Raw genomic sequence first — 113,872 nt, 5'->3', positions numbered from 1 at the left:
TTAGAGGTTTTGAGAACGGAAAGATGATTTGTTAAGAGGTTAGATATAAGATCTTTGTATGAAGTTCTGAAGGTACAGAAAGAAAAGACCGATGAGGTCTTTTTTTTGTGCCATTTAAGTTGACAGTACGTAGTGAATTTTATAAAATAATATTAAGTATTTTTAAAATATGAAATGATATGATTTGGGGTGTTTATATTGAAATATATATTCTTTGGGAGTTTGGTTATCTTATTGATTCCCCTCTTATTTTGTATATATACAGTACAACGGATAGAAAAAAACGCTTTACGGAATTCGGTGTTTGGATTACTGCTTTCACAGACAGGAATGGTTATGCTGTATGGTATGGCGTTGATGACAGTCGATGAGAAGCTGGCATTGTTTTTTTATGCACTTTTTTATTTTTGTGTAGATTTTATGACGTTGTTGCTGTTTATTTATAGTCGTGTATATGCTGACACCTATCGGCATAAAGTATGGATGCGTCCGGTAACGTATATCCTGTTGCTTACAGATGCGATTGTGTTATTTTCAAATCTTAGAGTGCAGAATGTATTCCATGTGGCTCCGATGACAGACCAGTTCGGTAATGTTTATTATGGTGTAAAAAGCTATGGTATCTTGTATGGGGTTCATACATTGATTTGTTATGCATTTGCTGCGGCATGTCTGATTGTTCTGCTTGTCCGCAGGTCAAAATGCCCAAGAATTTTTCAAGTAAATTATTCTTCGATCATTATTACGCTTATATTGACCGCAATTGCAAATATTATGTTTTTCAAGTTTGAATTCATTTACGATTTTTCATTGATCGGATATACCGCATTATGTTGTGCAATCACTTATTTTACATTCTTTCATATTCCGGCGGGCCTTGTAGAAAAAATGCTGGCCTTGTTTATTAAGACTATCGATGACGGAGTTGTCTGTTATGATGTAAAAGGGAAATGCATTCATGCAAATGAACAGGCAAAGAAGATTCTTCATGTGTCTGAGCTTTCTGCACTTGATAAAAAGTTGCAGGGCTGGCTGAATGGAAAAAATCTTCGGGATATTCATGATATTGCATGGAAAGAACAATTTCGAATAGATGGAAAAGTACATTTCTTTCAGTTTCAATATAAGAAGATGATATATGAGAATCACGAGATTGGAAGCTTTTTTTTGTTACATGACCGAACGGAAGAAGTGGAGCGTGTGAAATCTGAACAGTATAAGGCAAACCATGATGCATTGACAGGTATTTATAATCGGGAATATTTTTATGAGTGCGCAGAACAGATGTTACGGGAGAATTCAGATACGGCGTTTTATATTGTTTGTAGTGATATCCGTGATTTTAAGATTGTGAACGATGTATATGGAAGTAAAAAGGGGGATGATATTTTAATAAAACAGGCAGAAAGTCTGAAACAGAAAACTCCGGCAGGTTGTATTTATGGGCGGTTGGCAGGTGACCGGTTTGCACTGCTTTTGCCAAAGGAATTATTTCAGGAAAACATATTTCGACGGGAGATTTCGCGAATTGAGCATATAGAAGGTAATTCCAGTTTTAGGCTGCGTATGTATATGGGAATCTATGAAGTAGACGATAGGAATACACCGGTTGCAGTTATGTGTGACCGGGCTATTATGGCAATCAAAACCATCAAGGATGATGTTTCAAACCGTATCAGCTATTATGATAAGGAGCTGCGGGAGACTGCACTCAAGGAACAGGGAATTATCAGTCAGTTCCATGATGCGTTAGAGGGCGGACAGTTCTGCTTTTATATTCAGCCACAGATATCTGCGGACGGTGTTGTGCGTGGTGGAGAAGCACTGGTTCGCTGGATTCATCCAGAGCGTGGTATGATTCCGCCGGGAGAGTTTATTGAGCTGTTTGAGCGGACCGGTCTGATCAGTGAGTTGGATCGTTACATATGGGAGAAAGCCTGTATCCAGCTTCGCGACTGGTGCAGACAGGGACATGCAGATTTTTATTTGTCAGTAAACATTTCACCACGTGATTTTTATTATATGGATATCTATAAAGTGTTTACTCAACTGGTACAAAAGCATGGCTTCGAAGCGAAGAATCTTCATCTGGAAATCACGGAAACGGCAGTCATGTCGGATACGAAAAAAGTAATCCGTCTGGTAAACAAACTGCGGCAGTATGGGTTTAAGGTGGAGATGGATGATTTTGGAAGCGGATATTCTTCTTTGAATATGTTGAAGGATATCAAGATGGATACAATCAAACTGGATATGGGATTTTTACGTAAGACCAGAAATAATGAACGAAGTATGTCAATCGTAAGCAATGTTATTCATTTGTCGAAACGACTGGGGATGGAGGTTGTTACCGAGGGAGTAGAAACCAGGGAACAGGTGGATGCATTAACCATGATGGGGTGCGATGTATTTCAAGGATATTATTTTGCAAAACCAATGTCGGTTTGGGATTATGAAGACAAATATATTTCAACCGAAGGATAGGGGAGATAGGATTGAAGAGTGCGATGTTAGCGATTATGCTGATTATGATTGTTTTGTTGGTATATCGCATTGTTATGATCAAGCAGATAGAACAGACACAGGTTGCGAAGGATGTGGTACGGCTTCATACTGTAGCTGCATCAACCATTTTGTTTTATGCCATGACGATTCTGGATATCAATGATACAGTTGCATTGGCGTCGTATGGCTTGTATTTTTGGTGCAGTGATTTCCTGTTGATATTGTTTTTTATTTATATTAATGATTTTACACAGGAGACGTTTGTCAACAAACGTGGAGGTTTAATCCTTGGGATATTGATAGCGATTGACGGGATTCTGTGTGGCATTAATGTATATAATCAGATGTTATTTTCGGTTGTATTATCCGGAGATAAAGCAGAGGGATATTATTACAAAGTCACCTCAAGAACGTGGCTTTATTCATATCACAAGTTGTTCGTGTATATGTTTGCGGTTATGACATTTCTGCTGTTAGCTTATGAAATCTATAAGGCGGCACGAATTTATGTGAAACAGTATTATGCAATTTTGTATTGCTTTTTGCTGATGATTGCAACAAATGTTGTTTATGAGGTGCTCAACCTGGAGTTTGATTACTCCGTGTTATTTTACGGAATTACCGCTGCCGGCATCTATTATATTACATTTCAGTATGTGCCGAAGGGGTTGGTGGAGAAAACACTTGTTATGGTGGTACAAAATTTCACAGATGGTGTTGTCTGCATGGATATCAAAGGACGATGCATCTATGCCAATGTGTATGCCAGACAGGTATTTCATGTAGATAAAGATACTCGTGTGATCGAGAACTATTACCGGTCGTGGAAGGGTGATCGCAAACCGGAAGAAATCGAGGAATGCAGTTGGCAGGGCGAGACAGAAATCAATGGTAAACAGAATTTTTTTGCTGCACGATATCGGGGAATCTGGGATGAAGACAACCGTTTTATCGGTTGTTATTATGTACTGCATGATGAAACAGAACATCGGAAAAAACTGGAGGAAGAACGCTACAGGAGTAATTATGATTCGCTGACAGGTCTGTTCAACCGTGAGCATTTTTATGAAACTGTTGAGCAGCAGATCGTCGCAAATCCAAATGTAAAGTATAGCATTCTGTGTGCGGATATTCAGAACTTTAAGATCATCAACGATGTGTTTGGAATTGAGCGTGGCGACGCGGTGTTACGGTCTCTGGCAAACATGTTCCGAAATCTGGCGACGGGCGATACAGTACTGGCGAGACTTTCGGCAGATCGATTTGCAGTCTGCGTGCGCGATGAGAAGCTCAACCATGAGCGATATTTGGAGGAATTGGATCTGATTAGCCATATTGGAGATAATAATTCTTACCACGCACGGATTTATACCGGAATCTGTCCAATCCGGAACATCAAAACACCGATATCTGTCTACTGTGACAGGGCATTTCTGGCAATTGAATCGATTAAGGGGGATTATCAGCAGTCCATTGCATATTATGATGATGAATTGCGAAAACAGATGCTGGAGCGACAGCATATGGTCAGTGATTTTCGCTCTGCAATAGCAAAACAGGAATTTCGGCTATATTTGCAGCCACAGGTAGATGAGCAGGGAACGATGCTTGGCGCGGAGGCATTGGTGCGCTGGTTCCGTCCGGTGCATGGCATGATGCTGCCGGAGGAGTTTGTCGATGTGTTTGAAAAATCCGGTCTGATCAGCGCGATGGATCAGTATGTATGGGAGCTTGCCTGTAAGGAGTTGCAGCGTTGGAAAGCGATGGGAAAAGAGCAGTATTACATATCGGTCAATGTATCACCGAAGGATTTTTATTTCTTAGATATTTATACAACTCTGACAACTCTGGTGGAATGTTATGAGATTGATCCGGATAAGCTGCGTCTGGAGATTACAGAAACGTCCGTCATGAAAGATGCGAATAAACATCTGGCGTTGATCGATGATCTCCGGACATATGGGTTCCGTGTGGTGATGGATGATTTTGGACGTGGATACTCGTCATTGAATATGCTGCAGGACATGAATCTGGATGCAATCAAGATTGATATGGAATTCCTGCGGAGAAATGAAGATCCGGAGCGTAGCCGGATGATTCTGGAAATGGTACTGAATCTGGCAAAGGAGCTGGATATCCATGTAGTGACAGAGGGCGTCGAACAAAAAGACCAGCTTCAGTATATGCAGGAGCTTGGATGTACATTGTTCCAGGGCTACTATTTTGCAAAACCGATGCCGGTCAATCAGTTCGAGAAAACTTATTTTTAACTTAAGCGAGCAGGGTTTCCCATGTCTCGTAAAGTGCGGAGAGCGTTTCTTCCAGCTCTTCGCGCTTTTTTGATAGCTCGCCGAGTTTGGCAGAGTTTGTTGCGTATTCAGGATTTAAGAATTCCTCGTCAATCTGCGCAATCGCTGCCTCTGTTTCTTCAATTTTTTGTTCTGTTTTTTTGATATCGTTTTCTTTCTTACGAAGTCGTGCCTGTTCTTCCTTCTGCTTTTTGTAATCATCTTTGCCGGAAGGAGTGGCAGAAGGTGCTGTTGCGGTGTCTGCGGAAGTATCCGTCTGTTTCGGTGCAGCCGCCTCGTACACCTGATCCTTGTGACTTTCGTAATAATCGTAATTTCCGATAAAGCTGTAAAGCTGTTCGTCCTTTAATTCCAGAATCCGGGTTGCAATCCGGTTGATGAAATAACGGTCATGACTGACAACAAATACGGTTCCGGTATAGCTGCGGATTGCATCCTCCAAGATACCCTTGGACTGGATATCCAGATGGTTTGTCGGCTCATCTAGGATTAAGAAATTGGCAGGGGAGAGCATGAGCTTGGCAAGGGACACACGTCCACGCTCGCCGCCGCTTAAATCTTCAATCTTCTTAAATACGTCGTCTCCGGTAAATAAAAAGGCTGCCAGTACATTTCGGATTTTTGTGTTGGTCAGATCAGGGTAGGCATCGCTGATCTCCTCGAAGATCGTCTTATGCAGGGAGAGTACCTGATGCTCCTGGTCGTAATAGCCGATATGTACGCGCGAGCCAAGGGCAATCGTTCCGGCGTCCTTCGGTACAAGATGATTGACCATCTTTAAGATCGTGGTCTTTCCAGTTCCGTTTCCGCCAATTAGGGCGACCTTTTCGCCGCGCTTGATATCAAAGTCAAGATCTTGGAACAGACAGTTTGTGCCGAAAGATTTCGCCAGATGCGTGACGGTTAAGACGTCATTCCCGCTTTCCACAGATGGCTCTAAGGTGAGCCGCATCTCGGAGGCAACCTCGGTCGGCTTGTCTAAGACTTCAATCTTATCTAACATCTTTTCACGGCTTTCCGCACGTTTGATGGACTTCTCACGGTTAAATTGCTTGAGTTTCGTGATGACAGCTTCCTGATGCTTGATTTCCTGCTGCTGGTTTAAGTAGGCCTTCATCATATTGGCACGGATCTCTGCGCGCTTGGATGCAAAGTAGGTGTAGTTTCCGTGGTAGACGGTTGCCTTTTTGTTGTCGATTTCTACGATCTGCGTTGCAATCCGATCAATGAAATAGCGGTCATGGCTGACCACGATCACACTACCAGGATAAGAGGACAGGAAAGACTCGAGCCATGAAATACTTGGCATGTCCAGATGGTTTGTCGGCTCATCGAGGATGATGATGTCCGGGCGTGTCAGAAGCAGACGTCCCAGTGCGATTCGCATCTTCTGACCACCGGATAATGTATTGATATGGCGGTCATAGTCCTCCGGACCAAAACCGAGTCCTTTTAAAACGCCTGTAATCTCACTCTCATAAGAATACCCATTGTCGCGGTCGTATTTGCTGCTCAGGCGGTTGTAGGTCTCTAAGATCTTCTCTAATTCTTCGCCTTCTGCATGCTTCATATCCTGTTCTAAACGGCGGATATTCGCCTCTAAATCAAGGATGTACTGTTTGGTTGCAAGCATTTCGCCATAGATCGTGTTGTCAAAGGAGATATCCTGATGCTGGGACAGATACCCAATCGTGGTATCCTTGGCAATCACGACCTGTCCGCTGTCGGCGGATTCTTCGCCCATGATAATCTTTAGGAGCGTCGTTTTTCCAGAGCCGTTGATACCGACAATGGCGATCTTTTCTTTCTCGTTGACATGGAAGTTGATATCCTTCAAAACTTCCTTTGTGCCGAATGCTTTTGATATATTCTGGCATGCTAACAGCATGATAAATTCCTCCTGCGTGTTTCGAACAAATTCTACCAGTGCATTTTATCAAAAAGCGGGAGGACTTTCAATCATACATTGAAATAAGCACGAAAAAATGGTATACTAAAATATAATTATGCGAACAAATGTTTTGAGAATTTCCATGAAAAAGGAAGTGAAGGTTTTGTTATTTGGGAAAACGAGTCAGGCAAAAAAAGAGATAGAAGCACTGTTTCATGAAGTGCAGATCAATCTGGAGAACAACTACAAGGATCTGGCGATTTCTGCGCGGAAGCAGGCGGAGGTAAAGCTGGCTGAATATCAGGCAGCCGGGGAGCTAAAGGAAAAGGAATATAAGAAATTAAAAGAGCAGCTCGACGAATATACAAAACGAATGGAAGGATATCATCATTGATATGCAGCAGGGAATTGGTAGAAAAATAGTGATTGCGGTCGGCATGCTTGTAGTTGCAGGACTTTTGATCGTACTGTACCAGTGGGGGAATGCACGGGAGGATACATCAAAGGACAGGCAGCCTGCCGATGGACAGACGACGTACAGCTTCGCGATGGGAACATCAGTGTCGGTCAGTCTGTATGGGACACAGGATACGGAGTATGCAAAGATTGAACAGGCAATCAAAGACTTAGATGAGCAGGAGATATCATGGCGGCAGGAGGGCAGTGCCTTATATAAGCTGAACCACACATACACAGCGGGAGAAGCGGCAGAGGTTTCGGATACCTTGTATCTGGCGCTGACGCAGGCGTATAACATATGCCGGGACAGCCAGGGCGCACTGGATATTACGATCCGTCCACTGGCGAATCTCTGGAATATCGAGTCGGCGACGGAGAAAGATTTCCGGGTTCCAACTGACACAGAGATTAAGACTGTGCTTGAAAAGACAGGCTATGAGGCAGTGACGATTGGTGAATCGCAGACGGTGACGATCGACAAGTCCGATATGGTGTTAGATCTTGGCGCGGTTGGCAAGGGATTCGCACTGGATATTGCAGAACAGATATTAAAAGAAGATGCAGTAAGCGGCGGAACGATCAGTGTCGGCGGAAGCGTGCTTGTGTATGGTGCAAAAAAGGACGGCAGTTCATTTCGGGTAGGCATCCGTGATCCGCAGGGTGACGCAGAGGATATGATCGGTTATTTGGAATTTGCTTCGAACAGTAACACCTGTGTATCCACCTCCGGTGATTATGAAAAGTTTATCGAGAAGGATGGTACGAGGTATCATCATATTTTAAATCGTACAACCGGATATCCGGCGGAGTCAGGACTTGCTTCGGTGACAGTTGTATGCCAAAATGGCTTGTACAGCGATGCATTGTCGACGGCATGCTATGTGCTTGGCTATGAGAAGTCTTTGCCGTTGTTGCAGAAGTACAAGGCAGAGGCAGTATTTATTGACAAAGAAAATCAGGTGACTGTGACGGATGGACTGAAAGAACAGTATCATGCGGCACAGGCTGCACAGAAATAAAATAGAAGGCGAAAAGAGATGTTAAAAATGAAGTGGCTGGAACATTTAAAGACGATTACTGCACATAAGATTATGGTGATGCGGCATTGCTTTGCGGTTGGATTGTATAAGCAGGGACTGTTGCACGACCTGTCCAAATATTCATGGACGGAGTTTTCGATGGGCGCGAAATACTATCAGGGAAACCGCAGCCCGAACGATGCAGAGCGTGAGGATAAGGGATACACCTCTTCGTGGCTGCACCACAAGGGAAGAAACAAACACCATCTGGAGTACTGGGTGGATTACAATGTTGACAGAAGCGATACAAAACATTTGCTGGTTGGCTGTAAGATGCCGAAGGAATATGTGATTGAGATGTTCTGTGACCGTGTGGCAGCCTGCAAGATTTACAACAAGGAAAATTATTATGAGAAGCAGCCACTCGATTATTATATGAATGGCAGATCGAGACGTCTGCTGCATCCGGATTCCGCGAAGCTTCTGGAGAAGTATCTGAATATGCTTGCGAGAAAGGGCGAGGCTTATACCTTTCGTTATATTCATAATTATGAGGTGATTCCGCTGCGTCGGAAGAAGCTTGCGAAGTATCTGCCATTTTTGAAATATTTGTTTCCGTATGGAGAAGATTACTAGGAGATAAGATGAAATTTACACATTTACATGTGCATACGCAGTACAGTCTGTTGGACGGCTCGGCAAAGATCAAGGAGCTGGTTCCGCGTGCGAAAGAACTTGGCATGGATGCGCTGGCAATCACAGACCACGGTGCGATGTATGGCGTGATCGAATTTTATAAGACATGTAAGGCAAATGGAATCAAGCCGATCATCGGCTGTGAGGTGTATGTGGCACCGGGTTCCAGGTTTGACCGTGAGGTGGTAAAGGGAGAAAACCGGTATTACCATCTCGTTCTGCTTGCAAAAAACAACGAGGGATACCACAACCTCTGTAAGATCGTGACACGTGGCTACACGGAGGGCTATTATTATAAACCGCGTGTGGACATGGAGGTGCTGGAGAAATACCATGAGGGTATCATTGCACTTTCGGCATGCCTGGCTGGTGAGGTTGCGACTGACTTGCGTCAGGAGCAGTATGAGAAAGCAAAAGAAGCAGCATTGCGTCATCTGAAGATCTTTGGCGAGGGCAATTATTATCTGGAGATGCAGGATCATGGCATCCCGGATCAGCGTACCGTCAATATGGGCGTGATGCGGTTGTCCAAAGAAACCGGCATCCCGATGGTTGTTACGAACGATTCCCATTATATCAACAAAGAGGACTGGGAGGCACATGATATTCTGCTCTGTATCCAGACGGGAAAGACGGTCAATGACGAAGATCGTATGCGCTATGAGGAAGGACAGTTCTATCTGAAATCTCCGGAGGAGATGGAGGCGCTGTTCCCATATGCAAAGGAAGCATTGGAGAATACGAACAAGATCGCAGATATGTGTAATGTCGAGATCGTATTTGGTGAGCGGAAGCTTCCAAAATACGATGTGCCGGAGGGGTATGATTCCTTCTCGTATCTGACGATGCTCTGTGAGGAGGGCGCGAAAAAGCGGTATCCAGAGGTCACAGATGAGGTAAAGAACCGTCTGCATTATGAGCTTGACATGATTAAACAGATGGGCTTTGTTGATTATTTCCTGATTGTGTGGGATTTTGTCAATTACGCGAAAAGTCATGATATTCCGGTTGGACCGGGCAGAGGCTCTGCTGCCGGATCAATTGTATCCTATTGTCTGTATATTACGGATATCGAGCCGCTTCGGTACGATCTGCTGTTTGAACGATTCCTGAATCCGGAACGTGTATCGATGCCAGATATTGATATTGATTTCTGTGTCAACCGAAGACAGGAAGTCATTGATTACGTCGTACAGAAATACGGCAAGGAAAAGGTTGTCCAGATTGTCACTTTCGGTACGATGGCAGCAAAGATGTGTGTGCGCGACGTCGGTCGTGCGATGGCACTTCCATATAGTCTGTGTGATAAGGTTGCAAAGGCAATTCCGAACAAGGTTCCGGGCGTAAAAGATGTCACTCTTCCGGTGGCTTTGAAAGTAAGTCCAGACCTGAAGGAAATGTATGAGAATGAACCGGATGTAACAAAGCTGCTTGACATGGCAATGAAGCTCGAAGGTCTGCAACGGCATACGGGTGTACATCCCGCAGGCGTTATCATCGGTCAGAAGCCAATCGAGGAATATGTACCGCTCGCACGGAGCGTGGATGGTGGTATTGTCTGCCAGTATGAGAAAGACCCGGTGGAAGAGCTGGGGCTTTTGAAGATGGACTTTCTGGCATTGCGGAATCTGACTGTCATCAAGGACGCGTTAGACCGGATTGAAGAAAATCATGGTGTGAAGCTCAATATGTCGGAATTGGATATGAGTGATCCGGCAGTCTATGAGCTGTTATCAGAAGGAAAGACCGACGGCGTGTTCCAGTTGGAAAGTGCCGGTATGAAGTCTTTCATGAAGCAGTTGAAGCCGAAGAATCTGGATGAAATTATTGCCGGAATCTCGCTGTATCGTCCGGGACCGATGGATTTCATTCCGAAGTACTTAGCGAACCGTGAGCATCCAGAAAGTATCGTCTATGATACACCGAAGCTGGAGAAGATCCTGAAATCAACATACGGATGTATGGTATATCAGGAGCAGGTTATGCAGATCGTAATGGAGCTTGCCGGATATTCGATGGGACGTTCGGATCTGGTACGCCGTGCGATGGCGAAGAAAAAAGCGGACGTCATGGACAAAGAGCGGCAGTATTTTGTATATGGTAACGAGGAGTTAAACGTGCCGGGCTGTGTCAAAAACGGTATCCAGGAATCCGTCGCCAATAAAATCTTCGACGATATGGTCGATTTTGCGAACTATGCATTTAACAAGTCGCATGCGGCAGTGTATGCGGTGGTCGCATATCAGACCGCATATTTAAAGATCTATTATCCGGTTGAATACATGGCAGCGCTGATCTCGTCTGTCCGTGAAAATACGGAGAAGATGAGCAGTTATATCCAGACGTGTAAATCGCTTGGCATCAAAATCCTGCCGCCGGATATCAACAAAGGAAGCGGAGATTTCCTTGTCGATGGAAATGCGATCCGGTTTGGCTTGTCAGGATTAAGAAGTATCGGAGACGGTGTGACAGAAGTCGTGCACCAGGAGGTTGTTGCGAACGGTCCATTTACAAGCTTAGAGGATTTCTGTACGAGACTTTCTGGGAAGGAAGCAAACAAGCGGACGATCGAGAGCTTTATTTTAGCAGGAGCGTTTGACAGCTTCGGCTATAACCGCCATCAGATGATGATGGTGTATCCGGCTGTGTTAGAGCAGACGGCGAAAGAAAAGAAAAATGCCATGAGTGGACAGATGTCGCTGATGGATTTCCTTGGAGAGGAAGAAAAGACGGAATTTCAGGTGCGCTATCCGGATGTGGAGGAATACCCGAAGGATGAGCTGCTTGCAAAGGAAAAGGAGATTCTGGGTATCTATGTCAGTGGACATCCGCTGGAGGATGATCTGGATATTATAGAAGAATACACAACCGCGAAGTCGACGGCATTTCTGGCAGATACCGAGGAGGACGAGAATGCCGGAACGGAGATGGAGTTCGAAGAGCGTGAATGTGTCGTGGATAAATCCAGCTACACGATTGGCGGTCTGCTCACGGAGATTACGAAGAAGACAACACGAAACGGCGATGAGATGGCATTCCTTACTGTGGAGGATCTGTATGGTTCGGTTGAGGTTGTCGTGTTCGCCAGAGATTACCGGCAGAATAAAGACCGGTTTGTGAAGGATGCGAAGGTGCTGATCAAAGGAAATGCATCGGTCGATGAGCGGGGCGGCAAGCTGCTCTTCTCAAAGATGACAACCTTCGACGAGATACGGCAGGAACGTATAGCAGCCGGTAAGGAACTGTGGCTGCGCTTCACAGAATTAGAGACCTATATGCAGCAGGAGCAGGCACTCTATGCGACGCTCCGGCAGTATCCGGGCCGGGTGGTCGTGAAGGTACTGATCAAACCAGCCGGAGAAGGACAGGAGCAAAATATCAAGCTCAAGCAGTTACCGGATTTATACCGGGTCGATGCCAGTGAGACTCTGGTAGAGAAATTGAAACAGACATATGGAGAGGCGAATGTCATTCTCTTAGATAAGAAAGGAAACGGAGAAAAATCGTGATAACGTCAGCGTCAAACGACAAAATCAAAGAAATAAAAAAGCTGATCAAATCCGCCAGCCGGCGCAAAGAGACCGGACTTTATATCGTGGAGGGCATCCGCATGGTGCGGGAGATTCCGGCAGATGCGGTCAAGACACTTTATGTGGCGGAAAGCATGACAGACAAATTCGCAGATATCTGCAACCAGATACCGGCAGAGGTGGAAATTGTCAGGGATTCGGTTTTCCAGAGTATGTCGGATACAAACACGCCGCAGGGAATTCTGGCGGAGGTATATCAGACAGCCACAACGGAGGATGATTTATTTGCAGGTGATGCGGCACCGTTTCTTCTGATTATCGAACGACTGCAGGACCCGGGAAATCTTGGTACCATTATACGAACCGCAGAGGGTGCTGGGGTGACGGGTATTATCCTGAGTGCAGATACGGTCGACATCTACAACCCGAAGGTGATCCGTTCTACGATGGGATCGATCTTCCGGATGCCAATTGCCGTAGCCGAGGATCTGGCAGCGACGATCGATCGCGTGAAAACACGTGGAATCCCGGTTTATGGGGCGCATCTGGATGGGGCAACCTTCTATGAGAAAGATTTTACCGGTGGCTGTGCATTTCTGATCGGAAACGAAGGAAATGGTCTGTCCGATGAAATCAGCGCAAAAGCGGATGATCTGATCCGGATTCCGATGTGCGGACAGGTGGAGTCGTTAAATGCAGCGATTTCGACCGCGGTGATCGCATACGAGGTATTGCGACAGCGAAGCACAGGAAAAAAATGAAAAAGTTTGGAATATTACAATATAGGCACGCATATATTGTAAATGTACAATATTAAAAATTCACAGTTTATATGGGGATATAAATGAGGCTGTGAACATTGACAAGAGGGAGGAAAAAATATGACAGAGAAGATTTTGAACAACAATCAGGTGGTAGTAGCAGGAGAAATCGTATCAGATTTCCGATTCAGCCATGAGATATTCGGAGAGGGATTCTATATGGTGGATCTGGTAGTCAGCAGATTAAGCGATGCGCATGACGTGATTCCTTTGATGGTTTCCGATCGCCTGTTTGATGTAGAAAAATCCCACATCGGGGAAAAGGTACTGGCGAAGGGACAGTTCCGGTCGTACAACAAGCACGAGGAGAACAAGAACCGTTTGATCCTGTCTGTGTTTGTACGTGAGATCGAGGTGATCGACGCGGTGGATGACAAGGAGAACAAACCGAACCAGATATACTTAGACGGATACATATGCAAAGAGCCGATCTACCGTATGACGCCGCTTGGCAGAGAGATTGCAGATATTCTGCTCGCTGTGAACCGGGCATACGGAAAATCAGATTATATTCCTTGTATCTGCTGGGGCAGAAATGCCAGATTTGCAGGAAAGCTCGCAGTTGGTGAGCATGTGGCAATCTGGGGACGTATCCAGAGCCGGGAATATCAGAAAAAAATAGGAAATGATGAGATAGTCAATAAGGTCGCATACGAGGTGTCAGTCAGCAAGATGGAATGTTTGGAATAATGATTGACAGACCTGTATAACGATGATATACTATCCTTGATTTTGATTGAGTAGAGGTGCGGAATTCAAGAGTACTTTGCGGGATGACTTAGAGCAGTGGATCGCATGGAAAAGGGGAAACCGCCGAAGGACGACAGATGTCTAAGCACTGGAATCCTGGTTGTGCAATGAAGAATTGTATGACTGTCATTTGTAAGCATGCAGATGGAGCGCTACCGGAATTGAGACATTTCAAGCTGGCACTTTATCGGGTGCCAGCTTTATTTATGGTTATACCTTATAATTATTTAGGAGGAAGAGAAAGATGTCAATTTTTACAGGTTCAGCAGTTGCGATTGTAACACCATTTAAGAAGGATGGTTCGGTGGATTATGATAAGTTCCGTGACGTGATCGAGTATCAGATCGCTGGTGGAACCGACTGTATCGTTGTATGCGGAACGACAGGTGAGTCTTCAACCTTATCCCATGAAGAGCATCTTGACTGTATTCGTTTCTGTGCAGAGGTTGTCAACAAGCGTATTCCGGTTGTTGCAGGAACAGGTTCAAATTGTACAGAGACAGCTATTTATCTGTCTCAGGAAGCAGAGAAGTATGGCGTGGATGGTCTGCTTGTTGTAACACCATATTACAACAAGGCAACACAGAAAGGTCTGATCGCACATTACACAGCCGTTGCAAACAGCGTGACACTTCCAATTATCATGTACAACGTACCAAGCAGAACCGGTACGAACATCCAGCCGGAGACAGCCGTATATCTGGCTAAGAATGTAAAAAATATCGTAGCGATCAAGGAGGCAACTGGCAATCTGTCACAGGTTGCACGTCTGGTAAGCCTGGCAGATGGATGCCTCGATGTATATTCTGGAAATGATGATCAGGTTATGCCAATCCTGTCCCTTGGTGGAAAGGGCGTGATTTCTGTACTTGCAAATGTAGCTCCGAAGGAGACACATGATATGGTACAGAAGTACTTAGATGGTGATGTGGTTGGAGCCAGAGAGATTCAGATCAAGGCAATTCCTCTGTGTGAGGCACTGTTCTGTGAGGTAAACCCAATCCCTGTCAAGAAGGCAGTGGAACTGATGGGACTTTGCGAAGGCAACCTTCGTATGCCACTGACAGAGCTTGAGCCAGAGCATACAGAGCAGTTAAAGAAAGCAATGACAGGATTTGGTGTAAAAATCCAGTAATACAGATAGACAGACCGGGAGGAAAAACAAATGATTCGTGTGATTATGCATGGTTGTAACGGTAAGATGGGGCAGGTCATCACAGGACTTTGCAAGGAAGATCCGGATGTGGAGATCGTTGCCGGCATTGATGTCGTAGATAATAGAGAAAACGGATATCCGGTATTTACAGATATCAACGCATGTGATGTCAAGGCAGATGTGATTATTGATTTTGCAGCAGCCGTTGCGGTTGATAAGCTGCTTGATTATGCAGTTGATAAGCAGGTTCCAGTTGTACTTTGTACGACCGGACTTTCCCCGGAGCAGCTCAACAAGGTATCTCTTTGCTCTGAGAAGGTAGCAATCTTGAAGTCTGCCAACATGAGTCTGGGTATCAATACGTTGATGAAGCTCCTGAAGGATGCAGCAAATGTATTTGCACCAGCCGGTTATGATATTGAGATCGTAGAGAAGCATCATAATCAGAAAGTGGATGCACCATCGGGAACAGCACTGGCACTTGCCGATGCGATCAACGACGCCAGAGACAATGCGTATGAGTATGTCTATGACCGTTCGCAGGTAAGAAAGAAGCGTGACAAGAAAGAACTTGGTATCTCTGCGGTACGTGGCGGAACGATCGTCGGTGAGCATGAGGTGATTTTTGCAGGTGTGGACGAAGTGATCGAGTTTAAGCATACGGCTTATTCGAAGTCTGTATTTGCCAAGGGCGCAGTGGAAGCAGCAAAGTTTCTGGCAGGAAAGCCGGCAGGCTTTTATGATATGGCAGATGTGATTGGATAAGCGAGGAACGATTATGTATCAGGATGAAATTATTTTGTGCAGTGCTTCAAAGTACACGCAGAAGTATTATTTGAATGAAGATTTTGACAATCTGCCGACTGAGGTTAAAAAAGAGCTTCGGATTCTGTGCACGTTGTTCACAGAAGATGTTGGTGGAATCATTATGCTTGTGTTTGACAGTATGGGAAACCTGAATATTGTCACTGACGCGGCAGAGGAAGATATCCTGTACGACGAGATTGGCTGTGGTTTAAAAATCAAGCAGATCAGAAAGGAAAAGAAGGAATTGTTTGAACAGCTGGAGCTGTATTTTCAGACATTTTTCCTTAGCTAAGGGGAAGATATATGTTATTTGCAGTAGACGTTGGAAATACGAATATTACAGTAGGACTGTTTGATGGAAAAAAGCTGATCAAGACGTTCCGTATCACAACTGGTACGGCACGTACATCGGATGAGTATGGCGTGTATTTTGTGGATTGGCTTCGGGTACGGGATATACATGTTTCAGAGATCGATGCGGTTATTATCGCGTCCGTTGTACCGAAGGTTATGCACTCTCTGACGAGTGGTATCATCAAGTATCTGAACATTCAGCCGATTATTGTTGCACCAGGCATCAAGACTGGAATCAATATTGCAATTCCGGAACCAAAGACACTGGGTGCCGACCGTCTGGTCGATGCAGTGGCTGCGTATGAGTTGTATGGCGGCCCGGTAATCGTTGTAGATTTTGGAACTGCAACGACGCATGATCTGGTATTGGAAGGTGGCGTGTTCCATTCGGGGGCGACATCGCCGGGAATCCGACTGGCGGCAGCAGCACTCTGGTCCGGGACTGCAAAGCTTCCAGAAATCGAAATCAAGAGACCAGATACGATTCTGGCAAAGGATACAGTCAGCAGTATGCAGGCAGGTGTATTCTATGGCTATGTTGGTCAGACTGAGTATATTATCCGCAGGATCAAGGAAGAGTCCGGACTGGATAACATCAAGGTTGTGGCAACTGGCGGACTTGGTAAGCTGATTTCAGAGAATACCGATTGTATTGATTATTATGATGCAGACCTCACACTGAAAGGCTTGCAGTTAATTTACGAGAAACAATAAAGGACGAAACGATGGATTTTACTGGTAAAATCGCATTGGCACCAATGGCAGGTATCTGTGACCTGCCATTTCGTCTCTTATGCAAAGAGATGGGCTGTGATATCGTATACACGGAGATGGTGAGTGCCAAGGGCATGTATTATAACAACAAAAATACGGGACCGCTGCTTATGACAAAACCGGAGGAAGCGCCAATTGGCGTGCAGATCTTTGGCAGTGAACCGGAGCTTATGGCATCACAGGCAAAAAGACTGGAGGATAAGGGATTTTCTTTTATCGATGTCAACATGGGATGCCCGGTTCCGAAGATCGTCAACAACGGCGAAGGTTCCGCGCTGATGAAACAGCCAGAATTGATCGGAGATATTGTCGATGCACTGGTGCATGCGGTTTCGCTTCCAGTTACGATCAAGATCCGGGCAGGCTTTGATGCAGAGCATATCAATGCGCTGGAGGTGGCACGGATCGCGGAGCAGGCAGGCGTTTCTGCAATCGCGGTGCATGGAAGAACAAGAGAACAGTATTATCACGGACAGGCAGACTGGGATGTGATCCGGCAGGTCAAAGAAGCAGTGTCTGTGCCGGTAATTGGCAACGGTGACATTACCTGTGCGGAGGATGTGCTTGCAATGCGGGCACAGACGGGCTGTGACAGTGTGATGATCGGAAGGGCGGCGAAAGGAAATCCTTGGATCTTTCAGGATATCAGTCATTTCCTGAAAACCGGAGAACATCTGGAAAAGCCGAGTGTGGAAGAACGGAAAGCGATGATGCTGCGCCATGCGTCTTTGATGGTGGAATACAAAGGGGAATTCACCGGGATACATGAGATGCGTAAGCATGTGGCTTGGTACACGCAGGGCATGCCGGATTCGGCGAAGCTGCGCGCGAAGATCAATATGGTGGAAACCTACGATGCACTTGCGGCTATGGTGCAGGCGCTGTAAGCTTTTTGGAGATAGAAATCGAAGTATAAGCGGTGTGATACTGCTCGTTTGTCATGGAGACAATGTAATTTCTGGCGTATGCCTTACTGATTCCATGTGCTGCGAGTGTGTCCGCCGCTTTGTTGTATGCGATGGCAGCGGAAATCTCGTCTGCGTAAGTGCCGACGATGAAATCGCCATTTACGTGGATTTTAGTCTGGTATTGCACCTGACCGGAAGCGGATTCTTTTCTCTGGACGCCGGCATACTGGTTGATGATCTCGATGTTGGAATAACGGAAATCAAGTGCATCGCCGTTTGTCATGCGGTAGTCTCTGCCGTAGACAGAAAACGGACGGATGCCGTAGCGGGACAGGATGCTGTACTGGCTTCCGTAGTCGCTGACGAAGAGATAACCGCCTTTTTTCTGGATTTTCTTAGATGCATAGAAGAACAGATCATCCCGGTCGAACTTCAGAATCTCTGTGGCAGACATATGGTATTCAAAATATTTTCTGCGCAGGTAGATCGGTGTTTTGAAATAAATGCCGTTGTCGCGGAAGTTGATGAGACATACGAATTTGTCATGGGAAAGGCAGGAAAACAGGCTGTATTCTGACAGCGTGATCTCTGCGTGATCCAAGATCAGGCGTGCTTCCCTGTAGGTGCGCGAAGCAAGCTCCTCTGTTGCGAAGCTGCCAAGGCTGATATGTTTTTTCAGATATGTGATGGAAGCACGGTAATAGGTGCTGCCATCTTTTTTGGTTGCTGTATAGATACCAGGTAAAGCTGCCATAATCTGAGTGAGGGGAAATCCTTTCCGTGATATTATGTGCCATAAAAATACAAAATCCGCACATAAAATCAGTATAACGGCTGCACAGGAAAAAGTCCAGTCTGCCGATCGAAAAAAGTCGTGAAAAAGTCGCGAAATTACTTGACCGAACGGCATTCTTGAATTATAATCATGAAAGTGTAAATGTAACCTTTTTGTAACAATTTTATCATAAATTCCAAATCGGAATTGCATGAGGAGAATAGGAACAATATGGACGCAGGTAAAATCGCAACGATTGAATTGAATATGGATTCCAAAGAAAAAAAGGATAAGAAACAGAGAGAACCGGGGAAAATGAAAAGTTTCCTGCAGGCATACGGAAAGTATGTAGGTGCTGGCGCTGTGGCACTTGCATTGGTCATTGTCTGTGCAGTCTCACTGGCAGACCGGATCGCAAATCGTGAGGTTGCAACCGGTGTTATGATGACCGTTGCAGATCTGACGAAGGATAAAGAACCATTTTCAGGAGATCTGTTTGCAAGTACTGCAATCAGCTACAATGATATGGTAAACGTAAATTATGAGACAGACCAGCTTGCACAGTTAGAGCGTGCAGAACAGCAGATTGATGAGATTCTGACAGCCAGAAGACAGGATAAACGGGATCAGGCGGCTTTGGAGGCATTGACCGCTGTGCATAGCGGACCGGGTGAGATTGGCGAGTACGATCCGAATGCCGTCGTTGTGGCATCCGCAGAGACCGATACAACAACTACTACGACAACCGCTTCTACACCGACGTATGTACCAGCCGATGCGAACGGAAAGTATCAGTATCTGGGTGAATACCTGCTGACTGCATACTGTCCATGTCCAATCTGTTGTGGTAAGTGGAGCAATATGGAGAATCCGATCACAGCAAGTGGTGCACGTGCGACAGCCGGATGGACAATTGCTGCACCGAAGAATTTTGCGTTTGGTACAAAGATCATGATCGATGGACAGATCTATGAAGTACAGGATCGTGGTGGTGCGATCACAGGAAATCATTTCGATGTGTTCTGCAATACACATCAGGAAGCTTTGAACTTTAACATGAGAACAACCTCTGCCTATCTGGTAGTTGAATAAAAGGAGAAAAAGATGGAACTGGTTTACAGAAGTACAAGAAATGCACAAGAGACAGCGACCGCTTCTATGGCGATTTTGAAAGGACTTGCAAACGAGGGTGGCTTATTTGTACCGGATACAATTCCGGCATTTGACAAGAGCCTGGAAGAGCTTTCCAAGATGGATTACCGTGAGGTTGCATATCAGGTTATGAAGCTGATGCTGACAGACTTCACAGAAGAAGAGCTTCGTCATTGTATCAACAGTGCATATGATTCGAAGTTCGATACAAAGGAGATTGCACCGCTCGTACATAAGGCAGGTGCGTATTATCTGGAACTGTTCCATGGCGCAACAATCGCGTTTAAGGATATGGCACTTTCCATTCTTCCATATCTGCTGACAACCTCAGCAAAGAAGAACGATGTGAAGAATGAGATCGTGATTCTGACTGCTACTTCCGGTGATACAGGTAAGGCTGCACTTGCAGGATTTGCAGATGTACCGGGAACGAAGATCATCGTATTTTATCCAAAGCATGGTGTAAGCCCAATTCAGGAAAAGCAGATGGTAACCCAGAAGGGTGATAATACATGTGTCATCGGTATCACAGGTAATTTTGATGACGCACAGACAGGCGTCAAGAAGATGTTCTCTGACAAGGAGTTGAACGAGTATCTGGCATCCAAGGGATATCAGTTCTCTTCTGCAAACTCCATCAATATCGGACGTCTTGTACCACAGATGGTATATTATGTATATGCATATACAAGACTCGTTGCAAATGGAGAGATCAAGGCTGGCGACAAGATCAATGTCGTTGTTCCAACCGGAAACTTCGGAAATATCTTAGCTGCTTTCTATGCAAAGCAGATGGGACTTCCAATCAACAAGTTTATCTGTGCATCGAATGAGAATAAGGTTCTGTACGATTTCTTCCGTACAGGTACATACGACAGAAAGAGAGAGTTCATCTTAACAACTTCTCCTTCTATGGATATTCTGATCTCCAGCAATCTGGAGCGTCTGATCTACCGTATCGCAGGCAATGATGCAGAGAAGAACAAGGCTTTGATGCAGGCATTAAACGGCAAGGGTGCTTACACGATCACAGACGATATGAAGAAGCAGTTGGCAGACTTCTACGGAAATTATGCATCTGAGGCAGAGACAGCCGCTACGATCAAGCGTGTATATGAGTCCGATCAGTACATCATGGATACCCATACAGCCGTAGCAGCATCGGTATATGACAAGTATGTGAAGGAGACTGGCGATACAACACCAACTGTGATCGCAAGTACAGCAAGCCCATACAAGTTTACGAGAAGCGTTATGAATGCAATCGACAGTGCATATGACAAGCAGTCTGATTTCGAACTTGTCGATGAGCTGAATAAGCTTTCTGGCGTGAAGGTACCACAGGCAATCGAAGACATCCGTCAGGCAGAGGTTCGTCACGATATCGTCTGCGACAAGGAAGACATGCTTGCAGAAGTAAAGAAGTTTTTGAATATTTAATAACATAGACGCGTTGAGAATACGCGCGGCAGTTCATTCGCACCATCCTGCCGTTAAACAAAACTAGGGCAAACCATAAATGACAGAGTTTATGTTGCGGGTGCTTTGTGCGCCCGCATTTTTTATTGAAGGGAGTTTTCGTATGTATACATTAAAGACAAATGCCAGCTTTGACAGTGCACATTTTCTGGCAGGCTATGAGGGAAAATGTTCAAACATTCATGGACATCACTGGACAGTGGAAATCGAGGTAGGAAGCAACAGTCTGGAGATGGGAGGAAATAACCGTGGTATGATCGTGGATTTCTCCAAATTAAAAACAGATCTGAAGAACATCGCAGATGCACTCGACCATTGTCTGATCGTGGAGATTGGAAGTCTGAAACGCAGAACGCTGGATGTGCTCGAAGAAGAGCATTTCAAGGTTGTAGAAGTGATGTTCCGACCGACTGCAGAGAACTTTGCAAAGTTCTTCTATGACGAGATGAAAGGAAAAGGCTATCATGTCTTAAAGGCAACGGTGTATGAGACACCAAATAACTGTGCCGCATATATGGAGTAATATGGGAAAGTATAAAGTAGTAGAAACGTTTGTCAGTATCAACGGCGAGGCAACCCATGCTGGAGAGCTTGCATGCTTTATCCGGTTTGCCGGATGTAATCTTACTTGTGGATACTGTGATACGAAATGGGCGAATGAACCGCAGGTGCCATACAAGAGTATGAGTGCGGAAGAAATCTATGCGTATATCAAATCCTGTGGCGTGAAAAATGTGACGCTGACGGGCGGAGAGCCGTTGATCCAGCCGGAAATTGAATGGTTGATCACACTTCTGTCAGCGGATAAAGCCCTGCGCGTAGAGATCGAGACGAACGGAAGCGTGGATATTGCCGGATACGATGCACGCCCAGAGAATGTCTGCATGACGCTTGACTATAAGCTTCCAGACAGTGGGATGGAGCAGTTTATGCGCACAGAAAATTACGCATGGTTAAAACCGCAGGATGCAGTGAAATTCGTTGTTTCGTCGACAAGAGATCTGGAAACGGCGAAGAAGATCATTGAGACATATGATCTGTGTGCGAAGGCAACCGTATATTTGAGTTCCGCATTTTCAGCGATCACACCGGCACAGATCGTAGAGTACATGATACAGGAAAACATGAAGGATGTCCGGTTACAGCTACAGATGCACAAATACATCTGGGATCCGGAGAAAAAAGGAGTATAAGATGGCAATCGATAAAGAAGCAATCAAAGAACATATCCGCGGGATTTTAGTTGCCCTTGGCGATGATCCCGACCGAGAAGGATTAAAGGAAACACCCGACCGGGTTGCCCGCATGTATGAGGAAGTATTTGAAGGAATGAACTATACGAACGATGAGATTGCAGAGATGTTCAACAAATCGTTCGAGCGTCCGGGCAAGGATACGAGTGACATGGTCCTGGTCAAGGATATCGAGGTGTTCAGTTATTGTGAGCACCATATGGCACTGATGTATGACATGCATGTATCAGTCGCTTATATTCCGAAGGGAAAAGTGCTCGGACTTAGCAAGATCGCACGGATTGCAGATATGGTCGCAAAACGCTTACAGTTGCAGGAAAGAATCGGTACCGATATCGCATATATTATGAGTAAGGTGACTGGAAGTGAGGATGTGGCAGTTGTGATCGAGGGAAGCCATAGCTGTATGACAGCTAGAGGTATCCGGAACGCAAGTGCAAAGACGTTCACGACGACATTTACCGGTGAGTTCGAGAAGAATGAGACATTGCAGAACAAACTGATGATGTTACTGAAATAAGAGCTGAACATAGAAGATGAAAACAGAGGATAAGAAGGAGTGATTATTATGCAGCATAAGAAGAACAAAGAAGCAGCCGTTGTTGTATTTAGTGGAGGACAGGACAGCACAACCTGTCTGCTGTATGCGAAGAAACATTATAAGAAGGTGTATGCCGTATCGTTTGATTATCACCAGAGACATGTGGCAGAGCTTGATGCAGCGAAGGAAATCTGTGAGAAGCTGGATGTGGAGCAGACAATCATGGATATGACATTGTTAAATCAGCTCGCACCGAATTCTCTGACCCGTGATGATATGAAGGTGGACAGCGATGCACCGGCAGAGGGTACACCAAATACATTTGTCGATGGAAGAAATATGCTGTTTTTGACATTTGCAGCGGTATTCGCAAAGCAGAAGGGTGTCACGGATATCCTGACGGGTGTATCCCAGAGTGATTTCTCTGGTTATCCAGATTGCAGAGATGAGTTTATCAAGTCCTTAAATGTATCTTTAAATCTGGCGATGGATTATGAATTTGACATTATCACACCGCTTATGTGGATTGACAAGGAAGAGACATGGGAGCTTGCCGATAAGCTCGGTGGATTTGATCTGGTTCGCAATATGACATTAACATGTTATAATGGCATCAAGGGCGATGGCTGTGGCAACTGCCCTGCATGTAAGCTGCGGAAAAAAGGCTTGGATGCATATCTTGCCAGACGATAAAGGATAATGGAGGGAAGCCATGAAACGCTTGTTATTTATTATCAATCCGAAAGCCGGACGAACGGCGATAAGAAATGATTTGTTTGAGATTATCATGGTATTTTCACAGGCTGGATACGAGGTCGTGACGTATCCGACACAGGGACCGGAGGATGCAGAACGCAAGGTGCGTGTCGACGGCGAAGATTACGATCTGATCGTGTGCGCAGGTGGCGATGGAACGCTCGATAACACGGTCTGCGGATACTCCAAGATGGGACACAAAAAAGTGCCGCTTGGTTATATCCCGGTTGGAACGACAAACGATTTCGCACGAAGCCTTCGTATCTCAAGAAAACCCATTGAAGCGGCAAATCAGATTGTAAATGGAAAATGTACGAAGGTTGATATCGGACAGTTCGCGGACAAGTCGTTTATCTACATTGCGGCATTCGGTATTTTCACCGATGTGTCATATAATACGAATCAGTCCCTGAAGAAGGCAATCGGACATTCGGCATATATTATTGAAGGAATTAAAAATATCGGAAATTATAAAGGCTTTAATCTGACGGCACAGTTTGACGAGAAGGTCATCACTGGAAAATATCTGTATGGTATGGTGACCAATACGCTTTCGGTTGGCGGATTCAAGCTGCGAGGAGCCAAGCATGTCGTGTTGGATGACGGAAAATTTGACTGCCTCTTTATCAAGATGCCATCAACACCGGCGGAGATGCAGCAGATCATCCGTGGACTTCTGCAAAATGAAGTTGAGGGAAATGAGATGTTCTTTGAATGCAAGGCGTCCCGTGTTGTTGTAGATGGAGAACAGGAGATCGCATGGACACTCGATGGGGAGTTTGGCGGAAGTTTGAAGCATGTGGAGATCTTAAACCAGCAGCAGGCGCTTGATATTATGCTGCCGCAGATCAACATTGAGGAAATGGCAAACCAGCCGAGTGATGACGATGACGCGATGGATGAAGAGCGTGACGAGGAGACTGCTTACACGGAAGATGATATTGATCTTGAAGATCTGTATAGCCGGTATGCACTGCATTATCCAGAGGAATCTGCACAGACAGAGCCGGATAAAAAAGAGTGAGAACCGCTTTGCTATGCCAATTCTTTACAAGTAAGAGAAAAAAGAATATAATAAGAATAATGCACACGTGCATAAAACGATGAAGATAAAATTTAGACAGCTAAATTGAAAGGGGAAAATAATGGGAAAGTATTTCGGAACAGACGGATTCCGCGGTGAGGCAAATGTAGACCTGACAGTGGAACATGCGTACAAGGTCGGAAGATATCTCGGATATTATTTTGGTAAGGAGAAGCAGGGGGATGACCGGGCACGAATCGTCATCGGAAAAGACACGAGACGTTCGAGCTATATGTTTGAGTATTCCTTAGTTGCCGGACTGACAGCGAGTGGCGCGGATGTATTTTTGATGCATGTCACACCGACACCGAGTGTGTCCTATATCGTGCGTGCCGATGAGTTTGACTGTGGAATTATGATTTCTGCGAGCCACAACCCATTTTATGATAACGGAATCAAGATCATTAACAGTCACGGTGCAAAGATGGATGCGGCTGTTGAAAAGTTGATTGAGGATTATATCGATGGACTGGTACCGGAGATTCCATTTGCAACGAAAGAAAAGATTGGACGGACGACGGATTATTCGATGGGTAGAAACCGTTATATCGGTTATCTGATGACACTCCCAACACGTGCATTCAAGAATCTGCGTGTCGGACTCGACTGTGCAAACGGTGCATCTTCGACGGTTGCGAAAGCAGTGTTCGATGCACTTGGCGCGAAGACATATGTCATCAATAACACACCGGATGGTACGAATATCAATACGAACTGTGGTTCTACCCATATTGAGGGGCTGCAGAAGTTTGTTGTAGAAAATAATTTAGATGCAGGATTTGCTTATGATGGCGATGCAGACCGTTGTCTGGCTGTTGATGAGAAGGGTAATCTGGTGGATGGCGATGCGATCATCTACATCTGTGGAAAATATCTGCGTGACCGTGGCAGACTGAACAATAACAAAGTCGTGACAACCGTCATGTCAAACCTTGGTCTGTACAAGGCATTAGATGCAGAAGGCATCGGCTATGAGAAGACTGCAGTCGGAGACAAATATGTCTATGAGTGTATGATGGAGAACGGATATATCCTCGGCGGTGAGCAGAGTGGACATATCATTTTCTCGAAGAATGCAAGAACGGGTGATGGCGTTCTGACATCCCTGAAGATCATGGAAGCAATGGTGGAAGAGAAGATGCCGCTTTCTGAACTGACACGCGGACTGACGATCTACCCACAGCTTCTGGTGAATGTTAAAGTTACAAGTAAGAAAGAAGTTATGGAAGACGCAGATGTACTTGCAGCCGCAAAGAAGGTGGAGGAAGCACTTGGAGATGATGGAAGAATTCTACTTCGCCAGAGTGGTACAGAGCCACTGATCCGTGTGATGGTGGAAGCCAAGACCGATGAAATCTGTAAAGAACATGTAGATGCGGTAGTCGATGTTATCCGAAGCAAAGGATACGAAGTACAGTAAGGATATAGAATGAATAATACCAGAAAACTTGAGACTTCACTTGTATTTCTTCTCAAGGCGATTTTGAATTTGATATTGTTCTTTGTATTGTATGGAATTTATGCGAAATCAAACTGGCAGCTGTGGAATCTGTCGCGAACATCCGGTATTACAATCGCAGCGTATGTAGTAATGCATTATATGTTTTCGACGATCTATGGACATTACGACATAGGAAAACGAAAGAGTAAACCGATCGTGCTGTCCCTGTTTTTGAATCAGGTATTTACAGATGTGATTTCTGTGATCGTTCTGTCGATCATGAATACAAACCAGATGAAAAACCAGAGCTTCAAGCTGGAACAGCCATATCTGCTTTTGCCGATTATTGCAATCCAGTTTGTGACGATCCTGATTTTCGTGTATGGCGGCAATCATTTGTATTTTAAGATCTATCAGCCGGAGGATTGTATTATCATTACATCTTCCCAGCAGAGCTTAAATGAGATTGTGCGCGGCGTTTTAAAATACAAGCTGCAATACAAGGTAAACAAGGTAGCGGACTATCGGGACGCAAACCTCAAGCAATACATTCTGGAGCATGATACGATATTTATCTATGACGTTCCGGTGCAGGATCGGACAAAGATCTTAGAGTACTGTTACCAGAATATGAAGAATGTGTATTTCAACCCGGATATGCATGATGTGATCGAGAAGAGTGCGAAGCATTTTATCTTAGACGACGTATCGGTATACTGTAATTATTCCAAGGGGCTGACTCTGGAGCAGCGGTTTATCAAGCGGGCGATGGATATTGTAATCTCTGTGATTGCGTTGATCCTTACCTCGCCGATTATGCTGGTTGTCAGCATTATGATCAAACTCGATGACCACGGAAGCCTCATTTTTAAGCAGAACCGTGCGACGCGGGACGGAAAGATCTTCTCTGTATACAAGTTCCGCACAATGCGGGAGAATGTAGAGAATTATTCTGTGGTGGAAGATGATGAGCGTGTGACGCGTGTCGGAAAATTCCTGCGGAAATACCGGCTGGATGAGATCCCACAGTTTTTCAATGTATTAAAGGGGGATATGAGTGTCGTTGGACCAAGACCGGAGATGCTGGCAAACGTATTTAACTATACATCGGTTCTGCCAGAGTTCGAGTACCGTCTGCGTGTGAAAGCAGGTATCACCGGACATGCGCAGATTGCCGGAAAGTATAACACATCCCCGAAGGATAAGCTGATCTTAGATCTGACGTATATTGAAGAATACAGCTTCTGGCTGGATATCAAGCTGTTGTTCCAGACGTTGATTGTCCTGTTTAAGAAGGACAGTACAGAAGCGTTCCACAGAGGCGAAGAGCTGGTGTTTGAAGAATATCAGCCACCAGAGTCGGTGAATCCCCCGGTTGAGGGAACAGAATAAAAAAAAGAACTGTTCACGAAAATGCGTGTACAGTTCTTTCTTTTTCTATATAACGGAATTGGAATACTTACAGGTTCTGCGCATACTCCTCAAATATGTAATCGTACATAGACGGCAGACCGACGAACTCACAGCCATAACGATAGCCGGCGTTGCCAATTGGTGTTACATACAGAATCTTCACAACGGATAAGATTACTTCTTCCCGGTTCTCGAATTCAATCGTTGCATTGAAATAATAATTGACCGGAAGCTTGGACAGGGACATAAAGCCGATACCAGCTTTGGATATATCGAAGACCTCGATTTCGGCATCAAGATTTTCGATTTTTACACCATCCTGCTTAAATAAATTAGAAACTTCCAATTTGAGTTTGATTGGAAGTCTGACGTTCTTTCTTTTTTCCTGCATACGAACCCTCCAGCTTGGAATTTTTATTAGATTGGCACTATTATATCAAAAAAACAAGTGAAACGCTATATAAATTCACGAAAACTCGAAAAAAACACATAAACTGTTTGATACTTTAAGTTATCTAGGTTATAATAAGCAAGGTTTGAAAAAATTATCAAAAAAAGAAGCGATATGCGGATAATAAGATTATAATGAGAGGAACGTGCGATATGAGTGATGTAATGGAACACTATCAGGATGATGGTCTGCACGAAGAATGTGGAGTCTTCGGTATGTATGACTTTGACGGACACGATGTGGCTAGAACGATTTACTACGGATTGTTCGCTTTGCAGCACAGAGGACAGGAAAGCTGTGGTATTGCGGTATCTGATACCGAAGGACCAAAGGGCAAGGTGCTGTCTTCTAAGGGTATGGGACTTGTGAATGAGGTATTCACACAGGAAGACTTAGATAAGCTCAAAGGCAATATCGGAGTTGGTCATGTACGATATTCAACAGCCGGTGCGAGTACCAGAGAGAATGCACAGCCGCTTGTACTGAATTATATCAAGGGTACCCTTGCCCTGGCACATAACGGGAATCTCGTCAATGCACCGGAGCTTCGAAGAGAACTCGCACATGATGGTGCAATCTTCCAGACGACGATCGACTCCGAGGTGATCGCATATCATATTGCCAGGGAACGTGTAAAGACATCTTCGGCAGAGGAAGCAGTTCAAAATGCCATGAAGAAGCTGGTCGGTTCCTATTCCCTGATTGTCATGAGTCCGAGAAAACTGATCGGTGCCCGTGATCCGTTTGGGTTCCGTCCACTCTGCATCGGAAAACGCGACAATGCGTACGTGCTTGCATCGGAAAGCTGCGCACTTGATACAATCGGTGCAGAATTTGTTCGGGATGTGGAACCGGGTGAGATGGTTGTTATATCACCGGAAAAAGGGATTGAAAGTCACAGAGAGTTGTGCCAGAAGGAACACGGCAGATGTGTGTTTGAATATATTTATTTTGCAAGACCGGATAGTGTGATTGATGGGATGAGTGTATATCAGTCGCGTATCATTGCCGGAAGATGTCTCGCAAAGGACAGCCCGGTGGACGCGGATTTGGTTGTTGGTGTACCGGAATCCGGAAATGCAGCGGCACTTGGCTATTCGCTCGAATCCGGTATTCCATACGGAACTGCTTTCGTAAAAAATGGCTATGTTGGACGAACCTTTATCAAGCCGAAGCAGAGTCAGCGTGAATCCAGTGTGCGCGTGAAGTTAAACGTGTTAAAGGATGCAGTTGCAGGAAAACGTGTGATCATGATCGATGATTCCATCGTGCGTGGAACGACGAGTGACCGGATCGTCAGTATGCTCAAGGAAGCCGGTGCGAAGGAAGTGCATGTGCGGATTTCATCCCCACCATTTTTGTATCCATGTTATTTCGGAACGGATGTACCGGACAGTGACCAGTTGATCGCATACAACCGTACCATTGAGGAAATCCGTCAGATCATCGGTGCGGATTCCCTTGGCTATCTGAAGCTGGAACGGCTGCCGGAACTGACCGGTGGCAGACAGTTCTGTCAGGGCTGTTTCACAGGAAAATGGCCAATTGATCCACCAAAAGAAGATATTCGTGGCGAATATGACGCATAAGGTGTATAATAGAAGAACATATGAGGAAAATATATAAATTTGGAGGTTTTTATGAGCAGAGACAAGTATGTAAGCCCACTTTCAGAGAGATACGCAAGCAAGGAGATGCAGTATATCTTCTCCCCGGACATGAAGTTCAAGACATGGAGAAAATTATGGATCGCACTTGCTGAGACCGAAAAGGAGCTTGGACTAAAAGATGCCGATGGCAACCCACGTATCACAGACGAGCAGATCGAAGAACTGAAAAGCCATGTAGAGGATATCAACTACGATGTGGCAAGAGAGCGTGAGAAGCTCGTGCGTCATGACGTTATGAGTCATGTGTATGCATATGGACAGCAGTGTCCGAAGGCAGCAGGTATCATCCATCTGGGTGCAACAAGCTGTTATGTTGGCGATAACACAGATGTCATCATTATGACAGAGGCAATGAAGCTCGTTCGTACAAAGCTGATCAATGTCATCAATGAGCTTGCAAAGTTTGCAGATACCTATAAGGATCTTCCGACTCTGGCATTTACACATTTCCAGCCTGCACAGCCAACGACAGTTGGTAAGCGTGCGACACTCTGGATGCAGGAGTTACTGCTGGATTTAGCAGACCTTGAATATATGATTGGACAGCAGAAGCTGCTTGGCTGTAAGGGAACAACCGGTACACAGGCAAGTTTCTTAGAGCTGTTTGAGGGCGACCATGAGACCGTGAAGAAAATCGATGGAAAGATTGCTGAGAAGATGGGATTTGCAGCCTGCTATCCGGTTTCCGGACAGACCTATTCCAGAAAGGTCGATGCGAGAGTCTTAAATGTACTTTCCGGCATTGCGATGTCAGCCCATAAGTTCTCTAACGATATCCGTCTTCTTCAGCATCTGAAGGAAGTAGAAGAGCCGTTCGAGAAGAACCAGATTGGTTCGTCAGCGATGGCATATAAGCGGAATCCTATGCGTAGTGAGCGTATCGCATCCCTGTCTGACTATGTGATGGCAGATGCTTTAAATCCGGCAATTGTGGCAAGTACACAGTGGTTTGAGCGTACACTGGATGATTCTGCAAACAAGCGAATTTCTGTACCGGAAGCATTCCTTGCCATCGATGGTATTCTGGATCTGTACTTGAATGTCGTAGATGGACTTGTCGTATATGACAAGGTGATCTACCAGCATTTCATGAAGGAGATTCCTTTCATGGCAACCGAGAACATCATGATGGATGCCGTAAAGCGTGGCGGAAATCGTCAGGAGCTGCATGAGAAGATCCGTGAGTATTCGATGATCGCGGGTGAGCAGGTGAAGAAGTATGGAAACGAGAATAACCTGGTAGAGCTGATCGCATGCGATTCTGCATTTGGCATGACACGCGAAGAGATCGAAGCTCTGCTTGATCCAAAGAACTTTGTTGGTCGTGCACCGGAGCAGACAGCCGAGTTCCTGGCAGAGCAGATTCATCCAATTCTCGATGCAAACAAAGATATCCTCGGCGTAAAGGCAGAGATTAACGTATAAGATGCGTAATCGTCGATGCGTATTGATTTTATTGTAAAAATAAAGTAGAATAGAAAGGTCGACTGCGGTCGATACACTATTAATTGCAAAGTGATAAAAACGGAGGTAACAGGTTAGACTATGGTACAGGCAGTAGTAGGCGCCAATTGGGGTGACGAAGGAAAAGGTAAAATTACAGACATGCTCGCAGAGAAGGCAGATATTATCGTGCGTTTTCAGGGTGGAGCAAATGCAGGTCATACAATCGTAAATAACTATGGAAAGTTTGCATTGCATACACTTCCTTCCGGCGTATTTTATGACCATACAACCAGCATTATCGGAAATGGTGTTGCATTGAATATCCCGGTGTTGTTCAATGAAGTAAAGTCAATTACAGACAAGGGCGTTCCGATGCCAAAGATCCTCGTATCGGATCGTGCACAGATGGTAATGCCATATCATGTATTATTTGATGCATATGAAGAAGAGAGACTGGCAGGAAAGTCTTTCGGCTCTACAAAGTCCGGTATTGCACCGTTTTATTCAGATAAATATGCAAAGATTGGTTTTCAGGTAAGTGAGTTGTTTGACGATGAGGCAGCCTTGCGCGACAAGATCGAGCGTGTGATCGCATCGAAGAACGTATTGTTAGAGTATCTGTACAAGAAGCCGCTTCTGACCGTGGATGAAGTGTACAACACATTGATGGAGTACAAGGAGATGGTAGCTCCGTTCGTATGTGATGTATCTGCTTATTTGTATAATGCAATCAAGGAAGGAAAGCATATCCTCTTAGAGGGACAGCTTGGTTCCATGAAGGATCCGGATCACGGTATCTATCCGATGGTAACATCTTCTTCCACACTGGCTGCTTATGGCGCGATTGGAGCAGGTATTCCTCCATATGAGATCAAGCAGATCGTAACAGTATGTAAGGCATATTCATCCGCTGTTGGAGCAGGTGAATTTGTCAGTGAGATATTCGGAGAAGAAGCGGATGAGCTTCGCCGCCGTGGTGGTGATGGAGGCGAGTTTGGTGCAACAACCGGACGTCCAAGACGTATGGGTTGGTTTGACTGTGTCGCATCTAAGTATGGTTGTCGGATTCAGGGAACAACTGATGTTGCATTTACCGTATTGGATGTACTTGGTTATCTCGATGAGATTCCGGTTTGTGTCGGCTATGACATTGACGGAGAGGTAACAACGGACTTCCCTACAACTGCAAAGTTAAAGAAAGCAAAACCTGTATATAAGGTACTTCCGGGATGGAAGCAGGATATCCGCGGAATTAAGAAGTATGAGGATCTTCCAGAGAACTGTCGTAAGTATATCGAGTTTATCGAAGAGCAGATCGGATTCCCAATCACGATGGTTTCCAACGGACCAAAGAGATCTGATATCATCTATCGTGGATTTAATAACTAAGACGAAATAATAAAACAAAGGCTGTTGCACCAAACGCTTTGGTGCAGCAGTTTTTTAATAGAGAGGTTTATTCTATGAGAAATCTGACAATGCTGATGGATTATTACGAGCTGACAATGTCCAACGGATATTTTGAAAAAGGGTTCAAAGATAAGATGGTTGTATTCGATATGTTCTACCGGAAGAATCCAGATAATGGTGGATTTGTTGTGTCTGCCGGATTGGAACAGTTGATCGAATACATTGAGAACATGCATTTTTCTAAGGAGGATATCGAATTCCTGCGGAGCAAGGGCGAGTTCTCAGAAGGATTCCTGCAGTATCTTGCTGATTTTAAGTTTACAGGAAATATTGATGCGTTGCCGGAAGGCACGATCTGTTATCCAAATACTCCGATTGTCACGGTGACGGCACCGGTGATCGAGGCACAGTTAATTGAGACGATGCTGCTGCTTACGATGAATTTCCAGTCGCTGATTGCCACAAAAGCCTCCCGCATCTGCCGGACAGCGGCTGAGAGTGGTGCGGTTGTTATGGAGTTTGGCGCGAGACGTGCACATGGTGGTGATGCAGCGATTCTTGGTGCAAGAGCAGCCTATATCGGTGGCGCGGCTGCGACAGCAACGGTCATGGCAGATGAACGGTTTGGCGTACCTGCAATCGGTACGATGGCACATAGCTGGATTCAGTTTTTTGACAATGAATACGAAGCGTTTAAGGCATATGCAGAGGTCTATCCGGACAACTGTACATTGCTGATCGATACCTATGATATCTTAAACAGCGGTCTGGTCAATGCCATCCGTGTCGCAAAGGAAGTGTTAGAGCCTGCCGGGAAACGCCTGAAGGGTGTCCGCATTGACAGCGGTGATCTGGCATATTTCTCGAAGAAGATCCGTAAGACACTCGATGCACGTGATATGCAGGACTGCAAGATCGTCGTGTCGAACAGTGTCGATGAATTTCTGATGCAGTCACTGAAAAAGCAGAACGCAAGCATTGATTCCTACGGCGTCGGAGAACGTATGATCACGTCGAAATCCGATCCGGTCTTTGGTGGTGTCTACAAGCTTGCTGCTGTGCAGAATGATGCCGGGGAATTTGTGCCGAAGATCAAGATCTCTGAGAACGTCGAAAAGATCACGAATCCGGGCAGAAAGAAGCTGTGGCGTATTTACAGCCGTGAGACCGGATATGCGCTTGCCGATTTGATCACGATGTACGACGAGGAAGTAAACGGAGATGAACCATTTGCCTACGTGGATCCGGTGAAGCCTTGGAAGAAGATGAAGTTTGAAAATGTGGATGTGAAGGAGCTGCAGGTGCCGATCTTCCGCGATGGAAAGCTGGTTTATGACAAGCCGGAGCTTGATGCAATCAAAGCATATGTGACGGAACAGCTTGACCATCAGATATGGGAGGAGGAACAGCGATTTACGAATCCGCATATCCATTACGTGGATCTGTCGAAAAAACTGTATGAAGTCAAAGAAGAGATGCTTTCACAGGGACAAGGAGAGCTTCACTAAAAAATATTTAAAAATATGCGGTATCCGTTGACAGAAATTATCAGAAATATTAAGATAATTATATATGTTTTAGGATATGACATAGAATTAGGAGAAGGAGAGAATACTCTCTACAAAGAATATGAGAAAATTTGACACCAGAACCCAATATTTTCGTTATGAAGTGTTGCGCGAGGTTGCGCGTATGGCATGGGATGGCACATTGCTCGAAGGAATTCTGGATATTCCAATGAAGATTATTCCGGGCAAGAAGCCAACGATGCGTTGCTGCGTATTCAAGGAACGCGCGATCGTGAGTGAACAGGTCAAGATGGCAATGGGCGGCAATCCGGACAATGACAATGTCATTGAAGTCATGGAGATCGCCTGCGATGAGTGTCCGGTTGGCGGATATGAAGTCGGACAGCATTGTCGTGGCTGTCTGGCACACCGCTGTGCGGATGCGTGTAAGTTTGGTGCGATCACGATTGATGAGCATCAGAAAGCCCATATCGACAAGTCGAAATGTAAAGAGTGTGGTGCCTGTGCAAAGGCATGTCCGTACAGTGCCATTTCAGATTTTAAGCGTCCATGCCAGCAGGCATGTAAGATTGGCGCGATCACGATGAACGAGGATCAGGAAGCGAAGATTGATAACGATAAATGTATCGCGTGTGGCGCATGCGTATATCAGTGTCCGTTTGGTGCCATCAATGAGAAATCATACATATTACAGGTCATCAACATGATCAAGGACAGTGACCATGGCAAGAATTATAAGGTCTACGCGGCGGTTGCACCTGCAATCGCGGGACAGTTTATTTACGCGAAGCGTGGACAGGTCATCAGCGGAATCAAGGCGCTTGGCTTTGATGAAGTTGTGGAGGTTGCGCTTGGTGCAGATATGACAACCTGGCATGAATCACAGGAGCTGCGGGAGAAGGGTATGCTGACGAGTTCATGCTGTCCGGCATTTGTATCCTATGTGGAGAAGAACTTCCCGGATATGCTGCCGTATGTATCTTCTACTTTGTCACCGATGGCGATGATCGGTAAACATATTAAGGAGCAGGATCCGACGGCGAAGGTCGTATTTATCGGACCGTGTACCGCAAAGAAGATGGAGATCCGCAAGGAGACGGTTGCACCGTATATCGACAGTGCACTGACTTTTGAAGAGTTGCAGGCAGTGCTTGACAGCCGGGAGATCGACATCACGACACTGGAAGAGGAAAGTCTGGAGAATGCTTCTTACTTTGGACGTATCTTTGCTCACACAGGCGGTCTGAGCAGTGCTGTGAAGCAGGGAATGAAAGAACAGGGTGCAGAGGACTTCGAATTGAAGCCGGTTGTCTGCGATGGTATTGAAGAATGTAAGATTGCGCTGTTGAAGCTGCGCAGAAATATGTTGGATGGAAACTTCATGGAGGGCATGGCATGTCAGGGTGGCTGTGTCAACGGAAACGGAAATCTGACGCATATGGCGAAGAGCCGTATGGATGTTGAAAAATATGGTAAGGAAGCTGCTGATAAGACGATTGAAGGTGCGATATCAGAGTTTCACCTGCAATAAAATGTAACAGGGGGAAAAACCGTGGATCAAGTACAGGAAAGTTATGACGAATTTAATTTGAATTTCAGAATAGAAGATACCGTGATCGTAAATCAGACAGAGATGGAAGGATTTAATGCATTTTTCCTTGGAAACCAGTCCACCTGTCAGCAGAGTGTTGTAGAGGGCGTGCGTGTTCTGTCTTACAAGATTCCTGCAACGTTGCCGCTCGGTCAGTTCTTGAAGAAGCAGTTGTACAAGGGCGAGTTTCTTTCGATCTTGTCGAATATATTGAATCAGTTGTTGTATTTTGAAGACCGCAATATGCCAATCAAGAAAGTACTTCTGAACACGAAGTATATGTATATTGAACTGTCCAATCTGCATGTACAGTTGATCTACATGCCGATTGAGAAGGAATTTACAGACTGCAATGTCTGTGAGTTTGTACAGAATTTCATCAGCAAGATCCGGTTTGCAGATATGCAGTGTGTCAATTGTGTTGACCAGATCCTGCATTATTTGGATAGCCGGTTAATGTTCTCTTTGCGTGAGTTCTATACATTCATTATTGAATTGCAGAAAGAAGATATTTTGAAGGATGATATTGATCTTGGCGAGGGCGAGACAACTGTCTTACAGCAGATGAGTTACAACAATATCACTCCATATCTCGTTCGTTCCAGAACGAACGCGCTGATTCCGATTGAGAAGACAGAGTTCTTAGTAGGAAAGTCTTCGGAATGTGATTATCAGATTCCAGATAACCGGAAGGTAAGCCGGAAGCATTGCAGTTTCCGTATCAGCAATGGAGAATGTTATATCCGTGATGAGAACTCAACAAACCATACTTATGTGAATGGAAAGATGATCCAGCCGGGATTTGATGTCATGCTGAAAAATGATGACTATATCCGTATGGGTGATGAAGAGTTTAAGTATTGGGTACGATAATTTAATACGCTTTCTCATTTTAGAGCTGCATGATGTGTGAACGTCATGCAGCTCTCCCTTTTTCAGATAGTAAATTTTCACTCACTTATTGCAGAATGCAAATAATAAATATATAATGAAACTTGTATGTTGATTCAAAAGATGGGGGTGCAAAAGATGCAGCATGAATATAACGTTCTTAAATTCATAAAAGCAGATGTATGCACAACCGTTCACCCGATAAGAACAAATGTTCTTCGGGGGGGGGTACTGCTTAGACGATAATTTACTGCAGAATGCAGTTTCTTTGCAGTCACTGAGAAATCAGGATACAGCATCATTATTTCCATTTCAAAATATCAGCAAACGGAAAAAACTTCATAGAGACATAGTACGAGATCAGGCAGAACAGGGATGCAGGAGCAGTCGATGTGTGCGTGGTGTTTTTTGCGTGCAATTTTTTGGGTGGAAGGGATAAAAGAAAGGGAGGAAAAAGATGCAAAAAAGAAAAAGAAGAGCATCGGTATTGGCTGTGTTACTCGCACTTTTGTGCGTGATCTCTAGTATGTCGGTGTTCAAAGTAGACGTGAAAGCGGAAGAATCTGCTATGAAAACAGAAGATGGAAGATTCGAATATGTGGAAGACACGGAAAATGGCGGATATATGATTTATGATTATTTGCTGAATGAAGATGCCGTGGAGATTCCCGCAGAGATTAATGGAAAGCCAGTTACATCGATTGATCAATATTCGTTTTATCAAAAAACAATGACGAGTGTCACGATTCCAGATACTGTTAAGAAAATAGGGAAAAGTGCGTTTTACGAATGTAAAAATTTGAAAAACGTACACATTCCAGATAGTGTAACAGATTTAGAACCACGCTCATTTGGCGATTGCGATGAATTAACATCGTTCAATATTCCGAAGGGAATTACAGAAATCCCGGCATATGCATTTGAATGGGCTAATATTACATCACTTGACATTCCAGACAATATCACAAAGATTGGTGAAGGTGCATTTGGATTTTGTAAAAATTTGACATCATTAACAATTCCGGACTCTGTGACTGAGATTGATGCAAAGGCATTTCAGAGCTGTAAGGGATTGAAGTCGTTTGAAGTACCAAAGAATGTGACGAAGCTTAGCGGAAATGCATTTATGAGCAGTGGAATTACAACGCTTACGGTTTCACCTGAAAACCCTGTATATGATAGTCGTGATAATTGTAATGCAGTCATCGAGACAGATACGGATAAGCTGATAATAGGAATCTATGGAACAAAAATCCCAGAAACGATAAGAACGATTGGAAGTCATGCGTTTGAAAGTAGTCATGAGCTGAGTACACTTGAAATCCCTGTTGGTGTGACAACCATTGAAGACTATGCATTTGACGAATGTGGTAGCTTAGCGAATTTGACGATTCCAAAGACGGTAAAAAATATTGGCAAAAATTTATGTTGCCAAACAAGATGGAATTCTGACTTAGGACATTCTGTAACGTCAGTAAGTGAATTTTTAACCATTAACTGTGTAGAAAATAGTGCTGCTCATAAATATGCACAGGAAAACGGTTATCATTTCAATTTAATCAGTGATGATGACGAAACGATTTATGCAGATGATATAAAAGTAATTGCAGATGTAGATGAGACAAAATTGAAGGTTGGAGACACCTTTAAAGTAACAGGAACGGTACTTCCGGAAAATGCAACAAACAAAGGTGTTAACTATCTTAGTGCAAATCAAGATATTGTTACAATAGATTCGAGAACTGGTGAAGCAAAGGCAGTTGGAGTAGGAAAAACTTTTGTATTAGCCCGTTCGAATGATGGAAAACGTACACAACGTTTTTATGTAACAGTTACAAAGGCAACTCCGACCCCAGATCCAGATCCAACTCCAGATCCAGATCCAACTCCAGATCCAGATCCAACCCCAGATCCAGATCCAACCCCAGACCCAGATCCAGATCCGACACCGACGCCAGATGTTACAACCCGTTATACAACCCACGTACAGACCTACGGCTGGCAGGGTGACGAGAACAACACAAGCAAGTGGTTTACGAATGGTAGAATGGCTGGTACTTCCGGGCAGGCAAAGCGTCTGGAGGGTATCAAGATTTCCGTCAGCGGAAACGTAAACCTTGGCATCCAGTACACAACTCATTGCCAGAGCTACGGCTGGTTACCTTGGTCGGCAAATGGCGAGATGAACGGAACCGAAGGCGAGGCAAAGAGACTGGAGGCAATCAAGATTCAGCTCACAGGCGCTGATAAAGAGAAGTACGACGTTTATTACAGAGTGCATGCACAGTCTTACGGCTGGCTTGGCTGGGCGAAGAATGGTGCACCATCCGGAACTGCTGGTTATGCAAAGAGACTGGAGGGTATCCAGATTGTTGTCGTAAAGAAGGATACATCGGCACCGGGATTAAATTATGCAGGAGTGAATGCAACTTCTGGCGTACATCAGGCAAAGAGTTATATTGCAAAGGCTGGTTCTTCACCGGTGGTTGGAAATCAGGCAACGTCTAATACCAACCCAAGTGTGGCAGGTGAGAGAAATGTAAATATTGCATACCGGACACATGTACAGACATACGGCTGGCAGGGATGGAAGTACAACGGACAGATGAGTGGTACTTCTGGACAGGCAAAGAGACTCGAAGGCATCAACATCAAGCTCACGAACAAGCCATACAGTGGAAGTATTGTCTACACCACCCATGTACAGACCTATGGCTGGCAGGGAAATGAGAACAATCAGAACACATGGAGACACGATGGACAGATGAGTGGTACTTCCGGAGAGGCAAAGCGTCTGGAAGCAATCCGTATCAATCTGACTGGCGAGATGGCAGCGCATTACGATGTTTATTATCGTGTACATGCACAGACCTATGGTTGGTTGAACTGGGCAAAGAACGGTGAAGCAGCAGGAACTGCAGGACTTGCAAAACGTCTGGAAGGTATCCAGATCGTGCTTGTACCGAAGAACGGCAAGGCTCCAGCAACGAGATATCAGGGTATTACCAGTGTGAGAACACAGGCATATATCAAGAAATAATCAATAATAGAAATATAGAAAATGGGTTCCATGAAAGATCTTTCATGGAACCTGTTTTTTATTCGTTCGACAGATAATGCCGCATGGATTTTAAAGCATTTTTTTCTAATCGGCTGACCTGTGCCTGTGAGATCGCAATCTCATCGGCAACTTCCGTCTGTGTTTTACCTTCAAAAAAACGCAGGCGGATGATATTTAATTCCCGCTCGTCGAGCCGTTGCATCGCTTCCTGTAAAGCAAGCGACTGCACCCAGTTTTCTTCTTTGTTCTTTTTGTCTTTGACTTGATCCATCAGATATAAGACATCCTGCCCCTCCTGATATATTGGCTCAAACAGGGACATTGGTGTGGCAATCGCATCTAAGGCGGTCACAATATCTTCTTTTGGAAGCTCTAATTCTTTGGCAATCTCGTCAACCGTTGGTTCGCGGTCGTTTTTCTTTGTCAGGATATCCCGCGTGTAGATTGCTTTGTAGGCGATGTCCCGGAGCGAGCGCGAGACACGGATCGTGTTGTTGTCGCGCATGTAGCGGCGGCATTCACCGATTATCATAGGTACAGCGTAGGTACTGAATTTGACATCCAGTGTCTGATCGAAATTATCCAGTGCTTTGATCAGCCCGATGCAGCCGACCTGAAAAAGGTCATCGGAGCTTTCGATGTTGTTGCCGGAGAACCGTTGGATCACACTCAGAACAAGTCGGAGGTTTCCACGGATAAATTCTTCTCTGGCACTTTTATCCCCTGCGTTCATGCGGGCGAAGAGTGCCCGCTTTTCATCCTCAGAAAGCAGTGGGAGCTTGCTTGTGTTGACTCCACAGATTACTACTTTATTTCCAGCCATAATTTCGTATCTCCTGTAATCCTTTTGTTCACTACTAGAAAGGATTTACAAATCTGTGGAAAGCTATACAATTTTTGGTTTCCAGTTTCTGGCTATATGGCAAAGAATCTGTAAAAAATACCAATTTTGCATAAATCCTTGCCAATTTTGCATAAGTGTAAAAAATGCCATTTTTATATGCTATGATACGAACAATGGGTAATCCCAGAAACAAAAATAAAAAGCTGAGAGGAGAGAAGCGTATGCAAAAATGGAAAGTTTGCAAGAAGTTGATGGCGGTCATACTGACACTCTGTATGGCGCTGCCGTTGATTTCAAACCAGTACCTGGTTGTACGGGCGGAAGAGACCGGAACCGGGACAACGACATCCTATATGGATGTAGATGATTTACAAATTGGAACGAACAAGGTGAGGTGGGAAAAGGAAACGGTTTCATACCCTATTTCAAATTCTGAAACTTCTACATGGACAGGAAAGGTGTTGCATATAGACAAATTAGATGATGAAAGTTATACTTTGAAATTTAAGTATGATGGGGATACTTCAAATCTTGTTTATGAGGTAGACATGTATAGTTATGAAAATGGTTGCATGATTCCACATGGTTCCATCATGGTAATAGGACTTGGCAGTGATGAAGGGTATTGCTATCTGCAAGGTGGATATGAATATTGGATAAATATTAGGAATGATCTTTATTCTGAAGATCAGACGGAAGAAAATGATATTACAGTAGAATTGCAAAAAAACACGCAATATGAAGAAAGTGACATTACAGAAGTTACTGGTGCATTAGAAGAAAACATAAAAGTAACCGATTATATGCTTGGAAGCTTTAAGGGAACAGAGATTAACGGAAAAATGTACAAGATTACATTAAGTCCAGATACTAAAGTAAAAATACAGGCATTTGGTTTTGATGATGATGCACTGAGCATTAATGTATTAAAGAAAAATGATAATCAATTGGAATATGCAGGCATACAAGACAATTATTTGGAAAATTTAACTGATCAGGAAGCAACTTATTATATCTATTCAGGATATTATGGATGTATGCAGGAATTTAGAGTTGTATTTGGAGAAATAATAAAACAAACTACGCCAATTGATATTGACAAAGCTACAGTTACAGATATTAAGGTAGGTGAAAATTTTACTCTTAGTAAAGAAAAAAAACAGCGATTGAAATATGATTATTTGCAATATCGAGATACAACAAAGGATGCGTCGACTATAACAACAGAAAAAAAGGAGGCACATTGGGCAAGATTGTGTGTTCCGGAAGGGTGTGTATATGAAGTAATTATTCCAAAAGGTAATATTACTATGATGAAATATGATTCAAATTGGAATGTATATGAAAGATTAAATCTTGAATATGGAAATTCTGGGGATTATTGGGAAGCTACAGAGGGAACATATTATTTTTATAGTACGAACGACAATGAAGCTAATATTTCCGTTACCGAACTTTCGGATGTGTCAACAATAAAAGAAAATGCCGTTGAGATTACAGAAGAAAATGTAAAAAATGGTCAGGTTGAGCATGAAAATGGTTCAAAGTTTTATAAGTATTGTTCAGCAATGCTGGATGGAAAGGCAAATTATCAGGCATCGCTTGGAGTTTTATATAAAATTACGGTTCCTGCAGGAGCGATATATGTAGTTGATGGAACAGTTGGTTATGCAATTGTGTATGACAGTGAGTTTAATTATGTAACCAATAATGGAAAAATGGAGAACACATCAAATGAAGCGAAGTCTTATTATGTATGGAAAGTAACTCATTCATATGATGAGAATGCCAATATGCAGATTAAGACGATCACTTCAAAATTGGCTGAAGAAAAAACAAATGCCACTTTGTTACAAGTTGGAACATCTGAAACATATCAATACGATGATTCTGATGACACATATATAAGCATGCTGGCTTACAATTATGGGGAAAGTACATATGTAATAGAGAATGCTAAGGTGTACGCGGTTGATCCAGGAATTTATACATTAAATGTGAAATCAGATAATCCAGATGTAAATGCAAAATTATATCTTTTTGAAACAGATGATTTGCATGTACATACAGGGGATTTGCTAGATTATGAATCAGGTTATAGTACAAAACTGAATTTGAGTGAGGAAAAAAATGTTCCAATCAAATTGTTGAACAAAGGATATCTTGTGATTTCAGGAGATGCAAGTCATCTGGATTCATCAATCGTACTTACTTTAAATAAGGACGAGGATAATCGCCTGTCTCAAAAGACAGATGAAATTTGTGAAATTTATAATGGAGAAAATGAGTGTATTAGTGAGCATGATATATATACGGTTGTAACTGCAGGAGACGGGTATAACATTTACAATCAGTTATCTGGAGTATGGTATAAGTATAATTTGGATGCCTATACAGAGGTTGAAATTACAGTTCCATTAAGCGGAGAAATGTATGTGTATTCAAATCCAGAAGAACCAGCAATTAGATATATTGAAACATATGGAGGAAGTTATACATATAAATATAAAAATGAAGAAATGACACCATGTGAATTGTATATATGTGTACAGCAAAATCCGAGTTATACGCCAGCGGTAAATGTTATTACCGTGGATGCATATAGCTTGGCTGGCGATATTACTCTGAAACAAAGTCAGGCAACAGAACTCAAGCCGGGGAGCTTTACAACATCGAAAGATGGGGTTGACTGGGTAATGATGCCAGATGATTATGACGAGAATGGATATATAAATGAAGTACGTTCAAGGGGAAAATTGTATAAGCTTTCAGTAGATTCAAAAAGCAAAGTTGATATTAAATATGATGATTCGGATTTATCGGTATTTGACGATTTATTAGAACTTCCTTTTGCAAGAGGAAATAAAGAGGTTGTATTTAACAATTTGTCAAAGGACACGAAGGTCTATTATATTTGGATCACCGGAGAGAATGACGATGTAACAGGAACAGTTGAAATAACGCCTTTGGAGAAAAGAGAAAATGGAAATAAAATAGAAACAACAATTCCGTCAACAGGGACAACGACTGTTACAATCGAAGAGGATAAGAACTCAAACGAAGCAACAATAAAGACTTCATCTACAGAGGATAAGGGTATTTCTTCAGAAGCAATCGAGGAAAGTATAAAAATAGCAAATCAGTACAATTCGGATAACGAAGGTGAGACAAAGATAACAAGCATTCAGACTTCTTATACAGATGGTGCGCAGGCAACCGTATCTTCAGATGTATTGAACAGCTTGAAGGATGCAGAAGTTTCTCTGGAGGTCAGCAAGAAAGCATCGGACGGAACGATAGAATATACATGGAGCTTTGATGCAGACTCCCTGAAGGAAACGGATGTCACAAGTGGCGTGAATACGAAGCTGGAAGTGTTTGAGGATGCAGAAGGCTATGAGGATCAGAAGGTAGTCGATGAATTGACTGATCCAGATGCAACGAAGTGTGTAGTGGCATTTGCACATGATGGTAAACTTCCAAAGAATACGAAGGTAACAATCGCAGTTGGTGACCAATATGCAGATGGAACTACGGTTTATTACTACCATATCAACAAAGAGACAAATATATTAGAACCGATCGACAGTGTTGTAGTAGAAAATGGCATGGTTACATTGGTACTTAGCCATTGCTCTGATTATGTAATATGCGACAAGAAGGTTTGTAAGCATGAGAAAACAGAAGTCAGAAACGCAAAGAAAGCAAGCTGTACAGAAGCAGGCTATACCGGTGATACTTACTGTGTAGACTGTGACGCAAAGCTTGCAACAGGTGAAGTAATCGCTAAGAAAGATCACACATCCAGCGACTGGATCGTAGATAAGGCAGCAACCGTCGATGCAGAGGGAAGCAGACATAAGGAATGTACCGTCTGCAAGACCGTTCTTGCAAAGGAAGCAATCGCAAAGCTTCCAGCACCAACACCGACGCCAGAACCAGTTGTAATACCGGATGTGACAATCCGTTACACAACCCATGTACAGACTTTTGGATGGCAGGGTGATGAGAACAATGCAAACAAGTGGTTTGTAAATGGTAAGATGGCTGGTACAAGTGGCAAGGCAAAGAGACTGGAAGGCATCAAGATCCGTGTTTACGGAAATGACAACCTTGGAATCCAGTACACAACCCATTGCCAGAGCTACGGCTGGCTGCCTTGGTCCGCAAATGGTGAGATGAACGGAACTGAGGGTGAAGCAAAGCGATTAGAGGCAATCAAGATCCAGCTTACAGGCGCAGATAAGGATAAGTACGATGTTTATTACAGAGTGCATGCACAGTCTTATGGCTGGCTTGGCTGGGCGAAGAACGGTGCACCATCTGGAACCGCAGGCTATGCAAAGAGACTCGAAGGAATCCAGATCGTGGTAGTGAAGAAGGGCGCAGCTGCACCGGGTGTCAACTACGCAGGTGTTAACGCAGCATCTGGCGTACATCAGGCAAAGAGTTATATTGCAAAGGCTGGTTCTTCTCCAGTGGTTGGCAATCAGGCAACTTCAAATACAAATCCAAGTGTGGCTGGAGAGGCAAATGTCAATGTTGCATACCGCACACACGTACAGACCTTTGGCTGGCAGGGATGGAAGTATAACGGACAGATAAGTGGTACTTCCGGACAGGCAAAGAGACTCGAAGGTATCAATATCAAGCTTACAAATAAGCCATACAGTGGAAGCATTGTTTACACAACCCATGTACAGACTTACGGCTGGCAGGGAAATGAAAACAATCCAAATACTTGGAGGCGCGATGGAGATATGTCTGGTACAAGTGGAGAGGCGAAGCGTCTCGAAGCAATCCGTATTGCACTGACTGGCGAGATGGCAGAGCATTACGATGTATATTACCGTGTACATGCACAGAGCTTTGGCTGGCTTGGCTGGGCAAAGAACGGCGAAGCAGCAGGAACCGCAGGACTTGCGAAGAGACTGGAAGGAATCCAGATCGTGCTTGTACCAAAGGGTGGTAATGCACCAGCGAGAAGCTATCAGGGTATCACCAGTGTGAAAACACAGGCATATATCAAAAAATAAGCAGTAAAAACAGGGCTTCGGGGAGTGAAATCCCCGGAGCTTTTTTTGTCTAAAATATTGAAAGTAAGGGAAGAATGTGCTAAAATACCTAAGTTTGTTGTAGTTGAGTATGTATATAGAGATGAGGAAAGAGATATGCAGATTACAAGAGAAGATGTAAGAAACGTAGCAATTATCGCCCATGTCGATCATGGTAAGACAACCCTCGTGGACGAACTGTTGAAGCAGAGTGGTGTATTCCGTGACAATCAGGAAGTCGCAGAGCGTGTCATGGATTCGAATGACATCGAGCGAGAGAGAGGTATCACAATCCTTTCTAAGAACACCGCAGTTACTTATAAGAATACAAAGATCAACATCATTGATACGCCGGGTCATGCTGATTTCGGTGGCGAGGTAGAGCGTGTCTTAAAGATGGTAAATGGCGTTATCCTCGTGGTAGATGCATTTGAAGGTGCGATGCCACAGACGAAGTTCGTGCTCAAAAAAGCACTGGAACTGGATCTGAACGTAATCGTGTGTATCAATAAAATCGATCGTCCGGAGGCAAGACCGGCAGAAGTAGAAGAGGAAGTATTGGAGCTTTTATTAGAGCTTGATGCAAATGAGAAGCAGCTTGACTGCCCATTTGTTTACGCATCCGCAAAGGCAGGTATTGCATCCCTTTCACCAGATGAGCCGGGTACAGATATGCAGCCATTGTTCGAGACGATCCTGAAATATATTCCGGCACCAACCGGTGATCCAGATGCAGGTACACAGATTCTGATCAGTACGATTGATTATAATGAGTATGTTGGCCGTATCGGTGTAGGTAAGGTGGATAATGGTACGATCAAGCTGAATCAGGATGCAATCATCGTAAACCATCATGAGCCTGACAAGTACCGCAAGGTAAAGATTGGTAAGTTATATGAGTTTGAAGGCCTGAACAAGGTGGAAGTGAACGAGGCAGGTATCGGCTCGATCGTAGCGATTTCCGGTATTTCAGATATCCACATCGGTGATACAATCTGTTCACCGGATGATCCGGAACCAATTCCGTTCCAGAAGATTTCTGAGCCTACGATCGCCATGCATTTCATGGTAAATGATTCACCGCTCGCAGGTAAGGAAGGAAAGTTCGTTACTTCCCGTCATCTGCGTGACCGTCTGTTCCGTGAGTTAAATACTGATGTTTCTCTGCGTGTGGAAGAGACAGACACGACTGAGAGCTTTAAGGTATCTGGACGTGGTGAGCTGCATCTGTCTGTATTGATCGAGAACATGCGTCGTGAGGGCTATGAGTTCGCAGTAAGTAAGGCAGAGGTTATCTATAAGGAAGATGAGAAGGGCAAAAAGTTAGAGCCGTTCGAGATTGCAGTCATTGATGTGCCAGATGAATTCTCCGGTACCGTTATCAATATGCTGAATCAGCGTAAGGGTGAGCTGCAGGGTATGGCACCAACTGGAAATGGTACAACGAGACTGGAGTTCTCAATTCCATCCCGTGGACTGATTGGTTTCCGTGGTGATTTCATGACCGCTACCAAGGGAAATGGTATCATCAATACGATGTTTGATGGTTATCAGCCATACAAGGGCGATATGAATTACAGAAGTCAGGGTTCTCTGATCGCGTTTGAGTCAGGAGAGAGTATCACATATGGTCTGTTCAATGCACAGGAGCGTGGAACACTCTTTATCGGACCGGGCGAGCAGGTCTACGGCGGTATGGTCGTTGGACAGTGCGGTAAGGCAGAGGATATCGAAGTAAATGTCTGCAAGAAGAAGCAGCTTACGAATACACGTGCATCCGGTTCCGATGATGCGCTGAAGCTGACACCTCCAAAGATCCTTTCTCTGGAGCAGGCACTGGATTTCATTGATACTGACGAGCTTCTGGAGATCACACCGAAGTCCATCCGTATCCGTAAGAAGATTCTGGATCCAACACTTCGTATGCGTGCAAAGCGTGCAATGCAGTCGAATTAATCTGTCGAAAACCATCATATTAAAAAACAATGTGAGAAATCCGTTAAATTTGTGCAAAATTGACGGATTTCTCTTTATTTTTTGTGGAAGATTTATGCGCGGTGTGATAAAATAAAAAAGACGGAGCGGAATACATAGGAGATGTGTATTTTGCTGAAAAATAACAGGAGGAGGTTACTATGGGTTTAACAATATGGCTGATTATAACTGTGATACTGATCGTGGTTGAGATCATTACACTCGGACTTACGTCCATATGGTTCGCAGGCGGTGCATTTGTGGCAGGACTGATCTCGCTGACCGGTGCACACTGGTTGGTGCAGCTTCTTGTGTTTGCGGTTGTGTCGACGTTGCTTTTTGTGTTTACCCGGCCATTTGCGGCGAAGCATCTGATGAAGAATGTGGAGAAGACGAATGTAGACAGTCTGATTGGAAAAGAAGGAATCGTCAAGCAGGAGATCAACAATCTGGAGGCACAGGGTGTTGTGAAGCTTTCGGGCATGGAATGGTCTGCACGTTCCGCAGATGATTCGAAGATTGCTGCGGGAGAGAAGGTTCTCGTGCAGAGCATCGACGGCGTGAAGCTCATCGTGACGAAGAGCACACAGGCATAGGATAGTATAGAAGAGTTGATTGAAAAAGGGAGGCAGAAAGATGAATGGAGCACAGATATTAGGTATTTTTCTTGTAATTTTGGTTGTTGTAGTGATTTGCAGTTCTATACGTGTTGTACCACAGGCACATGCATATGTCATTGAGCGTCTGGGAACATACAATACGACATGGTCAGCAGGTCTGCATTTGAAGACGCCTTTGATTGATAAGGTAGCACACCGCATTTCTATGAAAGAGCAGGTTGTTGATTTTGCACCACAGCCGGTAATCACAAAAGATAATGTTACGATGCGGATTGATACAGTCGTATTCTTCCAGATCACAGATCCGAAGTTGTTTGCATATGGTGTGGAAAAGCCAATCATGGCGATTGAAAATCTGACAGCAACAACGCTTCGAAATATCATTGGTGAGCTGGAACTTGACCAGACTCTGACATCGAGAGAGACGATCAATACAAAGATGCGTGCGACTTTGGACGAGGCGACAGATCCTTGGGGTATCAAGGTCAACCGTGTCGAGCTGAAGAATATCATTCCACCGGCAGCTATTCAGGATGCGATGGAAAAACAGATGAAGGCAGAGCGTGAGAGACGTGAACAGATCCTGATTGCAGAAGGTGAGAAGAAGTCCGCAATTCTTCGCGCAGAAGGACAGAAGGAGTCTCTGATTCTTTCCGCAGAGGCAGAAAAGCAGTCCGCAATTCTGCGTGCAGAGGCGACAAAGGAAGCAACCATCCGCCGTGCCGAAGGTGAGGCAGAAGCAATCCTGAAAGTACAGCAGGCAAACGCAGATGGTATCAAGTTCCTGAATGAAGCTGCACCAGATCAGGCGGTTCTTACATTGAAGAGTCTTGAGGCATTTGCCAAGGCAGCAGACGGAAAAGCAACGAAGCTGATTATTCCGAGTGAGATTTCCGGTATTGCAGGGCTTGCGTCTTCCCTGACAGAGATTGTGACGAAAAATAGTGAGTCGTAGACAGGAGGAAGTTTTGAATGAGTGATAAGGCATCTGCACAACAGGATTTACTAAAGGAGCTATACAACTACAGTGCAACTATCATTCCCGGAACGGAGACACTGATTGCAGAACTCAGACACAACCGGCAGTCCGATACGGACGAGCTGTTCAATCTGGTGATTCAGGGAATCAATTGGGAGATCGAAGTGTTTAATAACTGTGAGGATCTGATTAACCGGGATGAACAAAGAATTGACAAAGGCAGGATGGCGTCCGCAGTCGGACGCCTCGGCAAAGTGCTGCAGGAAAAGGATGATATTAAGCTTGCAGCGTCTCTGGAGGTGGACTTTTTACCGTTCTTAAAGGCGATGAAACGTGTTGCAGAGACGATGAATGTGTAAAAAAATGTAAAATTTAGTATTATTTACCATTCCAATGAGCTTTTTTAAGAAAAAATTATAAAAATTGCCTAAAAGTGTTTCACTTTTTTAGGTTTAATGCTATAATACAAACATATTATGCTAAAAGGGGTGACATTATGATTAAAAAAGAAATGATAGCTATGCTTTTAGCAGGCGGACAGGGGAGTCGTCTGGGCGTTTTGACTTCTAAGCTTGCTAAGCCGGCGGTTGCATTTGGTGGAAAATATAAGATTATCGATTTCCCACTCAGCAACTGTATTAATTCGGGGGTTGATACTGTCGGCGTGTTGACACAGTATAGACCACTCCGGCTCAATCAGCACATCGGTATCGGTATCCCATGGGATCTGGATCGAAGTATTGGTGGTGTAACCGTACTTCCTCCATACGAGAAGAGTGCAAACAGCCAGTGGTATACAGGTACTGCGAACGCAATCTATCAGAATCTTGAGTATATTGACTACTACAATCCAGACTATGTACTGATTCTCTCCGGAGATCATATCTATAAGATGGATTATGAGGCGATGCTTGACTATCACAAGACAAGCAAGGCCGATATCACATTGGCAACCTATCAGGTACCAATGGAGGAAGCAAGCCGTTTCGGTGTTGTTATCACAGACGATACCGGATGTATTCAGGAGTTTGAAGAAAAACCGGAGCATCCACGCAGCAACAAAGCGTCTATGGGTATTTACATATTTAACTGGAAGGTGCTTCGTGAGGCTTTGACAGCACTGAAAGATCAGCCATCCTGTGACTTTGGTAAGCATATCATTCCATACTGCCATGAGCGTGGAAGTAAGATCTGTGCTTACGAGTACAAGGGCTATTGGAAGGATGTAGGAACACTTGGTTCTTACTGGGAAGCAAATATGGAGCTCGTTGATATTATCCCAGAGTTCAATCTCTACGAGGAGTTCTGGAGAATTTACACAAAGAGCGATCAGCTTCCACCACAGTACATTGATCCGGAAGGATCTGTGACAGAGAGTATCGTTGGTGAGGCAACGGAAGTTTACGGTACTGTACAGCATTCCGTTATCGGTTCCGGCGTTACGATCGGAAAGGGCGCTGTAATCAAGAATTCCATTATTATGAATGGTGCAGTGATTGGTGACGGTGTCGTTATGGACAAGGCAATTATCGCAGAGGGTGTTCATATTGGAGACAACGCAGAACTTGGTGTCGGCGAGGAAGTTCCAAATGAACTTGCACCACATATCTACTCATATGGTCTTGTAACAATCGGAGAGAATTCCGTAATTCCGGCAGGCGTTAAGATTGGTAAGAACGTTGCCATCTTTGGTGAGACAACCATTGACGAATATCCGGATGGATTGTTAAAGAGTGGGTCTAGTATTATAAAGGCAGGTGAGTAGAATGAGAGCAATCGGTATTATTTTAGCAGGTGGAAATAGCAGCAGAATGGGAGAGCTGTCTGCAAAGAGAGCAGTTGCAGCTATGCCAATCGTGGGAAGCTATCGTGCAATCGATTTCACACTTTCCAACATGACAAACTCCCATATCCAGAAGGTAGCTGTTTATACACAGTATAATTCACGTTCGTTGAACGAGCATTTGAATTCTTCCAAGTGGTGGGATTTCGGTAGAAAACAGGGTGGACTTTATCTGTTTACACCAACGATCACAGCGACAAACAGCTATTGGTACAAGGGAACTGCAGATGCGTTGTATCAGAATATCAGTTTCCTGAAATCAGCGCATGAGCCATATGTAGTTATTGCCAGTGGTGATGCAGTGTACAAGCTGGATTATAATAAGGTACTGGAAGAGCATATCGCAACAGGTGCAGATATCACAGTTGTATGTAAGGATATCCAGCCGGGCGAGGATGATATCAACCGTTTCGGTGTTGTAAAGCTTGCAGATGATAATCGTGTAATCAGCTTTGAGGAGAAGCCAATCGTGGCAGAGACAAATACAGCATCCATCGGTGTATATGTTGTAAGACGTCGTCAGTTGATTGAGTTGCTGGAGGCATGTGCTGCAGAAGGCAGAAGCGATTTTGTAAATGACATTCTTGTTCGTTACAAGAACGTAAAGAAGATTTATGCATATAAGCTGGATTCTTACTGGAGAAATATCGGTACGATTGATTCTTACTTCAAGACCAATATGGATTTCCTGAAGAAGGATATTCGTGATTACTTCTTCCGTCAGCATCCGGATGTATATTCCAAGGTGGAGGATTTACCACCAGCAAAATACAATGGAGATGCAGCTGTCAGCAACAGCCTGATCGCAAGCGGAAGCATCATCAATGGTACGGTAGAGGATTCCGTTCTTTTCAAAAAAGTTTATATCGGTAATAACTGTGTCATCAAGAATTCTATTATTCTGAATGATGTACATATCGGGGATAACTGTTATATTGAGAACTGTATCGTGGAGAGCCGTGATACACTTCGTGCAAATACAGTACATACAGGAGATCCAAACGAGATTAAGGTCATCGTTGAGAAGAATTTTAGATACGCATTATAATTTCACAAAAAGAGTTGCGTAAAAGGGGGACTAATATGCAAATCACAGATGTAAGGGTACGTAAGGTTACAAAAGAAGGCAAGATGCGCGCAGTTGTTTCGATTACAATTGATGATGTATTTGTAGTACATGATATCAAGGTAATTGAAGGAGAGAAGGGATTGTTTATCGCGATGCCGAGTCGAAAGGCGTCGGATGGTGAATATCGGGATATTGCACATCCGATCAATTCTGAGACAAGAGACAAAATCCAGAGTCTCATTCTTGAGAAGTATCAGGAAGTAGCGTCTGAGTCTGAGGATGAAGAGTAAAATAGCAAAGGGCTGTTGCGTCTGCGACAGCCCATTTTTTCAAAATAAGTAAGGAGACGTAAGAGGGCATGGAAGAAGAATATAGCGTAAGTGTGACACAATTGATTCAAAAGATGAATCTGATCAATCATACGCCTGAAATTGATACCGATCATATATTGATCAAAGATCCAAATATGAACCGTCCGGCAGTCCAGCTGGCGGGCTTTTTTGAACATTTTGATTCCGCACGTATTCAGATATGTGGAAATGTAGAGTTTGCGTATATTTCGAATATGCATACAGAGGAAGAGAATATCCAGATATTTGAGAAGTTATTTGCATTCAAGATTCCGTGTCTGATCTTCTGTCGTAATATCAAGCCATATGATTATATCATCGAGACCGGAAAACGATGTGGAATCCCAATTCTGACTGATACTTCCGAGACGACGTCTGACTTCGTGCATGAGGTTGTAAAGTGGCTGCATGTGGAGCTTGCACCGCGTATTTCCATTCATGCGGTTTTGCTGGACGTATATGGTGAGGGTGTCATGATTACCGGAGACAGTGGCCTTGGTAAGAGTGAGGCGGCTCTGGAGATGATTCGGCGTGGACATCGTCTTGTATCGGATGATGTTGTAGAGATCAAGAAGGTTTCGGATGAGACGCTGATCGGTACGGCTCCGGATATTACGAGACATTTTATCGAGCTTCGAGGAATCGGAATTATCGATGTCAAGAGTATGTTCGGTGTAGAGTGTGTCAAGCATACACAGAGCATCGACCTGATCGTGAATCTGGAAGAGTGGGATAAGGATGCGAACTATGACCGTCTGGGACTGGAGGATCAGTATACAGAGATTCTCGGAAATAAGATCGTCAGTCATTCGATTCCGATTCGACCGGGACGAAATATTGCGGTTATCGTAGAGGCCGCAGCTGTCAACCACAGACAGAAGAAGATGGGATACAATGCGGCTCAGGAATTGTATAACCGTGTAACACAGAATATAGCGAAAAATTCACATAATGTCTAAGAGAAATAAGGAGGATATAGAGGAAGATGGCAAAGTATGTATTTGGTGTAGATATCGGAGGAACAACAGTTAAGATCGGACTTTTCACAGCAGAAGGAACGATGGTTGACAAGTGGGAGATCACAACACGCACCGATGAGGGCGGAAAGTATATCTTAGGCGATATCGCAGCATCCATCGAGGATAAGCTTGCAGAAAAGCAGATTGACAAGAGCGAAGTAAAGGGTATCGGAATGGGTGTTCCGGGACCAGTCAAGGCAGATGGAACCGTTCTTCGTTGTGTAAACCTTGGATGGGGAATCTTCAATGCAGCAGATGAGTTATCCAAGATTATCGGACTTCCAGTCAAGGTTGGTAACGATGCAAATATGGCAGCGCTCGGCGAGATGTGGCAGGGCGGTGGAAAAGGCTTCAGTAACATCGTTATGGTAACACTTGGAACCGGTGTTGGCGGCGGTATCATCTTAGGCGGAAAGATGCTTTCCGGTGTGAATGGTGCTGGCGGTGAGATCGGACATATTCAGGTGAACGATGATGAGACAGAGGTTTGCGGATGTGGCAGAAAGGGTTGTCTGGAGCAGTACACATCTGCAACTGGTATCGTAAGAATGGCAAATACATTGCTCAACACAACGGATCGTCCATCTGCACTTCGCAACGTACAGTATGTATCTGCAAAGGAAGTGTTCGATGCAGCAAAGCAGGGCGATGAGCTTGCAGCTGAGATCGTAGACAGACATGGAAAGTGCCTTGGCAAAGCATTGGCACAGATCGCATGTGTGGTTGATCCAGAGGTTTTTGTTATTGGTGGCGGTGTATCCAAGGCAGGTACGATCATCACAGATACAACAGAGAAATATTTCAAGGAGTATGCATTCCACGCATGCAAGAACACGAAGTTCACACTTGCAACACTTGGAAATGATGCCGGTATGTATGGTGGAGCCTGTGCGATTATGAACGATTAGTGATGCCTAATCGTGAAAATGACGAAGGGAAGCAGTTTTCCTTAGTATTTTTCTATATATTTACACATTGAATAAATTTTGCCCATAAGCTATGATAAAGCAGAGCTTATGGGCTTTTTTATGTTTATTTTTGTGAGGAACGTATGAGTTTGAAGATAGAAGAGATTAAAATATTGGAGCAGGAGCCGATGTGCAAGCATACGACATTTCGCATTGGCGGGGCGGCAAAGTATTTTTCAATGCCGAAAAATACGGCTGAAATCCAGACATTGATCGCGTATTGCAAGGAACACAAGCTTGATTATTGTGTACTTGGAAATGGAAGTAATGTCCTGTTTACAGACGCCGGATATGATGGCTTGATTATCCAGATTGGCAGTGCCATGAGTGAAATCCGGGTGGATGGGACTTCCGTGTATGCGCAGGCAGGAGCGATTCTGGCGCGCGTGGCGAATCTGGCATATGAGGCGGGACTTACAGGCATGGAGTTCGCTGCAGGTATACCGGGAAGCATCGGTGGCGCGATTGTGATGAATGCAGGCGCCTATGGTGGTGAGATGAAGGATATCGTATCGTATGTGGAGGTGCTGTCGATGGATGGCACACTTCGAAGCTATGCTTGTGATGAGATGGAGTTTGCTTATCGCCATAGCATCATCGATGCAGATAAAATCGTGGTTGGTGTCGGACTGACACTGGAACACGGAGATAAGACAGCAATTCTTGACCGGATGAATGAACTGGCGGAGGCGAGACGAAGTAAACAGCCGCTCGAATATCCGAGTGCAGGATCGACGTTTAAACGTCCGGAAGGGTATTTTGCAGCGAAGCTGATTGATGACAGTGGATTGCGTGGATACCGGGTCGGCGGTGCGATGGTATCGGAGAAGCATTGTGGGTTTGTTGTGAATGTGGAACAGGCAAGCAGTGCAGATGTGCTGGCAGTGATGCAGCATGTGCAGGAAGTTGTAAATGAGAAGTACGGTGTGATGTTGGAACCGGAGGTAAGAATAATCCGATGAGATTTGTAATTGTAACAGGAATGAGCGGAGCAGGAAAATCAACGGTGTTGAAGATGTTAGAAGATATGGGGTTCTTCTGCGTTGATAACCTTCCGGTCATGTTAATTGAAAAATTCGCAGAGATTGCGCATGATGATAAGCTTGAGGTCGACAATGTCGCTATCGGTGTGGATATCCGAAGCGGGCAGGCACTCGGTGAGATGTCCGTGTGTCTGGAGACTTTGAAAAAGCGTAACTTTACTTACGAGATTCTTTTCCTTGATGCCAATGAACCGGTGCTTGTAAAGCGATATAAGGAGACGCGAAGAGCGCATCCGCTGTCCAAGCATGGCAGGATCAACGAAGGCATCGTCAAGGAACGCGAGAAGATCGAGTTTTTGCGCCAGCGTGCGGATTATATTATCGATACGAGCAATCTGCTTACAAGAGAGTTAAAGCATGAGATTGAGAAGATATTTGTGGAGGGCAAACAGTATAATAACATTATTGTGACTGTGATGTCCTTTGGATTCAAGTATGGAATCCCGAGAGATTCCGACCTTGTATTTGACGTACGTTTTTTGCCGAATCCATATTATGTTTCGGAGCTTCGCCCGCAGACAGGAAATGATAAACCAGTCTCTGATATGGTGAAGGATTGCAAAGAATATCCGGCATTTATGGAGAAGCTCACAGATATGCTGGAGTTTCTGATTCCCAATTATCTGAAAGAGGGTAAAAATCAGTTAGTGATTTCCGTGGGATGTACCGGAGGAAAACACCGCTCTGTGACAGTGGCAAATGCACTGTACGAGACATTGGAGAAGCTTCCGTATACGGTACGTCTGTATCATAGAGATATTGGCAAAGACCGTATTGTGAAAGGGGAGTAGGTATGTCGTTTTCATCAAAGGTGAAAGCGGAACTGCTTTCCCATATCAGCACAGGCAGACATTGCCGGATGGCAGAGCTTGCTGCTATGATCGCAATGTCCGGTGAATACCGGGATGGTGTCTGGACGATGCGCGGGGAAAACACGATCTTACAGGAGAAAATCACGAAGCTTACTGCACTTCTGGATGTGGATATTAACACACCAGAGGGCAGACAGATGTTAAAGCTGACGGATCATGGAGATTATCTTTCGGTGAATCCGATTCTGGTAGAACGGAATTGCTGTAAGCAGGCATTTATCCGCGGGGCATTTCTGGCAACTGGCTCCCTGACTGATCCGGAGAAGGGGTATCATTTCGAGATCGTCTGTGACCATGCGGAACAGGCGGATATGTTAGCCAGACTGATTCGTGATTTTTCAATCGAACCGAAGCAGATCCAGCGCAAAAAATATTATGTGGTTTACATCAAGGATGGATCAATGATCGTTGATCTGTTAAATATCATGGGGGCGCATGTGTCCCTGATGGATATGGAAAATATACGCATTTTAAAAGACATGCGCAATTCCGTCAACCGGCGTGTAAATTGTGAGACTGCGAACTTAAACAAGGTTGTGAGTGCTGCCGTCAAGCAGATGGAAGACATCACGTATATTGAACAGACAAAGGGATTAAAATATCTTCCAGAGCGTTTGCGGGAGATCGCAAGTCTGCGTATGGAAGAACCGGATACGAGTCTAGTGGAGCTTGGTAAGAAATTAAATCCACCGCTTGGAAAATCCGGAGTCAATCATAGATTGAAAAAAATAAGTGATATAGCCAATGAGCTAAGGAGGAACCAAAATGATCAGTAAGACAGTCGTTGTGAATTTACCAGCAGATGCAGAGGCAAGACCGGTGGCCGTTCTCGTGCAGATTGCAAGCAAGTATGAGAGTAAAATTACAATCAATTCTCAGAACCGGAGAATCAATGCGAAAAGCATCATGGGAATGATGAGCCTTGGATTCGGTAACGGGGATGCGCTTGAAATCGAAGCCAATGGACCGGATGAGGAGGTTGCTGTCGAGGAAATGAAAAATTATATTGAATCTGTCAAGTAGTCTTTGTTGCATAAGAATTTTAACTATGTTATTATATAAATAATTATGCAGGGGGAAAGACCACAAAGGAGGATATCAGATGGGAAAGCTTAGCAGTTTTTTTAGCAAGATTCCGTTTTTGTCCGGTCTTGGCGGCAAGAAAAAGTCAGCCAAGAGCAACGTAGAACTTCAATATGATAAGGCAATCAACCTGATGGAAAATGGAAATGCCGAGGACGCCGTAGAGATATTCGAAAAGATTGTAGATATTGCAATCATGGATCCGAATTATAAGAATTTCGGTACGGATGCCTTGAAAATATTAGGGGAGCTGTATGAGACCGGAAAGTATAGCAACTGTATTGTCGATGTGGATTTGAATAAGGCGACACAGTACTATGAGAAATATACGAATTTGAGTAAGGATGGCGAGATGATCTACAAGCTCGCACAGATGTTGTTGGATATTCAGAATTTCTCAAAGGCGATTACATTCTTTGAGAAGGCAACGGAGTGTGGTATCAAGGCAGCGTACATGAATCTCGGTAGTATCTATGAGAATGGTCTAAATCGTATCGATCAGTATGGAAACAAGAGTGATTTTGTCGTACCGGTGGATTACGAGAAGGCAATGTCGTGGTACAAGAAGCTTGCAGATATGGGAGATACGAAAGCAAAGGCTGCGTATGACCGTGTCGATTATGCAAGTCAGCATACAGACAGTATTGAGTTCGAAGAGAAGGACAAACTGTATACAGAGATTGCAGAGGCAAGACGTGCGAAAGGCAAGGAACCAAAGTATAAAGCAATCGATCCGGCACGTTTGCAGTATCAGTACACCTATGTACATAACCAGATTGATGGTTATATCCACAAGCTTCCTAAGGACTGGGTAAAGACCATCAACAGCGATACGGACGAGGAATATTATGCACCAAGCCTTACTTACAAGGATTTTGCGATGTATGTAAGCTATGACAGTATTCCAAGAGATTCCAAAAAGACATTGGAGAATTATCTTCGTTATTGCAACGATGCATTTGACGAGGAATTACAGTTGAAAGCATACATCACAGAATATGCAGATGGTATCTGCACAACGTTCTACCACAAGGAGATGGAAAAGGGTATTGTAACCTTTGCGTTCTATCAGGGTAAGCGTCTTGCATGTATGCGTTTTGTATGTGCATCCATGGAGATCATCGAGCAGTACGAGGAGATCATTTTCGAGACAGCGAACTCGTTCGCATTCGTTGATCCAACCCTGGTTAGTGACCAGAGCTTGAACCGTAAGGATAACCAGTATTATAGTGAGGCATTGTACTGCTATTACTTAGAGGACTACGAGGGCGCGATGGCGGCTGCAAAGCAGGCATTGAAGCTTGGTAGTATTAAGGCAAGTTATCTGTTGATCGAGCTGTATTACGATGATGATTCACCGTATAAGGATCTCGAGAAGACGATCAGTTACGCAAAGCAGTTGTTTGATGCGACGAAAGATCCGGATCTGGCATTCCTGCTTGGTAACATTTACGATCAGAAGATGAAGGATTACATGAAGGCACTCAACTGGTACGAGACCGCACATCGTCTCGGTCATCGACGGGTTGCATTCTATCTCGGACGTTTTTATTACTATGGTGTACTTCGTACGAAGCGTGATGGTATCAAGGCGTTAGAGTATTTCAAGGAAGCGCAGGCAAATGGTATTCTGGAAGCAGAAGCTTATATCAAGGATATTCAGGAGCTTGGCAACGAGGATTTGCAGCGTTCTGTGGAGACATGGGAGCGTTCCGTAGAAGCCGGAAGCGGACAGGCAGCTTTGAAGGTTGCCTTGTACAAGCAGAGTCAGGTGTTCTACATTGCAAATTCGTATGAGATTGAGAAAGCATTTTTGGAAGCCCTTGGACTGGGAAGCTATCAGGCTGCTTATGAGCTTGGTAAGATCTACCAGCAGCAGGAGGCAGATGAGAATTATCGTGGCGAGATCAAGAGTATCAAGTACTTTGAGAAAGCTTACGACAATGGATATGAGGACTTCGATAAGGACAACCTGTTCAAGGTCATCGAGTATAAGGCTGGCAAGACAAGCGATATGAGCAAGCAGATCGAGTTTTATATGCAGAGTGCTAAACAGGCATATGTCCCTGCCGTGAAGAAGATTGTTGAGATGGTAGCGTATATCACACCGGATATCGTAGACTTGTATCGTGAGTTGTGTGAGATTGCGGAGACCGGTGATGACAGCGCGATTATCTCTATGAATATGTTGGAGAAGAAGTATACAGACCTTGTTATCAAGCAGCCAACGAGTGGACAGAAGGTGATCGAGAACAAGTTCTTCCGTCTGTGCGTTCCGAAGGAGAGTACAGCCGTAATCAACGACGAGGGTGGTACGATCAAACTTGCAGATTCCGTTGTAGAATTTGCAGTTGCTGAGATGCCAGTCAGTGCAGATCAGGAGGAAGATTACCTGAAGATTTACAAGCTGATCCTGTCTGAGTACCTGCCGGATGAGAATGCAGAGATTATCATTGCGAACTCCCGTATGATCGGTTCCGGTATGCGTGAGACAAAGAACAACGTACATTCTTACAGTATCCTGTTGATCAGTTCAAAGAACCAGTATCTGTTCAAACTGAGCTCCAGAGATCGTCGTGAGATGATGATGTTCAAGGATAAGGTGCTTGAGATTGCGAAGTCTCTGGTTGAGACTGGCGAGATCTATGTTGCAACCGAGGAAGCAAAGAAGAAGATTGGACTTTCGTTCCTGCTTCAGTCGAACGACAATGGATTCCTTTCAATCGGAAAAGCAGAATAAGTTTAGAGTTTATGAAACGCCATGCGTTTGGGATTCCCAATTGCATGGCGTTTTTTTATGAGCGAATCCCCGCGCATCCTGTTAATTTTGTATCTAGCCATGTGGTCAACTCATATATGATGTATTGAAATTAAGAAGTTCTAAGATGTTCTGATATAGGTAATAAACATGCACGCAACCGCCGCCAATTCGCCGTCCATGGCTCAGTGGCGGCTTACCTGAACATCGTGTTCAGGTATTGCTGTGTATCAAACAGAACATCAAGAACTTCTAAATTCCAAACATATTATATATGAGTTGACCGCATGGTTAGATACATTTTATTAAATTGGTGTGCGCGGGTGTTTGCAAGGGAGAAAACCCACGTCGTGGGTGCAGGAAGAGAAAAACAAGCGTGAAAACCCACCCCGGAAGCTGATTGATGGGGAGCGGAGAGAAAACTGGGCGTGAGGAGAAGGATATGAGCGGAAAAAACCACGTCGTGGGCGTAGAAAGAGAAAAGTAAGCGAGAAACCCCAAACTAGAAGCTAATAGGCAGGTGGAGGAGAGAAAACTGGGCGTGTGGGGTAAGAAACGAGAGGAAAAACCCATGGCGTGGGTTTGGGGAGAGAAAAGCAAGTGAGACAACCCAAACCGGAAACTAATAGGCAGGTGACGGAGAGAAAACTGGGCGTGAGGAGTGGAATGCGAGCGGAAAAACCCACGATGTGGTGACACCCGGGGTAGAGGAAAGCAAACGAAAAAATGACAGAGAAAGTTGTCAAAATATATTGACAAGAAAACTTGTCATATGCTATATATAGATCGTGCACAAATGACAAGAATAGTTGTCAAGTATAAAAAGAGTGAGTATAAATAACCGGGCAATGCAATTATGTAAGGGCGCGGAAGAATGGAGTGTGTGATATGGAGATTGGAACTGTAAAAGCGGATAAGAAGCTGAAAATCTATACGATCAAGGGTAAGCGTGTGGATAGAGAGGATTTCCAGCTGGGCGCCCATGTGGGCGAGGCAGTACCGATTGAGGCATCCAGTGAGAATATAAAAAAAGCTGTAGACAAGGCACTGGTAAGTAACGGAAAGGTGTGCGGCATTTATCAGGAGAAAAAACTGGTCGGAATATATGTGTTTGAGAGGATTGAGGATTATTTTATAGAAGCCGGAGAGACAGAAGCTATGGCAGGTGAACGGCGGATGGAGAGTCAGGAAGCTGTCAGGAAATTGAAAGAGATTTTTGAAGATAGTAAAGCTGCGATGAAGCTTATTTTATGGTATCTGCCGGATACGTTGTCCGACCAGAAAAATAAGATTGAGGATATGATCCGCAACTACATGAAAGGCTGTATGAGCGACGGATTCTGGGCTGGAATCGAGTGGGGAGATGAACTTGTTTACAAGAAGAATATGGATCCAAAGGAGAAAAAGAATGTTGCATTCGGATATCTTCTTGGGGCTGTTGTCGGGTTCACTGTTGGCTGGATGGCAATGGATAATCTTGCTTTTGGAATCTGCTATGCAGTGATATTTTCAAATCTGTACGGAAACATGATTTTTGGAGGAGTGAAAAATAAAAAGGTGTGGGAAACCTTTGTGTTTGTGAATCCGAAATATCATGGTGGAGAGGAGAATCACGATGCCACTGAATAATCATTTGAAGGAATACCGGTCGAAGCTCGGAGTCAATCAGCAGGAGATGGGTGCTTTGGTGCAGACATCGCGCCAGACAATCAGTCAGATTGAACGTGGCGATTATTCGCCGTCGGTCACATTAGCGTTGAAGCTTGCAAAAGCATGCGGCGTGACTGTGGAAGATATCTTTGAATATACGGAGGGTGCGGAAGATGAGTAAAGATAAGAAAACGAAGGAAAAATCAACAAAAAAGGCATTAATCATTTTGATTTCCGCGTTGGCAATTTGTTTTCTGGCGGGATATATTGTAGGTAAAATCATGGGAAAGGTAGAAAAGACGCAGAGTTTCGACGCGGTTGTTACAGCAATCCGAGCATTTGCGTTTGATGCGATTCCGATACTTTTCGCGGTTGTATCGTTTCTTGGATGCTTGCTTCCGGTAATCGCGTATACAAGATGTAGTGCATTATATAAACAGTTACAGAAAGATCGTGAAAATGATGATCTGTGGGATACATTGGAGGATAAGTTGAATGTACCGATGATCATGTCAAACATTTTTTCGATTATAGAGCTTTGTCTGTTTTTCTGCTTCTTATATGATGTAGAAAAAGGATATGGAAAAGTGAGCGGATATCAGTCCGCGATGTGGGTGATTGCTGTTGCGTTGTTCGTGATAACGATGGCAATTGAGATTCTGATTCCGAAACTTACTGTTGATATTGAGAAAAAGTTAAATCCGGAAAAACGTGGAAATGCATTAGACTTCCAGTTTCATAAGGTGTGGATGAGTTCTTGTGATGAAGCAGAACGGTTGATTGTGTACCGTGCAGGGTATCAGGCATTTTTGAGCACAAATGTGGTATGCCTGATCTTGTGTATTGTCATATTTATCTTTACATTTTTGTTTAAGACAGATATTATGGGATTTGTATATGTATGTATGATTCTGCTTGTGAACAATGTAAGTTACATGATGCGTGCAGCGAAGCTGGAGCGACGCAGATAACACTGCAAGCTGGATATTGCTGAACTAGAAGCGGCTACGCTGGAATTGGAGAAGACATGTGTTTACGAAGGAAATAACGGAAGCAGAGTAAAGATTGAAGATGGAGGAAACGAATATGGGAATGAATTCAATTGATGCAGAAGATGATCAGTTTGCATATCGGTATGATACGCAGTTGCTGATCGACCGGAGAGATAAGGATTTGGATGAGGATGAAATTGCAGATTATATCACGGATCATATCGAGGGAAACAGCTTGATCGCGGCTGGAGACGAGGATCTGGTGAAGATTCATTTTCATACAAATGAGCCTTGGAAGGTGCTGGAGTATTGCAGTACAGTTGGCGAGATCTACGATATTGTTGTCGAGGATATGATCCGTCAGTCAGCAGGACTGCAGGGATAGATGCCGATAGGAGAAAACAATGACAGGAAAATTGAAGATATGTAATTTTGGTAAAAACATGCTGCAGATATTTTATGTGACAACATTGCTTGCAGCCATCTATCTGATTCTTGGGTTTTGCGGATTCTATGAGCGATGGTTTGCGAATGGTCCGGCAGGAATTACGGTAGAGAAAAAATACTGGCTGATCCGTCTGTGTATTATCTTCCTGGTTGAGATTACGATATTCTGGATTGGAATGATCAGCGTGTATCTGACATCACAGCAGCTGGGAATCCGCTGGCGTGTGTTGGGGCTTATATGTGGCTGGATTCCGATTGCGCATCTGGTGATGCTGCATATCATTATCCGGACGGTAAGACGGGAAGTAAAGTTCGAGAAGCTGCGTGCGAAGCGAAATGCTGCGCGGGCAGATAAGCAGATATGTAAAACAAAATATCCGATACTTATGGTGCATGGCGTGTTCTTCCGGGATTTTGAACACCTAAATTACTGGGGCAGAATACCGGCGGAGCTTACGGAAAATGGTGCGAAGATCTATTACGGAAACCATAACAGTGCCGCGGCTGTGCGGGACAGTGCAAAGGAATTAGAGACACGTATCAGGCAGATTGTCGAGGAAACCGGCTGTGAGAAGGTAAATGTGATCGCGCATTCCAAAGGTGGACTTGATACGAGAGCGGCAATCGCACTTACTTCCGCAGGAGATTATATTGCGTCACTTACGACAATCAACACGCCACACAGAGGCTGTGAATTTGCCGATTATTTATTAGACAATATTCCGGAGGCACAGCAAAAGGCGATTGAAAAAGCATACAACGTAGGGGCGGAAAAGCTTGGAGATACGAATCCGGATTTCATGGCAGCCGTCCATGATCTCACTTCTACAAACTGTGCGGAATTTAATGAAGAGGCAAAGGATGCACCGGGGATTTATTACCAGTCTTTTGGCTCGAAATTGAACCGTCCATCATCCGGACGATTCCCGCTCAATCTGTCGTATCTGCTTGTTAAGCGGTTTGACGGACCGAATGATGGTCTGGTTGGAGAGAAGTCTTTTGCGTGGGGAGAAGACTACCAGTTCCTGACTGTAAAGGGCAAGCGGGGAATTTCACACGGCGATGTGATCGACTTGAACCGCGAGGATATTCCGGGATTTGATGTACGGGAATTCTATGTGCAGCTTGTATCAAAGCTTAAAGAACGAGGGTTGTAGAAACGGGAGAAAACGTCTGATTTTAACTTTGGCCCCGTTGGGTACGAAGTTAGTTAAGAAAAAAGAATGTGGAATATCAAAAACAAAGGGGAACGAGAAATCGTTCCCCTTTACCATTTTCCTGATTAGATTCTGGTTCGATAATTTCTTACCGATCTGCAATCGGTGTATATGCACGGTTTTCCGCGATCGATTTGTAAGCCGGGCGGATGATCTTGTTTACGTTGATGAGCTCCTCAATACGGTGGGCGCTCCAGCCGGCGATACGGGCGACTGCGAACATCGGTGTAAAGAGTTCTTCCGGCAGATCAAGCATGGTGTATACGAAACCGCTGTAGAAATCGACATTCGGGCTTACACCTTTATAGATCTTGCGCTTGTCTGCGATGACTTCCTTCGCAATCTCAGCGACATCCATATACAATTTGTATTCTTTCTCTTTGTGCTTTTCCTCAGATAGTTTTCCGACAAAGGTCTGGAATACATTCGCACGTGGATCGGAGATGGAATATACGGCATGTCCCATTCCGTAGATCAGTCCGGAACGGTCGAAGGCTTTCTTGTCCAGAATATCGCACAGATACTGGCGGATTTCATCTTTATCATCCCAGTCACGGACGTGCTCTTTCAGATCGTCAAACATACGCTTTACCTTGACATTGGCGCCGCCGTGCTTTGGCCCCTTTAAAGAACAGAGAGAAGCGGCGACCGAAGAATAGGTATCCGTACCGGAGGAAGTAACAACGTGTGTTGTAAATGTGGAGTTGTTACCACCGCCATGCTCCGCATGGAGTACGAGCGCTAAGTCGAGCACCTTTGCCTCGGTATCGGTATAAGATTTATCCTGACGCAGGAGGCGCAGAATATTCTCGGCAGTGGAAAGCTCCGGCTTTGGCTTGTGGATATAGAGTCCCTTCCCAAGCTCGTAGTGGCGGTATGCCTGATACGAGTACACGGCAAGCGCCGGGAAATTCGCAATCAGCTCAATGCTCTGACGAAGGACGTTCGGAATGCTGACATCCATGGCGTTTGTATCGTAAGAACTGAGTGTGAGGATATTTTTCGCAAGAGCATTCATGATATCGGGTGTCGGTGTTTTTAATATAATGTCTCTTGCAAAATAATGTGGCAGCTTCCGGTAGGAACCGAGCAGCGTGTTGAAATCTGCAAGCTCTTTTTTGTTCGGCAGCTCACCGAAGAGCAGAAGATAGACAGTTTCTTCAAAACCAAAACGTTTCTCGGAAGTAAAGCCTCTGACCAGATCATAAATGTTAATTCCCCGGTAGTAGAGCTGGCCGTCGATTGGTATGGTGACACCGTTTACCTCCTCGGAGGAGATGATTGTGGAGATCTCTGTAAGGCCTGTCAGAACTCCTTTACCATCTAAATCACGCAACCCGCGCTTTACCTGATATTTTGTATACAATTCGGGATCAATCACATCGTGGCTTTCACATAATTTTGCCAAACGCTCGAACTCCGGTGTGACTGCTGAAAATTCCTGTTGATTCATATATTCACTTCCTTATCTGATTTGTTAATGATGCATTGCAGACGCTGAAACCAGCAAATGTAACAATGCAATAAGTACATGCTGATAGACAATGACACAGTCTGATAATTGCACATATATGATATATGCGAATTTTATGCTATATGTTTATCGCGGTTTGCGATAACTTGTATACTAGCATACTATAATTTCAATATTTTGGCAAACCATTTCCCGTGAACAAATTGTGAAAATTATACAAAAAATGTAAATTGAATATAAAATATACGAAAAAAACAGCATAATTGGATGCATACCGAATGGTAAAATAGGGGATTTTATAGGTTTTTAATGAAAAATTTCAGAAATTCCGGAAAAGTTATTGAAAATTTTTATTAGGTATATTAGAATAACAAAGATACTGAATGTATTTAATTTCGAATGTATATGTTATTTTAGGAGGATAATTATGGAAGCAAGTGATTTCAGAAATGGTGTGACTTTTGTATGTGATGGTCAGCCTTGTCAGGTAATAGAGTTTCAGCATGTAAAGCCGGGTAAGGGTGCTGCATTCGTTCGTACAAAGTATAAGAATATTATCACAGGTGCAATCAGAGAGACAAGTTTCAACCCTACAGCAAAGTTCGATTCTGCATATATCGAGCGTAAGGATATGGATTACTCTTACAGAGATGGTAACCTGTATTACTTCATGGATCAGGAGACATTCGAGATGATTCCTGTCGATGAGAGCGTAGTTGGTGACGCTATGAAGTTTGTTAAGGAAGGCATGACATGTAAGATTTCTATCTACGAAGGAAATGTATTTGCAGTAGAAGGTCCTGATTTTGTAGAGCTTGAGATTACAGAGTGTGAACCGGGTGTAGCAGGAAATACAGCTACAAACGCTACAAAGCCATGTACAGTTGAGACAGGTGCAACATTGAATGTTCCTCTGTTTATCAACCAGGGTGAGATTATCAAGATCGATACACGTACAGGAAAGTATCTTTCAAGAGCAAAGTAATTTAAAAATTACGAATTGAATCAGAATGATCAAAGGCACGTTCCGTTTCGGAGCGTGCTTTTTTGTGTAATATGCCGCCATGCAGAAATTGTGCGATCTGCAATCCGGATAAAATCAAAAATTTACAATCATATATTTCCGCATCCCGCATATATATATGGTAGGGGTGAATGCTGTGAAAAATGAAATCTTGAAATTACTCCCCCCTTGTATTCGGTACATAATCAATCAGATTGACATAGATTATAATTCCCTGATAGAGCTTCGGTTCCGGATCTGCGAGCCGTTGATACTGGTTTTTGTGCAGGGAGAATATTTTGTGCAGAATTGTGGGGGACTGACACTCGATCGAAAAAAAGCATATCGTGTAACTGCGGATGATATCCGGGGGATTATTGATGCAGTGACCGATTACTCGTTGTATGCATATGAGGATGAAGTGAGACAGGGGTTTGTGACAGTGTGTGGCGGGCATCGCGTCGGCGTTGCCGGTCAGGTTGTATTGGAGCATGGGAGAGTAAGAAACGTGAAGCATATATCGTTTATTAATATTCGGGTATCCCATCAGATCAAGGGCTGTGCGACTTGCCTGCTGCCATATGTGATCAAGGATGGCAGGTTGTTGCACACACTGATCATATCGCCGCCGGGATGTGGAAAGACGACAATCTTGCGGGATCTGGTGCGGCTGATATCGGATGGGAACAGTTATTGCAGAGGGATGAATGTCGGCGTGGTGGACGAACGCTCAGAGCTTGCCGCCTGCTACATGGGAATTCCGCAAAATGATGTCGGACTCCGCACGGATATCTTAGATGGGTGTCCCAAGGCGGAGGGGATGTTGATGTTGCTTCGGTCGATGAGTCCGAAGGTGATTGCGGTCGATGAGATCGGCAGCCGGGAGGATATTGATGCAATTTCCTATGTCATCAACTGTGGCTGTGGGATTCTGGCGACAATCCATGGCGACTCGATCGATGATATCCGGACGCGTCCGGTGCTTCGGAAGCTGGTCGAGGAGAAGGTGTTTGAACGTTACATCGTGCTTGGACGAAGTGCGGGCATCGGAACGGTGGAGTCGATTTTTGACGAGAGGGGAAATGAGCTATACATTGGTTCGCTGTCGGTTGCAAACTGATTGGAATCATCTGTGTGCTTGGTGGCTGTGTGACAATGGGAATCTTGCGCGCGATGGCAATTCGCAGGCGTGTAAAGGAAATGCAGGAATACGCCCGCGTGCTTTCCGTTGCCACGGCGGAGCTTCGGTATCGGAGAGATATTCTGGCACAGGTATTTGTCCGTGTTGCAAAAAAATGCCGCCAGCCATATGCCGCGTGGCTGTCAGAGCTTTCACAGGCACTCATGGAGGCGCAGCAGAGACAGGCATATTCTTATACGGAAGTGGCTGCCGATTTTGATCAGATCTGGATAGAACATGCAGACAAGCTGTATGAGAGTTCCGGTCTAAAACAAGAGGATATGGAATATATATATAACCTGGGACAGACTATCGGATATCTGGATGTACAGGCACAGGAAGAGGGACTGGCATTGCTGCAGGCAGATCTGGGACGGCATATTCGGGAGTTGGAGGCAGAGGCAAAAGATCGTATGCGATTGTCGCTTGTGGTGGGAAGTGTCGCAGGTGTGTTATTGATTATAATCTTGATTTAGCAGATGCAGGGGAATGGAAATGACGATTCAGTTGATTTTTAAAATTGCAGCCGTTGGAATTGTCGTGGCACTCATCAATCAGGTATTGAAGCATTCTGGCAGGGACGATCAGGCATATCTGGTGAGCCTTGCAGGTCTGATTATCGTACTGACGTGGATTATTCCCTATGTCAATCAGCTGTTTCAGGACATCAACACATTGTTTGGATTTTAAGGGGGCAGAGTATGAATCTGGGAGTGACGATGGTATTTGCAATCGTGGCGGTAATCTTGGCGTTGTCCTTGAAATCTAAAAATCCAGAGTACAGCACATTTATCAGTGTGGCGGTGTGCCTTGTGCTGTTATTTATCTGCGTGTCGCGGATGCGTGTGATGCTTTCAGGTATTGAAGTCTTGACGGACAAGATCCGGATGGACAGTACCTATCTGGTGATCCTGGTCAAGCTGATCGGGATCGCCTATATCTGTGAGTTTGCGGCGAGTATCAGCAAGGATGCCGGATACAGTGCGGTTGCATCCCAGATTGAGCTGCTTGGAAAGCTTACGATGCTGGTCGTGTCGCTTCCGGTTTTCATGCAGGTCGTGCAGACGGTACTGTCGTTGATCAATTGATGGAGGAAACCGCCGAATGAATCCGCGAACCACACATACAACTACATATTTCACTTGCAGATGGCTGGTAGTGGTACTGGCCATTTTCTTTTTTGTGGATATCCATGTACTGCCTGCGCGGGCGCAGGAACTGCCAGAAACCACGACAGAAACTACACAGGAGCTGGATGGACAGGCAACTACGATAGAAGCCACACAAGAGCAGAGTGGACAGGTAGCCACGACAGAAACAACACAGGAATCATACAATTCTCAGACAATAACAGAATCAGGACAGCAGACGAATGTGATTTATGACTCCATCTTCGATGAACTGAATCTGGATGAGGTGGAGCGTGCGTTGCAGCAACAGGGCATTCAGACGGCTATGCCAATTACGGAGATGGTAAAAAAACAGGTGGAGGGTGACAATAAGTCGGTGTTATCGGCATTGCTTGCGACAATCAGCAGCGTTTTTTTCGGCGAGCTGTCGCAGAACAAAGGGCTGCTCTTAGAGTTGGTCGGTATCGTCCTGATCGGAAGCATCTTTGTGAATCTGTCGAACTCCTTTGCGGGAGGGTTTATCAGTGAAAATGGATTCTATATTACTTATATGCTGATGACATCGCTGTTGCTGACGTCCTTTTCGATGGCGTATTCGATTACACTTGCGGCACTCGACAAGGTGCTCGTTGCAGTACGGCTGTTAGTTCCGGCGTTTCTGCTTGTGTTGCAGTTTATCGGACATGCTACGACGGCAGGCGGCACATACAATCTCGTTTTGGTCGGAATCTGGCTGATACAGGCGGTGATTATCCGGCTGGTGCTGCCGCTCATTGAATTCTATGTAATCGTGGCACTTGTGAACAACCTGCAAAAAGAGGACAGCTTCTCGAAACTGTGTGAGCTTGTGCAGAGCCTGATCAAATGGATTTTGCGGACGATCATCGTCGTAGTGATCGGATTAAATGTGATCAAGGGCTTGCTGGAGCCGCAGATGGACATCCTTGGGAAAACGGCGGTGAACCGGGCATTAACTGCGATTCCGGGAAGCGTCGTATCGGTGCTTGCAGGCACCTATCTTGCGTGTGGCATGATCGTAAAAAATAGTATCGGTATCACAGGTATCCTGATTCTGTCCGGCATCTGTCTGATTCCGATCATCAAGCTTTTCTTGCTGATGTTTACGGTGCGGATCACAACCGCGCTGATTCAGCCGATGGGCGATAAGCGGTATGTGGATGGCACGACGGCGCTGGCAAATGGAATCGGCATGCTGATGCAGGCGCTGGCAAGTGCACTCGTTTTATTTATCATAACTCTCGCGATCATGTCGGGGGCAACGAATGGAATAGGAGGGTAGCTATGCTGTTTGGCTGGATGAAAAGTCTGATCTTTTATCTATTGCTCGCAACGATTGTGACGCATATGGCGCCGTCCAATCAATATAAGCAATATATCCGGTATTTCATTGGACTGGTCGTGATTGTGCTGCTTGCAAGTCCGCTCAAATTCCTGTTTGAATTTGGAAGCGGAGATCTGCAGGAATTGTTGCAGGAGATCGAGCATGTGGAAGGACAGGAGTCCGTCGCAGGAGTCGGCGGAAGCATCACGGATTATTATGGTATGGGCATCCGGGAGGGACTCAAAAAAGAACTTCAAGGTTATTCGGTTGAGGATGTTGCGATCATAACGGATGCCGGTGGAGAGCTATTGCAATGCACGATTTACATAAGTGAGGCAAAGGCAACAGAAGAGATGGAAAAAGAAATAAAAAAATACATTTCGGATGTCTATAATCTGGAGGATGCTCGTATATATGTAGTAAGACGGTGAGAATATGGAGTGGAAATTTAAGAAAAATGAAAAATGGAACAAGGTAATTCTGGTTGTACTGTGCGGGATTTTACTGCTTGTGATCGTGATGCCGCAGAAGACGGTGCAGACCGCGGTGGGGCAGACCGGATCTTCGTCTGACACAACCGCTTCCTATGAGGTGCGTCTGCGGGAGCTGCTTGCGGATACCTACGGTGCGGACATGGTTGACGTATTGATCTATGCAGGGGATCGCACACAGACGTATTATGGATCTGACGGCACAGAGACGATCACGGGCGTGTTGATCACAATTAAAAAGGAAGCGGTCACAGGTACCACGATTGCAGATATTACCTTGGCGGTATGCGCGCTTTTTGATCTGCCGGCACATAAGGTGGCGGTTTTGGTAAAAAATTAGGGAGGTTTTTATGAAGAAAAAAACCATGAAACGAAACCAGATTATTATCGGGGCACTTACCGTGTTGCTTGGTGTGGCAGGCTACATAAATTTCTCCGGCAATAAACTGGATTTGGCACCGGGCGAGCTGGAACCGACTGAATCTGCCTTTGCAGAGGAGCAGACGGAGACAGATGCAAAACCAGCGGAGATTGTGTCCGGCGAGCTGACGGTCTCTGATGTTCCGGAGGATGAGTATATCGAGCTGAACTCGGAGGAGGAAAAAATCGGGGAAGCAGTGCTGACCTCAGCAAATGCGGCAAATAATTTCGTGTCAATCAAATTAAACCGGGAGCAGAGCCGCAGCCAGAACAAGGAGACATTGCTGGAGATCATCAACGGGGATGGCATGGATGCACAGGCGGTACAGGCAGCCACCGATGCATATGTGAAGCTGACTGAGGATGCGGAGAAAGAACAGGAAGCAGAGTCAATCCTTGCGGCAAAGGGCTTCGGAGAAGCGATCGTGTCGATTGGCGATTCTGGCGTGGATGTTATCTTAAATTGTACCGATCTGCCGGATGAAAAACGGGCACAGGTCGAGGATGTTGTAACAAGAAAGACCGGATGTACGGTGGACGCAATCGTCATCACACTGGCACAGTAATAAAATTGTAGAAATCAGCAGAAAGCCTTGCACAGTTGCAAGGCTTTTTAGTTGCATAATATGCATAAATTGGGTATAATATTTTACATATGCAATGAAATAAAGTAGGAAGGATAAGATAAGGAGGCAATTATGAGCGATATGATAAATGAAGAAGAAAAAATTGGTAAAATCAGTATAGCAGACGGCGTGGTGGCATCCATCGCCGGGATTGCAGCCATCGAGGTAGAAGGTGTTTCCAAGCTGACTGGAAATATCTCGAAGGAGCTTGTTGCAAAGCTTGGTAAGAAGAATCTTGCCAACGGTGTGAAGGTAGAGATCACAGATGGAAATGTAGTCGTAGATGTTTCATTGGAAGTTGAATATGGTACAAGCATCAAGAAAGTATCCGAGGGCGTGCAGGAGAAGGTAAAGCAGGCAATCGAGAATATGACCGGACTGCATGTGCGCGTGGTAAATGTTGTCGTATCCGGCATCAAGATGAATAAAGAGTAAGGCGGTTAATTATGACAAGACGAAGCATACGAGAAAATATTTTTCTGATCGTATTTAAGGCAGAATTCAACAATCAGGAAGAGATGGAAGAACAGATCCGTTATTCAATCAGTAAGATCGAAGAACCGGAAGAAGATCCGGAGGATGTTGCGATAACAGAAACGGGAAAGGTAAAAGAGGGGGATCTTGCCTACATTGCAGACAAGTCCCACAAGATTCTTTCCATGCTTCCGGCACTCGATGAGAAGATCAGCGAGATCTCTGATGGCTGGCAGATCGGCAGACTGGGCAAGCCGGAACTTGCAATCCTGCGTCTGGCACTCTATGAGATGCTCTATGATGAGGAAGTTCCATTCCGCGTAGCGATCAATGAGGCGGTAGAACTGGCAAAGAAATACTGTAATCCAGATGCAAGCGGATTTATCAACGCAGTATTGGCGAAGGTTGAGGAACCATGAGAGTAGAAAATGGAAAGAAAGTATTTTCTGTCCGGGAAGTCAATTCGTATATTGGCAATATAATAAAAAATGATTATCTGTTAAAAAACATCTGTTTTGAAGGGGAAGTGTCAAGCTTCAGCAAAGGTCCGACCGGGCATCTGTATATCACACTCAAGGATTGTACAGCTCCGGGCGATCTGCCAGAGGGCGCGCCGTACAACGGAATCCTGCGTGTGAATGTGTGGAAAAGTGTCGCGGCAAAGCTCAATCTGACGACGGTCAAGCAGGGCGATATCCTGATTGTGAAGGGAAGCTGCTCTATCTATGATGCGAAAAGTGAGTACAGTGTGAATGCCGTGTCTGTACAGCGGCGTGAAGAGCGTGGCTGGCATGGCGAAGCTTATGCAGAGCTGAAACGCAGACTGGGACAGGAAGGTATCTTCGATACGGCGATCAAGAAGCCGATTCCGAAATATCCAAGGGCAGTCGGCGTCGTGATCTCCATAGGTACGAATGCGTATAAGGATATTATGAGCGTATCACATCGGCGGAATCCCTATGTGCAGATGATCGTCTGTGATGCGCGGGCGCAGGGCGAAAATGCGCGCGAGCTGATCGTGCAGGGTATCCGCAGACTCGACAGATTGGGCGTGGATACGATTATCATTGGACGAGGCGGTGGATCGAGGGAAGATCTGGAGGTCTTTGACGATGAGGCAGTTGTCCGTGCAATCTATGAGGCGAAGACGCCGATCATATCTGGAACTGGACATGAGGGTGATACATCGCTGGCAGATGATGCGGCAGATCTGCGTGTCGAGACGCCGACGGCAGCAGCAACTGCAGCCGTTCCACTGATCGATGATATTTTACGGACAATCGAGCTTCGGCTGCGGACAATGAATTATCACGTGGCAAATAAGAAACAGAATTATCAGGCACGTCTGGATTCCTGTGAGCGGGAATTACGGCTCCGGATGCAGGGACGTCTGCAGGAGAAAGAGACAAAGCTGCAGATGTATATGCAGCAACTGGCAGCACTGAATCCGAGAGCAAAACTCGAAAAGCAGCAGGAGAAGCTGAAGCAAAGCAGAGAACGACTTGAAAACCGGATCCAGCTTAAGTTTAAAGAATATGAACATCAACTGCATCTGCTGTTAACAAGACTGCATGGCAACGCACCGACAGCCAAGCTGGTAGGTGGGTTCGGATATCTTGAATCAGAGGGAAAGCCTGTAATGTCAGCGGGACAGATGCAGGCAGGCGATCCGCTTCATGTTACTCTGCATGATGGCAGAATCCATGCGACGGTCGTTTCTGTGGAAGCAGATACAAATGGTGTACAAGGAGAATAAAACAACATGGCAGAAAAAAAGAAGGAATTAAACATAGAGGAAGCATTTGCCAGATTGGAAGAGATCAACAAGCTTCTGGAAAATCCCGATACAAATCTGAAAGACTCCATGACGTTATATGCAGAGGGCGTGGAGCTTGCGAATGCCTGTAAGGAAGAACTTGCAGGTGTGGAAAAGGAGATAAAGATATTAGATGAAGTATGATGCCAAGGCAATTGAAGAGATGATAGAGGCGTATCTGCCGGAGGAGACCGGACATCAGAAAACTGTGCTGGCTGCGATGAATTATGCGGTAAAAGCAGGCGGCAAACGGCTGCGTCCGATGATGCTCCGTCTGTGTTATGAGATGTTTGCAAAGGAACCGCAGGAGGCACTGGTGCGCCCATTTATGGCGGCAATGGAGATGATCCATACATATTCCCTTGTGCATGATGATCTTCCGGCGATGGACAACGACGCGCTACGCCGGGGACTTCCGACCGTGCATGTCAAGTTTGGTGAGGATATGGCGATTTTAGCCGGAGATGCATTGTTAAACTTTGCATTTGAAACTGCGTGTCAGGGATTTGCGGTGAAGCCGGGCGATGCCAATGTGGAGAAGGCATTTGCGGTGCTTGCAAAAAAAGCTGGTATCTATGGTATGGTTGGCGGACAGGTGCTTGATGTGGAGCGTGCCGGACTTCCGATGGATGAAGATCAGCTTGCGTTTATCTATGAGAATAAGACAGGCGCGTTGATCGCGGCGGCATGTATGTGTGGTGCATATCTTGCTGGTGCAGATGATGCGGTTGTCGCACAGTTAGATGAGGCCGCCTATGCAGTCGGGTTTGCGTTTCAGGTGCAGGATGATATCTTAGATCTGGTCGGGGACGAGCAGTTGCTTGGCAAACCATTACATTCGGATGATAAAAACCATAAGGTGACCTATGTGACATTGCACGGAATGGATGCTGCAAAGCAGTACGTGGAAGAAATGTCCGAGAAAGCGATCCGTATATTGGAGAATATAAAAGCGTGGGATGAGGGGGCAAAAGCGGATATGATCGCGCTTGTAAAAAGCTTGATCAACCGGGACCATTAACCTGATCGCATAAGCATATTTATGACAGGTAAAGGCAAATGCATATGTTAGAGAAGATAACAAAAGAAAACGATATTAAGCAGATAGAAAGACAGGATTATCCGGCACTGGCAGCAGAGATCCGGGATTTTCTGATTGAGAAAGTAAGTATACATGGTGGGCATCTGGCGTCCAATCTTGGTACGGTGGAGCTTACGATGGCACTGCATGCAGTGATGAATTTCCCAAAAGATAAGCTGATCTTTGATGTCGGACATCAATCCTATACACATAAGATCCTGACCGGAAGAAAGGATGCGTTTGAGACACTGCGGCAGTACGATGGCTTAAGCGGGTTCCCAAAACGCAACGAGAGTCCGTGCGATGCGTTTGACACCGGACACAGTTCGACTGGTATCTCAGCGGCGATGGGGTATTCAATCGCCAGAGATCTGTGCGGCGGGGATGAGAAGGTCGCCGTTGTGATTGGTGACGGATCACTGACCGGAGGTATGGCGTATGAAGCGTTAAACGGGCTTGCGCAGTTGAAAACCGGGTGTGTCGTTGTCATTAACGACAACAATATGTCGATCGGTAAAAACGTCGGCGGTCTGTCCAAGTATCTGAATGAAATCCGGCTTGGAAATGCGTACAATGAGTTAAAAACCGGTGTGGAAAGCAGTCTGATGGGGTCAAAAACCGGAAAGAAGATTGCGAAGGTACTGAAGCGCTCGAAGGATAATATCAAACAGTTTTTTGTGCCGGGCATGTTTTTCGAGGAGCTTGGAATCACGTATGTCGGACCAATTGACGGACATGATATCAATCAGATGATCACGACATTTCAGCATGCATTCCGGCTGGATAAACCGATTATTATTCATGTGAAGACGAAAAAAGGAAAAGGCTATGGCTATGCGGAGCGGCACCCGGATTATTTCCATGGGATTGCGCCGTTTGACCGGATATCCGGTAAGGTGCTTGCCGCGAAAAAGACAAGCTGTTACACCGATATTTTTGCGAAGAAGATGGTGAAGCTTGGAGAGACACATGAGGATGTTGTAGCGATCACGGCTGCGATGGCACAGGGAACCGGACTGGTACGATTTGAAGAGGCGTACCCAAAGCGGTTTTTCGATGTGGGAATTGCAGAACAGCATGCGGTAACTTTTGCTGCTGGTATGGCTGCCGCAGGTATGGTGCCTGTCGTGGCAATCTATTCTTCGTTCCTGCAGCGTTCGTATGACCAGATTCTACATGATGTGTGCTTGCAGAAGCTGCATGTGATTTTGGCGATTGACCGTGCCGGTCTTGTCGGACAGGATGGAGAGACGCACCAGGGTATCTATGATCTGGCGTATCTGTCGCATATGCCGCATATGATCGTACTGGCTCCGAAGAACCGGTATGAGTTGGAGGCAATGCTTGATTATGCCTATGCATATGATGGACCGATTGCAATCCGGTATCCAAGAGGCAGTGCGTATAAGGGACATGCGGATATTCAGACGCCGATTGTCTATGGAAAGAGTGAAGTGATACAGGAGGCATCTGGCGTGGCAGTGTTCTCCTGTGGACATATGATGGAGGAAGCAGACCGCCTTGTGGAACGGTTAGAGGCGAAGCAGATTCCTGTGACACTGGTCAATGTGCGGTTCCAGTCGATGCTTGATACGGAGCTTTTAGACCGGCTGATGAAGACGCATACCGTCTTTGTAACATTGGAGGATACGATCATGCAGGGCGGATATGGCGAGAAGCTGCATGCGTATCTGGCAGAGAAAAACAGTCCGGAACAGTATACATTTATCAGCGGAGCGATTCCACTTCTGAGTGTGCCACAGGGAACAATTCCGGAGTTAAGGCACCATATGCAGATCGATGCAGAGGGACTGGCAGAAAAGATTGTACCGTGTTATAAGAAACATTTGAAATAGAAATAATATAGAGGAAGAACGATGGAGAAGCAGAAGAAACAGCGGCTGGATGTATTGCTTGTGGAGAAAGGACTGGCGCCTTCGAGAGAGAAAGCAAAAGCAATCATTATGGCGGGAATTGTATATGTAGATGGCAACAAAGAAGATAAGGCTGGGACGACATTTCCAGAGAACGCGGTGATCGAGGTAAAGGGGAAAACTCTGCCGTATGTGAGCCGCGGCGGTCTGAAGCTGGAAAAGGCAATGCAGAAATTCCCGATCACACTGTCTGGCAAAGTCTGCATGGATGTCGGTTCTTCGACCGGCGGATTTACAGATTGTATGTTGCAAAACGGAGCGACAAAAGTCTACGCAATCGATGTCGGACATGGACAGCTTGCGTGGAAGCTTCGCAATGACGAGCGGGTAGTCTGCATGGAAAAGACGAATATCCGTTATGTTGTGCCGGAGGATATTGACGAGCTGGCAGCATTTTCTTCGATTGATGTATCGTTTATCTCGTTGACGAAGGTTTTGCTTCCGGTGAAGAATCTTCTGACGGAGGATGGACAGGTGGTCTGTCTGATCAAGCCGCAGTTTGAAGCCGGACGGGAAAAGGTAGGAAAAAAGGGCGTTGTGCGTGACCGCGCTGTCCATGAAGAGGTGATCCGCATGGTGATGGACTATGCCTCTTCGATTGATTTTTATCCGCTGGCACTGGATTTTTCTCCGGTGAAGGGACCAGAGGGAAATATTGAGTATTTATTATTCTTATCCAAGAATAAACAAGATCAGGAAATCGTGGATGCTTCATCCATTGATATAAAAGCAGTTGTTACAGCTTCACATGATACGTTAGATAAGGAACCGGGCAATGAATAAGTTTTTAATCGTCGCAAATACTGACAAAGACATCAATTTAAAACTTTCGCAGGATATCGTTGCGTACATCAGGGAAAAAGGTGCGCAGGCGGTTGTGGTGAGCGATGAGCAGCACTACAATGGCACGACGATCAAGCCCGAATACATGGGAGGCGTAGAGGCTGTGATCGTGCTTGGCGGGGATGGAACGATGCTCCGTGCAGCACACAGCATTGGAACCTATGATGTTCCACTTATGGGCGTCAATCTCGGAACGCTTGGTTTTTTAACTGAGGTGGAAGAGTCAAACGCATATAAAGCAATCGACCGTCTGCTGGCGGACGATTACAGCATAGAAAAACGGATGATGATTGAGGGACGCAAGGGAGAGACATCCTTTTCCTGCCTGAACGATGTGGTGATCACACGTGCAGGATTTTCCCGGATCATTGGTCTGAATATCTATGTAAATGAGCAGTTGTTAGACACGTATGAGGCAGATGGTGTGATTGTGGCGACGCCGACTGGTTCGACCGGATATAATTTGTCCGCCGGTGGACCGATCATCAGCCCGAAATCCAAGGCAGTCGTTGTGACACCGATTTCTCCGCATTCGCTTACCTCCAAGAGCGTCGTGTTTGACAGTGCAGACCGTATACGGATCGAGGTTGTCAAGAAACGGAGAACACAGGAGACAGAAGCAATCGTTTCCTTTGACGGAGCAGACAATATCGAATTATCTGCGGGTGAGAGCGTGGAAGTGACCTGCTCGAAGCGTGAGATCCGATTGATAAAAATGTATGATGTCAGCTTTTATAGTGTACTTCGGGAAAAAATAGGAGGCGCTTAACATGAGTAAGCAGAGACGCCAGCAGGCATTGCTGGAATTGATATCGGAATATGAGATAGACACGCAGGAAGAGCTTACCAGACGTTTACAGGCACTTGGATTTGAGACAACACAGGCAACTGTATCGAGAGATATACGGGAATTGAAACTGGAAAAAGTTTCCTACGGAAGTGGGAAGCATCGTTATGCTGCAAGTCTGGAACCTGATACCGGAACACATGCATCCTATCAGCATGTGATGGCATCGTGTATTCTTTCGATTGAAGCCGCACAGAATATTATTGTAGTCAAAACTGTATCCGGTATGGCGATGGCGGTTGGTGCTGCAATCGACAATCTGTCGGTGGAAGGCATTATGGGATGTATTGCAGGCGATGATACGCTGTTTCTGGCGATCAAAGATGGGCAGCAGGCAGAACATATAATTGGAGAGATAAAAAAATGTTGTTGACAATGCACATAAAAAATATAGCGCTGATCGAGGAGATTGACATTGATTTTCACGAGCAGCTGAATATTCTGACCGGAGAGACGGGTGCTGGTAAATCTATTATCATTGGATCTCTGGGAATCTGTCTGGGCGGTAAATTCCCGAAAGAACTGTTGCGGGATGACACAAAGGATGGACTGGTCGAGCTTGTATTTTCGGTTGACCAGCCAGCAATTGTGGAAGCGCTTGAGAAGCTGGAGGTGACACCGGATGAGGACGGTACTTTGCTGATATCCCGGCGGTTATCGCCGAATGGCAGAACCGTCAACCGGGTAAATGATACGACGGTGACGATTACGCGGTTAAAAGAAATCGCATCGCTTCTGATCGATCTGCATGCACAGCATGAGCAGCAGACACTGTTAAAGCCAGCAAAGCATCTAGAGATACTCGATCGTTTTGGCGGGGAGGATATCCAGAAGTTGAAAAAACAGGTGCAGGAAGATTATCATATCTACCGGGAACTTGAAGAAGAAAAGAAAAAAGGCAGCATGGACGAGGCAGAGAAAAACAAACGCATGGATTTTCTGCAGTATCAGATTAAGGAAATCAAAGATGCGAAGCTGGTCGATGGCGAGGATGTCCAGTTGGAACGGCAGTACAAGAAGGCGGTCAATGCAAAGGAAATCCTGCAATATGCAAACGACATCTATGCACTGACCGGATATGGAGCTACTTCTGCGGGAGAACAGCTAGGACGTGCGATCAAGGATATGCGCAGACTCACGGAACTGGACGAGGAGCTTGCCGATGCGGCTGGTATCTTAGAGGATGCCGATGGTCTGCTGTCAGACTTTAATCGTGAGATCAGTGAGTATATGAAGGATATGGAGTTTGATGAAGGACAATTTCGTGAGATGGAAAGTCGTCTGGATCAGATCAATTCCTTAAAGGCAAAATACGGAAATTCCATTTCCCAGATTTTGGAAAGCCTTGCAGCTTTCGAGAAAGAATATGATGCTCTTTCTGGCTATGAGGAGCATATGCAGGAGATTGAGGCACAATGGAAGAAACAGACGGCGAAGCTTGAAGAGAGCTGCCGGGTATTATCCGAGCACAGACGGGCACTTTCGGAAAAGCTTTGTAAGAAGATCCGGGAGTCCTTGGAGGATATGAACTTTAATATGGTCCGGTTTGAGATGCGGTTTGAGACATCCCCGAATTATTCTGCAAATGGCTACGATGATGCGTGCTTCTATATCTCGACGAATGTAGGTGAAGCGATGCGTCCGCTGCATGAGGTTGCATCCGGTGGTGAACTGTCGCGAATCATGCTGGCAATGAAATCCTGTCTTGCAAATCAGGACGACACACCGACACTTGTCTTTGATGAGATCGATGTCGGTATCAGTGGCAGAACCGCACAGAAGGTGGCAGAGAAGATGTCGATCCTGTCACGGCAGCATCAGGTTATCTGTATCACGCATCTTTCCCAGATCGCAGCGATGGCAGATGCACATTATCTGATTGAAAAAAATGTGGAAAATGAGAAAACAATTTCCAGCATCCGGTTACTTTCAAAGGAAGAGGAAATTGAAGAACTGGCAAGACTCATCGGTGGTGCAAAAATCACGGAGACGACGATTCACACTGTGACCGAGATGAAAGGATTGGCAGAACAGGCAAAAATAAACTGAATTACATAGAATGAAATATTCGATACTAAGAGTACATGGAGGAATCTATGTACTCTTTTTTATAGCACAAATTATATGAAATAAAGCGATTTGAAATAAAGAAATGAAATCAGGAGAGGAGGAAACGATGTGAGAAAGTATCGAATCTTTTTAGTTGTACTGTTGCTGATAGTGCTTGGCATCTTAGGGTATCATAACCGGGAGTTCCTGTTCGCAAAGGGAGGAGATACAGATGTGGAGACGCAGGCGGATTCACTGCCGGTTGTATCAAGTGAAGGGGAGAACGAATGCATGGTCTGTCCGTCAGGAGAACCAGTTGGAATCTATGTGAAAACAAAAGGTGTAATGGTGATCGGCGTCAATTCGGTTGTGGACGAACAGGGAATCACATGCAATCCATGTGAGAATCTGTTGTCGCCGGGCGATTATGTAATGCGTATCAATGGACAGAGTGTGGACGATAAAAAATCAATGCTGGAACTGGTACAGCAAAGCGAAGGACACGAATTGCTGCTTCGTGTCTGCCGGGAAAATGAGTACCGGACGGTGCGTGTAACACCGGTAAAGAAAAAGGATGGCAGCTATGCGCTTGGACTCTGGGTAAAGGATGATATTTCCGGAATCGGAACAATCACCTATACAGATGGAGAACGGTTTGCTGCACTTGGACACAGCATCAACGACAACGACACAGGAATTATGTTCCGCGTGTCCGATGGCGCGGTGTATGAGACGACGATCGTGCGCATCAAAAAGCCGGAAGCGGATAAGCCGGGACGACTGGAGGGCATCATCAATTATACCGGACGGTATGTGATCGGGCGCGTGGAGGAAAATAGTGCCTTTGGTATTCACGGATACTTGACAAAACGACAGCAAAAGACACATACGCAGGACATCCAGGTGGCAGTTGGACGAAAATCAGAGGTGCATGTCGGAACCGCGTATCTGCTTTCGTCGGTATCCGGGGAGTCGAAACAATACGAAATCGAGATTGTGTCAGTCGATTCTGACAATGAGAACGGACGGTGTATGGAATTTAAGGTAACCGATTCGACATTGCTTTCTCTGACCGGCGGAATTGTGCAGGGAATGAGCGGCACACCAATCCTGCAGGATGGCAGGCTGATCGGGGCAGTGACACATGTATTTGTCAACGATTCGACACGAGGCTACGGCATTTTCATCGAAGAAATGATGCAGTAAAAAATGGGAAAAATTGACCGAAAATGCTGTCAATATTTACTGTCGCAACTTGCGTTTTATTATGTATTGCCCTCGCAAAATAATGAAACTATAATGTCTTTGATATCAAGATTAGAGGGGGATAGTTTTATGAAGACAAAAGTGCTTATCATAAAACATGATACAAAGGCAGCGACGGAATTAAGACAGCAGCTTGCAAAGAATAAGGATATTTGCGTGTGCGATATTATTTCAGACGGCGGAAACGCAGTTTCGGCAATTCGCGCACAAAATCCAAATGTCATTTTGCTGGATTTCCTGTTGCCGAATCTGGATGGACTGGCAGTGATGGAAGAGGTCGACGGATGGGGAACCCGTGGATACCGCTTCCTGTTGCAGGGGAATGCCAGTCAGATTCGATTTGCACAAAATACATGCCGGGGAAATGTTGATCATATTTTCGTCCGTTTTATCGATGAAGAATATAATGATCTTGATCTGGAAAAGGAAATCCTGACCTTAGCGCGTGGCAAACAGACGGGGATGAGTATCTGCCAGCCGGAGGATGCAGGAGAAGAACTGCAGACAAAGCTCGAAGTAAAGGTTACGGAAATCATTCATGAGGTAGGCGTGCCAGCACATATCAAGGGATACCAGTATCTGCGCAGCTCTATCCTGATGGCAGTACAGGATATGGATATCCTCGATTCCATCACGAAGCAGCTCTATCCTTCGATTGCAAAGGCATACGCAACGACACCATCCCGTGTGGAACGTGCCATCCGGCATGCCATTGAGGTGGCATGGAGCAGAGGTAATTCCGACACGATGCATGAGCTATTTGGATATACATTGCAGCAGGGAAAGCTGAAGCCGACGAACTCGGAATTTATAGCACTTATCGCCGACAAAATACGACTCGAATCGAAGATGAAAAGCGCGTAGACAAAATTATCCACAAAAAGAAAATTTCTGTGGAAATGCGCTTGACAATGGTATTTTGAAATTATATCATCTTCCTATGGTTAATTTTGATTGATAGGAGGTTGGTTCCAAGAAGGGGAGGATAATATGAATACGGAGAGAATCAGGGTGATGATTGCGGACGCCGGGTATGAGATGCTTGGCCGGCAGTTAGAAGCCTATAATGGGGAGAGATTCGATATCGTTTGCTGTACAGCGGATGGAAATGAGGTGTATGATCAGGTGCTGCAGGCACAGCCGGATGTGTTGCTGATGGATGTGTTCATTACCAACGTAGACGGACTGGAAGTATTAGAGCAGCTGCGGGAGAATCCGTCATTGACGGAGCTGAAGATTATTTTTCTGTCGACCGTGGGATCGAGCCGGATCATCAATATGGCATTTAATCTGGGTGCCGATTATTATATGATGAAGCCTTGTAATCCGAAGGTACTGGCAAAACGAATTATACAGATTGCAGACTTTGCAAAGGTTGGGGAGCCGATGGAAGGATGCGAAGATGAGGATACCAAACTGCCAGCCAACAATGTGTATGACTATGGTATGCATACGATGGAGAACGACGTAACGGAGATCATCCGTGAGATCGGTATTCCAGCGCATATCAAAGGATATCAGTACATACGTGAGGGCATCATGATGGCAGTCAATGATATGAATATGCTCAATTATATAACGAAGCTGTTGTATCCAAGTATAGCGAAAAAATACAAGACGACGTCCAGCAGTGTGGAGCGTGCCATCCGTCATGCGATTGAAGTGGCATGGGGAAGAGGCAAGATCGAAGTCATCGAGGATATGTTTGGCTATACGGTGAGTGCAGGAAAAGGAAAGCCGACGAATTCCGAGTTTATTGCCCTGATCGCGGACAAGCTGAGGATTGAGTATAAAATGCATGCAAGCTAAAAAATAAAATCCATGCAAAAGTTACGAAAGGAGATAAAGACGTGGCAACGGAAGGAACAAGAGAAGGTGGTTCCAGCATGAACAGAGGACAAGGAAAATATTTTGATCGGGAGAAACGACCAGGTGGAGGAACAAGATTCCAGAAATCCGATCGTTCCGGCGCACCGCGAGGTGACCGACAGGCAGGTGGAGACAGACCACCGCGTGGAAACGGAAACCGATCATACGGTGACAGACCATATGGAGACAGACCACCGAGAAATGAGCGTCCAAACCGAAACTACGGAGGTGCTCCTAAGTTTCCGAAAAAGGATGAGGATGAGGAAGACAGAGGCAGAAGAAGCAAGCCATCCCGTCCAAAGGAGAGTAAGCCTACGATCGCAATTCCGGACAAAAATAAGGTCCAGATGCGCTTAGAAAAGGAACAGAAATCGGTTAAGAAGAAGCAGAACAACAAAAAACGGGAATCCAGTCGTCCGCAGCCAAAGCAGAAGCGGTCAAGCAATATCAATTATACGAAGAACTATGCCAATGGCGCGTATGATGATTATGAGGATTTTGATGATTGGGAATAAAAAGGCAGGCACCATACAGCAGTTTGTATGGTGCCTTTTTGCGTGCTGGTATGTAGTGGTTTTACTTGTCTTGGAGAAATGAATGTGATATGATACTTTTATCTGTGGAATTTGTGATACACATGGAGGAACATTTTGGACGAGAACAATCTGGATAGTCTGTTGGATGAATTATCATCGATGGATGGAGAATTGAATGAGAATATTGATATAGATTCCGGCGTGGATGTCGATGCAGATGATATGGATGACATTTCTCTCGATGAACTGGATCATTTAGATGGCATGGATCTTGGAGATCTGGATTTCGATGATATTGATTTTGATGATGTTGATATCACGAAACTGGATGCCGGTGCCAATCCGGTCGTAAAGAAGAAGCCGCAGGAACAGGAAACGGACGATATGAGTCTGGATGCCCTGATCGAGAAGGCAAATCAGGAGAATGTGAAACCAGAACCGTCACAGGAAGAGCCGTCGGCGCAGGCGGACAATACCGATGTTTTTGGAGAAGCAGACTTGCAGATGCAGGAAGATACCGCGTTGCCAGAGGGCGTGTTCGATGATGCTTTGTTTGGTTCGATGGATATGGGAATGTCAGAAGAACCAGAACTGTCAGAGAAGGAAAAAAATCCATATACGGCAGATGAGGATGGCCTGGATGCATTGTTGCAGTCCTCTATGGCAGAAAGTTTGTTGAACGGGGATCTGGCTGATATCGAGGATATTGGCGAAAAAACGGAGGAACCGGTAAAAAAGGTGAAGCAGCCGCGGAAAAAGGCAGAGAAGAAGAAAAAAGCGGAAATCGAGGAAGAAGAGACAGAACATAAAAAGAAAACGATTTCTGAGATTCTTTTTGGTGAGCCGGATGAGGATGACTTAGAAGAGGAAGCTTTGTTCGAGGAGAAGAAAGCGAAGAAGGAAGCTGAAAAGAAGAAAAAACAGGCAGAGCGGGAAGCGAAAAAAGAAGAAAAGGACGCAGCCAAGCAGGAGATGCTTGCTGCGAAGCAGGCGAAGGATAAAGCAAAGCAGAAGGAAAAAGCCGACAAAAAACGACAAAAAGATGAAGCCTATGCGGCAGAGCTTGAAGCCGAAAAAGATCAGAAAAAGGTTTCGACACCGACCGTTATTGTTGTATTTGTTCTGTTTTTTGCACTTGCGGCAGGAGTCGTACTCGGTACGAATCAGTTTAACTATTCGCAGGTAATCAAAAAAGCGGCGAATTATTTCGAACGGCATCGATATCGTCTGGCATATGACGAAGTATCTGGCGTGGAAGTCAAAGAAAAAGATCAGGATCTGAAAGACCGTATCTATACAGTTATGTATGTAGAACGGCTCTACGAATCCTATGAGAATAACATGAAGCTTGGTAGAGCGGACAAGGCACTCGATGCGTTGCTCCGTGGTATTCAGAAATATGATGAGCATTACGATGAGGCGGTAGAACTGGATATCGTAAAAGATATTGATTCCTGCCGGGATAAGATTATAAATGCCTTGTGGAATACTTATGGTATTACTGAGGAGACGGCATACCAGATCTTAGCAATGGAAGGACAGGAATATACCAAAACCTTGTCGGAGCTTGGCGCAAAAGCGGCGGAGACAGAAACACCGACGGATGCGCAGGGACAGTAATAAATGCAACTATTGACTGTATGAATGTGACAGAGGATGAGACGATGATAGCAATTTTAGATTACGATGCAGGCAACATTAAAAGTGTAGAAAAAGCAGTGCATTATCTGGGCGAAGAAGCTGTAATCACGCGGGATAAGGATCTGATCTTATCGTGTGACAAGGTGATCCTGCCGGGCGTGGGAAGCTTCGGTGATGCGATGGGTAAGCTGCGGGAGTACAAGCTGGATCAGGTGATCTACGATGTGGTAGATGCCGGGACACCATTTCTTGGAATCTGCCTTGGCTTACAGCTTCTGTATAAGACAAGCGAGGAAAGCCCGGGAGCAACGGGACTTGGAATTTTGGACGGCGAGATTTTACGGATTCCAGATGCACCGGATCTGAAGGTGCCACAGATTGGATGGAATTCTCTCGATATCACACCGGGCGCAAAATTATTTGCCGGTGTGGAGGAACACCCATATGTATATTTTGTGCATTCGTATTACCTGAAATCGAAGGACGAAGCAGATGTTGCAGCGCGGACACACTATTCCGTGGAGATTCATGCATCTGTGGAAAAGGGAAATGTATTTGCGTGTCAGTTCCATCCGGAGAAGAGTTCGACGGTAGGACTGAAAATATTGGATAACTTTATACACTTATAAGAGACGGGGAGGAAGAGAGTATGCATACAAAGAGAATTATTCCTTGTCTGGATGTCAACAATGGCAGGGTTGTAAAGGGTATCAATTTTGTGAATTTGAAGGATGCAGGTGATCCGGTTGCTGTTGGTGCTGCTTATGATAAGGCAGGTGCGGATGAGCTTGTATTTCTGGATATTACAGCATCTTCGGATTCGAGAAATATCGTGATCGATATGGTGCGGAAGGTTGCGGAGACTGTATTTATTCCGTTTACGGTTGGCGGCGGTATCCGTACAGTTGATGATTTTAAGGCGATTTTACGTGAGGGCGCCGATAAGATCAGTATCAATTCCTCTGCTATCAATACACCACGGCTGATCAGTGATGCTGCAGACAAGTTTGGCAGCCAGTGTGTGGTCGTTGCGATTGATGCGAGAAGAAGAGAAGATGGAAGCGGCTGGAATGTGTTCAAGAACGGTGGACGTGTCGATACCGGACTTGATGCAATCGAGTGGGCGATGCAGGCAGATAAGATGGGCGCAGGAGAGATCCTGCTTACGAGTATGGACTGTGATGGAACAAAGGCAGGCTACGACGTGGAGCTGACCAGACTGATTGCCGAAAATGTATCCGTTCCGGTAATTGCGTCCGGCGGTGCAGGAACGAAGGAGCACTTCTATGATGCACTGACAGAGGGAAAAGCAGACGCAGCACTTGCAGCATCCCTGTTCCACTACAAGGAGCTGGAGATCATGGATCTCAAAGCATATCTGGCGGAGCGTGGAATTCCGATGCGTATGTAGCGATATACGACGGTGGAAGAAGGACTTAAAACATGATAACACTCATTGAAAATGATATTTCTCTGGAAGAGTATCTGACACTTCGGGAGAAAGTTGGCTGGAAGAAACTGACAGACAAGCAGGCGGCACATGCCCTTGCGAATTGTCTGTATAAAGTAAAAGCGGTCGATGCGGACGGACAGGTCGTTGGTATGGGACGTGTCGTTGGAGACGGTGCCGTGGTCTGTTATATTCAGGATCTGATCGTGATTCCACAGGTGCAGGCACAGGGCATTGGCTCGCAGATTATACAGAAATTAAAAGCGTATGTGGAATCTCTGCGGGAAGAGGAAAGCACGATGATGCTATGTCTGATGTGTGCCAAGGGCAGAGAGCCATTTTATGAAAAACATGGATTTATGCAGCGACCGACCGATGCACTTGGACCGGGTATGATTCAGTATCTGACAGAAAAATAAAGAATAAAACAAAAAATCCTCCCATCCGGGAGGTTTTTTGCTTTCTATCGAACTATGAGATTACTCAGCAAGATATGGCTTTAACGCTGCCATGATATCTTCTGTATCCTTATCTGTATGTACATTTAAGTCGATTGGCTTGGAAATATCCAAACTGAAAATACCCATGATAGACTTTGCATCGATAACATAACGACCAGATACTAAGTCAAACTCAGCATTAAAACCGCTGATGTCATTTACAAAGCTCTTTACCTTATCGATAGAGTTGAGAGAAATTTTAACCTTTAACATATAGAAACCTCCTTGTATATTATGAAAGCGAAAAATAATCTCAAAAATATATCTTTCGCACTTTTTTTATCTATGTTACTATAATAAAAGTTTACACTATAAAAGTCAAGAATCAGCAGGAGAAATTTGCGTAAAATGTATGTGAATATTTTAAATAAAAAAGTAGCAGTTTGCACACTTGGATGCAAGGTGAATCAATATGAGTCAGACAGTATGATGGATATTTTGAAGAAAAATGGATGCGAGATTGTACCATTTTCACAGTTTGCAGATGTGTATATCGTCAATACGTGTTCGGTCACGAATATGGCGGAGCGAAAGTCGAGACAGATGCTGCACCGCGCGAAAAAGAAGAACCCGGAGGCGGTCATTGTGGCAGCCGGATGCTATGTGCAGGCAGCCGAGGAAGCGTTGGCAAAGGATCTAGGCATCGATATTCTGATCGGAAACAACTGCAAGAAGGATGTTGCCCGTATCTTAAGTGAATATTATGAGGATACGTCCATGCATGAGGTTGTGATCGACATCAATCACACGAACGAATATGAGGAAATGACGCTCGTAAAGCCGAACGAGCGATGCCGTGCCTATGTCAAGGTGCAGGACGGCTGTAATAATTTCTGCACGTATTGTATCATCCCATATACACGTGGCAGAATCCGCAGCCGGAAGCTTGCGGATGTCGTGCGGGAGGTAGAAGGGCTGGCAGTAGAAGGCGTACAGGAAGTCGTGATTACAGGAATCAATTTATCTTCCTATGAGGATGAGGATGGTGCATCGCTGCTGATGCTGTTACAGGCAGTTGCCAAAGTGAATGGTATTAAGCGTATCCGGATGGGATCGCTGGAGCCGCGTGTGATCACAGAGGAATTCCTGGATGGTATCACAGCGCTTGATAAGGTGTGTCCGCATTTCCATCTGTCATTGCAGAGTGCCTGCAATGAGACGTTAAAGCGGATGAACCGGAAATATACAATCGAAGAATATATGGAAAAATGCGAGATGATCCGCAAGGCATATGATCGTCCGGCGATCGCGACAGATGTGATTGTAGGATTCCCGGGGGAAACCGAGGAGGAATTTGCAACAACGGTGGCAAATCTGGAGAAGCTGAATCTCTATGAGATGCATGTATTTAAATATTCAAAGCGGAGCGGCACGATCGCAGCGACAATGGAGCATCAGGTGAGCGATGCAGTGAAGGAGAAGCGAAGCAATGTGCTGTTAGAGCTGACGGCGAACCAGAAGGCAGCATTTGAAGCACAGTTTTCCGGAGAGCTGCTTCCGGTGCTGATGGAGGAGTATGACTGTATCGACAAGGATGGAAAGCCGGCGTATGTCATGAAGGGACACACAGATCGTTATATCCTTGTGAAGCAGGAGACGACAAGAGAAGTCTGCGAGCAGAGTGTCAATACATTCGTGGATATTTTGTACCGGCCGGAGAAGTCGAAATAAGGATGTTGGATCATGGCATATGGACGTATATCTTTACGAAAATATGCCATGAATTAAAAAAAATTAAAAAAATTAAAAAAAGTTGTTGACAACATGTTATATATTTGTTATAGTAACAAAGGTTTCAAGATGGTTCGTTGGTCAAGCGGCTAAGACGTCGCCCTCTCACGGCGAAAACAGGGGTTCGATTCCCCTACGAACTGCTTTTAAAAGGATACAGATTGTATCCTTTTTTTTTCGCGATTTTCCCTTTCATAAGAAAAGAATCACTTGAAGAAAATGCCTCCGTGAGATATACTATACTACATATGATACAGAAGAAAGGGGTTAGTAATATGGCTGTATGTGAATCATGTGGAGCAAGGGTGCAGGATGGAATTACGATCTGTCCGGAATGTGGGCGCCCGGTGGTGAAGATGAAGACAAGTCTTGGGCTGAAAGGTGAGAACGGAAAGAAGCCGGTACAGCAAAGGGCATATACACCAACCGATGATTATGGTGACATCTATGATGGGAACAGTATCGGGGGAACAGATCCTGTCAAGATTACGAAGGAAGACGTAAAGGAATACAAAGAGCTGAACAAGAAACAGGGCGGCGGAAGCGGCGTCGGCAAAGTGTTTGGCACGATCTTCAAGTTCATCATATTTGCAGCAATCGTATTTGGTATTTATATGTTTGTGACAAAGGTTGTGTTAAAGCCGAACGGACCGGAGACTTATGAGGATGCAGTCAAAGCATTCCAGACAGCGGTCAATGAGGATGACAGTGAGAAATTACAGGCATTAGTACCGGAATACATAACAGCAAACAAAGCCTTGGTTGAGGAAATCTTACCATATGTGCAGGAGACAAACTACACATCGATCAAGATTATTGATACATCCATCTGGGGCACTTCTGAGGTAAATGCATTCAACGACAAGATCCAGCTGGAGCATGGTAAGACTGCAGATGCAAGAGAGGGTGTTACCCTGAAGCTTGGACTGCGTGGAACGATGAAGGATCGCAATGGCGTGAAGAGACAGTATCTGGAAGTAAATATTGATTTCATCAAGATCAAAGGCGTCTGGTATCCGGATATCGAAGAGGTACAGGATCAGTTGTTTAAACAGGATTAAGAAAAAGCCGGGAGCGAAAAACTTCCGGCTTATTTTTTTGACGGAGGAGTACATGGCGTTACAGTTTATCCTTGGCCCAAGCGGGGCAGGAAAATCAGAATATATTTACGAGGACATTATACGTCGGACAATGCAGGATGAGCGGGAAAATGTGATCGTGCTTGTCCCGGAACAGTATTCGCTGGAGATTCAACGAAAGCTTGTGCAGAAGCATCCGCGCGGCGGCAGCTTCCAGATTGACGTCATCGGGTTTAATCGGCTGGCATATCGGATATTTGATGAGCTGCATATCAAGCCGAAGAAAGTGCTGGAGGATTTCGGAAAATCTATGTTGCTGCGAAAGGCAGCACAGGAGCACAAAGAAGAGCTGTCTCTGTATGCCGGAAGTCTGGATAAGGCAGGATTTATCGACGAGGCAAAATCGTTGATGTCAGAGATCTACCAGTATGATATTCCACGGGAACGGCTGTGGGAGGCGTTACAGAAGCTGGACGATTCGGAGGAGGCACGTGTGCTTGCGAGAAAGCTGCAGGACATGCTGGTAATTTTCGATGCGTTTGAGGAGAAGAAAGGGCAGTCTTTTATCGTAGCAGAACAGATGCTGGAACTCCTGACCGCGGCAGCGGAACAATCGGAGATGATTGCAGGCAGTGAGATCGTATTAGATGGATTTACCGGATTTACACCGATTCAGTTGAATCTGATTTCCGTGTTGCTGCGCCGGGCGAAAAAAGTGACGATCGTATTGACGATTGACGCGGCAACCTATGAGAAAAAGCACGTGGCAGAGCACGAACTGTTTGCACTTACGAAGCAGACAATCGAGCATTTGCTGCTTACTGCCGAGCAGGCACATGTGGTTGTGAAACCGGCATTGCTCTTAGGAAAGGATGGCTGTAAACGGTGGAGCAAGGGACATCCGCTGGCACATCTGGAGCAGAATCTGTTCCGCTATCCGTACCGTGTCGGGAAAGACGAGGAACAGGCGATTACGATTACGGCGTATGATACGCCGGCGCAGGAGCTGACCGACGTTGCAGAACAGATTCGTACCCTTGTGATGGAGCAGGGCTATCGTTACCGGGATATTGCGATCGTGAGTGGAAATCTGGAGGAGACGGCGGAATTTGCGAAGCGGATATTGCCGCAATATGAGATTCCATATTTTATTGATATGACGATGCCGGTGAAGAATCATCCATGTGTGGATGCGCTTATGCATGTGCTTCGAATCGTCGATGAGAATTTCAGTTATGACAGTGTGTTTGCGTTCTTAAAATCCGGAGTTGTAAAGTCGTTGGAACAATCGGAGATCGAGATGCTGGAAAACTACGTGCTGGCGCGTGGACGAAAGGGAATCCGGAGCTGGAGCCAGCCATTTCTAAACGGCGAGGATGACACCGTGGATGAGCTGCGGCAGGTTGTGATGGAAATATTGCAGCCATTTTACAAGGCAGTCTCCGGTGGAAAAAAGAAGATTTCCGTGTTTGTCGAAGCCATCTATGCGCTTATGGAGACGCTTTCGATGGAGACGCAGTTTGAAGATGCCGGACTGTATGAGAAGGTGCGGCAGATCTTTGATAAGATGGTGGAGATCATGCCGGAGGACACGGTCAATGTACAGGAGTTTGAGGAACTGTTTGCCGTAGGAATGAAGGATGTCACACTTGGTATGGTGCCACCGACACTGGATATGCTCGTAGTCGGCGATATCACGCGAACCAGACTGGGTGATATCCGGGCGCTGTTTATCGTGGGTGTAAATGACGGCGTCATTCCGAAACGTGCCAGACGCAGTCAGATCATCAATGACCGCGAGAAAGAACGACTGGGTGCATTTGGTATCCATATGGCGCCGACAGAGCGGGTGAACAGCTACACCGAACAGTTTTACCTGTATCAGAACATGACGAAGCCAAAGGATTGTCTGCATTTATCCTATGTGTGTATGAGTGCCACGAATGAGACAATGCGACCATCTTATATATTAGACCGGATTCGAAGAATTTTTCCGGACAAGAAGGAATTACAGGGACAGCGGATGGAGAACCGGATCGTGACAGACAAATCCGGGCTGGAGGTTTTAATCATAGGAATCCGGGAATTGCTCGAGGGTAATCACAGCCACGAGAAAGAGACACTGCAGTTATATAAGCTGTATCTGAAGCATGGAGATGCCTGGACACTCGAACGGATGAAACAGGCGATGCAGTACCGGAATCTGCCGGAGAAGCTGGCGGAACAGGTCACACAGCTGATCCGGTTACAGGATATGGCGATGTCCGTATCGAAGCTGGAACAGTATGCAAGCTGTGCGTATGCATTTTTCCTTCGATACATTCTACGGTTAGAGGAGCGGCAGATTCATGGTATCGACAACCGGAACGTCGGTATGATCCTGCACGGTGCGATGGAGCAGATGTTTTGCTATGTGCGGGATCAGAAGGACAATGCATGGGAGACACTGTCCGAGCAGGAGCGGGATGCGAAGACAGAGGAATTCGTGAATGAAAACTTTGCGAAGGAATACGCCGGACAGGAGCTGGATGCCGGACAGTATGAAGTGCTACGGAAGAGTTTGATCCGAATCGGAAAACGGACCGTGCAGAAGCTGCAGGCGATGATGGATTCGTCTTACAAACCGCGGTATTTTGAGTATGCATTCCGAAAAAAACTGCAGGTTGGAGATGAACAGTTGTCCTTAGTTGGCGTGGTGGACCGCGGAGATTTGTATGTGAATGAAGCAGAGCAGACGATTTCCCTGCGTGTGATCGATTACAAATCCGGGGCACATGAGTTTGATCTTGGTGATCTATACGAGGGACTGGAACTGCAGCTTGCAATCTATACAGATGTGATGCGTGAACTGGTCGATCAGGAGTGGAATAAAAACCGCGCGGAGACAGAACGCTATAAGATTGTGACGGATAGTATGTATTATTATCATATGCAGGATCCATATGTGCAGGCGGAAAATGAGACAGAGGCGGAGGAAGCACGGGAGAAGCAGCTGACATACAAAGGACTGGCACGGGATGACGCGGAGGAATTTGACACAGTGCTTGCCTATGCCGAGTACAAGGCATCTGCACTTGTCACGCAGATGAAATCGGGAGTGATCGACAAAAATCCGATGCGGGAGTCCAACAAGACCGCGTGCGATAACTGCGCATACAAAGATGTGTGCCGGTTTGATGAAAAATACGGAAACAACCGTTATCACTACACAAAGCACAGCGCAAAGGAGAAGGAACAGTTATTGGAGGAGATGCATAGCGTATGCCATGGACAGAAAAACAAGAACAGGTAATTACAGAGAGAGACAAGACAATTCTTGTATCGGCAGCCGCAGGCTCCGGTAAGACGGCAACGCTCGTGGAACGTATCTACCAGAAGATGATTGATCCGGAGCATCCGGTCGATATCACGTCTTTTCTGGTCGTGACTTTTACTAAGGCGGCAGCGGCGCAGATGAAAGAGAAGCTTTTGAAAAAGCTGGAGGAAGCACAGGAACAGTATCCGGAATCGGAGCACATTGCAAAGCAGAACATGTTGATCCAGAGTGCGGATATCACGACGATCGATAGTTTCTGCCTGAATATCGTAAAGGAGTATTTCAGTTATCTGAATCTGGACCCGGCGGTTGGAATCGGAGATCCGGGTATGCTGGAAATGTTGAAATATGATGTAATGACCGCGCTTTTTGAGGAAAAGTATGCACAGCTGCAGGAACAGGGCGATACAGAATTTGGGCGCCTGCTGGAGGTGTTCTGTGATGGAAAACGGGACGAAAATCTCAAAGATGTGTTAGACAAGATCTATCGGCAGATCACAAGTTTTCCAGCACCGGAGCGGTTTTTAGAGGAAGCGAGAATGGGACTGCAGATTGACACGGCGGAGGATTTAAACCATGCACCGTGGATGCAGGCGATGCTTGATATCCTGCATAAAAAGGCGGCGGCAGCCGTACAGCTTGCAGAGCGGTGCCTTGCGATCTGCGAGGAGGCGGATGGACCGGAGCAGTACCGGGAGCAGATCGAATCGGATATCGAGAAGCTGCAGGCAATCGGGCAGGCGGACAGTTATGCTGCGATGAAGGGGGCAATCGAGAGTAAATGGGCGACGCTTTCGAGAAAGAAGTTTACCGGAGACAAAGAATTACAGGAAGCCTGTAAGACGCTCCGCAAGGAATATAAGGATGAATTTGACAGCAAAAAGCTTGACAGCTTTAAGCAGTCGGAAGCACAGATCTTAGAAGATATGCAGCTGTTAAAAACATATCTGCTTCCGTTACTCTCCCTGACTGAGGAATTCATGACGCGGTTTATGGAAGAAAAGCAGAAAAGGAAGATGCTGGAGTTCTCGGATATCTCACATATGGCATACCAGCTTGTGTGTGCCGGCTATGATGAGGATGGTACAGCAGTTCCAACAGAAATCGGAAAGACGATTGCAAACCGGTATGAGGAAATCTATATTGACGAGTATCAGGACAGCAATTATCTGCAGGAGGATATTCTGACTGCAGTATCGGGCAAATCCCGCGACGTGCATAATATGTTCATGGTGGGCGATGTGAAACAGAGTATCTACCGTTTCCGTATGGCGCGTCCAGAGATATTTGTCAAAAAATATAACCGATATCAGGCGGAAGGAAACGATATTAAGATCGAACTGAATCATAATTTCCGTTCCCGTGCGGTTGTGCTGCGCGCAATCAATTATTTCTTCTATCAGTTGATGGGAAGCGATTTAGGTGGTATCACATATGATGAGAAACAGGCACTTGTACCGGGCAAGCAGTTTCCGGAGCCACCGGAGGGCGTCCATATTGCCGAGGATGTGGAACTGTTGTTTGCTGATGTAGATGATACCGGGGATTTGAGCGAGGAGCAGCTTCGCCAGTATGGATCTCCGGAGAAAGATACGGTGGAGGGCTATATGATCGCGAACCGGATTCGATCGCTGATGCAGCCGGATACCGGCATGCAGGTCTATGACGAGGAAGAAGAATGTTACCGCCCGGTTCGGTATAAGGATATTGTGATACTGGCAAGAAGCCTGAAGGATTATGGCGATGTGATCTACAATGCGCTCACGGCACAGGGGATTCCGGTATATCTTGAAAAGTCCAAGGGATATTTTCAGGCAGTGGAGATACAGGTTATCATGGCGATGCTTTCCGTGGTTGACAACAGCCGGCAGGACATTCCACTTTCGGCAGTGCTGTTGTCGCCGATCGGTGGCTTGAATGAGTCAGAACTTGCGCAGATATGTGCTGCGGTGCGGAATGCCGTATCTGAAAAATTGTGTCTGTACGATATCTGTGAATATTATGCAGAGGATCAGGCAGATACAGAACTTGGCGGAAAAGTCAGACGCCTGCTTGATCTGATCGAAGATCTAAAAGAGAAAAAACAGCATTTATCAGTATCGGATCTCATCTGGGAGCTGTTGGAGCAGACGGGATATTATGAATACGTGACAGCAATGCCGGCAGGCGATATCCGCAAATCCAATGTCGATATGCTGTTGCAAAAGGCAGTGCAGTTTGAAAATGGATATTACAAAGGATTGTTTCATTTCTTGCGCTATGTCGATAAGCTGAAGCTGATGGAAAAGGATGAGGGCGAAGCAAGCGTGCTGAGCGAGGATGCGGATGTTGTGCGGATTATGAGTATCCACAAGAGTAAGGGACTTGAATATCCGGTCGTGTTTGTCGCAGGGATGGGACGGCAGTTTAACCGGATGGAGTTAAAGGATAATGTGCAGGTGCATCCGGACTATTATCTGGCTGCAATGGCGATGCACATAAAAGGACGGTATAAACATAATACTGCGATTCGGAGCATCTATGCGGCACTCGAGGATGCGGAGATGATGGCAGAGAATCTGCGGGTGCTCTATGTGGCGATGACGCGTGCGAAGGAAAAGCTGATCCTTACAGGTGCAATACGCGGTGCGGACCGTCTGCTTGCAAAATATGCCTATGTAGAAGATATGGAGCCGTTGCTGCTTCCGTATAATGTCCGCAAAAATGCCGACAGCTATGCGAAGCATCTGCTTGCCTGTATGGTGCGTTATAACCGGCTGGCGGCAGCCTGCAAGGTGCAGGGGAAGATTCGTATGGAGATTTGCAACCAGGAGGAAATTCTGACAGCGATGATTCCGATGGAGCTTCACAAACGGTTACAGTTAGAAGACATCCGCCGTATGGCGGAGCAGGCAGAGGAAGATGTATTCTATGCGAAAAACGAGGCGAGTGTATCCTATGTATATCCACATATGCCGATGACGACCCTGGGAGCGAAGCTGTCAATCTCGGATATTAAGAAGATGAAAGCCTATGATGGAAAAGGGTATGATATCAATACGGAATTTGCCCTTCCGGATACTGCGGAGCAGGAAATAGAAAAAAACCTTCCGAAACGAGCACAGTCTGCAGGAAAAACAGGCACACTTACCGGTGCGGAGCGTGGTACGATCGTTCATAAATTTATGGAAATGCTGCCATTTGAAGCGGTGGATACAGACGGAGATCTGGATGCGTATATCGCACAGCAAAAGGCGGCATTGCTTGCGCGGGGCATTTTCGAGGAGCGGGAACTTGTGGCAATCCGGGAAGCCAAAATCAGGAAGATGTTGCAATCTACGCTTGGATGCCGTATGATAGAAGCTGCGCGCTTGGGCAATCTGTACAAGGAACGGCAGTTTTCTGCGGGTATTCCGGCATCGGAGGTGTATGATGTCACGGAGCCGGATGTACTAGTTGTACAGGGAATTATTGATGCATACTTTTATGAGGATGACGACGTGGTGGTCATGGATTATAAGACCGATGCCGCAGACGAGGAGACTCTGGTTGGCAGATACCGGGCACAGCTTGCCTCGTATGCAGAGGTGCTGGAACGATTGACAGGAAAAAAGGTGAAGGAGCAGGTGATCTATTCCTTCCACTTAGATAAAATGATTCGATTATGAGGTGATAGAAATGGCTAGAACAGAGGAAGAACAAAAAGGAATTTCTTTGCTGGGAAACCAGCACGTAGCGTATCCGTCTGATTATTCTGCGGATATTCTGGAGACATTTATCAACAAACATCCGGACAATGATTATTTCGTAAAATTCAACTGCCCGGAATTCACAAGTCTTTGTCCGATTACTGGACAGCCGGATTTTGCGACAATCTACATCTCCTATGTGCCGGATGTGCGCATGGTGGAGAGTAAGTCGTTGAAGTTGTACCTGTTCAGTTTCCGAAATCATGGAGATTTCCATGAGGATTGCGTGAATACGATCATGAAGGATCTGATCAAGGCAATGGACCCGAAATATATTGAGGTCTGGGGAAAATTTACTCCACGTGGAGGAATCTCTATCGATCCGTATTGTAACTATGGACGTCCGGGCACAAATTGGGAAAAGGTCGCTTACGATCGTCTGGTACATCATGATTTATATCCGGAGAAAGTGGATAACCGCTAGGTGATTGCGGGACAAAAAGGAAGTAATCAATTATGAACAACAGTATGAAAGAGGCAGAAGATTATATTAACCAGATCCCGCTGTTTGGACCTCATACAGAGGGAAGAAATAAATCAGGAAATGAGAACTTAGAGGCGGTCATGGCATTGCTTGGCAATCCACATCTTGCACATAAGGCGATTCATGTGGCTGGTACAAACGGAAAAGGTTCTACGGTGCAGTTCCTGCGTGCGATACTCACAGAGGAGGGATACCGGGTGCGTACCTTTACGTCCCCACATCTGATCTCCATCACAGAACGGATCGAGGGAATCACAGAAGAAGAATTCGTCGAATGCTACCAGATTGTACGGAATGCATGCGAGCATGCGGTGCAGAAAAATCTGCAGCATCTCTCGTATTTTGAATTCCTGTTTGCGATGGCAGCGGTGTATTTTTCCAAGCTGGAGCTGGACTATGTGATTTACGAGACCGGACTTGGCGGCAGACTGGATGCGACCAATGTGCTTGTGCCGGTGTTGACGATCATTACAGAGATTGGGCTCGATCATATGAAATATCTCGGCAACACGATCGAGGCGATTGCTGGAGAAAAAGCCGGGATTATAAAAACAGGCGTTCCAGTTGTGTACCACACGGGCAGTCTGGAAGCGGATGCCGTCGTAAAAAATCAGGCAGAAGCACTTGCGGCAGAAGCAATAAATGTCGCAAATGTGGAGTATAATATCGATGAATTTACAGATAAAACCATTGATTTTTCAATGTATAGCCGCTATTATAGTTACAATGGTTTGCGGCTTGATAGTGTGGCCACCTATCAGGTAGACAATGCCGTGACTGCGATCACAGCAGGTACGGTGCTGTTAGGCAGGCAAATCGCACAGGAGAAAATACAGCTTGCGCTGGATGCGTTTTTCTGGCCGGGACGTATGGAGAAGCTGAATGGGAATATCGTGATCGATGGGGCACACAACGAGAGTGCCATCGAGCGATTTACTGAGAGCGTGAATGCCGGGTATGCAGACCGGGAGAAAACACTTCTCTTTGCAGTCGCCGGGGATAAGGACTACGAACCGATGATCGCATATCTGATGCAGAATCTGGAAGTGGAGGCGGTCTATGTGACGTCGCTGGATTCTGACCGCGCAATCTCCGCAGAGTATATTGCGGCATTGTTCCGCGATTGTGCGAAGAAGACGGAACGCAATGTACATGTCTATGCAGATAATGACATCCGAAGCTGTTTCGCGGAAGCATATGCAGCTGTGGAGGCACGCGGCGGCATGTTGTTTTGCGTGGGCTCTCTGTATCTGATAGGAAAGATAAAAGACATATGGGAGGAAACCGTATGATAAATTTTGAAGAAGAATTGAAGCGTTTCTCGCCGATTCCGGAAGTGAATCAGGCGGAGGAAGCCATTTACAGCAATGATTTGAAGGATATCAGTGATATTGTATTACAGATGACACAGGACTTGAGAAATACAGGCAGCATATTGGATAATGCAGTATCTGTGCGGGCAAGGAGAAGATAAGATGGCAACAACAATGCGACCGGTGCTGTGCCCCCATTGTGGTGCACAGGTGCGGAAAAATGGATATTGTTCGGAATGTTATCTTCCGTTGTCGATGCTTAAAAAAGCGCAGAATACATCCAATTATTATTACAATATTGGGTATGACCGGGCATCGGCGAGAGATCTGTCCGGTGCGATTGAATCTCTGTTGCAGGCACTGCGGTATAACAAGCGAAATGTGCCAGCACGCAATCTGCTGGGACTCATCTATTATGAGATGGGTGAGGCTGTGCAGGCGATGAGCGAATGGGTTATGAGCATCAACTATCAACAGGAAAATAACCTTGCGACAAAATACTTAAAAGAACTGAAAAAAGATCCAGCCCGGTTGGAGAGTGTCGATCAGCTTGCGCGGAAGTTCAACATGGCAATCCAGTATGCGCACAGCGAAGATTATGATCTTTCAATCTTGCAGCTCAAAAGTGCACTCTCGGACAATCCACATTTTGTGAAAGGATATTTGCTGCTTGCCCTTTTGTATATCGGGACAGATAACTACGAGAAGGCAAGAGTGACTCTGCGTCGTGTCTTAAAGATCGATAAGGCGAATTCCCTTGCGGTGCATTATCTGCGGGAGATGGGAGATACCGAGGAAAACATCATTGAGATGCGTAAACAGAACGTGGATAATGATGGACTCTTAGACGACGATTACCTTGAGGAGATCGTTGTGACCGAGGATGGCAGAGCACCGAAGAAGATCGAGAAGAAGAATCTGTTTCAGGAGATCAAGGCAAAGAAAGATACAAGCGTTGTGCGAACCGGACAGTTTGGACAGGTCAGCCTTGCAAAATACTCTGGGTTGTATATGTTGCTTGGGCTGGTGTTTGGCGTCCTTCTTTTCAGCTTTTTCATTCTGCCTGGACAGAAAAAGAAGCTGCGGGTAGAAAATGAACAGCTGATTAAGACATACAGTGAGGAGCTTGCCGGGAAAAATTCCACGATCAACAGCCTGAGTGCAGAGGTGGACAGTCTGACAAAACAGATTGATACACTGCAAAATGGAGCCGCACAGGGGGAGACGGATCTTCCTGATTATTCCAATGTTGTGTCGGGCATGTCAGATACAGATTTACAAAATATGATAGACAAAGAGTAATCGATGATTATTCGAAATTACGAAAGAAAGTGAAATGATTTCACTTTCTTTTTCTTTTGCATTTTTTTCTGGATATATGGATATAGGAGGCAATTTATGGTGTATGAAGTAGCAAATGGTGTGCTGATTTATTATCTGCCGGAGGAGCTTGATCACTATGCGGCGGATATGCTCAAGCGAAAGACGGCACATGTGTTTGATGAGGAGGAGATCAGGTACCTGATCTTTGATTTCTCGAAGACGCAGTTCATGGACAGTTCCGGCATCGGGCTGATTACCGGACGGTTTCGGATGGTGCATGACAAGGGAGGATGTGTATATGCGGTGCATGTCAATGAAACGATCGATCGCATTTTGTTGATGTCAGGAATCTATCGCATCTTAAAGAAGATGGATTCCCTGGATGCGATAAAAAAGGAGATGGTAAAGGGAGGATATTATGAATAGTGCAAACGAAATGAATGTGGAATTTGATAGTGTGGCGAAAAATGAGAGCTTTGCCCGTGTGATCGTGGCATCATTTATCACGTCGACGAACCCAACGCTCGAAGAAGTGTCGGATATTAAAACGGCAGTTTCCGAGGCGGTCACAAATGCAATCATTCATGGCTATGAGAAAGGTGCGGGGAAAATCTGGATTCGTACAGTCGTGGAAGACCGTTCGGTGTACATAGAAGTGCGGGACAAAGGAATAGGCATCGCGGATGTCAAACAGGCGATGGAGCCACTTTTCACAACAAAACCGGAAGAGGAACGATCTGGTATGGGGTTTTCCTTTATGGAGGCATTTATGGATCGGCTGGAGGTTGAATCCGCCGCAGGCGAAGGTACCGTGGTAAAAATGTGGAAGGAGATCGGTGCACCGGCACCACATTATGAATAAATGAATGAATGGGAACTATTTCAACAGGCACAGATGGGGAGCAAGGCTGCAAAGGAAAAAATAGTTTCAGATAATACCGGGTTGGTGTGGAGCATTGCGCGGCGGTTTGTCAACCGTGGTTATGATCTCGAGGAACTGTATCAGATTGGCTGTATCGGACTGCTCAAGGCATGTGACCGGTTTGAAAGCCGTTATGGCGTGCAGTTTTCCACCTATGCCGTGCCGCTGATCGCTGGAGAAATCAAACGGTTTCTGCGTGATAATGGTGCGATCAAGGTATCGCGTATCCTAAAACAAAATGGCTATCAGATCAGCAAAGCGAAGGAGGCGTTGCTGCACAAATATGGAAGAGAGGCAACGCTGGATGAGCTGGCAGACTATACGGGACTTTGTGTCGAGGATATCGTGATGGCGACAGAGGCGAACCGGGAGGTGGAATCCATCCAGCAGACAATCTGTGGCAAGGATGGGACACAGGTCAGTCTGGTGGAGCGACTGGTGGATGAAGCACAGTCGGAAGTGGCAGCGGAAAATATCATGAATCGGATCTTGGTCGGACAGGCAATGGAAAAGCTGGGGGAGATGGAACAGGAATTGATCCGGCTGCGGTTTTTCGAGGATAGGACACAGACAGAGGTTGCGAAGGTGCTGGGAATCAGTCAGGTGCAGGTCAGCCGGCTGGAGAAGAAAATACTGATTCAGATGCGTCAGAATCTGGATTTTTATAAATCGAACTAGAAGTATGATTTACATATAAAAAGTACAATGCTAGAAATAAAAGTAGGATAATAAAACTTATAGTTGAAAAAACATACTTCACGTTGTATAATGTCAACAATAGTTGTATTTGGCGGGAGAGTATATGGGAGCACGCAAGAAGCTTGCACTGGAACAGTTTAATCGCGACAATATTTTGACGGCGGCGAGGGAGTTATTTGAGACGAAAGGCGTTCAGGACACGACGATGGACGATATCGCGCTGCAGGCAGATTACAGCAAGTCGACGATTTATGTATATTTCCGGAGCAAGGAAGATATCTATAATTCCATAGTGGTTGATTATCTCGATATCCTGATTGGTGAGATGACGGTGTATATCGAGGGAGATACCTCTTTTGAGGACAGCTATTACAAGCTGTGTGAACGGCTGGTTTCTTTCTGTGAACGATATCCGAAGTATTATGCTTCTCTGATGTTTGAGGAGAAGGCAACCAACAGCCGGAAGCAGGGCACGGTGATTCTGCCGGAGATCCTGCAGGAATTATATGGATTGATGGAAGCGCTCGTCCAGAAGGGAAAAAACACAAATGTGTTACAGGAAACACTCGATACAAAGCCGACGGTTTTGTATCTCTGGTCATCCTTAAGCGGTATTATTCAGATTTCGGCACAGAAGAAAAAAGAGATCACGAAGCAGACCGGGATGACGATGGAAGAATATCGGAGCTTTGCTTTTCGCACACTGTATGAATCACTTGTACAGAAGAAAGCTTCGGGAGAGTAGTGGGAGGATACAAATGAGGGGTATGGAATTGAAAAATGAGATAGAAGAGGCACGGAATTATATTTTTTACGTGTCTGATTATATTGATGTGTCTGCAGGACATGCATGGAAGATGGACTGCCGGCAGGCAATGACTGAACAGATGGTACAGAATCTTCCAAACTGCAAGGTGATGAAATATACAGAATATCATGGAGAATGTCTGGATGCAGACAGTGTGGGAATTTTGTTCCCATCGAAGATGTGGGGGATTTCCCTTGCGGTATATGCATTTTTACAGAATCTGCGGGTGTCTGCGTCGACCTATGTGTATGCAGTCGCGATGGGAGAGGTCTTATCTGCAGAAGTAAATGGAACCGCAAATGTACGGATGGAGACACTTGGACAGTTTCAGGATATCTTTGAGCGCCGGAGACTGGGGGATATCTCAGATATTTACATCCGCTGTATCGATTACAAGCGCGAGTTTACAACGACGGAGGAGAAGCTGATGCGCTCGGTTACAACGGCAGAACGGATTGCCGATGTGATGGAGGGACTGCTTTTTTACAGCATGAAGGCAGTAAAAGAACAGAAGCTGCAGTTTGTCACAGACAAGCGCACGACAGTTCGGACAAAGCATGTGGCAGAGCGGAAGGAAGTGACAGCTTTGGTGGAAACGAAGATTTTGCCGATGCCAAATATCAAGAATGTATTTCTGGACGATGATTTGTTGTCGGAGGTTCGGATATGCCAAGCTATGTAATCCATTTATCCTGTGCCAAACGCGCGCTGGAGATGCTGCCGGAGATGAACGCACAGGAGCAAAATGCATTTTTTCTTGGAAATATGATCGCAGATATGTGCAGGGATAAGCATTACACACATTTCTGGAACGATGTGACCTATGACAAGCTGGTGCGCCGACCGGATCTGGACTGGTTTTTACAGAAATATGGTGATGCATTACAGGAGCCGTATGTGCGTGGATATTATGCGCATCTTTTGCTTGATTATAATTTTCTGGATCTGTACTGGGACAGACATTTCCGGTTTTATAATGCGCAAAAGCAACCGGAGGTGTTATATGATGCGGTTACTTTTGTAGAAGTGTTGGAACTGCAGCAGATGTATGATCGTCAGGAATTTTTCTCTAAGAAATGGTATTATGGTGATTACGACCGGATGAATGCGTATTTCGCGAATAGATATAATGTAATGTTTCCGAATCTGGAGTTCAATGCGAAAGAATGGGAACGTATACGGCGGATTACAGAGATCGACTGGGACTATGCGCCGGAAGCGATGGAACGGACAAAAGCCCAGTTATCGCAGAGTGTTGCAATCGCCGAGCCGGGAATCATCCCGCAATTACAGATATTTGTACTTCCGGAACTGGAACAGTTGGTGGAAGTTACCGCAAAAAAAGTGGCAGAGATATAAAATCCCTGCCACTTTTTTGTTGCCATTAAATATTGATATGTGTTTTTTGTACTTCTTCGACGATCGGATCGACCTGATCTAAGAGGTTGATCATGTTTTCGTACAACTGATTCTTGCGTGTGATATCGCCGGATAACTGGTTGACTGTCTCGGACACGCCGATATAGCCGTCCTTGGCACTTAAGATATCTCCCTGAATCTGATCAGCGGTTTCGTTACAAGTGTCAACGGCAGCGGCAATCTGCTGCTGAACCTCAATCACACCGTTGACGGATTCTTTGATATTGCCAAACAGTTCGGTTGTCTTTTTTACCTGCTCCTGTTCATGGGAGAGCATCCGGTTTGCTGTTTCCATCGAAGCGTTTAAGTTGGAAGCGTCCTCGCGGAGCAGTGCCATGTTTGCATTTACAGTATCGACGAGCTTCTTGATCTCTGCAGAGAGGGTGCTGACCTCGGTTGCGACAACGGCAAACCCGAGACCGTGCTCCCCGGCACGGGCGGCTTCAATCGAAGCGTTTAAGGAGAGCATGTTTGTCTGGTTGGCGATACCAATAATACCGGACATTGTCTCCTGAATCTCGTCGAAGCTGCTCTGGAATTTATTTAAGACTTCCACGACATGCTGGAAATCCTTCAGTACATTGGAAGAGCTTTCCTGCAGGCTGTCGACATTTTCGTTTGCCTGATCGGTCGCGGTAAGTACGCCGCTGACGCTCGTTTCAATCTGGGAAGAAACTTCTACGATATTGGCAAATTCCTGCTTGATGGAATCCATACCGGAAGCAACCTGATCGGACTGCGCGAGGATCGTATCAAAGGAACCCTGGATATCAGAGATCTGACTTGCGGTCTGCATTTCTTCTTCAATCAGGGATTTCCGGTTTTCCTTCAGGCTTTTCGTAATCTGGGTGATCGGCTCTAAGCTTTGCTTTAAGGCAAGCCCGGTTACCGTTTCTGTTGGAACTGCATGTATTTCTGTTTTCTTTTTAAACATCGTGGTTATACCTCCTGCGTGTAATTATTCAAATGCTGCAAGCACAAGTGTCTGATTCATATGCTGGTTGTTAAACTGCTGGCCGTCGCCGACGAAGATCGCAGCAGGTGCAACCGTACGGAATGAAGCAACATAGTCGGTCAGGACATCGTCCTCTGCAAATAGGCGCAGACGGTTCGCACTGTCAAAGCCAAGCAGGAATGAAACCGGGGATGCCTGTATGGAGGCAAGCAGTTCTTCGTGAATCTGCCGGTAATCATCGACATCCATGATATAGATGCTGTCATTTTCATAGATTGCCTTGCCGTTGAACATGACGCCGTTCCGGTCGACCGACATTGTCTGGATGATACAGGTATCATCGCCAAGGGCGCGTCCAAGTGGATGGCGCGGCATGGCAGAGAGGATATCTTCGAGCTGGACGCCGGTTTCCTCCTGGTAGAGCTCTAATGCTGGAACGCCATCTAACTGAAACAGTGTTTTGGTTCCCGGTTCTACCAAGTTGGCGAAATGCGCACGGCGGCTCTGCCGTTTGTAAATATTTTCCTTATATAGATGGATCTTGCCACCTTTGTTTTTGATAAACGCATACGCACAGCTTCGCGTATGAACCTTCCCGTCTAAAATCACACAGTGTTTTTCGCCGAGCAGGACGCCATAGGCACTGGCACCGATCAACGGAACACCGGCTTCCTGCAGGGAATCGTGGATGGTTGACAGGACGCGTTCCTCGCATCCGGTCATAAATTCCAGACAGATCGTATCGGAATCCCCCGGTTCGATCGCCTGCAGATTGGAAAGAAAAGTGTGCATGGATTTGACCGGAGTTGTGCGGACATCTTCAATCACGCCCGTACATACTTCCACGCCTGCAAATCCGATGACGATGACCGCCTGTGTCAGGCGCATCTCTTTCGCAATGCCTTCACCGCTGGTACCGATCATCGGTGTGCCCGGATATTTCTCGCCGAGCAGGGCGGCGGCAGCTTCTATTTTTGAAAAAGGAGCAATCAGGATTAGAAAATCAGCTTTTTTCAATCCGGCGGTTGCTTCCGTTATGGCTGTTTCCACATGGTCTGCGCGACCGATGCCTACAAAACCTTTCATCTTAAGCCTCCGACTGCGACTATACTTGTGGGGCATGTAAATGCGCAGTGAATTTACACGCGGAAAAATCCGCGGCACCTAAACTTATTCTACCAAAAAATGGAGAAAAAGAATAGAGGAAAAGAAAAATGTTTAGAATAGGTAATATCTTGTATTTGTGGTAAAAGTTTGCTATAATGGCGTTTATCTGGATACTTATATGCAAAAATAAAGGGAGGTAGCTCGATGGGCTATTCAAAAGCGGAAACTGAGAAAAAACAGAGAAAACTTGTTTCCAAAACACAACGAAATACGAGAAAAGTGCTGGTTATACTTTTTAAGATCATATTGGTTGGTATCATTGCAGTGATCATAGCCGGAGCCGGAGCTGGATTCGGTATGATGAAGGGTATTTTGGACAATGCACCGGATACCTCCAGTATCAATATTGTTCCACAGGGATACCGGTCGAATATCCGGTCACAGGATGGCACGGTAGAAAAAGAGATCTCCACGATTGATTCCAACCGTGTTTATGTATATTATGATCAAATCCCGAAAGATATGGTCAATGCATTTGTTGCAATCGAGGATCAGCGATTCTGGACGCATAATGGTATTGATGTGCGCGGTATCTTCCGTGCGTTTGCAAAGGGCGCGGCAAGCGGTCACTTTAATGAGGGTGCATCGACGCTGACGCAGCAGCTCATCAAGAATCAGGTATTTAATGTCGGTCTGGATGAGACGACATTTATGGACAAGCTGGAACGTAAGATTCAGGAGCAGTATCTGGCAATTGAGCTCGAAAAGCAGTACACAAAGGAAGAAATCGTTGAGTACTATCTGAACACAATCTATCTGGGACGTGGTGTCAGTGGTGTTCAGGCAGCTTCCGAGAAATATTTTGGCAAGGATATGACGGAGCTTACGATCTCAGAGATCGCAGTTATTGCGGGAATTCCACAGAACCCAAGCCGTTACGATCCGGTTGCCAATCCAGACGAGAACAAAAAGCGCCGGGCAGAAGTTTTAAAGAAGATGTTAGAACAGGAATACATCACACAGCAGCAGTACGATGAGGCGGTTGCAGATGATGTCTATGCGAGAATCGATGCCGAGCATGAGGTTCAGCTTGCAGAGTCTGATGTAAACAGTTACTATCAGGATGCTATCATAAATGGTGTCGTAGAGCTGTTTATGGATATGTATGACTGTACAAAAGCAGAAGCAGAAAATAAACTTTACACAGGTGGATATGATATTTATTCTGCACAGGATAAGGCAATTCAGAAGATCTGTGATGATGTCATCAACAATCCGGAATATGTGAGCAACAGTACGAAGGTTGGTTTAAGTTATCGTTTGACTCTGCTGGGAGCAGATAAAGAAACCAATTATAATTATAGTATTGGTGATCTGACTAATTATTTTGCAGAACAGACAGGTAATTCGAAGTATAACAATATTTATCCGAGTGAACAGGATGCGAGAGCCGCAGCCGATACATTCAAGGAAGCGATGCTGGAAGAGACAGGCGGAACGTATGTCGCTGAGGCATTTTCCGTATCGCCACAGCCACAGTTTTCGTTCACGATCATGGATCAGCATACCGGCTATGTAAAAGCACTGGTAGGCGGACGTGGTGAAAAGACGGTAAACCGTGCATTTAACCGTGCAACGGAGGCAGAGAGACAGCCGGGTTCCACGTTCAAGATCGTAGCAGCATATGCACCGCTGATCGACAGTGGTAAGGCAGGTCTTGCAACATCGTTTAACGATGAGCCATATCAGTATGCAAGTGGTAATGAAGTCCGGAATGCCGGTGGTGGACACAGTGGATATTGTACGATCCGTAAGAGCATCGCGAGCTCCATCAATGTCTGTGCGGTAAAGGCAATTACCGAAGAGACACCGGAGGCAGCATTCGAGTATTTGCTAAAGTTTGGATATACAACACTGGTAGACCAGAAAGTGGACAGCAATGGTACGCTGCTCACGGATAAGACACAGGCGTGTGCACTGGGTGGATTGAGTTATGGTGTTACGAATTATGAGATGACAGCCGCTTATGCATCGATTGCAAATGGTGGTGTTTATAATCAGCCGATTTTGTTTACCAAGATTATCGATCATGATGGAAATGTGGTAGTTGACAACACGACACCAACCTCCCATGAGGTAATCAAGCCGACAACTGCATGGCAGTTGATCGAGGCGATGAAGTCCGTAGTTACAAGCGGAACTGGTACTCCGGCAAGATTACAGTCTGGTATGACTTGTGCAGGTAAGACAGGTACAACCTCTGAAAACTATGACCTTTGGTTCTGTGGTATGACACCATATTATACCGCATCTATCTGGATGGGATATGACAGTAATGTTGATATGGGTGGTCAGAATACGCATAAATATATGTGGCGTGATATCATGGATCAGATTGTAGAGTTAGAGGGACAGGATACATCTGCAGACTTTGAACGTCCGGAGGGAATCACGACAATCAGCGTCTGCGAGATCACCGGATTGCTTCCGGGTGAAGGCTGTCCAACCTCTTCGGATTATTATGCACAGGCAGATATTCCATCACAGCGATGCAGTGGACATGAAGCGATTGAGTTCTGTACAGAGTCACACAAACGTGCAAACAGTGGATGTCCGGAGACCGTTTCATTCACAGTCGAGATTGATGAAAATGGTAATAAAAAACTGGTAGGCTCCAGCGGAGAATCTACCGATGGATACGAGTACACGGATGAGGTGTGTGATATTCATACACCGTTAGAGGAAGGCGAGATTGAACTTGCTTCTTCGGCGGGTGAAGGTGGAACAATTTCACCGACAGTTCGAGTCGCGAAGGGCGCGAATGTAACCTTCTATATCACACCGCACAATGGATACCGGATCAAGGATGTCATTGTAAATGGACAGAGTCAGGGCGCTGTTTCAAGCTTTACATTTAACGATGTACAGGCAAACGGAACGATCAGTGTTACCTTTGAGAAGACTGGAGGTACCGATCCGGCACAACCGCCGACAACACAGCCGCCGGCACCGACGACGCAACAACCGCCGACAACACAGGCGCCAACAACGCAGCAACCAACAACACAGCAACCGGAGCCGACGACACAGGCACCGGAGCCGCAAACGTAATATAAATCAAAGAAGTATCTGAGAACAGTTGTTTATGACTGCAATCAGATACTTCTTTTTGTTTTTGTTATAAATAAAGCTTCAATTCTTTGGCATCTTTGGAGAGAAGATGAGAGATGCAAAGTAAGAGAAGATCAAAGCGGCGGAGGTTCCGACGGCTGCCATTTTGAAACCACCACGGAACAGTCCGAGAAAGCCATCTTCGTTTACTGCATCCTTGATTCCTTTCCACAGGTTGTAGCCGAATCCGGTCAGGGGAACAAAAGCTCCCGCTCCGGCAAATTTCATGAAAGGTTCGTAGATACCAACTGCCCCTAAGATCACACCCGTGCAGACTAAGATTACCATCACCCGTCCGGGCATAAGCTTGGTTGTATCCATGAGAATCTGTGACAGTACACAGATGATTCCTCCGATGACAAAAGCAAGAATATAGTCCATATATACATCCTCCAATTTATAAATCGATGAGTTCAATGACAACGGCGTGCGCGACGCCGGGGATCGTCTGTCCCTCGTTGAAGCTGACTGTAGAAAGCAATGCTCCGGTAGGGACGAATAACACGCGTTTCCATTCGTTTGATTCTAATTGATGCAGAATATAGCCGGCAAGTGTGACAGCCGCACAGCCGCAGCCACTGCCGCCACTGTGGGTATCCTGTTCCTCGTTGTCGAAGATACAGACGCCGCAGTCCATATGCTGTTTCTCGATGTCGTAGTCGTTATCCCGTAACAGTTTTATCAGAATTTCACTGCCGACTTTTCCAAGATCGCCAGTGATGATTTTATCAAAATGAGATGGCTTGACGGCGAGATCTTCGAGACATTGGTAGATGACATCTGCTGCGGCAGGTGCCATACAGGCGCCCATGTTCATGTTGTCCCGTACGCCGTAATCAACGATTTTTCCGGTTGTCACAGAAGTGATGCGAGGGTATTCTTTCATCGGCTGATCTGGACTGGTTGCAGATACAAGGAATGCGCCGCTTCCAGTGACTGTCCAGGTAGAAGAGAGTGGGCGCTGGTTGCCGTATTCCAGTGGAAACCGGAACTGTTTTTCTGCACCACCGAAGTGACTGCTTGTCACGGCAATGACATGCGAGGCATAGCCTGCATTGACAGTCATAGCTGCAAGTGACAATGCTTCGCCACAGGTGGAGCAGGCACCATACAGACCGAAGATAGGTATCTGAAAATCTTTCAGACCGAATGTAGAACCGATCAACTGTCCAAGCAGATCGCCACCGAAGATATAGCGGATATTCTCCTTGGCGATGCCGGATTTCGTGATGGCAGTCTGTACTGCGCGGCGCACCATTTCGGATTCGCCTTCTTCCCACGAGTCCATGCCGAAGGCAGGATCTGGCTCAATCTGGTCGAAATAGGAGGCGAGAGGTCCCTGCCCTTCCATGTCACCGACGATTGAGGCGCGGCTTAAAATTGCTGGTGGACAGGCAAAGCGTATGGTCTGTTTTCCGACAGCCTGATTTGTTTTTTCTTGTTCATTCTGATTCATAATAACTCCTTTCTGGATAATCTGTTATTACAGTAGTTTGAAAATCCAATAGATGAAACCGGCGACAAAGCTTACTACGACACCGAATAAGATAACAGGTCCGGCAATCGTGAACACCTTGACACCTTTTCCGAACACTTCGCCCTCTTTTTTGTATTCGATCGTTGGGGCGGCAACGGAATTCGCAAATCCGGTAATCGGAACCAGAGCACCGGCACCACCATATTTCGCGAGTGGTTTGTAGAGGTTTAACCCCGTAAGCAGGACGGAGAGAAATACAAGCAGGATAGAACAGACGCTCATTGCATCTGCCTCCTCATAATGAAACTGCGTCGTACATACGTTGAAGATCACCTGCCCGAGCAGACAGATACAGCCGCCAACGAGAAAGGCGTGCAGGCAGTTTTTGAAACAACTGTGCTTCGGCGTGATCGCTTCGACGTAACGATTATATTCCTGGTCGTTTTGCTTTACTTTCATAGAGATAACTCCTTTCGCTATAATTTAAGAAGGGAAAAACAGAATCTGCCAGGCGCAGCCGAGTGCTTTTCCGATGGCAGCCGCGGCAATCACATAAGGGAGCCATGTCCGCACGCCCAAACGGCGGGATAGAATTGGCATGACCTGTAAGGTTTCTGCTAAAGCACCGGCGAGACACCCGATAAAAATGCCGCCAAACAGATTGAAGATGCTGAATCCTGCCAGCCCGATCGGAATCCGGAGTCCGAACAGATACGCAGCATTTCCAATCGTGACACCGGCGATGATCAAAGCTTCGATTCGGTGGACACCTTTGCCGGATTTCATCTGCTCTGCCAGTTTATCGAAGATACCAAGCATCGTGATAAATGCGACAAAACCAGCGGAAACAGCACTACCGGCACAGATACAAAAGAAACAGTAAGCAATCGTTTTAATCAACATCGAGACTCGTTCCCTCCCGTGCGCTGTCTACAACGATTGCATCGTTGACATCCCGCTCATATAATCGCATCTGTACCTGCAGCGGTGTCGGATCATCGGCTTTCTTGTGGTTCAGACCGTGATTGAAGAAGAGCAGCATACCGAAGAACAGCCCGACACAGTAAAACAGAATGCCAAATCGATATCCGGCAGTGGTTGCACTTGCCTGCGTTCCAGTAAACATCTGATACAGATCCTGCAGCAGATCAATGGCACCGACGTCCCCGTTGTAGGACATGATCGAATAGGCGGTTCCGAAAAAGGCGAGCAGCATCAGAAATGCGGCTTTTATTTTTCCGGTTCGTTTGTGTCCGTCGCTTAAGTTCCGATAGTAGACGACGCATTCCTGGCTGCCAATATTCTGGACAGTCACGGATTTATCGTATTTCAGAATTTCTCCAATGATTGCAAGGGCATTGACGACTAATTGCCCCTGCTCGTTGTCACGAAATGTAAACAGCTTGATTTTTTTCACGTCGTGCATGATATCCGGCTGGCTGCAAAAGACGGAAGCAATATCTTCAATGTGTACCTGCTTGGACGCAACCATCGTGCTTGCATCGAGGGAAAGATATACGGTTGTTTCTGCGTGCTCTGTTTGATTCATAATACATTCCCTTCCATTTTCTGATTGATTTGATATATATGGATAGTATGAGAATTTTTTGCAGGGATATCCTGTTAAATTCTAGCAAGAACATTTCTTTTTTTGTCGACTTATG

104 protein-coding genes, 1 tRNA gene and 1 riboswitch are annotated in these 113,872 nt (G+C 45.4%); of the genes, 92 read left to right on the top strand and 13 right to left on the bottom strand.

What is annotated here, in order from left to right; all coding sequences use genetic code 11:
* Positions 1 to 189: 189 nt before the first annotated feature.
* Together AAAT93_RS08170 and AAAT93_RS08165 are read left to right on the top strand one after the other, a co-directional pair.
* Positions 190 to 2,484 carry a GGDEF and EAL domain-containing protein gene (locus AAAT93_RS08170; protein ID WP_117781261.1) on the top strand — a complete coding sequence of 765 codons (2,295 nt, stop codon included), beginning with the start codon at positions 190 to 192 and terminating at the stop codon, positions 2,482 to 2,484.
* A gap of 11 nt (positions 2,485 to 2,495) precedes the next feature.
* Positions 2,496 to 4,775, top strand: a complete 2,280-nt coding sequence (locus AAAT93_RS08165; protein WP_117781262.1) for an EAL domain-containing protein — start codon at positions 2,496 to 2,498, stop codon at positions 4,773 to 4,775.
* A gap of 1 nt (position 4,776) precedes the next feature.
* Here the strand turns inward: AAAT93_RS08165 and AAAT93_RS08160 are convergent, their stop codons facing one another.
* Complete coding sequence (locus AAAT93_RS08160; RefSeq protein WP_117781263.1) at positions 4,777 to 6,702, bottom strand: ABC-F family ATP-binding cassette domain-containing protein; 1,926 nt, start codon at positions 6,700 to 6,702, stop codon at positions 4,777 to 4,779.
* 145 nt (positions 6,703 to 6,847) lie between these two features.
* Here AAAT93_RS08160 and AAAT93_RS08155 point away from each other — a divergent pair, with 145 nt between their 5' ends.
* The 11 genes from AAAT93_RS08155 to dusB all read left to right on the top strand — a co-directional run bounded on the left by AAAT93_RS08155 (position 6,848) and on the right by dusB (position 17,958).
* Positions 6,848 to 7,099, top strand: a complete 252-nt coding sequence (locus tag AAAT93_RS08155) for a hypothetical protein (protein ID WP_117781264.1) — start codon at positions 6,848 to 6,850, stop codon at positions 7,097 to 7,099.
* A 1-nt stretch (position 7,100) separates the two neighbouring features.
* Complete coding sequence (locus tag AAAT93_RS08150; RefSeq protein ID WP_227572919.1) at positions 7,101 to 8,183, top strand: FAD:protein FMN transferase; 1,083 nt, start codon at positions 7,101 to 7,103, stop codon at positions 8,181 to 8,183.
* Positions 8,184 to 8,210: 27 nt separating this feature from the next.
* Complete coding sequence (locus AAAT93_RS08145) at positions 8,211 to 8,819, top strand: DUF5662 family protein (protein ID WP_021984171.1); 609 nt, start codon at positions 8,211 to 8,213, stop codon at positions 8,817 to 8,819.
* 8 nt (positions 8,820 to 8,827) lie between these two features.
* A complete protein-coding gene (locus AAAT93_RS08140) occupies positions 8,828 to 12,388 on the top strand; it encodes a DNA polymerase III subunit alpha (RefSeq protein ID WP_021984172.1) in 3,561 nt (1,186 codons plus the stop codon).
* The gene (locus AAAT93_RS08135; RefSeq protein WP_021984173.1) at positions 12,385 to 13,170 is read left to right on the top strand and encodes a TrmH family RNA methyltransferase; all 786 of its coding nucleotides are present in this window, start codon (positions 12,385 to 12,387) and stop codon (positions 13,168 to 13,170) included. The genes AAAT93_RS08140 and AAAT93_RS08135 overlap by 4 nt, the downstream gene beginning before the upstream one ends.
* Before the next feature lie 120 nt (positions 13,171 to 13,290).
* A complete protein-coding gene (locus AAAT93_RS08130) occupies positions 13,291 to 13,920 on the top strand; it encodes a single-stranded DNA-binding protein (RefSeq protein WP_021984174.1) in 630 nt (209 codons plus the stop codon).
* Positions 13,921 to 13,963: 43 nt separating this feature from the next.
* Positions 13,964 to 14,143, top strand: a riboswitch (Lysine riboswitch).
* An 81-nt stretch (positions 14,144 to 14,224) separates the two neighbouring features.
* Positions 14,225 to 15,115 carry a 4-hydroxy-tetrahydrodipicolinate synthase gene (gene dapA, locus AAAT93_RS08125; protein WP_021984176.1) on the top strand — a complete coding sequence of 297 codons (891 nt, stop codon included), beginning with the start codon at positions 14,225 to 14,227 and terminating at the stop codon, positions 15,113 to 15,115.
* Between the two features lie 30 nt (positions 15,116 to 15,145).
* Complete coding sequence (gene dapB / locus AAAT93_RS08120; RefSeq protein ID WP_021984177.1) at positions 15,146 to 15,901, top strand: 4-hydroxy-tetrahydrodipicolinate reductase; 756 nt, start codon at positions 15,146 to 15,148, stop codon at positions 15,899 to 15,901.
* A gap of 13 nt (positions 15,902 to 15,914) precedes the next feature.
* Complete coding sequence (locus AAAT93_RS08115) at positions 15,915 to 16,235, top strand: DUF6145 family protein (RefSeq protein WP_021984178.1); 321 nt, start codon at positions 15,915 to 15,917, stop codon at positions 16,233 to 16,235.
* 11 nt (positions 16,236 to 16,246) lie between these two features.
* Positions 16,247 to 17,011, top strand: coding sequence for a type III pantothenate kinase (locus AAAT93_RS08110; RefSeq protein WP_021984179.1), 765 nt, complete (start codon positions 16,247 to 16,249; stop codon positions 17,009 to 17,011).
* Between the two features lie 11 nt (positions 17,012 to 17,022).
* Entirely contained in the window at positions 17,023 to 17,958 is a 936-nt protein-coding gene (gene dusB / locus AAAT93_RS08105) for a tRNA dihydrouridine synthase DusB (protein ID WP_021984180.1), read from the top strand.
* Here the strand turns inward: dusB and AAAT93_RS08100 are convergent.
* Positions 17,939 to 18,733 (bottom strand): hypothetical protein, encoded by a 795-nt coding sequence (locus tag AAAT93_RS08100; protein WP_117781266.1) that lies wholly within the window; start codon positions 18,731 to 18,733, stop codon positions 17,939 to 17,941. The genes dusB and AAAT93_RS08100 overlap by 20 nt on opposite strands.
* A gap of 252 nt (positions 18,734 to 18,985) precedes the next feature.
* Between AAAT93_RS08100 and AAAT93_RS08095 the strand changes: the two genes are divergently transcribed.
* From AAAT93_RS08095 to AAAT93_RS08055, 9 genes are all read left to right on the top strand, one after another.
* Complete coding sequence (locus tag AAAT93_RS08095) at positions 18,986 to 19,846, top strand: 3D domain-containing protein (RefSeq protein WP_117781267.1); 861 nt, start codon at positions 18,986 to 18,988, stop codon at positions 19,844 to 19,846.
* A gap of 12 nt (positions 19,847 to 19,858) precedes the next feature.
* Positions 19,859 to 21,346 carry a threonine synthase gene (gene thrC, locus AAAT93_RS08090; RefSeq protein ID WP_021984183.1) on the top strand — a complete coding sequence of 496 codons (1,488 nt, stop codon included), beginning with the start codon at positions 19,859 to 19,861 and terminating at the stop codon, positions 21,344 to 21,346.
* 142 nt (positions 21,347 to 21,488) lie between these two features.
* Positions 21,489 to 21,908, top strand: coding sequence for a 6-carboxytetrahydropterin synthase QueD (gene queD / locus AAAT93_RS08085; RefSeq protein ID WP_021984184.1), 420 nt, complete (start codon positions 21,489 to 21,491; stop codon positions 21,906 to 21,908).
* 1 nt (position 21,909) lies between these two features.
* Positions 21,910 to 22,578, top strand: coding sequence for a putative 7-carboxy-7-deazaguanine synthase QueE (gene queE / locus AAAT93_RS08080; protein WP_195540857.1), 669 nt, complete (start codon positions 21,910 to 21,912; stop codon positions 22,576 to 22,578).
* A 1-nt stretch (position 22,579) separates the two neighbouring features.
* Positions 22,580 to 23,158: a GTP cyclohydrolase I FolE gene (folE, locus tag AAAT93_RS08075; RefSeq protein ID WP_021984186.1), complete on the top strand. Its 579-nt coding sequence runs from the start codon at positions 22,580 to 22,582 to the stop codon at positions 23,156 to 23,158.
* Positions 23,159 to 23,206: 48 nt separating this feature from the next.
* Positions 23,207 to 23,872, top strand: a complete 666-nt coding sequence (gene queC / locus AAAT93_RS08070; RefSeq protein WP_021984187.1) for a 7-cyano-7-deazaguanine synthase QueC — start codon at positions 23,207 to 23,209, stop codon at positions 23,870 to 23,872.
* Between the two features lie 19 nt (positions 23,873 to 23,891).
* Positions 23,892 to 24,959: a diacylglycerol/lipid kinase family protein gene (locus AAAT93_RS08065; protein ID WP_118670806.1), complete on the top strand. Its 1,068-nt coding sequence runs from the start codon at positions 23,892 to 23,894 to the stop codon at positions 24,957 to 24,959.
* Between the two features lie 121 nt (positions 24,960 to 25,080).
* A complete protein-coding gene (gene glmM / locus AAAT93_RS08060) occupies positions 25,081 to 26,439 on the top strand; it encodes a phosphoglucosamine mutase (RefSeq protein ID WP_021984189.1) in 1,359 nt (452 codons plus the stop codon).
* A 9-nt stretch (positions 26,440 to 26,448) separates the two neighbouring features.
* On the top strand, positions 26,449 to 27,852 hold the full coding sequence (locus tag AAAT93_RS08055) for an exopolysaccharide biosynthesis polyprenyl glycosylphosphotransferase (RefSeq protein WP_227572918.1): 1,404 nt from the start codon (positions 26,449 to 26,451) through the stop codon (positions 27,850 to 27,852).
* A gap of 67 nt (positions 27,853 to 27,919) precedes the next feature.
* Here AAAT93_RS08055 and AAAT93_RS08050 read toward each other — a convergent pair whose 3' ends face one another.
* On the bottom strand, positions 27,920 to 28,264 hold the full coding sequence (locus tag AAAT93_RS08050; RefSeq protein ID WP_021984191.1) for a PilZ domain-containing protein: 345 nt from the start codon (positions 28,262 to 28,264) through the stop codon (positions 27,920 to 27,922).
* A gap of 212 nt (positions 28,265 to 28,476) precedes the next feature.
* Here AAAT93_RS08050 and purF point away from each other — a divergent pair, with 212 nt between their 5' ends.
* The 7 genes from purF (at position 28,477) to AAAT93_RS08015 (ending at position 39,901) form a co-directional block, all read left to right on the top strand.
* Entirely contained in the window at positions 28,477 to 29,913 is a 1,437-nt protein-coding gene (gene purF, locus AAAT93_RS08045) for an amidophosphoribosyltransferase (protein ID WP_021984192.1), read from the top strand.
* 51 nt (positions 29,914 to 29,964) lie between these two features.
* Positions 29,965 to 31,419, top strand: coding sequence for an adenylosuccinate lyase (gene purB / locus AAAT93_RS08040; RefSeq protein ID WP_118670808.1), 1,455 nt, complete (start codon positions 29,965 to 29,967; stop codon positions 31,417 to 31,419).
* A 120-nt stretch (positions 31,420 to 31,539) separates the two neighbouring features.
* Complete coding sequence (locus AAAT93_RS08035) at positions 31,540 to 32,829, top strand: adenylosuccinate synthase (RefSeq protein WP_021984194.1); 1,290 nt, start codon at positions 31,540 to 31,542, stop codon at positions 32,827 to 32,829.
* Between the two features lie 74 nt (positions 32,830 to 32,903).
* Positions 32,904 to 34,358 carry a nicotinate phosphoribosyltransferase gene (locus AAAT93_RS08030; protein WP_118373873.1) on the top strand — a complete coding sequence of 485 codons (1,455 nt, stop codon included), beginning with the start codon at positions 32,904 to 32,906 and terminating at the stop codon, positions 34,356 to 34,358.
* 121 nt (positions 34,359 to 34,479) lie between these two features.
* Positions 34,480 to 35,910, top strand: a complete 1,431-nt coding sequence (locus tag AAAT93_RS08025) for a 4Fe-4S dicluster domain-containing protein (protein ID WP_118373872.1) — start codon at positions 34,480 to 34,482, stop codon at positions 35,908 to 35,910.
* Positions 35,911 to 35,931: 21 nt separating this feature from the next.
* The gene (locus tag AAAT93_RS08020; RefSeq protein ID WP_021984197.1) at positions 35,932 to 36,843 is read left to right on the top strand and encodes an FHA domain-containing protein; all 912 of its coding nucleotides are present in this window, start codon (positions 35,932 to 35,934) and stop codon (positions 36,841 to 36,843) included.
* Between the two features lie 475 nt (positions 36,844 to 37,318).
* Complete coding sequence (locus tag AAAT93_RS08015; protein ID WP_227572917.1) at positions 37,319 to 39,901, top strand: leucine-rich repeat protein; 2,583 nt, start codon at positions 37,319 to 37,321, stop codon at positions 39,899 to 39,901.
* Positions 39,902 to 39,959: 58 nt separating this feature from the next.
* On the opposite strand, the gene sigG is transcribed toward AAAT93_RS08015, so the two are convergent.
* Positions 39,960 to 40,745, bottom strand: a complete 786-nt coding sequence (gene sigG, locus AAAT93_RS08010; RefSeq protein WP_021984198.1) for an RNA polymerase sporulation sigma factor SigG — start codon at positions 40,743 to 40,745, stop codon at positions 39,960 to 39,962.
* A 242-nt stretch (positions 40,746 to 40,987) separates the two neighbouring features.
* Here sigG and AAAT93_RS08005 point away from each other — a divergent pair, with 242 nt between their 5' ends.
* From AAAT93_RS08005 to AAAT93_RS07910, 20 genes are all read left to right on the top strand, one after another.
* Positions 40,988 to 45,802, top strand: coding sequence for a hypothetical protein (locus tag AAAT93_RS08005; RefSeq protein ID WP_227572916.1), 4,815 nt, complete (start codon positions 40,988 to 40,990; stop codon positions 45,800 to 45,802).
* A 135-nt stretch (positions 45,803 to 45,937) separates the two neighbouring features.
* Entirely contained in the window at positions 45,938 to 47,776 is a 1,839-nt protein-coding gene (gene typA, locus AAAT93_RS08000; protein WP_117781276.1) for a translational GTPase TypA, read from the top strand.
* Positions 47,777 to 47,955: 179 nt separating this feature from the next.
* A complete protein-coding gene (locus AAAT93_RS07995; protein WP_021984201.1) occupies positions 47,956 to 48,390 on the top strand; it encodes an NfeD family protein in 435 nt (144 codons plus the stop codon).
* Between the two features lie 40 nt (positions 48,391 to 48,430).
* Positions 48,431 to 49,369, top strand: coding sequence for an SPFH domain-containing protein (locus AAAT93_RS07990; protein ID WP_021984202.1), 939 nt, complete (start codon positions 48,431 to 48,433; stop codon positions 49,367 to 49,369).
* 17 nt (positions 49,370 to 49,386) lie between these two features.
* Positions 49,387 to 49,752, top strand: a complete 366-nt coding sequence (locus AAAT93_RS07985; protein WP_021984203.1) for a hypothetical protein — start codon at positions 49,387 to 49,389, stop codon at positions 49,750 to 49,752.
* 137 nt (positions 49,753 to 49,889) lie between these two features.
* Positions 49,890 to 51,158 (top strand): glucose-1-phosphate adenylyltransferase, encoded by a 1,269-nt coding sequence (locus tag AAAT93_RS07980; protein ID WP_021984204.1) that lies wholly within the window; start codon positions 49,890 to 49,892, stop codon positions 51,156 to 51,158.
* Between the two features lies 1 nt (position 51,159).
* Positions 51,160 to 52,284 (top strand): glucose-1-phosphate adenylyltransferase subunit GlgD, encoded by a 1,125-nt coding sequence (glgD, locus tag AAAT93_RS07975; protein WP_021984205.1) that lies wholly within the window; start codon positions 51,160 to 51,162, stop codon positions 52,282 to 52,284.
* A 35-nt stretch (positions 52,285 to 52,319) separates the two neighbouring features.
* On the top strand, positions 52,320 to 52,595 hold the full coding sequence (spoVG, locus tag AAAT93_RS07970) for a septation regulator SpoVG (RefSeq protein ID WP_021984206.1): 276 nt from the start codon (positions 52,320 to 52,322) through the stop codon (positions 52,593 to 52,595).
* Between the two features lie 68 nt (positions 52,596 to 52,663).
* Positions 52,664 to 53,614: an HPr(Ser) kinase/phosphatase gene (gene hprK / locus AAAT93_RS07965; protein WP_021984207.1), complete on the top strand. Its 951-nt coding sequence runs from the start codon at positions 52,664 to 52,666 to the stop codon at positions 53,612 to 53,614.
* A 26-nt stretch (positions 53,615 to 53,640) separates the two neighbouring features.
* Positions 53,641 to 54,582 (top strand): ROK family glucokinase, encoded by a 942-nt coding sequence (locus tag AAAT93_RS07960; protein ID WP_021984208.1) that lies wholly within the window; start codon positions 53,641 to 53,643, stop codon positions 54,580 to 54,582.
* A gap of 143 nt (positions 54,583 to 54,725) precedes the next feature.
* Positions 54,726 to 55,604: a UDP-N-acetylmuramate dehydrogenase gene (gene murB / locus AAAT93_RS07955; RefSeq protein WP_117781278.1), complete on the top strand. Its 879-nt coding sequence runs from the start codon at positions 54,726 to 54,728 to the stop codon at positions 55,602 to 55,604.
* Complete coding sequence (rapZ, locus tag AAAT93_RS07950) at positions 55,601 to 56,476, top strand: RNase adapter RapZ (protein WP_227572915.1); 876 nt, start codon at positions 55,601 to 55,603, stop codon at positions 56,474 to 56,476. Before murB ends, rapZ begins: the two co-directional genes overlap by 4 nt.
* Positions 56,477 to 56,478: 2 nt before the next feature.
* Positions 56,479 to 57,333: a DNA-binding protein WhiA gene (gene whiA / locus AAAT93_RS07945; RefSeq protein ID WP_021984211.1), complete on the top strand. Its 855-nt coding sequence runs from the start codon at positions 56,479 to 56,481 to the stop codon at positions 57,331 to 57,333.
* The gene (locus AAAT93_RS07940) at positions 57,323 to 57,580 is read left to right on the top strand and encodes an HPr family phosphocarrier protein (protein WP_021984212.1); all 258 of its coding nucleotides are present in this window, start codon (positions 57,323 to 57,325) and stop codon (positions 57,578 to 57,580) included. The genes whiA and AAAT93_RS07940 overlap by 11 nt, the downstream gene beginning before the upstream one ends.
* A gap of 79 nt (positions 57,581 to 57,659) precedes the next feature.
* Entirely contained in the window at positions 57,660 to 60,380 is a 2,721-nt protein-coding gene (locus AAAT93_RS07935) for a tetratricopeptide repeat protein (protein ID WP_021984213.1), read from the top strand.
* A gap of 906 nt (positions 60,381 to 61,286) precedes the next feature.
* Positions 61,287 to 62,027: a hypothetical protein gene (locus tag AAAT93_RS07930; RefSeq protein ID WP_227572914.1), complete on the top strand. Its 741-nt coding sequence runs from the start codon at positions 61,287 to 61,289 to the stop codon at positions 62,025 to 62,027.
* Entirely contained in the window at positions 62,014 to 62,229 is a 216-nt protein-coding gene (locus AAAT93_RS07925; protein ID WP_117781281.1) for a helix-turn-helix transcriptional regulator, read from the top strand. Before AAAT93_RS07930 ends, AAAT93_RS07925 begins: the two co-directional genes overlap by 14 nt.
* Positions 62,222 to 63,019 carry a DUF3169 family protein gene (locus tag AAAT93_RS07920; protein WP_227572913.1) on the top strand — a complete coding sequence of 266 codons (798 nt, stop codon included), beginning with the start codon at positions 62,222 to 62,224 and terminating at the stop codon, positions 63,017 to 63,019. The genes AAAT93_RS07925 and AAAT93_RS07920 overlap by 8 nt, the downstream gene beginning before the upstream one ends.
* Before the next feature lie 115 nt (positions 63,020 to 63,134).
* Positions 63,135 to 63,425, top strand: coding sequence for a hypothetical protein (locus AAAT93_RS07915; protein WP_021985014.1), 291 nt, complete (start codon positions 63,135 to 63,137; stop codon positions 63,423 to 63,425).
* Positions 63,426 to 63,483: 58 nt separating this feature from the next.
* Positions 63,484 to 64,644 carry an esterase/lipase family protein gene (locus AAAT93_RS07910; RefSeq protein ID WP_227572912.1) on the top strand — a complete coding sequence of 387 codons (1,161 nt, stop codon included), beginning with the start codon at positions 63,484 to 63,486 and terminating at the stop codon, positions 64,642 to 64,644.
* Positions 64,645 to 64,792: 148 nt separating this feature from the next.
* Here the strand turns inward: AAAT93_RS07910 and AAAT93_RS07905 are convergent, their stop codons facing one another.
* Positions 64,793 to 66,157 carry a citrate/2-methylcitrate synthase gene (locus AAAT93_RS07905; protein ID WP_021985012.1) on the bottom strand — a complete coding sequence of 455 codons (1,365 nt, stop codon included), beginning with the start codon at positions 66,155 to 66,157 and terminating at the stop codon, positions 64,793 to 64,795.
* 445 nt (positions 66,158 to 66,602) lie between these two features.
* Between AAAT93_RS07905 and efp the strand changes: the two genes are divergently transcribed.
* The 27 genes from efp to AAAT93_RS07770 all read left to right on the top strand — a co-directional run bounded on the left by efp (position 66,603) and on the right by AAAT93_RS07770 (position 88,595).
* Entirely contained in the window at positions 66,603 to 67,163 is a 561-nt protein-coding gene (gene efp, locus AAAT93_RS07900) for an elongation factor P (RefSeq protein ID WP_117780999.1), read from the top strand.
* Positions 67,164 to 67,338: 175 nt separating this feature from the next.
* Entirely contained in the window at positions 67,339 to 68,301 is a 963-nt protein-coding gene (gene spoIIIAA, locus AAAT93_RS07895; protein ID WP_227572911.1) for a stage III sporulation protein AA, read from the top strand.
* 14 nt (positions 68,302 to 68,315) lie between these two features.
* Positions 68,316 to 68,837 carry a stage III sporulation protein AB gene (locus tag AAAT93_RS07890; RefSeq protein ID WP_118734006.1) on the top strand — a complete coding sequence of 174 codons (522 nt, stop codon included), beginning with the start codon at positions 68,316 to 68,318 and terminating at the stop codon, positions 68,835 to 68,837.
* A 19-nt stretch (positions 68,838 to 68,856) separates the two neighbouring features.
* Positions 68,857 to 69,051 (top strand): stage III sporulation protein AC, encoded by a 195-nt coding sequence (spoIIIAC, locus tag AAAT93_RS07885; protein WP_021985008.1) that lies wholly within the window; start codon positions 68,857 to 68,859, stop codon positions 69,049 to 69,051.
* Between the two features lie 11 nt (positions 69,052 to 69,062).
* Entirely contained in the window at positions 69,063 to 69,449 is a 387-nt protein-coding gene (locus AAAT93_RS07880; protein WP_021985007.1) for a SpoIIIAC/SpoIIIAD family protein, read from the top strand.
* A gap of 94 nt (positions 69,450 to 69,543) precedes the next feature.
* A complete protein-coding gene (locus AAAT93_RS07875; protein WP_227572910.1) occupies positions 69,544 to 70,791 on the top strand; it encodes a stage III sporulation protein AE in 1,248 nt (415 codons plus the stop codon).
* A gap of 2 nt (positions 70,792 to 70,793) precedes the next feature.
* Positions 70,794 to 71,264, top strand: a complete 471-nt coding sequence (locus tag AAAT93_RS07870) for a stage III sporulation protein AF (RefSeq protein WP_021985005.1) — start codon at positions 70,794 to 70,796, stop codon at positions 71,262 to 71,264.
* A gap of 4 nt (positions 71,265 to 71,268) precedes the next feature.
* On the top strand, positions 71,269 to 71,664 hold the full coding sequence (locus AAAT93_RS07865; protein WP_021985004.1) for a stage III sporulation protein AG: 396 nt from the start codon (positions 71,269 to 71,271) through the stop codon (positions 71,662 to 71,664).
* Positions 71,665 to 71,674: 10 nt separating this feature from the next.
* The gene (locus AAAT93_RS07860) at positions 71,675 to 72,310 is read left to right on the top strand and encodes a SpoIIIAH-like family protein (RefSeq protein ID WP_021985003.1); all 636 of its coding nucleotides are present in this window, start codon (positions 71,675 to 71,677) and stop codon (positions 72,308 to 72,310) included.
* Between the two features lie 132 nt (positions 72,311 to 72,442).
* On the top strand, positions 72,443 to 72,805 hold the full coding sequence (locus tag AAAT93_RS07855) for an Asp23/Gls24 family envelope stress response protein (RefSeq protein ID WP_021985002.1): 363 nt from the start codon (positions 72,443 to 72,445) through the stop codon (positions 72,803 to 72,805).
* A gap of 11 nt (positions 72,806 to 72,816) precedes the next feature.
* The gene (gene nusB, locus AAAT93_RS07850) at positions 72,817 to 73,263 is read left to right on the top strand and encodes a transcription antitermination factor NusB (protein WP_021985001.1); all 447 of its coding nucleotides are present in this window, start codon (positions 72,817 to 72,819) and stop codon (positions 73,261 to 73,263) included.
* Positions 73,260 to 74,600, top strand: a complete 1,341-nt coding sequence (gene xseA / locus AAAT93_RS07845) for an exodeoxyribonuclease VII large subunit (protein ID WP_021985000.1) — start codon at positions 73,260 to 73,262, stop codon at positions 74,598 to 74,600. Before nusB ends, xseA begins: the two co-directional genes overlap by 4 nt.
* A 6-nt stretch (positions 74,601 to 74,606) precedes the next feature.
* Entirely contained in the window at positions 74,607 to 74,804 is a 198-nt protein-coding gene (xseB, locus tag AAAT93_RS07840; protein ID WP_021984999.1) for an exodeoxyribonuclease VII small subunit, read from the top strand.
* On the top strand, positions 74,794 to 75,681 hold the full coding sequence (locus AAAT93_RS07835; protein WP_021984998.1) for a polyprenyl synthetase family protein: 888 nt from the start codon (positions 74,794 to 74,796) through the stop codon (positions 75,679 to 75,681). Before xseB ends, AAAT93_RS07835 begins: the two co-directional genes overlap by 11 nt.
* 38 nt (positions 75,682 to 75,719) lie before the next feature.
* Positions 75,720 to 77,597, top strand: coding sequence for a 1-deoxy-D-xylulose-5-phosphate synthase (dxs, locus tag AAAT93_RS07830; RefSeq protein WP_118670817.1), 1,878 nt, complete (start codon positions 75,720 to 75,722; stop codon positions 77,595 to 77,597).
* A gap of 21 nt (positions 77,598 to 77,618) precedes the next feature.
* Positions 77,619 to 78,458 (top strand): TlyA family RNA methyltransferase, encoded by an 840-nt coding sequence (locus AAAT93_RS07825; protein WP_021984996.1) that lies wholly within the window; start codon positions 77,619 to 77,621, stop codon positions 78,456 to 78,458.
* On the top strand, positions 78,451 to 79,287 hold the full coding sequence (locus tag AAAT93_RS07820) for an NAD(+)/NADH kinase (RefSeq protein WP_118670818.1): 837 nt from the start codon (positions 78,451 to 78,453) through the stop codon (positions 79,285 to 79,287). The genes AAAT93_RS07825 and AAAT93_RS07820 overlap by 8 nt, the downstream gene beginning before the upstream one ends.
* 1 nt (position 79,288) lies before the next feature.
* Positions 79,289 to 79,738 carry an arginine repressor gene (locus AAAT93_RS07815; RefSeq protein ID WP_021984995.1) on the top strand — a complete coding sequence of 150 codons (450 nt, stop codon included), beginning with the start codon at positions 79,289 to 79,291 and terminating at the stop codon, positions 79,736 to 79,738.
* Positions 79,729 to 81,414, top strand: a complete 1,686-nt coding sequence (gene recN, locus AAAT93_RS07810) for a DNA repair protein RecN (protein ID WP_021984994.1) — start codon at positions 79,729 to 79,731, stop codon at positions 81,412 to 81,414. Before AAAT93_RS07815 ends, recN begins: the two co-directional genes overlap by 10 nt.
* Before the next feature lie 129 nt (positions 81,415 to 81,543).
* Positions 81,544 to 82,620 (top strand): SpoIVB peptidase S55 domain-containing protein, encoded by a 1,077-nt coding sequence (locus tag AAAT93_RS07805; protein ID WP_227572909.1) that lies wholly within the window; start codon positions 81,544 to 81,546, stop codon positions 82,618 to 82,620.
* A 129-nt stretch (positions 82,621 to 82,749) separates the two neighbouring features.
* Complete coding sequence (gene spo0A, locus AAAT93_RS07800; RefSeq protein ID WP_227572908.1) at positions 82,750 to 83,544, top strand: sporulation transcription factor Spo0A; 795 nt, start codon at positions 82,750 to 82,752, stop codon at positions 83,542 to 83,544.
* 126 nt (positions 83,545 to 83,670) lie between these two features.
* Entirely contained in the window at positions 83,671 to 84,489 is an 819-nt protein-coding gene (gene spo0A / locus AAAT93_RS07795; RefSeq protein WP_021984991.1) for a sporulation transcription factor Spo0A, read from the top strand.
* Positions 84,490 to 84,530: 41 nt separating this feature from the next.
* On the top strand, positions 84,531 to 85,064 hold the full coding sequence (locus AAAT93_RS07790) for a hypothetical protein (protein WP_227572907.1): 534 nt from the start codon (positions 84,531 to 84,533) through the stop codon (positions 85,062 to 85,064).
* 135 nt (positions 85,065 to 85,199) lie between these two features.
* Positions 85,200 to 86,705: a hypothetical protein gene (locus AAAT93_RS07785; protein WP_021984989.1), complete on the top strand. Its 1,506-nt coding sequence runs from the start codon at positions 85,200 to 85,202 to the stop codon at positions 86,703 to 86,705.
* Positions 86,706 to 86,749: 44 nt separating this feature from the next.
* Positions 86,750 to 87,355, top strand: a complete 606-nt coding sequence (gene hisH / locus AAAT93_RS07780; protein WP_021984988.1) for an imidazole glycerol phosphate synthase subunit HisH — start codon at positions 86,750 to 86,752, stop codon at positions 87,353 to 87,355.
* Between the two features lie 20 nt (positions 87,356 to 87,375).
* Complete coding sequence (hisF, locus tag AAAT93_RS07775; RefSeq protein WP_021984987.1) at positions 87,376 to 88,137, top strand: imidazole glycerol phosphate synthase subunit HisF; 762 nt, start codon at positions 87,376 to 87,378, stop codon at positions 88,135 to 88,137.
* A 32-nt stretch (positions 88,138 to 88,169) separates the two neighbouring features.
* Positions 88,170 to 88,595, top strand: a complete 426-nt coding sequence (locus AAAT93_RS07770; protein ID WP_117780984.1) for a GNAT family N-acetyltransferase — start codon at positions 88,170 to 88,172, stop codon at positions 88,593 to 88,595.
* Between the two features lie 60 nt (positions 88,596 to 88,655).
* Here AAAT93_RS07770 and AAAT93_RS07765 read toward each other — a convergent pair whose 3' ends face one another.
* Entirely contained in the window at positions 88,656 to 88,889 is a 234-nt protein-coding gene (locus tag AAAT93_RS07765) for an HPr family phosphocarrier protein (protein ID WP_021984985.1), read from the bottom strand.
* A 135-nt stretch (positions 88,890 to 89,024) separates the two neighbouring features.
* On the opposite strand from AAAT93_RS07765, the gene mtaB reads away from it, so the two are divergent.
* From mtaB to AAAT93_RS07690, 15 genes are all read left to right on the top strand, one after another.
* On the top strand, positions 89,025 to 90,347 hold the full coding sequence (gene mtaB, locus AAAT93_RS07760) for a tRNA (N(6)-L-threonylcarbamoyladenosine(37)-C(2))-methylthiotransferase MtaB (protein ID WP_118734010.1): 1,323 nt from the start codon (positions 89,025 to 89,027) through the stop codon (positions 90,345 to 90,347).
* A 131-nt stretch (positions 90,348 to 90,478) separates the two neighbouring features.
* A tRNA-Glu gene (locus tag AAAT93_RS07755) sits at positions 90,479 to 90,550 on the top strand.
* Positions 90,551 to 90,682: 132 nt separating this feature from the next.
* Positions 90,683 to 91,468: a zinc ribbon domain-containing protein gene (locus AAAT93_RS07750; protein WP_021984983.1), complete on the top strand. Its 786-nt coding sequence runs from the start codon at positions 90,683 to 90,685 to the stop codon at positions 91,466 to 91,468.
* Between the two features lie 52 nt (positions 91,469 to 91,520).
* Positions 91,521 to 94,778 carry a PD-(D/E)XK nuclease family protein gene (locus tag AAAT93_RS07745; RefSeq protein ID WP_227572906.1) on the top strand — a complete coding sequence of 1,086 codons (3,258 nt, stop codon included), beginning with the start codon at positions 91,521 to 91,523 and terminating at the stop codon, positions 94,776 to 94,778.
* Positions 94,748 to 98,449 carry a helicase-exonuclease AddAB subunit AddA gene (gene addA / locus AAAT93_RS07740; protein WP_227572905.1) on the top strand — a complete coding sequence of 1,234 codons (3,702 nt, stop codon included), beginning with the start codon at positions 94,748 to 94,750 and terminating at the stop codon, positions 98,447 to 98,449. The genes AAAT93_RS07745 and addA overlap by 31 nt, the downstream gene beginning before the upstream one ends.
* Before the next feature lie 10 nt (positions 98,450 to 98,459).
* Positions 98,460 to 98,954 carry a preQ(1) synthase gene (queF, locus tag AAAT93_RS07735; protein WP_021984980.1) on the top strand — a complete coding sequence of 165 codons (495 nt, stop codon included), beginning with the start codon at positions 98,460 to 98,462 and terminating at the stop codon, positions 98,952 to 98,954.
* A gap of 32 nt (positions 98,955 to 98,986) precedes the next feature.
* Positions 98,987 to 100,306, top strand: coding sequence for a bifunctional folylpolyglutamate synthase/dihydrofolate synthase (locus AAAT93_RS07730; RefSeq protein WP_021984979.1), 1,320 nt, complete (start codon positions 98,987 to 98,989; stop codon positions 100,304 to 100,306).
* The gene (locus AAAT93_RS07725; protein WP_021984978.1) at positions 100,303 to 100,488 is read left to right on the top strand and encodes a hypothetical protein; all 186 of its coding nucleotides are present in this window, start codon (positions 100,303 to 100,305) and stop codon (positions 100,486 to 100,488) included. Before AAAT93_RS07730 ends, AAAT93_RS07725 begins: the two co-directional genes overlap by 4 nt.
* A gap of 1 nt (position 100,489) precedes the next feature.
* Entirely contained in the window at positions 100,490 to 101,629 is a 1,140-nt protein-coding gene (locus AAAT93_RS07720; RefSeq protein ID WP_021984977.1) for a tetratricopeptide repeat protein, read from the top strand.
* Positions 101,630 to 101,725: 96 nt separating this feature from the next.
* Positions 101,726 to 102,076 (top strand): anti-sigma factor antagonist, encoded by a 351-nt coding sequence (locus tag AAAT93_RS07715; RefSeq protein ID WP_021984976.1) that lies wholly within the window; start codon positions 101,726 to 101,728, stop codon positions 102,074 to 102,076.
* On the top strand, positions 102,069 to 102,512 hold the full coding sequence (gene spoIIAB / locus AAAT93_RS07710; protein WP_021984975.1) for an anti-sigma F factor: 444 nt from the start codon (positions 102,069 to 102,071) through the stop codon (positions 102,510 to 102,512). Before AAAT93_RS07715 ends, spoIIAB begins: the two co-directional genes overlap by 8 nt.
* Complete coding sequence (locus AAAT93_RS07705) at positions 102,513 to 103,250, top strand: SigB/SigF/SigG family RNA polymerase sigma factor (protein ID WP_118545124.1); 738 nt, start codon at positions 102,513 to 102,515, stop codon at positions 103,248 to 103,250.
* 124 nt (positions 103,251 to 103,374) lie between these two features.
* Positions 103,375 to 104,016 carry a TetR/AcrR family transcriptional regulator gene (locus AAAT93_RS07700; protein ID WP_021984973.1) on the top strand — a complete coding sequence of 214 codons (642 nt, stop codon included), beginning with the start codon at positions 103,375 to 103,377 and terminating at the stop codon, positions 104,014 to 104,016.
* A 13-nt stretch (positions 104,017 to 104,029) separates the two neighbouring features.
* Positions 104,030 to 104,761: a hypothetical protein gene (locus AAAT93_RS07695; RefSeq protein ID WP_021984972.1), complete on the top strand. Its 732-nt coding sequence runs from the start codon at positions 104,030 to 104,032 to the stop codon at positions 104,759 to 104,761.
* Positions 104,746 to 105,438, top strand: coding sequence for a zinc dependent phospholipase C family protein (locus tag AAAT93_RS07690; protein WP_227572904.1), 693 nt, complete (start codon positions 104,746 to 104,748; stop codon positions 105,436 to 105,438). The genes AAAT93_RS07695 and AAAT93_RS07690 overlap by 16 nt, the downstream gene beginning before the upstream one ends.
* Before the next feature lie 25 nt (positions 105,439 to 105,463).
* Here the strand turns inward: AAAT93_RS07690 and AAAT93_RS07685 are convergent, their stop codons facing one another.
* Both AAAT93_RS07685 and AAAT93_RS07680 read right to left on the bottom strand, forming a co-directional pair.
* Entirely contained in the window at positions 105,464 to 106,432 is a 969-nt protein-coding gene (locus AAAT93_RS07685) for a methyl-accepting chemotaxis protein (RefSeq protein WP_117780974.1), read from the bottom strand.
* A gap of 24 nt (positions 106,433 to 106,456) precedes the next feature.
* The gene (locus AAAT93_RS07680; protein WP_227572903.1) at positions 106,457 to 107,539 is read right to left on the bottom strand and encodes an FIST N-terminal domain-containing protein; all 1,083 of its coding nucleotides are present in this window, start codon (positions 107,537 to 107,539) and stop codon (positions 106,457 to 106,459) included.
* Positions 107,540 to 107,764: 225 nt separating this feature from the next.
* Between AAAT93_RS07680 and AAAT93_RS07675 the strand changes: the two genes are divergently transcribed.
* Positions 107,765 to 110,671, top strand: coding sequence for a transglycosylase domain-containing protein (locus AAAT93_RS07675; protein ID WP_227572902.1), 2,907 nt, complete (start codon positions 107,765 to 107,767; stop codon positions 110,669 to 110,671).
* Between the two features lie 81 nt (positions 110,672 to 110,752).
* Here the strand turns inward: AAAT93_RS07675 and spoVAE are convergent, their stop codons facing one another.
* The 5 genes from spoVAE to AAAT93_RS07650 are packed head-to-tail and all read right to left on the bottom strand — an operon-like array spanning position 110,753 to position 113,757.
* Positions 110,753 to 111,112 carry a stage V sporulation protein AE gene (gene spoVAE / locus AAAT93_RS07670; protein ID WP_021984968.1) on the bottom strand — a complete coding sequence of 120 codons (360 nt, stop codon included), beginning with the start codon at positions 111,110 to 111,112 and terminating at the stop codon, positions 110,753 to 110,755.
* A gap of 16 nt (positions 111,113 to 111,128) precedes the next feature.
* Positions 111,129 to 112,187: a stage V sporulation protein AD gene (gene spoVAD / locus AAAT93_RS07665; protein WP_118545121.1), complete on the bottom strand. Its 1,059-nt coding sequence runs from the start codon at positions 112,185 to 112,187 to the stop codon at positions 111,129 to 111,131.
* A 27-nt stretch (positions 112,188 to 112,214) separates the two neighbouring features.
* Positions 112,215 to 112,667 carry a stage V sporulation protein AC gene (gene spoVAC / locus AAAT93_RS07660; RefSeq protein WP_021984966.1) on the bottom strand — a complete coding sequence of 151 codons (453 nt, stop codon included), beginning with the start codon at positions 112,665 to 112,667 and terminating at the stop codon, positions 112,215 to 112,217.
* 24 nt (positions 112,668 to 112,691) lie between these two features.
* Positions 112,692 to 113,111, bottom strand: coding sequence for a stage V sporulation protein AB (locus AAAT93_RS07655; RefSeq protein WP_021984965.1), 420 nt, complete (start codon positions 113,109 to 113,111; stop codon positions 112,692 to 112,694).
* Positions 113,101 to 113,757, bottom strand: coding sequence for a stage V sporulation protein AA (locus tag AAAT93_RS07650; protein WP_021984964.1), 657 nt, complete (start codon positions 113,755 to 113,757; stop codon positions 113,101 to 113,103). Before AAAT93_RS07650 ends, AAAT93_RS07655 begins: the two co-directional genes overlap by 11 nt.
* Positions 113,758 to 113,872 lie beyond the last annotated feature (115 nt).

This window comes from Coprococcus hominis (ex Arizal et al. 2022) (genome assembly GCF_040094675.1).
Lineage (GTDB): Bacteria > Bacillota > Clostridia > Lachnospirales > Lachnospiraceae > Coprococcus_C > Coprococcus_C hominis.
Note: the sequence above shows the minus strand (reverse complement) of the source record. Positions and strands in the feature narration are given on the sequence as shown.

Bases quoted from the DNA above. Each gene is read 5' to 3' on its own strand.
- AAAT93_RS07730 (WP_021984979.1), top strand. From the start codon at position 98,987: ATGAACAACAGTATGAAAGAGGCAGAAGATTATATTAACCAGATCCCG.
- AAAT93_RS07915 (WP_021985014.1), top strand. From the start codon at position 63,135: ATGGGAATGAATTCAATTGATGCAGAAGATGATCAGTTTGCATATCGG.
- AAAT93_RS07995 (WP_021984201.1), top strand. From the start codon at position 47,956: ATGGGTTTAACAATATGGCTGATTATAACTGTGATACTGATCGTGGTT.
- AAAT93_RS08130 (WP_021984174.1), top strand. From the start codon at position 13,291: ATGACAGAGAAGATTTTGAACAACAATCAGGTGGTAGTAGCAGGAGAA.
- thrC (WP_021984183.1), top strand. From the start codon at position 19,859: ATGGAACTGGTTTACAGAAGTACAAGAAATGCACAAGAGACAGCGACC.
- AAAT93_RS08100 (WP_117781266.1), bottom strand. From the start codon at position 18,733: ATGGCAGCTTTACCTGGTATCTATACAGCAACCAAAAAAGATGGCAGC.
- dxs (WP_118670817.1), top strand. From the start codon at position 75,720: ATGCATATGTTAGAGAAGATAACAAAAGAAAACGATATTAAGCAGATA.
- AAAT93_RS08115 (WP_021984178.1), top strand. From the start codon at position 15,915: ATGTATCAGGATGAAATTATTTTGTGCAGTGCTTCAAAGTACACGCAG.
- AAAT93_RS08150 (WP_227572919.1), top strand. From the start codon at position 7,101: ATGCAGCAGGGAATTGGTAGAAAAATAGTGATTGCGGTCGGCATGCTT.
- queC (WP_021984187.1), top strand. From the start codon at position 23,207: ATGCAGCATAAGAAGAACAAAGAAGCAGCCGTTGTTGTATTTAGTGGA.
- dapB (WP_021984177.1), top strand. From the start codon at position 15,146: ATGATTCGTGTGATTATGCATGGTTGTAACGGTAAGATGGGGCAGGTC.
- AAAT93_RS07695 (WP_021984972.1), top strand. From the start codon at position 104,030: ATGAGGGGTATGGAATTGAAAAATGAGATAGAAGAGGCACGGAATTAT.
- spoVAD (WP_118545121.1), bottom strand. From the start codon at position 112,187: ATGAATCAGAATGAACAAGAAAAAACAAATCAGGCTGTCGGAAAACAG.
- AAAT93_RS07870 (WP_021985005.1), top strand. From the start codon at position 70,794: ATGCTGTTTGGCTGGATGAAAAGTCTGATCTTTTATCTATTGCTCGCA.
- purB (WP_118670808.1), top strand. From the start codon at position 29,965: ATGAGCAGAGACAAGTATGTAAGCCCACTTTCAGAGAGATACGCAAGC.
- rapZ (WP_227572915.1), top strand. From the start codon at position 55,601: ATGAGATTTGTAATTGTAACAGGAATGAGCGGAGCAGGAAAATCAACG.
- spoIIAB (WP_021984975.1), top strand. From the start codon at position 102,069: ATGAATAGTGCAAACGAAATGAATGTGGAATTTGATAGTGTGGCGAAA.
- spoIIIAC (WP_021985008.1), top strand. From the start codon at position 68,857: ATGACGATTCAGTTGATTTTTAAAATTGCAGCCGTTGGAATTGTCGTG.
- AAAT93_RS07820 (WP_118670818.1), top strand. From the start codon at position 78,451: ATGAATAAGTTTTTAATCGTCGCAAATACTGACAAAGACATCAATTTA.
- AAAT93_RS08050 (WP_021984191.1), bottom strand. From the start codon at position 28,264: ATGCAGGAAAAAAGAAAGAACGTCAGACTTCCAATCAAACTCAAATTG.
- AAAT93_RS08030 (WP_118373873.1), top strand. From the start codon at position 32,904: ATGAGAAATCTGACAATGCTGATGGATTATTACGAGCTGACAATGTCC.
- dapA (WP_021984176.1), top strand. From the start codon at position 14,225: ATGTCAATTTTTACAGGTTCAGCAGTTGCGATTGTAACACCATTTAAG.
- whiA (WP_021984211.1), top strand. From the start codon at position 56,479: ATGTCGTTTTCATCAAAGGTGAAAGCGGAACTGCTTTCCCATATCAGC.
- purF (WP_021984192.1), top strand. From the start codon at position 28,477: ATGAGTGATGTAATGGAACACTATCAGGATGATGGTCTGCACGAAGAA.
- AAAT93_RS08015 (WP_227572917.1), top strand. From the start codon at position 37,319: ATGCAAAAAAGAAAAAGAAGAGCATCGGTATTGGCTGTGTTACTCGCA.
- AAAT93_RS07935 (WP_021984213.1), top strand. From the start codon at position 57,660: ATGGGAAAGCTTAGCAGTTTTTTTAGCAAGATTCCGTTTTTGTCCGGT.
- AAAT93_RS07745 (WP_227572906.1), top strand. From the start codon at position 91,521: ATGGCGTTACAGTTTATCCTTGGCCCAAGCGGGGCAGGAAAATCAGAA.
- AAAT93_RS07705 (WP_118545124.1), top strand. From the start codon at position 102,513: ATGAATGAATGGGAACTATTTCAACAGGCACAGATGGGGAGCAAGGCT.
- AAAT93_RS07815 (WP_021984995.1), top strand. From the start codon at position 79,289: ATGAGTAAGCAGAGACGCCAGCAGGCATTGCTGGAATTGATATCGGAA.
- AAAT93_RS07860 (WP_021985003.1), top strand. From the start codon at position 71,675: ATGAAGAAAAAAACCATGAAACGAAACCAGATTATTATCGGGGCACTT.
- AAAT93_RS07905 (WP_021985012.1), bottom strand. From the start codon at position 66,157: ATGAATCAACAGGAATTTTCAGCAGTCACACCGGAGTTCGAGCGTTTG.
- nusB (WP_021985001.1), top strand. From the start codon at position 72,817: ATGACAAGACGAAGCATACGAGAAAATATTTTTCTGATCGTATTTAAG.
- AAAT93_RS07690 (WP_227572904.1), top strand. From the start codon at position 104,746: ATGCCAAGCTATGTAATCCATTTATCCTGTGCCAAACGCGCGCTGGAG.
- queF (WP_021984980.1), top strand. From the start codon at position 98,460: ATGGCTAGAACAGAGGAAGAACAAAAAGGAATTTCTTTGCTGGGAAAC.
- spoVAE (WP_021984968.1), bottom strand. From the start codon at position 111,112: ATGGACTATATTCTTGCTTTTGTCATCGGAGGAATCATCTGTGTACTG.
- addA (WP_227572905.1), top strand. From the start codon at position 94,748: ATGCCATGGACAGAAAAACAAGAACAGGTAATTACAGAGAGAGACAAG.
- AAAT93_RS07930 (WP_227572914.1), top strand. From the start codon at position 61,287: ATGGAGATTGGAACTGTAAAAGCGGATAAGAAGCTGAAAATCTATACG.
- AAAT93_RS07825 (WP_021984996.1), top strand. From the start codon at position 77,619: ATGGAGAAGCAGAAGAAACAGCGGCTGGATGTATTGCTTGTGGAGAAA.
- AAAT93_RS07765 (WP_021984985.1), bottom strand. From the start codon at position 88,889: ATGTTAAAGGTTAAAATTTCTCTCAACTCTATCGATAAGGTAAAGAGC.
- hisF (WP_021984987.1), top strand. From the start codon at position 87,376: ATGCATACAAAGAGAATTATTCCTTGTCTGGATGTCAACAATGGCAGG.
- AAAT93_RS07770 (WP_117780984.1), top strand. From the start codon at position 88,170: ATGATAACACTCATTGAAAATGATATTTCTCTGGAAGAGTATCTGACA.
- AAAT93_RS07985 (WP_021984203.1), top strand. From the start codon at position 49,387: ATGAGTGATAAGGCATCTGCACAACAGGATTTACTAAAGGAGCTATAC.
- glgD (WP_021984205.1), top strand. From the start codon at position 51,160: ATGAGAGCAATCGGTATTATTTTAGCAGGTGGAAATAGCAGCAGAATG.
- AAAT93_RS08005 (WP_227572916.1), top strand. From the start codon at position 40,988: ATGCAAAAATGGAAAGTTTGCAAGAAGTTGATGGCGGTCATACTGACA.
- AAAT93_RS07835 (WP_021984998.1), top strand. From the start codon at position 74,794: ATGAAGTATGATGCCAAGGCAATTGAAGAGATGATAGAGGCGTATCTG.
- AAAT93_RS07940 (WP_021984212.1), top strand. From the start codon at position 57,323: ATGATCAGTAAGACAGTCGTTGTGAATTTACCAGCAGATGCAGAGGCA.
- AAAT93_RS08110 (WP_021984179.1), top strand. From the start codon at position 16,247: ATGTTATTTGCAGTAGACGTTGGAAATACGAATATTACAGTAGGACTG.
- hisH (WP_021984988.1), top strand. From the start codon at position 86,750: ATGATAGCAATTTTAGATTACGATGCAGGCAACATTAAAAGTGTAGAA.
- AAAT93_RS07675 (WP_227572902.1), top strand. From the start codon at position 107,765: ATGGGCTATTCAAAAGCGGAAACTGAGAAAAAACAGAGAAAACTTGTT.
- xseB (WP_021984999.1), top strand. From the start codon at position 74,607: ATGGCAGAAAAAAAGAAGGAATTAAACATAGAGGAAGCATTTGCCAGA.
- AAAT93_RS07715 (WP_021984976.1), top strand. From the start codon at position 101,726: ATGGTGTATGAAGTAGCAAATGGTGTGCTGATTTATTATCTGCCGGAG.
- AAAT93_RS07680 (WP_227572903.1), bottom strand. From the start codon at position 107,539: ATGAAAGGTTTTGTAGGCATCGGTCGCGCAGACCATGTGGAAACAGCC.
- AAAT93_RS08055 (WP_227572918.1), top strand. From the start codon at position 26,449: ATGAATAATACCAGAAAACTTGAGACTTCACTTGTATTTCTTCTCAAG.
- AAAT93_RS07865 (WP_021985004.1), top strand. From the start codon at position 71,269: ATGGAGTGGAAATTTAAGAAAAATGAAAAATGGAACAAGGTAATTCTG.
- AAAT93_RS08160 (WP_117781263.1), bottom strand. From the start codon at position 6,702: ATGCTGTTAGCATGCCAGAATATATCAAAAGCATTCGGCACAAAGGAA.
- AAAT93_RS07925 (WP_117781281.1), top strand. From the start codon at position 62,014: ATGCCACTGAATAATCATTTGAAGGAATACCGGTCGAAGCTCGGAGTC.
- dusB (WP_021984180.1), top strand. From the start codon at position 17,023: ATGGATTTTACTGGTAAAATCGCATTGGCACCAATGGCAGGTATCTGT.
- AAAT93_RS07725 (WP_021984978.1), top strand. From the start codon at position 100,303: ATGATAAATTTTGAAGAAGAATTGAAGCGTTTCTCGCCGATTCCGGAA.
- AAAT93_RS07750 (WP_021984983.1), top strand. From the start codon at position 90,683: ATGGCTGTATGTGAATCATGTGGAGCAAGGGTGCAGGATGGAATTACG.
- spoVAC (WP_021984966.1), bottom strand. From the start codon at position 112,667: ATGAAAGTAAAGCAAAACGACCAGGAATATAATCGTTACGTCGAAGCG.
- AAAT93_RS07960 (WP_021984208.1), top strand. From the start codon at position 53,641: ATGGCAAAGTATGTATTTGGTGTAGATATCGGAGGAACAACAGTTAAG.
- mtaB (WP_118734010.1), top strand. From the start codon at position 89,025: ATGTATGTGAATATTTTAAATAAAAAAGTAGCAGTTTGCACACTTGGA.
- AAAT93_RS08065 (WP_118670806.1), top strand. From the start codon at position 23,892: ATGAAACGCTTGTTATTTATTATCAATCCGAAAGCCGGACGAACGGCG.
- AAAT93_RS07855 (WP_021985002.1), top strand. From the start codon at position 72,443: ATGAGCGATATGATAAATGAAGAAGAAAAAATTGGTAAAATCAGTATA.
- AAAT93_RS07720 (WP_021984977.1), top strand. From the start codon at position 100,490: ATGGCAACAACAATGCGACCGGTGCTGTGCCCCCATTGTGGTGCACAG.
- AAAT93_RS07655 (WP_021984965.1), bottom strand. From the start codon at position 113,111: ATGTTGATTAAAACGATTGCTTACTGTTTCTTTTGTATCTGTGCCGGT.
- murB (WP_117781278.1), top strand. From the start codon at position 54,726: ATGAGTTTGAAGATAGAAGAGATTAAAATATTGGAGCAGGAGCCGATG.
- AAAT93_RS08140 (WP_021984172.1), top strand. From the start codon at position 8,828: ATGAAATTTACACATTTACATGTGCATACGCAGTACAGTCTGTTGGAC.
- AAAT93_RS08155 (WP_117781264.1), top strand. From the start codon at position 6,848: ATGAAAAAGGAAGTGAAGGTTTTGTTATTTGGGAAAACGAGTCAGGCA.
- AAAT93_RS07920 (WP_227572913.1), top strand. From the start codon at position 62,222: ATGAGTAAAGATAAGAAAACGAAGGAAAAATCAACAAAAAAGGCATTA.
- AAAT93_RS07880 (WP_021985007.1), top strand. From the start codon at position 69,063: ATGAATCTGGGAGTGACGATGGTATTTGCAATCGTGGCGGTAATCTTG.
- AAAT93_RS07700 (WP_021984973.1), top strand. From the start codon at position 103,375: ATGGGAGCACGCAAGAAGCTTGCACTGGAACAGTTTAATCGCGACAAT.
- queE (WP_195540857.1), top strand. From the start codon at position 21,910: ATGGGAAAGTATAAAGTAGTAGAAACGTTTGTCAGTATCAACGGCGAG.
- sigG (WP_021984198.1), bottom strand. From the start codon at position 40,745: ATGGCTGGAAATAAAGTAGTAATCTGTGGAGTCAACACAAGCAAGCTC.
- queD (WP_021984184.1), top strand. From the start codon at position 21,489: ATGTATACATTAAAGACAAATGCCAGCTTTGACAGTGCACATTTTCTG.
- spo0A (WP_021984991.1), top strand. From the start codon at position 83,671: ATGAATACGGAGAGAATCAGGGTGATGATTGCGGACGCCGGGTATGAG.
- AAAT93_RS07650 (WP_021984964.1), bottom strand. From the start codon at position 113,757: ATGAATCAAACAGAGCACGCAGAAACAACCGTATATCTTTCCCTCGAT.
- glmM (WP_021984189.1), top strand. From the start codon at position 25,081: ATGGGAAAGTATTTCGGAACAGACGGATTCCGCGGTGAGGCAAATGTA.
- AAAT93_RS08145 (WP_021984171.1), top strand. From the start codon at position 8,211: ATGAAGTGGCTGGAACATTTAAAGACGATTACTGCACATAAGATTATG.
- AAAT93_RS07980 (WP_021984204.1), top strand. From the start codon at position 49,890: ATGATTAAAAAAGAAATGATAGCTATGCTTTTAGCAGGCGGACAGGGG.
- AAAT93_RS08035 (WP_021984194.1), top strand. From the start codon at position 31,540: ATGGTACAGGCAGTAGTAGGCGCCAATTGGGGTGACGAAGGAAAAGGT.
- recN (WP_021984994.1), top strand. From the start codon at position 79,729: ATGTTGTTGACAATGCACATAAAAAATATAGCGCTGATCGAGGAGATT.
- folE (WP_021984186.1), top strand. From the start codon at position 22,580: ATGGCAATCGATAAAGAAGCAATCAAAGAACATATCCGCGGGATTTTA.
- hprK (WP_021984207.1), top strand. From the start codon at position 52,664: ATGGAAGAAGAATATAGCGTAAGTGTGACACAATTGATTCAAAAGATG.
- AAAT93_RS07685 (WP_117780974.1), bottom strand. From the start codon at position 106,432: ATGTTTAAAAAGAAAACAGAAATACATGCAGTTCCAACAGAAACGGTA.
- typA (WP_117781276.1), top strand. From the start codon at position 45,938: ATGCAGATTACAAGAGAAGATGTAAGAAACGTAGCAATTATCGCCCAT.
- spo0A (WP_227572908.1), top strand. From the start codon at position 82,750: ATGAAGACAAAAGTGCTTATCATAAAACATGATACAAAGGCAGCGACG.
- AAAT93_RS08095 (WP_117781267.1), top strand. From the start codon at position 18,986: ATGGACGCAGGTAAAATCGCAACGATTGAATTGAATATGGATTCCAAA.
- AAAT93_RS08025 (WP_118373872.1), top strand. From the start codon at position 34,480: ATGAGAAAATTTGACACCAGAACCCAATATTTTCGTTATGAAGTGTTG.
- AAAT93_RS07990 (WP_021984202.1), top strand. From the start codon at position 48,431: ATGAATGGAGCACAGATATTAGGTATTTTTCTTGTAATTTTGGTTGTT.
- spoVG (WP_021984206.1), top strand. From the start codon at position 52,320: ATGCAAATCACAGATGTAAGGGTACGTAAGGTTACAAAAGAAGGCAAG.
- xseA (WP_021985000.1), top strand. From the start codon at position 73,260: ATGAGAGTAGAAAATGGAAAGAAAGTATTTTCTGTCCGGGAAGTCAAT.
- AAAT93_RS07910 (WP_227572912.1), top strand. From the start codon at position 63,484: ATGCTGCAGATATTTTATGTGACAACATTGCTTGCAGCCATCTATCTG.